The following is a 115,343-nucleotide window of genomic DNA, read 5'->3' as shown; positions in this document are numbered from 1 at the left end:
TTTCAACTTCTAATTGCAATTGGCGTTCTACGTGTAGGATTCGTAAAAACCGCTTTTGAATGGGTAGGAAGTCTTTTTGTAAGTGTCTTGGATTTTACAAGAGCTGGTAGTAAGTTTTTATTCGAAGGCTTGGTGGTTGATATGGATACCTTTGGATTCATATTCGCTTTTCAAGTGTTACCAACCATTTTATTCTTTTCAGCATTAACTTCTGTCCTGTTCTATTTGGGTATTATTCAAAAAGTGGTAAAAGCTTTTGGCTGGTTGTTAACAAAACTTCTTAAAATATCTGGCGCAGAGAGTTTGAGTGTAGCTGGTAACATTTTCTTAGGACAAACCGAAGCACCCTTACTTATAAAGGCTTATTTGGAAAAAATGAATAAGTCTGAGATTCTGCTCGTTATGATTGGTGGAATGGCAACCGTTGCAGGCGCTGTACTCGCTGCTTATATCGGGTTTTTAGGAGGAGATGATCCTGCTTTACGTTTAGTATATGCAAAACATTTGTTAGCAGCTTCAGTTATGGCAGCTCCAGGAGCTATTGTAATTTCTAAAATCTTATATCCACAAACCGAAGCTATAAATACAGATGTTAAGGTTTCACAAGAAAAAATTGGATCAAATTTACTAGATGCTATTGCCAATGGTACTACAGAAGGATTAAAACTTGCTGTAAATGTTGGAGCCATGTTATTGGTTTTTGTTGCCTTTATTGCTATGATCAATGGTATTTTAGGATGGGTTGGCGATGTCACCACGTTAAACGATTGGATGGCAGCTAACACGCCTTATCCTGAATTTTCATTGGAAGCCATTTTAGGAACCGTGTTTGCACCTCTAATGTGGCTCATTGGCGTAGCGAAAGAAGATATGATGATGATGGGACAACTGCTAGGCATTAAATTGGCTGCAAGTGAGTTTGTAGGTTATATTCAATTAGCAGACTTAAAAAACGTAGCCAATGCTACACACCTCACCTATGAAAAGTCTATAATTATGGCAACCTATATGCTTTGTGGTTTTGCAAATTTTGCATCAATAGGTATCCAAATTGGCGGAATAGGCTCTTTAGCACCAGGTCAGCGCAAACAACTTTCTAAATTCGGAATGAAGGCCTTAATAGGTGGTACCATTGCATCTTTGATTTCTGCGACTATAGCAGGAATGATAATTGGGTAATCCCCTTTGTCCTGCGGACATTTCCCCTAAGGGAAAAATAAACACTCGTTAATAACTTTTGATATTTGTTACTAGATATTTCGATTCAATAAGTATCATTTTAGTTAAATTCGTTTCCACAATATATTCTTAATTATAAGAAAGTTTCTTCCCTCTGGGAAGACGGAAGATGAGCTTATTATGAAACAATACCACGACTTAGTAAAACACGTTTTAGAAAACGGAAACGAAAAAGGAGATAGAACAGGTACAGGCACAAAAAGTGTATTCGGTTATCAAATGCGATTTGACCTCAGTCAAGGTTTTCCAATGGTAACTACAAAAAAGTTGCATTTAAAGTCTATCATTTATGAATTGCTTTGGTTCTTAAAAGGTGATACTAATACAAAATATCTAACAGAAAACGGAGTCCGTATCTGGAATGAGTGGGCTGACGAGAATGGCGATCTTGGACCAGTGTATGGCCATCAATGGCGTAATTGGGCTAGCGAAGATATTGACCAAATCAAAGAGGTAATCAAAACACTTAAGAATAATCCGAATAGTCGCAGAATGTTAGTTTCTGCTTGGAACCCTTCAGTTTTACCAGATACCTCTAAATCATTTTCACAAAATGTGGCCGATGGTAAAGCAGCTTTACCGCCGTGCCATGCGTTTTTTCAATTTTATGTAGCAAATGGTAAATTATCTTGTCAATTATACCAACGTAGTGCTGACATATTTTTAGGCGTACCCTTTAATATTGCATCTTATGCCTTATTTACCATGATGATGGCACAAGTTTGTGGTTACCAAGCTGGAGATTTTATTCACACGTTTGGTGATGCTCATATTTATAACAATCATATGGAGCAATTGGAGTTACAATTATCTAGAGATCCAAGGCCATTACCAAAAATGATTCTCAACCCAGAGGTAAAGGATATTTTCGACTTTAAGTTTGAAGATTTCACCTTAGTAGATTACAATCCGCATCCACATATTAAAGGTGTAGTAGCCGTATAAAACGCTACAACGTATTTTAGTAATGAAAAAAAGCGTCTCAGTACTGAGACGCTTTTTTTAGGCTAATAGCACATTAACAATTATAAATTCAATACTCCGTTCTCTGCTGCTGCAAAGTCATTCCAAGCATAGGTATCTGCTTGGTCATCATTGATGTATGTACCATCAACAACGTATCTAAACTCATACGTATTATTACTTTCTAAATCAACGGTTCCTTTAAATGTTCCGTTTTTTAATTTCTTTAATTCTGTAGCTTCAGTATTCCACTCGTTAAAGCTTCCAACAACCGCTACACTTTTTGCCTCCTCCGCAGGAACTGAAAATGTTACCTTACAAACCGGCTTACTTTTTAAATACTGCTTTTTAATTGCCATAATAATAGATTTAATTATGGGTCAAAACTATAAAAGAATCATAAACAATTTATAGTTTACTTTACTAATAATGAAAGAATTATCATTTTAATAAAATAACCTTTACTTTTTAGTAAACTACATAATTTTAAAGGTCTAAAATTATGAGATTAACAACCCAAAAACCCACGCTTATCCATTGATTATCAACTATATCGTTTTCGAAAAACATCCCAGTTCCATATTAAAAAAATACGATAACGTTTTAGTTAAAAAAAAGTATCTTTATACTATTAAATTTAAATTATGTTCGGAAAGAAAAAACAAGTTTCAACCATAGATAAAGACCAATTAGAGCTTATAGAAAACGCCCAAAAACGCATTAGACAAAAAAAGCGTTTGTACATTCATTTTGTTATCTTTTTAATTGGAGCTGTGTTCTTGATTTTGGCTAATACGGTTTTAGGTATAGGTAAAGACTTAACCATAGCTGGTATTGACTGGTTCGTATATGCCATTTTAGCTTGGTTATTCCTCTTTGCCTATCATTTTTTTAATGTTTTTATCACTAATAAATTTATGGGTAAGGATTGGGAAAAGCAACAACTCGATAAATTGGTGAGCCAGCAGAAAGAACGTATAGAAAAATTAAAGCAAGGCTTTCTTAAAGAAGAGACAAAACTAGCGCAATCCCAAGCTTATAACGAGGCTTCTGGTTCAAAGCCAACTAGCGAAAAAAAAAAGTTTAGAGAACTGACCATTATCGTAGCTGCAGGTGAAGACAATGCCATTGGCAAGGACAATGACCTTATCTGGCATCTTAGTGATGATTTAAAACGCTTCAAAAAATTAACCTCTGGCCACCATATTATTATGGGCAGAAAGACTTTTGAAAGCTTCCCAAAACCACTTCCCAATAGAACACATATTGTTATTACCAGACAGAAAGATTACAAAGTTCCTGACGGAGTTATTGTGGTCAATAACCTTGAAGATGCCATTGATGCTGCCAGAAAAGACAATCAACCTTTCATAATAGGTGGTGGTGAAATTTACAAACAGTCAATTAATTTAGCAGAAAAGCTTGAAATGACTCGTGTCCATTCAACCTTTAAAAATGCGGATACATTTTTTCCTGAGATCGATGACACCAAATGGAGAGAAGTTAGCAGAACAACCCATGATGCTGATGAAAAGCATAAATATGCATTTTCGTTTACCACCTATTTAAGAAAATAAATATTCCTATTTTTGCAGCATAAATTTTGATACACATGAACGCATATATATTTCCAGGTCAAGGAGCACAATTCTCAGGAATGGGTTTAGACCTTTACGAGAATTCACCATTAGCACAAGAACTGTTTGAAAAGGCCAATGATATCTTAGGTTTTTCAATTACGGACATAATGTTTGAAGGCTCTGCTGAAGACCTAAAAGAAACTAAGGTAACGCAGCCTGCTATCTTTTTACACTCTGTTATTTTAGCAAAGACTTTAGGTGACAGTTTTAAACCAGATATGGTTGCTGGTCACTCGCTTGGTGAATTTTCTGCTTTGGTTGCTGCTGGTGCCTTAACGTTTGAAGATGGTTTAAAACTAGTATCTCAACGTGCTCAAGCGATGCAAAAAGCCTGCGAGTTACAACCAAGTACAATGGCTGCGGTTTTAGGTTTAGATGATGATGTGGTTGAAAAAATATGCGCCACGACCGAAGGTGTTGTAGTAGCTGCTAATTACAACTGCCCAGGTCAATTAGTGATTTCTGGAGAAATTGATGCGATTAATAAGGCCTGTGAAACACTCAAGGAAGAAGGAGCAAGACGTGCTTTAGTCTTACCTGTTGGTGGAGCTTTTCATTCGCCAATGATGGAGCCAGCCAGAGAAGAATTGGCTGCTGCTATTGAAAACACAAACTTTAGTAAACCAAATTGTCCAATATATCAGAATGTTACAGCATCCGCAGTAACAGATGAAAATGAAATAAAAGCCAATTTAATTTCCCAATTAACAGCACCTGTACGTTGGACACAATCTGTACAGCAAATGATTGCTGATGGAGCCACACATTTTACAGAAGTCGGGCCAGGTAAAGTTTTACAAGGTCTAGTTAAGAAAATACATAGAGAAGCAGAAACATCTTCAGCAACTTTTGAAACCAACGCCTAAATCTTCTACTTTGAATAGAAACATTTTTATAGCCCTTTTAATAGTATTCAATATTGCTATTGATCAGATTTCGAAAGTAATTGTTAGAAGCTCAATGACGCCTGGCAGAAACGGTGAAATTGATGTAATAGGTGATTACTTTCAATTAATTTGGGTTGAAAACAAAGGTGCATTTTTAGGCATGGGTAGTGACATGAATCCTACACTCAGACTCATTTTTCTTTTGATTTTACCTACTATAGTTCTTTTATATGTAGTGTACTACATTGTAAAAACAAAAGAACTAGATCGGTTAAGCGTTATTGCCTTTTGTTGTATCATAGGTGGAGGTATAGCCAACGTTTTTGACCGTATTACTAGAGGGGAGGTCACGGATTTTTTCTTTATTGATCTAGGAGGCGTTTTTAAAACCGGAATCTTTAATGTTGCCGACCTATCGGTCACCACAGGAATGATAATGTTATTATTCAGTGGAATATATAGCAATAAGAAGAAAAAAGCAGAAGAAACTGTTTAGCGTGCCAATCGGCAATCTTCACAATCTTTTACCTCACCATAATATGTTTCACGATATTTATGAAGTGTTTTGATCGGTATATTTAAGAATTGCTTTTTGATGTAGGTGACTTTTGTAGACAATACACCCATCTTTTTTGAAAATCGACCTTCTTGTCTGGTCTCACGTTTTATACTTATCAATTTCATGTCAAATCCATTATCATTAAATACAAAAAAACAAAGACTTCTAACCAATGTCAAGTAATAAGTGTTAAAATCGGGTTAAGCCTTTTTTTGATTATCATATTGAAAATCAAGACTTAAAACCATTAACATATTCTCAAAACACTGTGTAAATCATTGAGAGTATGATAATCGGGAAATTACTGGTTTTTATAAATTTTACCATTTTTCATCACAAAAGTGACATTTTCCATGGTAGAAATATTCTCTGTCGGGTCATCATCCACGGCCACAATATCTGCTAAATAACCTGATTTAATTTGACCGAGCTGATCTTCCATTTTTAAAATCATGGCATTGGTAACCGTTGCACTTTGTATGGTTTCCATGGCTGGCATACCTGCTTCAACCATATAACCAAATTCCTTTCCGTTATCTCCGTGATAAAAAACCGCAGCATCTGTTCCGAATGCAATACCGACTCCAGCTTTGTAAGCTCTACCAAACATATCTTGTATCTTCGGGCCAATATCCAAAGCTTTAGGAACAATAATTTCAGGATAATAGCCTTCTATTTTAGCCTTGTCGGACACAAATTTTCCTGCGCTAATTGTTGGTACTAAATATACATCGTGTTTTTTCATTAGCTCCATAGTTTCCGCACTCATAAGCGTTCCATGTTCTATGGTCTTAACACCACCTAAAATGGCACGCTGCATACCCTCATCTCCATGAGCATGAGCTGCAACATGAAATCCGTAATCATTTGCTGTTTCGCATATTGCTTTTATTTCTTCAATAGTGAATTGAGGGTTTTGGCCACTTTTAGCTACACTCAATACTCCTCCTGTTGCTGTTATCTTAATTAAATCCGCTCCGTTTTTATAGCGTTGTCTTACTGCTTTTTTTGCATCTTCAACTCCATTCACCACACCTTCCTTTGGCCCTGGGTTTCCCATTAAACTTTTCTTTGCTCCATTGGTTGGGTCAGCATGACCACCAGTTGTTGCTAAAGCTTTTTCTGCTGTGAAAATTCTAGGACCATCAATCTTACCAGCATTGATAGCATTTCTGAGCGCAACGTTAACACCAGAACCTCCCAAGTCCCTAACGGTTGTGAAACCACTCATTAGTGTTATCTCGGCATATTTTACAGAGCCAAAAGCAACATCAGCGTCATTCTGTGTATAAGCTTGGAGATATTTCTTTGGGTTGGTCTCATGCTCAATATGAACATGCATATCTATCAATCCAGGCATTACGGTTTTTGATTTTAAATCCACGACTGAATCTTCAGAATTTTGTGGATTTACGTAACCATCTTCAACAGAAATAATTTTTTCACCAGAGACCACTATGGTTTTTTCCGTCAGCACTTTTCCTGATTCAGTATCGATTAATTTACCACAATGTAAGTAAGTGTTTTGCGCCGATAGTGTTACTGAAATTAGTAACATCAATATTTTAAGAAAAGTTTTCATATGACTTTATTATTTATTTCTAATTTTTTGTTCCCATTTCCATGCTGAAGCCATAGCATCATCTAATGTTAATTCTGTTTTCCAGCCCAAAACATCATTTGCCTTATTGGTATCTGCATAAGCGGAAATCACATCTCCTGCTCTTCTATCCACCACTTTATAGTTCAACTTTTTGCCCGAAACTTTTTCAAATGATTGAATAGCTTCTAAAACCGAACTTCCTTTGCCTGTACCAAGATTAAAAAAATCGAAATTTGAATCATTATTACCAGACAGAAGACGTTGTAAGGCTACCACGTGCGCTTTTGCCAAATCTACTACGTGAATATAATCTCTTATACAGGTGCCATCTGGTGTTGGGTAATCACCACCAAAAACGGAAAGTTGCTCACGCATTCCTATAGCGGTTTGTGTAATATATGGCACCAAATTTTGAGGCACACCAATTGGTAATTCACCTATTTCTGCTGATGGATGTGCTCCAATAGGATTAAAATAACGCAGTGCTATACAATTGAGTTTCTCGTTAACCTTACAAGTGTCTTTTATAATTTCTTCTCCGATTTGTTTGGTGTTTCCGTATGGTGATTCTGCAGGTTTTACTGGTGCATTTTCGGTTATGGGCAACTCATCTGCTTGACCATAAACCGTACAAGACGAGCTGAAAATAAAATTTTGTTGATTCAGCTGACTCAACTCTTGAAGCACATATACCAAGGTATTAATGTTGTTCTCATAATACATTAAAGGGTTATTTACACTTTCACCTACGGCTTTGCTGGCAGCAAAATGGATAACTCCAGAAATATCACTATGTGTATTGAAAAATGATTTAACATCATCCTTTATTTTAAGATCAAGTTTTTCAAAATGTGGTCTTTTACCTGTTATGGCTGTAATTCCGTCTAAAACCTCAACCGATGAATTACTGAGATTATCAATAATTACAACATCATAGCCTTCATTCTGTAATTCTACAACAGTATGAGAACCGATAAAACCTAAACCACCTGTAACTAATATTTTCATATTTAAGAATTACCGTCTATAAAATTTAAAACTGTAGTGGTAATAAATTCAATTTGTTCATCATCTAATTCTGTGTGCATTGGCAATGAAATTACAGATTGCACCAATTGATTAGTCACTTTAAAATCTTCTTCATTATAACGCTCGTCAGCATAAGCTTTTTGAAGGTGTAACGGAATTGGGTAATAGACTCCACAAGGAATATTTTGTTCTTGCAAATGTGCCACCAGAGCGTCTCTATCAACATCTTTTAAGTTTAAAGTATATTGATGAAACACATGGCAATCGCATGTACCGCAAATACCTTCACAAGCAGTTCTTCCTGTCGGAACTGTAATTTTTGGATGATCTTTAAAAGCTTCAGAATATTTTCTAGCCGCATTACGTCTTGCTTCATTGTAGGTATCTAAATGAGGCAATTTAGCATCTAACACTGCAGCCTGTATAGAATCTAATCTCGAATTTACTCCAACTACATCATGATGATAACGCTTATACATACCATGATTTACAATACCTCTAATGGTATGCGCTAAATCGTCATCATTGGTAAAAATGGCTCCACCATCACCGTAGCAACCTAAGTTTTTTGAAGGGAAAAAGGACGTTGAAGCAACATGCCCTATAGCTCCGGTTTTGGTTTTTGTTCCATCTCTATGTAAATAATCAGCCCCTATGCCTTGTGCATTATCTTCGATAACGTATAAATTATGCTTTTTCGCTAAATCCATAATAGCATCCATATCCGCAGCTAATCCAAATAAATGAACAGGTACAATAGCTTTAGTTTTCGGTGTGATGGCCTTTTCAATAGCATCGACATCAATATTAAAGGTCACAGGATCTACATCTACCAAAACAGGAGTTAGTTGTAATAACGCAATGACCTCAACTGTAGCCGCAAAAGTAAAATCGGCTGTAATGACCTCATCACCTGGTTTTAATCCTAAGCCCATCATTGCAATTTGAAGCGCATCCGTTCCATTGGCACAAGGGATAACATGTTTTACTCCTAAATATTCCTCTAAGTTCTTTTGAAACTGATGAACTTTTGGACCATTGATAAATGCAGCGCTGTCCATTACTTCTTGAATTGATGGATCTACAACATCTTTAATTTTTGCATACTGACCCTGTAGGTCAACCATTTGGATTTTTTTCATTCCGGAGATTCTAATTTATATCTGCAACCTAGAATTAGGTCTTTAGCGAAAATACAAAATTGTAATCGCTATGCCAATGCAATTAATTGAAAGAAATGTATTTTAGCACAAATCTTTATGTTTGGGACTACTCTATTCCATAGGAATTAATATTGCAAGTTTCGTTGTTAAGCTTATTGCGCTTTTTAACCAGAAATTGAAGTTAGGTGTAGATGGTAGAAAGGAAACGTTTAAAAAGTTAGAACACTCAATAAAACCTACCGATAAAACGTTTTGGTTTCACTGTGCTTCTTTAGGTGAATACGAACAAGGCTTGCCTGTTTTTGAAGCTTTAAGAACTAAATATTCAGACTATAAAATTGTGCTATCCTTTTTTTCTCCTTCAGGTTATGAAGTCAGAAAAAACAGTAAAATTGCTGATGTGGTGGTCTACCTTCCTTTTGACACGAAAGCTAATACCAAACGCTTTCTGGATATTGTGAATGCTGATTACATCATCTTTGTGAAGTATGAAATTTGGCCCAACTTCCTTTCAGAAATAAAAAAACGAAGCCTAAATGCTATATTAATTTCTGCTGTATTTAGGGGGAACCAAAGTTTCTTTAAGTGGTATGGAAGTTTTATGACATCTTCTTTATTTGCTTTCAATCATATTTTTACGCAAGATGAAAATTCTAAATTGTTACTTGAAAGAATAGGTTATAACGATGTTTCCGTTTCTGGCGATACGCGTTTTGATCGGGTATATAATCAATTGGATACCGATAATACAGTTGATTTTATTGAAAGCTTTAAAAATGGTAGAACATGTGTTGTTTTTGGAAGCACTTGGCCAGATGATGATAAGTTGTATTTGGATTATATTAATGATAATTCAAACGACAACACAAAGTACATAATTGCTCCACATAATATAAAGCCTAGTTACATTGCGTCTCTAAAGTCTCAACTTAAGGTTAACACAGTTTGTTTTTCAGAAATGCAGAATGAAAATTTATCAAACTACGGTGTTTTTATTCTAGACACGATTGGTTATCTAAGTAAAGTCTATAGTTATGCAGATATAGCATATGTTGGTGGTGCAGCTGGAACAACAGGATTACATAATATATTAGAGCCTGCTGTTTTTGGAATCCCTATAATAATAGGGAAAAACTACGGCAAATTTCCCGAAGCCAAAGCTCTAATAAATCTGGGTGGTGTCACTACTGTTTCGTCGGTTTCTGAATTTGAATCGATATTAAATACTTTAATATCTGACCTTTCCTATAGAAAAAAGCAAGGTGAGATTAACAAAGCGTTTATTGAAAAAAATAGAGGCGCCATCATCCAAATCCTTAATTACATACGTATATAGCAGTGTTGCACTACTAATAAACATCGAAATTTTGTTAAAGTTTCGTTTAAATTGTTAATTTAGTGCATATAACTAATAATTAACACTAAAACTATTAAAATGAAAAAAGTAATTTTAAGCTTGGCCCTAGTTGCATTCTTAGGCCTATCATTAAATTCTTGTAGAGAAACTAAAGAAGAAACCGAAGAGGCAGTTGAAAACGTTGAAAAAGAAACTGAAGGAGCTATGGAAAAAGCTGGAAAGGCTATGGACAATGCTGTTGAGGAAACTAAAGAAGCGGGTGAAGCCATGGAAGATGCTGTTGACGAAGTCGACGGCGACGATAACTAATTTACATTAATCACTAATCATATAAATAAACAAAAAAATGAAAAAAGTAATTTTAAGCTTGGCTCTCGTTGCATTCTTAGGCCTATCATTAAATTCTTGTAGAGAAACTAAAGAAGAAAAGGTTGAAGACCAAATAGAAGAAGCTGTAGAAGAAACTGAAGATGCTATGGAAGAAGCTGGTGAAGCTATGGAAGATGCTGTAGAAGACGCTGGTGATGCCGCTGAAGACACAGCTGATGACATGGAGGATGCAGTTGATGATGCTAATTAAATTGATGACCAAATAAAGGAAAACTAGTTCGCCTTTATTATTCCATAAAAACTAAAAAGCCTGATAAATTATCAGGCTTTTTTTATTGTTAATTTTTTGTTGACTCCCAAAGTTTTAATTCGCTTGGCACTATCAAGGTTTTCTGTTGGTGTTCTTCATCATTAAGTTGTTCTATTAATAATTTTACTGCCACCTCACCTATTTCAAACGCTTTCTGATGGATAATTGAAATCTTAGGACTAGCTAGTAGATGTGTATGCTCATAACCAAAACCAATAATAGATAAGTCATCAGGAATGCTCCTCCCTAGTTTTTTGGCCATATTAATAGCGATTATTCCTGTGATATGATCTATGGATATTATAGCGTCAATCCCAGTATTATCCTTTAAATAATTGTAGACACTTTCATCTACATCATCAACATTTGCAAGTTTTAAAATTTGTGATTGCAACTTGGCTTCTTCAATGGCTTTTTGATATCCTTTAATTCTCAGTTTTCCAACACTAAGCTCTTCAACATTACTTACCAATAAGATGTTTTTTCTTCTTTCTTTTTTTATTAAGAACTCTGTTGCTTCATATACAGACTTAAAATCATCTACAATAACTTTATTACAAATTATTTCATTGATTACTCTATCGAACATCAGTACAGGAATTTTACTTGCAATTGCTGCTTTAATGTGTTCTGATTGTTCTTTAACCTGAGTATCTCTGGCAACGGCCATAATAAAACCATCAACACTACCATTAGACAATAACTCTAAACTACGCTGTTCCTTCTCGAACGACTCATTAGATAAGCAAACAATAATATCATAGTCGCTATTGGTAGCCGTAGTCTCAATACCATGCAAAACTTCAGCAAAAAATGGATTGGTTACCTTGGGTAAAATAACACCAATCGTTTTGGTTTTATTGGTTTTTAATTGTTGTGCAATTCGATTGGGTTTATAATTAACCTTTTCTGCAAGTTCATTGACACGCCTTTTTGTTATCTCACTTATTTCGTGGCTATCGTTGAGTGCCTTAGAAACTGTGGACACTGAAATATTAAGGAGTTTTGCTAATTCTTTTAATGTTGCCATAATTATAAAATAAAAAAGAGCGTATAATTTACGCTCTTTTATTGTGCTTATCTAAAAATAAGGTATTTAGTTTTTAACCAATTTAATGGTCTTGGTTCCGTTTTCAGAATAAACTTTAGCAAGGTACACACCAACATTTAATTCTGAGGCATCAATCTTAACATCTGTTTTGTTAGGCTCTAATTCCATAACTTGTTTTCCAAGCAAATCGAATATCTCGATACTATTAATAGTCTGACTATTCGATTTAATTGTCCAATCTGAAGTTGTTGGGTTAGGATAAACACTAACGTCTGATAATTCAAATTCTTCAGTAGATAAAACCGCTGGTTCTACAACGATGTTACCTAAGTTGTTATATTCTGTATCAAATTGTGATGTTGAATTAATATTTGGACCAATAAACTGAAAGCCATATTGAATATTCTCACCAGAAGTATACGATGTTGCATCCATATTTAAAAGAAAAGTTCCCGGTGCCAAAACAGCTGAATCTTCAGCTAAAACAGACGAAAAATCAGAAGCAAATACTTTGATAAAAACGACGGTAACAAATTCGAAACTCAAGCTAGAATCATCAAGAGTATTGGATGTTACTTCTCCTGTAAAAGAAAATACAGTACCATTTAAAGCTGGGTCTTGGATGTAAAGATTTGCTTCCATTATCTTATTACCTTCAAACACTCCTGTTGTTATCCAAAAGGGGTCTGCAGTATCCCCTACTCTGTTTGGTTTTAATGTTACTGAATTAGCACCTGTGTCTAATTCGGCAATTAAATCTGGAATTCCCCAACCTGTACTAAATGCACCTGCACCAACAGTTCCATCTTTTGGGTTCTCAAACACATTCATAAAACCTAGACCTGTTCCTGTAGGGTCAGGGCTAAAAGCCGTAGCATCAAAATTTATTACCGTCTGGGAAAACCCAAATGTAAAAGTTAACAATGCTAGTAATAAAGTAATTTTTCTCATAGTTATTATTATTTAGTTATTAGAAATTAATATTTTATAAAAATACTTAGCAAGTCTTATGAAGCGTAATTATTCACCACTACATAAACTATACAACCGCTGTAAAAATGTTAAATTTTAATGTTTTTTATAATATTTAGCATCTAGATTATTAATTATTAAGTATTTGATGCTAATATTTAAGTTTTTCGTTTTTGTCCCAAATTCCCCAATAAGCGCCAACATCTCCTTCGGCACCAACTTTCCACGATTCATCAAAAGAAGAGAAATAGAACATTTCAATATCATCTTCCTTAGACCACTTCTGTGCATTTATAAAATACTTCAACGCATTTTCTTCTGATGGGTGTGCGCCTTCTAATTTTGAACCTTTGTTTGGCCAGCCGGTTTCGGTAATAATTACTTTTTTTCCATTTCCCGCTTTTAAAGCTCTGTTGTACATATCTTTCATGTACAATAACGAATAATCTTGGTCGCAGCCTTCCCAAAACGGATAACAATTTGCTAATATAATATCGCAAGCTTCAGTAATGTTCGGACGATCAGTAAATTCATAATAAGCATCGACATAGCCTACCGGAACATTTTTAATTGCTCTTTTTACACTATATATATGTTCTAACAATTGCTCTTCTGATAAGTCTCCACGATACAAGACTTCATTGCCAACTGCGGCAACATCGACGTAACCTTGATTTGACAAATCAATTAATCCAGCAATTTCGTTTTCATTAATTTTAAGATCATCACCTAACCATGCACCAACAAGCGTTTTAATGCCATGTTCTTTCGCTATCTTAGGTATCATTTCATTACCTTCTGTACAAGAAAAAGAACGAATCCATTTAGTGTATGGTTTTATAATCTCAATCCTTCTTCTTATTTGTTCTTCAGATAATTGATTACCTGGCTCTTGCCCTTCTAAATAAGGGCTAAAGCACAAACCATGTACTCCTTGGTTTAAAATCTTTCTGTAAGCCTTTTTTATCTCTTTTATGTCTTTATTGGCATAATCTAATGATGCCAATGCAAAATGCTTTTCTTCTCTGTACGACATATTTAATTTTATTAAAATTATAACTCGCCTCTTCGTTCTATTAATTTTTCTTTTATTTCTCTTGCTCTAGTCTCATTTAGGCTGTACTTCAACATTACCCATATCGCTATTGCAGCTGTGGAAGCCGGTATAATGATATCTGCCAATCGTAATTTTGTCATTGTTTCGGCCGTTTGAGATACGGCTCCTTCATCGAATCCAACTAATGTTAGAATTGCTCCACCGAGTACTAGAGCAATGGCCTGACCTAACTTTACCATCCACCAATATATTGCACCAAAAGTCCCTTCTTTTCTCGGCATCCCATTTTCTAATTCATCCAAATCACATACATCTGCTGTCATACTCATCATTAATGTAAATAATCCACCTAAACCAAAAGCCATAAAAGGTATTGGTAAAAACATTAACCAAGGACCTCCTTGGCTCGTATCCATACTGAACCAAGACATACCTATACTGTCTAAAAAAGGATTTATAGCATTAAATATTGAGACTACACCATTGTTTAATCCTTGACCTAGACTTGTCTCATTAAATTGCCTATTCAATTCATTATCAAAACCCCACCATTTAAGAATGTACCCAACAATAGAAATAACAGTAGATATTATAAAAGCTTTTCTCTTACCAAACTTGTTTGCTATGCGAGAAATAATTGGGATTACCATAAAAGCAGTAACTACCGCAGTGAGGGAAGCAAACCAAGCAGGCCATGTACCAGCATCACCATAGTTACCATTATATATATAAAAAACAATTATGAAGAAACTGAAGGAAGCTACCATTTGAAACCCGTTGAACACCAAGAATGTCGCTCCACACAGCTTCATAAAAGGTTTGTTTTTTGACACTTCCTTAATACCTTGAAACAAATCTTTAAAGCTAGAGCCTAGTGTACTCATACTAATTTTTTTTCTATTTTCCATTTTACCGGCATCAATCCCTTTACAGAATAATGCTGGGAGAATACCAAGTACTGCGCATGCTAAACCAACTGTTAAAGACAATTTACGAACACCATTAGCCTGTAATTTTTCGTCCGTTATTTTTTGTAAATCATCTCCTGTAAGACCCATTTCTCCTATAGCCCTAAGAGCTTCATCACTTAATGAAAATACGGTAGGATCAGCAATAACTACCCAAAACCAAGGCACTAGCATCCAAGCTATTTGTCCGACAGTATTAGCAAATGCCATTAAGCGTGTACGCTCATTATAATCTGAAGTCATTTCGTATCCTAATCCCACTAACGGTGTAGCATACATTGTATTACCGACTAGAAACAGTAATGACATAAGGAGAAAATACCAAAAATTGAACATCACTGAGTTGTTCTCGCTCATTTGAAATAATAATGCAAAGAGGATACCACTTAGAATAGCTCCAATGAAAATATAAGGCCTTCGCCTTCCCCATTTAGATTTAGTATTATCAGAAATAAAACCCATTATCGGGTCTGTGAGTGCATCAAATATTCTAGGTAATCCACCTAACAGTCCAGCCAGAAATGGATCCATTCCAAAAGCTGTTACTAAAAAAAACATAAAAACCGCTAAAGCTCCAGGTAATAAATTAAGAACCAAGTGTCCTGAACCAAAGGCCGCTTTTTGACCTATAGGAACTCTATCTCGCTTCGCCGTTTTGATGTTTGACATATCTATTTGAGTTTAGATGGAATTATTATCGTTTGAATTGCCTGCGCACTTATACTTACTTTTACACTGTCCTCAGTAAAAGACAACATAAAATCTTTTGGTTCTTTCCCTTCATTAAACACCACTACAGCTATTGAGCCATCAGGATTTTTAGCAGCAGTAACCTGAAGTGTCTCAGCTGAATTGTCCACGCCAATAACTTCTGCTCCTGGTCTCATATATTTACTGAAATGTGCCATGGTATAATAAAGTGGCGTAAAGTAAACCTCATCCGCTTCCTCATCTACAATAACTGGTGCCGCACACCAATTCTCAAACCAATTAGGGCCTCCCTGTCGGTTTAAAACCATATTCCAATCTACCCAACCATCTACCCAATTGTTCAAACAACCAATAATATCTCTAGCATAGCGATTAACTGGCGCATACTTAGGATGCAAGTATTTTTTTTCCTCCTCTCTCCAATCATAACCCCAATCTGTTGCTTCTTTTTTCCAGTACCAAGAATCGTCTTTCCAAGCAGGTACTTCAGAATCTATACAACCTTCAGTTTCAATTAAAAATTTATTCGGTGCTTTATTGTGTGCATATTGTAATGCTTTTGGGAAAACATCATAAGTACTCTCGTACCAATGAATTGCTGTGCCATCAAAATATTTTGAGGATGCTTCATCTTTAAACATTACATCCACCCATTCTTTTAAGCCATCTCTATTTTGATCATAACCCAAAATATTGACTTCACCTTTTCCGTCAGCCTCTAATTTTGGCCCTAAGTGGTTTTGAACAAAATCCGTTTCCTCTTCTGGCGAAAAGTGCATACTTTCCCAATTGTTACCATTACCGTGTGGTTCATTAACTGGTGTTAATCCCCAAATACCAATGCCTTCTGCCTTATAAGCATCAAGGTATTTAGCAAAGTAGAGTGCAAAAACGTTGTAATATTCTGGTAGTAATTTTCCTCCTACGTATTCCTTATTATCCTTCATCCATGGTGGTGCTGTCCATGGTGATGCAATAATACCAAAGCCATCTTTTGAAATTGCCATAGCATCCTTTATCATTGGGATTAAATCCTCTCGATCTTCTTCTATTGTGAAGTTTTTTAATTCCATATCATCAGGAACAGGTGCATACGTGTAATTGTTTAAAGAAAAGTCACAAGATGCAATGTGTGTTCTCGTTAATGAATAATTGGCACCATCCTCAGCAAAATAAGCCTGAAGAATTGTATCTCTATTTTTTTTGCTCAGCTTATTCAACAAATACGCAGATGATTCTGTGAACGAACCACCAAACCCTGTAATGGTCTGAAATTTTTGTTCTGGTAGTATTTTAATTACAGCAGCAGAATCCACTTCCGAATATTCTGTTATTCTTGTTAGTTTATTACCACTAGCAGAAGTTTCATAAATCTCAACTCTTAGTTTATCATTTTTTTCAGAATTACAACTCATAACAGCAAACATTAAAATAACCACTAGACTGCACTTGAATATTTTCATACGATGTAATTTTAATTATCTTGTTTATTTACATTTCTGTAAATCTTTTTCACGACTGAAAACACTTCTTTCTTATTTCTGTCTATATCCACAATTCCCCAATACTCTTCGTTAGGGCTTCCATCAAAAGGAACTCCTGTACTATTAGGTGCAGTTCCTCCAGTATCCTGCACGTCATTGTTACCAGCTTTCCACCAACCATCAGTAAATGAAAACAAGGTAACACCCGAACAGATATCTTGACCATCAAAAGTTGCTTTTAAAATAATTTCGGTAGCATCTGCTTGTGCTTTTTCATTCACACCTTGCTCATAACCTTCATTAGCAACTTGCATATAACTATCTGCCCCTGTTTCGGATAAATACATCGGTTTATCACTAACTTCTTTCCACTCTTTAAAAATCGTTTCTGGTCTTACTGAGCGATAAACATTCATTCCCCAAACATCGATATTAGGGCTCATAGTCAGTGCCAAAGTATCTGGCAAATCGCCATGCGCTGTCGTTACTGGATGAGAGGTATCATTTTGATGGATTAGGTTAGCTGCATCATTCATGGCTTTGTACCAATTCTTAAGGTGTCCATCAAACCATTCTGGGTGATAATTATATTCATTACCCAATTCCCACATTAAAATGGCATTATGATTTTTATATGTATTGATGTAATCTATGAATGTACCAGACACGATGTCGTTTTTACCACCTTGATTATATCCGAAGCCAATGATCACCTTAATGCCTGCCTCATCAATTTCATCTAGTACTTCTTTTTCTTCAATGGGCGCATAAACTCTAATGGTATTAATGCCTGCTTCTTTCATTAAAGCAAGATCTTGTGTAAGATTTCCAAAATCGCGTTGGTTGCCACTGCCCTTTGGTACGGGATGATAGCAAATACCTTTAATGATGTACTGAGCGTCATTAACATAAATATGACGATCTTTTACAGTAACCGTTGTATTTTGGGTTTTACTTTCACAAGACATCAATACAAATGCTATGACCAAAAAATTTAGAAAATTTTTCACTGTGTGATTTTTTTTAATTCAGGAACCAAAACATCTTTCATCAACCTGCTTTTGTTTCCATTATATGTTTTTGTAATAGGTTTTCCATTTCTTCCCAATCCTTTGAAAACTCCCTTATCTACCAAATCCCAAAGTGCATATTTTGCTTTTCCGTCTATGGTAAATAACCCAAAATGATTTTCTGAGCCTTTAGGGTTTTTAGCATCTTTCCAGTTCTCATCGAAAGCTTCAAAATAGAAGCAAGACATACCTGCTGCATTTGTCCAATCTCTCATATGATTATAATACAAAGCTTGCTTATACTCATCAGTTGCCATAGCTCCCGAATCTCCGTAAAGTTCAGCTGAATGACTTGCCCAACCTGTCTCTCCTATGTGAATCGGCTTATTTACCCCTAGGCTTTTCATATAAGCTACAACACTATCGTATTGAGAAACAGCGTACTTTTTTGCACGCAGCATGGCTGCATCTATTTTTTCTGTTTTGGACAATTCAGTTTCAGAATTTAAAACTCCCCAGAATACTGGGTTATAATGCGTATCGTGCATTGGGTAGGTATGCATAGAAATATAATCAACCGCTTTTATCAGTTTTTCTAGGTCTTTGACATGGTATTCTTCACTTCCGCCTCCCCAAGATGCAAAATTGTCTGAGCTTGTAATCCAAAGATCCTTAGGTAATTCTCCTTGCTTTTTTAAATCCTGTAAATGTTTCACCCATTTTAAGATGACACCAGGTTGCACATAGTATGCCGTTGCCCATTTAACCATAGCTTCATTACCAACTGCAAGAACTTTTACAATTTCTGGATGCTCTTTTGCAAGTTCAACCGCCATTTTTACTTCTACTGGATTTCTTTCACTCTCCTGATCATGGTCTGGTTCGCCATTTGGCCAATCGAAAGCATTTTTGCAATCAATCCAAATACCGAGCATGACATACATTTCAAAATTTGAATCCTTCTGCTTAAGCTCTTTTATAGCTTTAAGCACATTTGAAGCGTGAGGCAAATGAACATTATATGTTCTTAATACTCTAATTCCCATAGCATTGAGGATTTTCATATCCTCTTTAATTTCTTCAATAGTAGGTTGTATATCTCTACTTTGAGACCTATAGCCACCATAAGAAATTGCTAAGTACTCTGGGTTTCCTAAAATATCTTTTGCACTCAAACTTTGTTTTGCTTTTGTATTTGTTGAATCATTGTCGTTTTTTTTGACATCATTACATGAGAACAATAGTACTACTAAAAAGAAGACTCCTATTTTAATACTGTTCTTCATGGTTTTCAACTTTCTATTTATTCAATGACACAATAATCTGTTTTACATCTCCCTTACGTTTGAAGATATTATCACTAGTATCTGCATCTAGTTTTAATTCTTGAAACGTTGTTACAGAACCATCAGTCCATTTAACTTCTATTCCTGTACTGCTATCTTGCTTATATACAATTGGCACTTGGCAATAGGTAAAGCACAACTCTCCTTGATTTAATTGAACCGATTTTGCTTTTCCATCGACAGTTGTATAATTAAACACCTCTGATGCATTCAGAAATTCTTCTTTTCTTAACAGACTTGGATTAAAACGAATGATACCGTCTTCAACAAAAACACCAAGTTCCCCAAATCGGCAAAGTACATCCTCCTTTACCTGACCTGTCATACCAGGTTGTTGTGCACCTTTACCTGCTGGTGTATGGGAATAAGGGTCTGTTGGAAATGCTCCATAGAGTTCTGGTGATTTGTGTACACCAATACCTTCATTGATTTCGTAATAATGGTCCAGTAAACCTCCAATGATTTTATCATCTTCATTATTTTCAATCGCTTTTATGCAATTTTCTTGTACAGCCAGTAATAATTTAGATACCATGTGCCAATAAATAGAACCCAATCCTTCGTAGCCGTAGAACGTACCTGAACGTCCTGTAAATGATTTATGGTCAAAGACCGACTCAAAGGTTTCGAGAAGTTGTTGTTCTTCTTTTTTGGCAAGTTCCCTGTATTGTTCTGGTAGTTCCTTAATTGCTGATTTCAAACTATCCGCATTGTTGAAATTTCCATTAAAATGGTAATTGCCCAACACATCTTTTTCTATGACTTGCTTGTTACCATCACTGACTAGTTGTTGTAGCAATTCTGAATTCTTGACTGCGCTTTCTGGAATGTTATTTTTATCTACAAAACGAGATAATTCTTTATTGGGGTAAAGTATATAACTGTACTGATCTGGCCTGAATAAGGCACTCGCTTTTAATCCATTCAACAAACCTAAAGCTTCTTTTGAACTTAAGAATCTTGAGCTTAATACAGCAACTTGCCCTTCTAGCATTTCGGACAGATATGATATCGAAACTTCGGTATCATTTTCTACCGTCATTAGATTATAGGCATGATATAAATTATCTGAACGCTTATTGGCTTTTATAGTATGCTCTAAATACGATTTTGTAATACTGAAGAAATTCAGCAAGTCAGATTTAGAGATTTGTTCTTTTTCATTTTTAAATCCAGAACGATAGATAGATAATCTGTAATGACTTCCTGCTTTGCCCAAACCATCTAATACCGTTTTTCTATCTTTATCTGAAATCGATCCGTTTAGGATATTCTTATTTTCATTCATGGTTTCAACAACCGCACTGAAGAATTGATGCAACTCGATTGAAATAGCAACCTCATCTAATTCTGAATCTGAGACTACGTTCTCAAAAAAGTTTAAGAAGCGTTGCAGATAATAAAGTGTAACCATTGACACTCCGTTACCAACTAGTGCATTGTTGGCATCATTCCATTCTGGTCGTTGTGTATTTAGCCATATGCCACCTTCAGGAATAAAATTGGATACTTTCGCCAGTACGGTGACCAAAAGTTTTTCAATGAGATTGACCTTATAAATTTCATTGTTATTAGCTTTCAACAACGCACCATCTACTCCAATCTCTTCTCTCGATTTTTCAATAGTTTCATTGAGCTCATAGTCGAAATCTATAGTGTCTTTTGGATTCTTTAAAGTGTCTTCGTAACTCTTGATTTTATAAGGCACATTGGCAAAAACAAAGATGTTTTCATCAAAGCTATTTGCCAATTTTTTAGGATAGTGCTTCTCACTAAACTCTAAGAACTTCAACAAATAAATAATTTGATGGTCGCCCCAATACCCTATATAAGACCAAGGGTCGTCCTCTTCTATAACTTCCCAATCGAAACCATCTTTGGTCACTCGGTATGGGTTATAACCTTCAAAAGTTGAAGCATTAAGGAATTTATGAATCATTCCTTCAATAAACTCAGGATACGAATGTGCCAAAGCTTCCCAGTTCTGGAAGATATCTCTCCAGTTCCCTTGATAATCGAGAATTTTGGAACCATCAATTTCGCTATGTGTGTTAATGGAAAATTTATTCCAAGGTCGGCTCGGATCTCCGTGCCTTCTACTAAATTTTAATGGTAGATATTCAAAACATAAACGCTTAAAATCCGAATCATTATCGACTTTAGCTAAGCTTTTTAGTTGGTGAACGCTAAATGTTTCAGGCAGTCCATTTAATACATCAGTTTTGTTATTTGCAACAGTTTTGTTGGCTTTACCAATGTATTTTACAAAATCTTCTTTTTCAATGGTATAGTTGTCATCGAAAATGCCGCCACGCATTACATTAAAAAGCGTATTGGCAAAATGCCTCGTATTTCTAAGTTGGTCACTTCCTAATTGAAGTCCGTCTGCTGCACCTGCAATGGCAATTAACTTTTCAGTTCCTTGATCAATGTCATTTTGAACTTGCTCTAAAAGTTGATTTTCATTTTTAATCTTAACTGAAATAGCTTGTATATCGCTGACAGTTTGGTTCACATTTGCAATGAAGTCCCAAGAGCTTGTCTCGTTAGCCTCTAATTTTATTTCTGAGGATATAAAATAGGCTCCCTTTTCTGCACGTACGTCTTCTTCTTGATGGATTCCCTTTCCTTTTCTAAAATTATTCAGTTGACGAGAAGACAACAATATTTGAGGGTTATCGATACCGAGCGACCAAACTATGTTAGCTTTTAATGCTTCGCTTGGTTCTGCTTTATCTACAATAATAGCACTTAGTGCATAGATTCCTATACCAGAATCGCTTTGCAATTCGCTTTTCTTATAAGCATCAACCAAATTGCTGTATTGATTTTGTAGATCTGCGCCAACACCATAAGGGATAATATTTTGCAACCCATCCAATACCGTAACCTCAATTCCTTCGGAATTATTATTTACTAATGTTGACGTCTTAACAAACCCATACGCATTGCTAGAGCTCCATTGATATCTGAAAGTTAATCCAAGATCATTGTTAGTTTCTTCAAACACAACCTTGTTGCCATAACTGTTTTTATATAGGTTCCTTTTAACATTGTATATGCCAACGTAATTAGCTGAGAATGGCTCCCATAAATTTGTTTTGCCATCTTTATAAACCCTTAAAATAGTTTTGCTTCCAGTAACCTCAGCCGATTCAGTTATTTTATCGTCCGTATAATATGGAAATAAGGCATATTCAGCATTTTTTCTTCCTGCAGTTAAGCCTCCATTACTAGAAATGAACATCCAATGGTTAGAGTCACTTACAAGGCTCATAAAAAATGGTCGCATATTATCACAATTAGAAATTTTGTAATAATCTTCACCATTCAATTTCACAAGTTGCCCTTGCACTTCAGCATCATCAAATGAAGCTGGTTGATTCCCTATATATATATTGTCGTTATGCGAATGCATTCTCTCTTCTTTAGAATAATTTGATTGAACTAATTGCAATTTGATTTCATTTAGTTAAAAGGCCGAACTACAGCTCGACCTTTATATTGTTTTAGTAAACACAACTCATTAAAAGGTTTATGAAAAAACAATATTTTTTATTGATAAAGTCTCACATAATCAATCTCCATACTATCTTCAGTAAAATTAGGATCGATTGTTCCACCTAGTGTACCTCCCATTGCCACATTAAGTATCATGAAAAAATCATCTTGAAATGGTGAACTCGGGATAGCAGAACTACTACTATTCATCACAAAGTATTGCACATCATCTACAAAAATTCTTATGCTACTAGCGTCCCATTCTAAAGAATACACATGAAATTCAGATGAAGCGTTAGTCACATTAGTTTCTAAACCATAGCTTGCATGACTAGAATCTGATGTATTGAACCAATGGCAGGTTCCTAAGACCTTACTTTTGTCCCAACCCGTTTGTTCCATAATATCAATCTCACCACATCTTGGCCAACCCACGGATGGGAAATTGGCTCCCATCATCCAAATTGCAGGCCATGTCCCTTGCGAAGAAGGTAGTTTAGCCCTTACATCAACTCTACCATACTTAAATTCGAAAAGTCCTATGGATTTTAAACGCGAAGAGGTATAGCTAGAGCCATTGGCTTTTGCAATAATTTTAAGACGTCCATCTTCAACCTTTACATTAGTAGAATTGTCGGTATAGGTCTGCTCTTCATTATTTCCCCAACCTCCTGCACCTAGGTCATAGGTCCAGTTTTCGCTGTTAGGAGCTCCATCTTGAAAAAACTCGTCGGCCCAAACAGGTGGATTTCCAACATAATAAGATACTGCAAGTATTTCTGACGTGTCTATAGTGTCATTTGTACTTGAGTAAGCTACTACAGTCACTTCATGATTGTCTATACCTTCTACACTATTGAAAGTGAATTGATAAGTGCCATCTACACTCTGAACTTCGTTACCTCCATCGATAATATAACCATATGACACAGCATCTGTTGCCTGTGCATTAAAGTTGACAACACCAGAACCATCACCATAAGGGTTATTAGTATCTGCACCTTCAATTGTAGCAGTTACCACAAGATTTGATGGTACAATAACGGTTGTATCTTCTTCTACGTAAACCGAGAAACTTTCAACCTCGCTAATAGATTCTCCACTACTTGAATAGGCTTTAACCGTTACGATATAGGTGTTTGTTCCTTCATCCGTAAAGATGTGTTGAATGGTACCACTGGTATTTTGTACTTCTGCGTCACTTCCGAATTTAAATCCGTAATTGACCGCATTAGTAGCTGTTGCAGAAACATTTACCACACCAGAACCATCACCATTAGGGTTAGCAGTATTGGCACCAACAATATCAATAGTCACCACTAAATTAGACAGCGTGTTGCCTCCAGAACCATCATCGGAACTATCACTGGAGCAACTCCACAATATCAAAAGTGATACCGTTATAAATAAGATTGAATATGCTTTCAACTTGAATAGTCTCATCTTCTAACTACTGATTATTCTGCAATTAAGATAAATCCCCAATCAAATTGACCATTTCCATCAGTTGATCTTAACACCATTTCGTTAGCAGAACGCATTTCGAATTTATACGTATGATCTCCACCAATATAATAGCCTAAAAATCCTATTCCTGTTAAGTTTAATGTTTCGACACCACCTGGAGCAGTAATAAACCATTGTTCAGTATAATCTGAATATGGATAGTTTTCAATATCTGCGCCGTTCTGAACTCCTTCACCAGGTCCGTTTAGCTCATTGATAAGCACTTCACGTCCGAATACAGTTCCTGAAGGGTCATCTCCACCTTCATCATTAGTATTATCAGTGATATGAGTAAACGTGCCATCTACATTAAAGATATAACGATCATCATACATACCTACACCTTCCTTGTCAAATGGTGGAGCTCCAAAAAACTCATTGAATATACCACCAACAGGGCCTAAACCAAAATGACTATTTGCTTCACTTTTAATCCTCCATGTTCTAGAGCTATCATTTGTGAGCATTGTAATTAAATCTGCAGGAGGCTCATATAGGGATAATACCTCAACGTCAATCGTTTGGCTTGATGAAGCACCTCCTGTACCATAAGCCACAACGGTCACGGTATAGGTGTTTAATCCTAAAGTCGCAAAATTATACGTCTGCATTCCGTTAGGAGCAGAAGATGTTGCGCCATTATAAGTATATTGGTACGATATAGCGTTGTTAGCTGTTGCTCTAAAATTGACTACACCACTACCGTCTCCATTTGGGTTGGCAGCATCAGCTCCAACAATATCAACTTCGATTTGAATATTGGATGGAGCAACAATATCACCAAACTCTACATCGTCCTCTTGGCAACCAGTAACTAATAAAAACATAGTTACCATACTGTACATTATATATTTTAAGTTTTTCATAATTATATATTTTAATGTTTTTGACTATGTTTAGTTAGTTAATGTAAATTCATCAAAGTAATACTCTGAATCATCACCAGGATTACCAAAGTCAAAGAAAATTACGACTCTAACATAATCTGCTACAGGTGCACCTGAGAAATCATACACTAATTCTTCCCATGTATTGGCAACTGAAGCATTGATATCTATTTCGTGAGTAATACTTGCGTCTGCATTTTCTAATTTTAATTTCACAACTCCGCCTGCATTTGGTGCCCAGGTTTTTACGCTGATTTTAGAATATGTGTTAAAATCCAAAGGAGTAGCCGTTTCAAAGAATGCTCCTGCCCATGGTTGAGAACCAGAGGTCTTCGTTAAATTTGCAACAGTAGCTGTTGTATTAACTCCTGAGACATCTGGATTAGCCAAAATTTCGATTCCTTCTATATCACCAAATACTGTGAATTCAGGTGCATCACCTTCAAAATCCTGAAAGCCTAATGAGCCTGCACCAGAATCATTAACTAATTCAATCTCATCAAAGAAATACATTGAATCGTCCCCTGCATTACCAAAATCAAAGAATATAACTACCCTAACGTAATCTGCTATTGGTGCAGCACTAAAGTCGTACAACAAGTTTTCCCATTGGTTTGTTACAGTTGTATTGAGGTCGACTTCATGCGTTATACTAGCATCGGCATTTTCAAGTTTTAGTTTAACAACAGCACCTGCAGTTGGCGACCAAGTTTTTACATTTATTTTTCCATAACTCACTAAATCAATAGGAGCAGCCGTTTCAAAGAATGTTCCTGCCCATGGCTGAGAACCAGATGACTTAGTTAACTTAGCAACTGTACTCGTTGTATTAGCACCGGATGCGTCTGGGTTCGCAACAACTTCAGTAGGCGCAATATCACCAAATACTGTAAAAGCAGGTTCTGCACCTTCAAAATCTTCAATCATTGCCGTAACAACACCTGTAGCTTCCTTATAGAAATATATATTGTCAATAAACGCAGTTCCGCCACCACTAAAAGGGTCTCCTACATATTTTATCTGATGTATATCAGCTACAGTAAAACCTCCTTGATCCGTAAAATCTGAAATTGGAATATCTATGCTTGTCCAAGCATTAGGATTCAAATCAACAACTACAGGTCTTTCTCCATTTGAAACACTAATAAGTGAAACCTCAATACTTTCTAAGACATCTGCAGTCCAAACGTCTAGGTGTATGAATTCCATATCGGAAACATCAACTGGTGCTGCCAATTGGTTACCTTGATAACTAATATTTGTGTATTGTAGCATTTCATCACCATCTAGGTCATAAGTTCCCCAACTACTTCCGCAGCAATCACCTTGGCCCCAATTAGGAAAAAAATCTGTTCCTTCTATGTCTATATAAGCTTCAGTGTACAATGCTATAACATCACTCTCAGCTCTCGCTGGAGGTGTTGGTGCTGAAGCCACTGGTGCTTCAATTGCTGTTACTTCAAACTCTTCTGTGTACGTCGTAGTCTCAATTGCAGATCCCATTGCAATTACTGTAATGGTATAAGTGCCTGCTTCTTGGTATATATATGAGACTCCTTCACCTATATTAGCACTTAATGGAGTATCATTGCCTGGCTCACCAAAATAAACATCATAACTCATAGCAAAATCTGCGGTTGCAGTTACGTTTACTTGTTTTGATATTGCGGCATCATTTTCAATAGTCACCACAAGATTTTGAGGAGCTTGAAAAGACACTACTAATTGTTGCTCAGCCTGTGTTATTAAGCCATTAATACTTGTCGCAGTTACACCAACTGTATAGGTACCTTCTGCATAAACATTGTCAATACTTTCGCCTGGCTCTAAACTTATAGTATTTCCTGTTCCATCGCCAAGTGCAATTTCGAATTGTGTAGCACCTACTGCGTTAGGAGTAATGGTTACTAACCCAGAGTTATCTTGGGTAGTTCTAAATTGTAAAGATACATCGCTTGGAGCATCTGCATTATCTACAAATTGAGTTCCACGTTCATCTTCTTCACAACCTACAAAGGCTATAAGAAGAAAACTAACTAAAATTAATCTTATATTTTTCATATCACTTTTTTTTAATATCCTGGATTTTGTTCCCACTGGTTCCCAGCTAACTGAATTTCTATTAAAGGAATAGGGAACAACTCATGCTTACCTGATTGGAAACCATTAATTTCTGAAGCTGCTCTTCCTGTTCTTACTAAATCGAAGAAGCGATGTCCTTCACCAACTAACTCTACTCTTCTTTCATGATAAATCGCATCAGTAAGTGCGCTACCTGTAGCACTAACATTATTATCTGAATTTCCAAAAGCACGTTCTCTAACTCTGTTTAAGTACATCTGTGCTCTAGAATCGCTTATACCACCTCTGTTTAAAGCCTCTGCAGCCATTAATAGCACATCTGCAAACCTTATTGCTCTGTAGTTATTTGGATTTGTTAAGTTAGCATCACCTGTATTTAAATCCCCTTGTCTAGAGATGTATTTTCTATTGAAGTATCCTGTGTGCTCAAAACCAGTACTGAATGTAGCACCTGTTTCTGCAGCCCAAGCATCGATATCCAAAATAGCAGTCTCTAATCTCATATCTCCCTCTTCAAACTCATCAACCACATCTTGAGTAGGCACATTAAAACTAAAACCTGATTCGAAAAGCGGTCCGTTATAATTTCTTATACCATTAAACCCTACTGCTATATTACCTTCACTACATTGAAAACACCCAAAACCTGCACCTTCTACGTCTGTATATTGTACTTCGAAAACGGATTCTATATTGTTTTCATTATCGTTTTCAAACATGGTGCTATAATCTGTAATAAGATCATGAGGTCCATTATCTATTAAATCTTCTAAAACTGCTGCGGCTTCAGTAAATTTATCTTGGTATAGATATACTTTACCTAACATAGCCTGAGCTGCACCCTTAGTTATTCTACCTGTTTGGGATTGCACATAAGGAAGGTTATCTGCCGCAAACATTAAATCTTGCTCCATTTGCAAGTAAATTTCTTCTTTAGGTGTTCTATTTATTGAAAATTGATCACCAAATTGCAATCTTGTATCTACTGCAAAAGGTACATCTCCAAAAAACTTTACTAATTCAAAATAATAATAAGCTCTCAAAAATCTTGTTTGTGCCAAGACGCCTTCCTTACCAGCAAAGTCAGTTTTGTCTTGAAACTCCATTATGTAATTAGCTCTATTAACACCCGCATACATCCATTGCCAAATATCTCTTAATTGCTGATTAATTGGTGTATGAATCATATCATCAATTTCTTGAATGCCTGGGACGTCATTAGCGTTTTCGCCACCCGCTAGCGTATTATCAGACGCTATATCACCCAACATTACACTTAAGTATGTAGTTTGCAATAAATCATATGCAGCTATTAAGGCATTTTGATAATCCTCTTCTGAATTGAAAAAGTTTTCTGAGTTTTCTGCATTTGATTCGACATCTACAAAATCATCACTGCATGAAGCCATGATAAATAATGCAATAAAAATGTATGTGATTTTTAAATTTTTCATGGTCTATTTAAAATTTTAAGTTCATTCCTATTAAATATGTTCTTGGATTAGGATAGAATCCGTAATCTATACCTCCGCCAATAGCCTCTCCTGTAGAAGCCGTTGGGTCATAGCCACTGTACTCAGTTAATGTGACCAAATTACTAGCGGACACATATAATCTCAATTTATGTATTCCCCATTTTTCTGCCGTTTCTGGCGAAATAGAATACCCTATTTGTACATTCTGTAATCGAACAAAAGAACCATCCTCTACATAGAAGTCTGAGAATAACGTATTGTTAGTTGCGCCAGTTGTTACTCTTGGGAACGTATTACTTGTACCTTCTCCCGTCCAACGGTTTAAATACTGTACTGTTCTATTAGTACGTGGTAGGTTTCTTTCGTAATTCCTTACAATGTCATTACCTACTGAGGCGAATGCATAAGCACCAAAATCGAAGTTTTTATAATCAAATGTAAGATTAAGACCCATTGTAGCATCAGGAATAGGATCACCAATATTAGTTCTGTCATCATCATTTATAACACCATCACCATTTATATCCACAAATATTAAATCACCTGGTTGTGTGTTGTTATTAAGAACTGGCGAATTATCTATTTGTGCCTGATTTTGGAAAATCCCATTGGTTCTAAAACCTCTAAAATAACCTATAGGTTGACCAGCTTCCATTCTTGCAGGTGGATCTTGCCCTATACCAAATGCACCTCCTGGAATAAAATCACCAGAACTACTTACTGAGATGACATTATTATCTAACATTGTTAGGTTATACTTAAGATTCATTTTAAAATTATCACTCAATTCTTCTGTATAACCAATAGCAAATTCAAAACCTTTGTTTTCAACTATACCAGCGTTAATGAAAGGTGAACCAGAACCTGGTGCTGCCGCACCTAAAATTCCGGATACTGGAGGAGACACTAATAAATCCTCTGTTCTTCTTTTGAAATAATCTACTGTTAAGTCGAACCTGTTATCCCAAAAACGCACATCTAAACCTACGTCAAATGTTTTTTGCTTTTCCCATTTAATTTGTGGGTTAGCTATAGCGCCTGGTGTTGTACCAAAAGTCAATACATCGTCAAACACATATGCTCCTTCTCCTGTTAACAGAGAAACGAATCTAAATGAACCAATCCTATCATTACCTAATATACCATAGGAAGCTCTGAACTTTAAAAAATTAATAAGTGAACTATCTTCGAGAAATGCTTCTTCTGAAGCAATCCAGCCTATTGAGCCTGATGGGAAAATACCAAACTTGTTTTGAGGACCGAAGTTACTTGATCCATCTCGTCTTACAACGGCAGACAACAAGTACTTTCCTTTATAATCATATTGTAATCTGGCAAAGTAAGACAAAAGTCTAGAGTCAAATGTTGACTCAAATGGAACAATATTCTGAACACCTGTTGAATTTTCTATTGTAGCGTTTCCAACGTAGTTATCTGGAATTTCAAATCCTACAGAACCTGTGAAGTTCCCTGTAGTCTTAAATACAGATGTACCCAAAAGCACATTTAGGTTATGAGCGTCGTTGAAACTGTTTTCATACTTAATAAAAGCATCAAACGTATAGTCTCTAAAATAGTTTCTACTCTCTACAACCTGGTTACGCTCAATATCAAATACCTTATCAACAGTACCTTGAATACCATAATCTACAATTGGTGAAAATGTTCTTCCTGTTGTTTGTGCATAGTTGAATTGATAACTAGCCTGAGCCGTAAAGTTTTCTAAGAAGTTATATGATAGGTTTATATTTCCGTTAATCTTATCTACTAATCCTCTATTATAGGTGTTATCGATTTGTTTATTTGGGTTTACAACTTCAAACCCAAGATTTTCAGCTGCTTCATTAGGTCTAATTGTTGGCGCCATATTAAGTGCATTAAACAACACTGAACCAATACCTGTTTCAGGAAGTGTTCTTCTTACAGTGTGCGTCCAAGTAATACCCGAGTTTAACTTAAAGTTCTCTAAGAAATCTAATCCATAGCTCAATCGCTTTGTTAATCTGGTAAACTTTGCTTTATTACCACCAACTATACCATCTTGAGTTAGGAAGGAACTACCAAAAGCATAAGTTGATTCTTTACCACCACCCTTAAGAGTTAAGGCGTTACTGAAAATTGGTGCATTTTGAAAAACCTGATCTTGCCAATCTGTGCCTTGACCTAAACTAGAAACATCTGGAAATGGTAAACTCTCGCCATTTGCAGCAAAAGCTTCGTTCAATAACAATGCATATTCTGTTGCATTGAGCATTGGCAGTTTTCTTGTTGTTTCCTGAACTCCACCATAGGCATTATATTCAATGGTTAGTGGCATTTCTTTTCTACCAGATTTTGTAGTAATAAGTATTACACCGTTTGCCGCTCTCACACCATAGATACCTGCCGTTGCATCTTTTAAAACATTTACAGACTCTATATCATTAGGATTGATTACACTCAAATCCTCCACTACCGTTCCGTCTACCAATATTAATGGTCTGTTATCACCATTGGTTGAAATCCCTCTAATACTAATGGTAGAAGACGCACCAGGCGAACCAGAATTGGATACAATATTAACACCTGCAACTTGCCCTTGTAAGGCTTGCTCTATTCTTGTTGGCTTTAAAGTTTCAATGGTTTCACTAGAAACTACAGAAACAGCACCTGTAATTTCCTTTTTCTTTTGTGTACCATAACCTATTACTACAACTTCGTTCAAAGATTCGGTATCCTCTTGAAGCGCAATATTAATCGGTTGATTATTTGTTATGGTAACTTCTTGGGATACAAATCCAAGATAAGAAATTACTAAAACTGAATTTAGGGGCACATCATTAAAAGTAAAGTTTCCATCAAAATCAGTAGATACTCCTCTAGAGGTGTCTTTCAACAAAACATTAACTCCCGGAAGTGGTTGTCCTGTAGAAGCCTCTGTAACCGTGCCCGTAACGTTTACATTTTGCCCATGTATTGCAATTGAAAACACAAAAGCTAAGAGCGTAAAAAGTTTTATTTTCATCGATTAAATATTTAGATGATGCAACTTACAATATAAGACTAAGGAATCCTCAAAAAAAGACTATACAAAAAACATACAATACAAAAAAAGTTAGTTATTCTTATTAATATCGCAATAAAAGCCAATGAATTCATGACTTTCACTATTCAAAAATTAATGAGTTCTAAGTAAAAATACAAGCTGCAAATCTATTTGTATAGGTAATGTATAGGTGTTAACAGGAACTGTATAGGTGTTATAGTTCTAAAATGTAGTTAGCAAGGCTTTGTTCGTGGTCTAATCCCATCTTTTTTCTTAATCGATAGCGTTTTACTTCGACACTTTTATGGGAGATATTCAATAAAGGGGCTATTTCCTTTGAAGACAAATTCAATCTTAAATAAGCACATAACCTCAGGTCATTCGAAGTGATTGAAGGATGCAAGGATTTAACTTTTCTCATAAAGTCTTTATCTACATTGTTAAAGGCTTCTTCAAACAACTTCCAATCACTGGTGTTATTTAAACTTGAGTTTATCATTTTGATAACACCCCTAACCTCATCCAAAGATTTACTTTTAGATAGTTTTTCCTTTATATTATTAAGTAGTTCATTACGCTTTACTAAATTCATAGTAGCTGTACCGAGTTCTCTATTTTTATTATCAATATCTAACTGAAGATTTTGGTTTTTAAACTCCATTAATTGACGTTGATTCTCAAGTTGCTCTAATTCTAACTCTCTTTCTTTTTTTTCTATGACCCTTTGTTGTTGTCTTTTATAATACCTCTTATTGAAAAATTGAACTAAAAACACAAATAACAAAAACACCAAAACATAAGCTATTATAGCTATTGGTTTTAAATACCAAGGTTTATCTATCGAAAAGCTGTAAGACAAGGTATTAGCCGCAGAAACCGTACCTGCTTTTGCCCTAACTTTAAGTTCATAGTCTCCATGAGGTAAATTTTCAAATAGCACTTCAGAATCGGTGGACCAATCACTCCAATCGTCATATATACCTACCAATTTGTATTGGTATTTGGTTATGGAAAGTTTATTATAATATGGAGCGCTGTAACTAAAATGAACACTGTTGTACTTGTTTTCTAGGTTAATTGGCTCACTATAATCTATAGGAGCAAATTCATTATGAAGAGAAGTATAGGATGCGCCATTCAAATAAATGTTAAAAGATTCAGGTCTTTGGGTGTTAATATTTACCGTTATATAACCTTCCTTATTACCGAATAGATATTCTTCATCGCTTATAGGTAATATGTTTTCGAAACCCGTTTTAATTTTTCGCATATCTTCAGATATTTCGATGATATTGGCCTCTGGTTCATTAGAAAGTATACCTGGCTCTACATATAGTATTTTATCCTTTGTAAAGCCCCATAATCTATTATGCTCTTCTTCATATATCAATTTACCTGACAAATATTTGTCGCCCGTAAATAAATCGCTTAAAATTGAATCTTTTATGAAGGTATCTGAATCTTTATTAAAACTAAACACTCCCTCTCTATAACAATATAGAATTGAATTGTCATACTCTGTTAAGCTAGATTTTATTCCGTGTTCAATTGAGAGTTTCTTGTAGTCTAGAACCCTCCTAAAATCATTATCAATAGTCAATTTGTAAACCCCTTTGTATTCGTGATTAACCAATACTTCGTTTAAACCTGAAAATTCTATGAATCTTGAAGATATATCAAAGCCTTCAATTTTATTTCTGTACCTCCATTGCCCATTAACAAGCTCTAGAACATTAAGTCCCTTATAGGTACCTTGCAACAGCAAGTCCGATCTATTTTCAATGGACTTTATAATCCAAGTTCCTCTTATACTTGAAATCTTTGTCGCTCTATTTTGCTCTATGATAAAAGTCCCTTGATCATGGCCACAAAACAAAGTTCCATTTTTAACATCTAAAGTCCATACTTGCCCTTGAGTTCCTCCTATAAGTTCGAATCTGTCATCTGAATTTAGCTTTTTATAAAACAGACCTTGATTGGTTCCGAGATATAAATGGTCATCTACTTTTTCTGAAGTATATACAGTTCCTAAAGCGCCTTGTTTATCTTTATAAACTCTATAGGGAGAATCTAAATTTATAACATTGACACCATTATCTAATCCCAACCAAATGTTTCCATTTTTATCCTCATTAATTGAAAGCACTGTATTATTACTTAGTCCATCTTTCTGATCAATTTTCTGTAATAAGTCACCATCTTTATCCAACACCAAAATTCCGTTAGAAATTGTTCCGAGAACAAAATTTCCATCTTTTAACCTGACACTGCTATATAAGCTATAACCTGAAAGTATGTCATCGGTAATTGTCTGCCATTGGCTTATTTCACCATTGTTATAGATATAAAACCCATTATCTTTGGTTTGCAGCATCAACCCGTTTTCTAACTGGCAAATATTAACCAACTCAACATTATTTATTTTTGGTGATGAAACAACCAATTGAGATTTACCGTTCTCAATTTTGAAAATGCCATCCTCAATTTTTTGAAAATAGACAGCGCCATTGACTTCAAATATTTTATTAATTCTTGTTTTAGAATCAACAATTTCGAAACTTTTATCAGTTATATTATAGATATAAATACGTTCAAAAGATTGAAACAATACGTAGTCTTCGAGATTTATTATACCCCAAAATTCCTCGTCTTCTTTAACGCTAATGTTATTTTGTTTTGTAAGTGAAGTATAAACAAGTGTCCCGTATTGGTTTTTGTTCCAGTACCCAAAGTCCATGTAACCACCCGTGTAAATTCGGTCACCTACAGATTTAACAGATCTCAAAATATCATCATTTGGTGATCGATACAATTCCCAGGACGCACCATTGTATTCTAACAAACCTGCATTATTCGCAATGTAAATAAAACTGTTTTCGGTTTGGGATATAGACCAATTCTGGTCTTCTGCAGCATAATCTTGCGGTGTAAAAATCTGTATTGGTGGAATTTCTTGACCATGGACAGTTAGTCCAAACAAGCACAATAAAAAACAAAGAATTTTATTTATTACACCCATTACTAATTCTTTAAGTGAGTTGCCCTTTTCATAATTCAAAAAAGAACAATAGATATATTAATAACTAACTTGTTAAGGTACTAATATAGATAAATAAAAGGACTTTAGACATAATGTAGTGTTAAGAGCATTAGATAGTATAGGGTGAAATTAAACTGAATTATCTTGTAATTAGAAAAGTAAAAAAATAGATTGGGTTTTATTTAATAACAACTTTTTTTGATTTTTGTCCTGTCTCGTACTGAAGATTTACAATATAAATACCTCCACTAAGTGAAGCTATATTTATGCGATTCTCAATAATAGATGAATTAAGCTCAGTTGCAAGCACCTTCCTGCCCTGGATATCGTATAAATCTAATTGTGTGTTTTCTTGTAACCGGCCACTAACTATTAATTCTTTAGAACTATTTAAAACGAAAATATTCAGAGTATGTAAATTATTTCCAGTAGTTGATAATGCACCTTCAGATATTCTCAAGAAGAAACGTCCGGTCCCAGAGGTTGCAGCTGTAGGTAACATCACATAGTCATTATTGATTAACAAAGTTGACGTATTTGCAACCATATCATCAAGATAAACATTAACAGAAGCTGGCAATGACATATCAGCAATACTAAAGGTTAGTTGCGCTCCCTGATTTACATTTACTCCTAATGGAATTACCACACCTGAAAGATTACTAGAATTAACTGTTTGTATAGCCATTGGAACACCTTCATTGTCTTCAACCAAATGGGAATACAAAGCAAATTCTGGAACATTACCACCAAAAACAGATGCATCAAACCCTCTGTCTAAACCTAAGCTTGCGCTATCATGAAAAAAAACAGATGCTAAACAACTATCAGAAGCTGTACTCAGCCTTATTTTAATAAAATTTACATCACTTGATGTTCTACCTATTATAAAGTCATCTGAATTACCCACAGTCTGCATATTTGGTGTAAACTCCAAATCAGCAGATGATGAATTTGACGATACAAAAAAGCCTTGTCCTGGAGCTATTAGAGTTGGTCCATCCACCAAATTTGTAATCGTCCAATTACTTCCTGATCCGTCTGTATTATTTGCATCATAACCATAAATAGCTGCAGTATCCTCATCCAACAAACTAAGGTTTGATACTCCAGAGACAGACCCTATATGATTCAAAAATGTGTTAACATCTATATACGAAGGATAAGGATTTCCTATGAGGTTCCACTCCGGAAAATCGCCCGTAAAATCATTTTCAATAGATGCAGTAATAGAACCCGTTACAATTGACCCAGTAAAAACCAAGGCCTCTCCTAAACCTTCATCTAATGACGTATTTGTTCCTACTCTGTAACCCGTACCAGAAGATAAAGTTGTTGAAGTGTTGTAGTTGTATAGCAAATAGTCATCTGTATTGCCTTTTTCAAACGGACCGAATAGATAGGTTGTATTTGGTTGAGCTTCTCCATTACTTAATAGAACATCTGAATTATAATTATTGTCGTTAGTTAGAAAAGAAGTCCAGCTTTGTCCTGATAATGGAGGGGCAATCAAATCATTACCATTCAGTTCCGAATTGGTATATCTATGGTATTTAGAGGTTCCTGAAACAGCTATTGTGCCTTTTAGAATTAAACCAGAGTATGAATCTGATTCAGAATACATATTTAAATCACCATCTATGTTTAGAGTTGCTCCTGTAGAAACGATTAAATTTGCTCCACTATGAATGTTTAAATCTGTAATGGTTTTATCACCAGATAATATGGGTAAAGTTCCTGTTACTGGAATTGTTATTTCCGAACAAAAATCTGGTACTTGGTTTGGTGTCCAGTTATTTGGATCGTTCCAGTTGTTAGAGGCAGAACCATTCCAAGTAATTTGCAAAGGACTGGAGGCAAAGACTACCTCAAAGCGATCATTGGCAATAGAAGCAGGTGTACCAGAAGTAATAGAATAGCTATAGTTAACCGTACCACTTTGCGGTATCTCAGTAGATATATTAGTATAGTTATCAAATAAGAATGCCGTTGCGCATTGCATAGCTATGCCTTCTGCTACAATTGTATAATTGGTGTTCCTGTAAGTGTTAACTTCTAATTGGATTTCCTCTCCATCCTGTGGAGTATTTCTATTTTCAACACTTAATAAAATCCCGTTATTATTAGTCGCAAAATTTTCGTCTAAATTGGGAATATGCAGTGCATCATTAGCGTCAATAGCGTTATTACCTTCGGTGTCAAATAAAATTAATAACGCATCTGTAGCCGACTCATTATTAGCTAACGCACTACTTTCATATAACGATAGACGCAATTGTCCTTGGCTGGTAAATTCATTTACCCTTCTTAAATCTTCGGTTTTTAATCTAGGCTTATCCTTGCTTTTTTGCTTTAGGTTTATAGAAGATTCATTAATTAATGGAAAAATCAAGACGATTGTGAAAAATGAAAAGATGAAATTCAATTTCATGATAAAGCATTATTATGGTTGATTATAATGACCATAACCTATTAAATGCCCGGAACAAGGAGTAGAAAATTGAGGGTAGTAATTTTATGTTAACCAATTACTAAAAAGGGTAAAAAAACCTTTATGAAATTAATAAAAAAATATTTGATAAACTATGCAAATTTACGATTATCGTCTAAAAGTCAATTATTTACCACAAAAGGTTTGCATCTATACAGAAGTAAAAACACTGATTTTCAATCTTAAATACCTACCGTTTTAAATCCAACTTTCCGATAATCATAAAATCAAAAAAGCCGAAACTTTCGTTTCGGCTTTTTATCAGTACTGAAGGCGGGACTTGAACCCGCACGGCCATAATGGCCATTGGATTTTAAGTCCAACGTGTCTACCAATTCCACCACTTCAGCATCCCAGTTGCAGACTGCAACTTAATTGGTATATATTGTATAGAGCGAAAGACGGGATTTGAACCCGCGACCCTCACCTTGGCAAGGTGATGCTCTACCCCTGAGCTACTTTCGCGTAGTGTTTTTAAAGAACTTTTTCGCTATAAAAGCGGATGCAAATTTAAACTATTTCTTATAAATGCAAAGATTTTTTTAAAATAAATTAAACTTAACTAAGCTTGCTTTTTCTTTACCAACATACGCTTAATTTCATTGAGTTTCATCAATGCCTCAACAGGTGTAAGTGTATCAATATCTATATGCAAAATCTCATCTTTAATTTCCTCTAACAAAGGATCATCTAAATTAAAGAAGCTCAATTGCATATCATCCTTGAGGGATTTTACCTTATCCGTAAGTTCTTCACTAGAATGTGACTTTTCTAATTTCGACAATATTTTATTAGCACGTCGTATCACTTGTTGCGGCATACCTGCCATTTTTGCGACATGAATACCAAAACTATGTTCACTACCTCCTTCAACCAACTTACGTACAAAAAGCACATTGTCTTTTAACTCTTTTACCGAAACATTGAAATTCTTAATGCGTGAGAAAGTCTCAGTCATTTCATTGAGCTCGTGGTAATGCGTCGCAAAAAGTGTCTTCGGTTTTGCAGGATGCTCATGCAAATATTCACTGATTGCCCAAGCGATGGAGATACCATCATAAGTACTTGTCCCACGACCTATTTCATCTAATAGTACCAAACTTCGTTCTGAAATGTTGTTTAGAATAGATGCCGTTTCATTCATTTCTACCATAAAGGTAGATTCGCCCATTGAGATATTATCACTGGCGCCCACACGGGTGAAAATCTTATCGACCAAACCAATTCTAGCTTCTTTTGCTGGTACAAAACTGCCTATTTGTGCCAATAGTACAATTAACGCCGTTTGCCTTAAAATAGCCGACTTACCAGACATATTTGGACCCGTAATCATTATGATTTGTTGCGTTTCCCTATCTAAAAACACATCATTGGCTATATAAGCTTCACCTAAAGGCAATTGTTTCTCTATAACGGGATGACGACCATCTATAATTTCAAGGTCACAGCTGTCATCTATCGTTGGATAATTATAGTTGTTGGATTTTGCCAAACTCGCAAAACCACAAAGACAATCTAATTGACCAATCAATTGTGCATTTTGTTGCACTTGAACTATAAACTGATGCATCCAAGTTACCAATTCAGCAAAGAGCTGCTGTTCGATGGCCAGTATACGTTCTTCAGCGCCTAGAATTTTTGCTTCGTATTCTTTAAGCTCTTCAGTGATGTAACGCTCTGCATTCACTAAAGTTTGTTTTCGTATCCATCCTTCTGGAACTTTATCCTTATGCGAATTTCTAACTTCAATATAATACCCAAATACATTATTAGAGGCTATTTTCAGAGAGGTAATTCCTGTACGCTCACTTTCACGCTTCAGCATATTATCGAGATAGTCCTTTCCTGATTTTGACAATCCTCTCAACTCATCCAGTTCTCGAGAAAAACCTTCGGCAATGGTACTTCCTTTTAAGATATTAACTGGTGCTTCTTCATTTAGTGTCTGCTTAATCTTTTCTCGTAATAAATCGCAATTGTTGAGATTGGCTCCTAAAACTTTTAAGGCTTCATTATTGCAATTTTCAGCCATGGACTTAATAGGTACAATGGCTTCGAGAGAGTTTTTCAACTGAATCACCTCACGAGGACTTACCTTAGTGGTGGCGATCTTAGATATTAACCGTTCTATATCACCAATGTGTTTAATATGTCCTTGAATCTTTTGCAGTACTACTTCATTATTCAACAAAAATTGAACTACTTCGTGACGTTGTTTAATCTTATCAGCATGTTTTAGCGGTAAAGCCAACCAACGCTTCAATGTTCGACCTCCCATTGCGGAAATGGTTTTATCGATGACATTGATTAGCGTAACTGCATTAGCATTTGTAGAATGATAAAGCTCTAAATTTCGGATGGTAAACTTATCCATCCACACATAATCGTCAGTCGCAATCCTTGAAATCGTTGCAATGTGATCTAGTTTATTATGTCGCGTTTCGCTTAAATAATGAAGTACTACACCAGAAGCTATAATACCTTCATATAAATCTTCAATCCCAAAGCCTTTCAGGGTTTTTGTATTGAAATGTTTGGTTAATGTTTCGTGTGCATAATCAGCTTGAAATACCCAATCTTCTATATAAAAAGTATGAAAATCGCTACCAAAGGTCTCCGTAAATTCCTTTCGGCATTGTTTTGCAATGAGGACTTCACTTGGGTTAAAATTCTGAAGTAGTTTGTCCACATATTCAGCATAACCTTGAGAGGTTAAAAACTCACCTGTAGAAATATCCAAGAAAGAAACTCCGATATATTTTTTATCAAAATGAACAGCGCATAGAAAGTTATTGGATTTTGAATGCAATATATCATCATTCAATGCCACACCAGGTGTTACCAGTTCCGTGACACCACGTTTTACGATTTTCTTGGTCTGTTTTGGATCTTCTAACTGATCGCAAATGGCAACTCGCTCACCAGCTCTCACCAATTTTGGCAAATAGGTGTTCAATGAGTGATGCGGAAACCCAGCCAATTCTGTTTCACTTTCACTACCAGCACCACGCTTAGTTAGGATTATATCTAAAATCTTGGATGCTTTAACGGCATCACTACCAAAGGTTTCATAAAAATCACCAACTCTAAATAACAATAACGCATCAGGATACTTTGCCTTTATGGCATTGTACTGCTTCATTAATGGTGTTTCTTTTTTTGCCTTTTTAGCCAAGAGATTTGTGTATTTTTGTTGAAATTGAAAGTTCGCTAATTTACTTATAATTTGAGGTTTATTGAAGCCTGAAAGCTATAAGTTATCTACAGGTGTTGATAACATTAAAACAAAAATTGAAACGTCATTACGAGTGAAATGCAATGAAGCGAAATAATCTCTTGATTTGAAAAGATTGCCACGTCCTTCGTCCTCGCAATGACAGATACATTATGAAAAGAAAACTAAAAAACGAAGAATTAGACCGATTAGAAGTTTCAGAATTTAAAGACGCTGAGAAATCGCCTATCATTATAATTCTAGATAATATTAGAAGTTTAAACAATATTGGTTCTGTATTTAGAACCAGTGATGCGTTTTTGATTGAAAAGATTTATCTCTGTGGCATTACAGCACAGCCACCTCATAACGACATTCGTAAAACCGCTCTAGGTAGCACAGAAACGGTGGATTGGGAATATGCTGAAAATACTTTAGAAGTCGTTAAAAAATTAAAAGCTAAAAATATTAAAATCGCAAGTATTGAGCAAGCCGAAAACGCGACGATGCTAAATGATTTTAAACCTCATCCCAATACCAAATATGCTTTTGTACTTGGGAATGAAGTAAAAGGTGTGGCTCAAGATGTGGTTGATGCAAGCGATGTAGTTATTGAAATTCCGCAGTATGGTACTAAACATTCTTTGAATATCTCAGTGAGTTGTGGTGTTGTGGTTTGGGATGTGTTTTCTAAACTTAGTTGTTAAACTAATGTTATCTACTTAATCTAATACGATAGGATTATTTATTTTTATTTTAAATACGATTTCAGTAGTGAAAAGCATCTTTACAATATTAATATACTCAATCCTGACTAGTTGTTTGGCACAAACGAATCTATCAGATATGGTAGCAACTATAGATGGAAATATTGATACACTTGCAATGAACAACATCTCAAAAAGCAATAAAACCAATTTCAGCTATAAAACTCTCGATGATTTCGTATACTTTTCAATTGATTCTGAAGAACTATACGTAGCAAGTATTTGTATTTGCTCAAATGATACTATAAGCGTATATCACTCATCGGCTGCTTTGGGAGATGCATTATATAAGAAACTACCTGAAGGCAATTGGCAGAAAAACGAAACTTTCGAATGGGATATGAGAGAAACAGACACTTCGAACGAAACCGTTGAAAAAAGAATCCATTTTTATCAGAAAAATGGATGGATAGCGAATACTATGGCTATGGGCAAAACGGGCGAAACCGAATTTATATTTAACAAGTCTCTTTTTAAAAATGGTAAACTAACGATTGCCTTAGGGCTTATGTATGCTCATGACCCTGAAAATATTCTTGCTTTACCAACCACCTCTAAAGATGGCTGCGGCAGTTTAAGCTTAGTGAGCGGAAGTCCTGAGAAGTCATATAAATTCGATACTGACAATTGGTTTAGCTTAACACTTGAATAATTTTAAAAAAATACCCTGGCCATCAAAAGCCGTAATGGAACAGATCTATGAAAAGCATCTTTGGGGCGGAAAAGAATATGATTTCTATTCTGGTATAGGTTCTCACGATCCAAACACCATAAACCCTTATTTAGACGTTGTTATTGATTTTTTGAAGTCTAAAAATAATCAACTGACCGTTTGTGATTTGGGATGTGGTGATTTTAATATTGGGAAACACCTTATCCCTTTCACCAAAAAATATATAGGAGTTGATATTGTGGAAAGTCTCATTGAGAGAAATAGGACACAGTTTATAGCAGAAAACCTAACGTTTCAATGTTTGGATATTGCCAAGGACGAATTACCAAATGCCGATTGCGTCATCTTAAGGCAAGTGCTTCAACATTTATCCAACAAAGAAATTCAACAAATTGTAAACAAGCTAAAAAACTACAAATACATAATATTGACGGAACACCTTCCCGATGGGGAATTTATACCCAATAAAGACATTATTTCTGGTCAAGGGATTCGCTTAAAACAACATAGTGGTGTGGATGTATTGGCTGAGCCTTTTAAGTTGAAAATTTTAGACGACAAAGTCTTGAACGAAGTCATTTTGGATATTGGCAAAGGTAGAATTGTAACAACACTTTATAGATTATCCTGACTGGCTACTGGCTACCAATTTCATTAAGCAACCACAGATAATCCGCACGGTTTTTCACAAAATCCTTTTCCGAAACATCAATGATTTTAATATTAAGGTCTGTTTGTGATTTTAAGAATTCGAGGTAACCAGAGTTGATTTTATCGAGGTATTCATCTTGTATTTCCTTCTCGTACTTACGGCCACGCTTTTTAATATTAGCTTGTAATCGTTCTGTGTTTTGATAGAGGTAGACATACAAATCTGGCCTCGCTATATCCTTATATACCTGATAGAATAATTTACGGTATAATCTAAATTCATCTTCTGGCAAAGTGACCTTTGAGAATACCAGCGATTTGTGCACATCGTAATCACTGACCATAAAATCCTTGAATAAATCCAATTGCGACAAATCATCGCTGATTTGCTGATAACGATCCGCCAAAAAAGACATTTCCAAAGTAAAAGCATAGCGCTCTGGTTCCTTGTAGAATTTGGGAAGGAACGGGTTGTCCGCAAAACGCTCTAATATCAACTTTGCATTAAAATCTTGCGAGATTTTTGTCGCCAAACTGGTTTTACCAGCACCAATATTTCCTTCAATGGCTATAAAATTATAGTCGCTAAAATTGTATGTTTTTTTTGGGTCCTTTAACCAAATATTAATAGGTTCAATCTCTGATTCATCATTACATTCAATCAGTAAATCTTCAACTGATTTATTTAATTCAGGATGCTGAAAATCCTTAGCAATGTCCTGCAATGGTTTTAATACAAACTTACGCTTGTGTAATTCTGGGTGTGGAATGACCAAAGCCTTTTCCTCAATCATCTCATCACCATAAAACAGAATATCTAAATCTATCTCTCTAGATTCATATTTGTCTGATTTCTTATTAGAACGACCTAATACCTTTTCAATATCCTTGAGTGTTTTTAAAAGCTTTTTTGGTTTTAACTCCGTCTCAACCTTAATACAGGTATTGTAGAAATCATCCCCATCAAATCCTAATGCTGGTGTTTCGTAAACTTTAGAAATCCTTTTTACGGCACCTACCGTTTTAAAAATAGCATCAATAGCAGATTGCAGATACTGCAATTTATTGCCTTTGTTACTTCCTAATGCTATGTAAACGGATTTAGTTGATGTCATGGAATTAGCAAAATAACTAAAAGAAATATTAATAGATTATCTTTACAACAACATTTTATCAACCATTTTTAATGCCAATAAAAGACAAACTTTTAGCACAACGTATTTACCTCTTGCTTGGTGCGCTTTTTATTACATCCTTAGTCGTTTCTAACTTAATTTTTCAAAAGTTTTTTTATTGGTATCCTGTAGATGTTGAAATTTTTGGCAGTAAATTGTTTGAAATTTCAGTTGGTATCTTACCGTATCCAATAACCTTTCTCATAACGGATTTAATCAGTGAGATTTATGGAAAAAAGCGCGCCAATGATGTTGTGATTGTTGGAATTTTTGCGTCACTTTTTTCACTATTAATAATCTATACAGGCTCTCAGGTACCAGCAACCTCTTGGTCTTATGTGGGTGACGAGATGTTTAATACCGTTTTTGGCAATTCTGCCATTGCTGTTTTTGCCAGTATGCTTACCTATTTATTTGCACAATTTGTGGACATTCAAATCTATCATTTTTGGAAACGTCTTACCAAGGGTAAACACTTATGGTTACGTAACAATTTCTCCACTTGGTTTTCCCAATTTGTTGACACGTTTACTATCATTTTCTTATTGTGCTCGTTCGGCATTATTGATTGGGTTAATTTCAAAGGCTTATTAATCAGTGGTTTTTTATTTAAAGTCTTGGTGGCAGCTTTGGACACCCCTTTTCTATATCTTGGAGTTTATCTCTTCAGAAAACGTTTTAAGCTAAAGGTAAATGAGGAAATAAGTTTACTATAAGAGTTATCTAAAACATTAAATTCTTCTTAAACTTAACCATGAAAGCAACTTTTCTAAGGATTTTTGCGTAACTATTAAACAAGCTATAACTTTTCGCCATGAAGAAAATTTTCAAAATAATTGGAATTATTTTACTCATTTTTGTTGCAATTCTTATCGCAATTCCTTTTGTACTGGAATCTAAAATTGATACCATCGTTCAAAATTATGCAGATGAGAATCTTGATGCAGATTTAAGTTTTGACGACATCAGTTTAAGCCTCATAAGTAGTTTTCCAAAAGCTGAGGTCAGTGTTGAAAATTTAAAAATCACCAACAGAGCACCTTTTAAGGACGAAACTTTAGCTACAGCGAAATCCCTTTCTTTTGAAATGCCTATCGGTCAATTATTTAAAGGTACCGAAGAGCCCTTGACGGTCAATGAAATTATTGCAGACGAAATGCTCTTAACCATAAAGACCAATAAAAACGGAACCACCAATTACGATATCGTAAAAAAGAAAGAAAGCACAACTGTTGCATCTGACACAACCTCAACTGGTTTTAGTTTTGATATAGAAAATTACGAAATCAATAATAGTGCGTTCACCTATATAGATGAGCAATCCGATACAAACATATATGCCACGGAAATTAACCATACCGGAAAAGGCATTTTTTCGGGAGAACTCTCGGAATTAGACACCAATACCGAAGCTAAAATCACTATGTCTATTGATAGTGTAGAATATCTTACCAACAATATTATTAAACTAGACGCTTTAATTGATCTCGATTTAGAGCAAGAAAAATATACCTTTAAAGAGAACAAAGGCTTTATTAACGCTTTGCCGTTAGAGTTTCAAGGTTTTGTGCAAAATGTGGAAGGTGGCCAGCAAATAGATATTAGTTTTAAAAATCCTGAATCGTCTTTTAAGTCCTTTTTAGCGGTTATACCAGAAACATATTCCAAGAACATAGAAAACGTCAATACCACTGGAAACTTTACGGTAAATGGAATAATCAAAGGATTAATTTCAGAAGAGACCATTCCTACTTTAGATATAAACATGCGCTCTAACAATGCGTCATTTAAGTATCCTGATTTGCCGAAAAGTGTCACCAATATTATGATTGATGCTTCCGTAAAGAACACCTCTGGAAATGCTGATGACACCTATGTAGACATCAATACCTTGGATTTTAAAATTGACCAAGATGTCTTTAAGTCTGAAGCTCATATTAAAAACCTCACTGGCAATATGCTGGTTAATGCCAATCTAGACGGTGTGCTAAATCTGGCGAATGTCACAAAAGCATATCCTATTGACATAGAAAATCAATTAAGTGGTATCCTAAAAGGAAAACTGAACACCTCCTTTGATATGGATGCTATTGAAACCAACGCTTACCAACGTATTAAAAACAACGGAAGCGTATCGATTACGGATTTTATTTTTTCGTCGGAAGATATTGTAAACCCTATTCAAATCAACAAGGCAGAATTAACCTTTAAACCAGGAACGGTGAGCCTTAACAGTTTTGACGCCTTAACAGGAAAAAGTGATCTTTCAGCAACAGGAACCATTAATAATCTGCTTGGATTCTTATTGAGCGATAAAAAATTACAAGGAAATTTTAACGTCAATAGTAATACGTTTGCCATTTCAGATTTTATGGTTGAAGATGAAACGGCTTCAGAAACATCAAACAAAACAACATCTGATGGAGAATCACTGAAGATTCCTGAGTTTTTGGATTGCACCATTACCGCAAATGCCAATACCGTCATTTACGACAATCTTAATTTGAAGAATGTAAAAGGACAGATGCGCATAAAAGATCAAAATGCTAATCTCATTAATATGACCACGGATTTGTTCAATGGTCAGTTGGGAATTTCTGGTAACGTTTCAACAAAAGAGGCTAAACCAAAATTTGATATGAAACTCGCCATGCAACAGTTTGATATCTCCCAGTCCTTTACAGATTTGGAAATGCTGAAAGCACTGGCGCCAATCGCTAAAGTTCTCCAAGGCAAATTGAACTCTACCATTGATATTAGCGGATTTTTAGACGAAAACTTCTCACCAGATTTAAGCACCATTTCAGGAAACGCATTAGCTGAAATACTAACTTCCAATATTGATGTTTCAAAAAGTCCTTTATTAGCTGGTTTGGATAATAAGTTAGATTTTTTAGACCTTCAAAATCTTCAGAAAAATATTGCCACCAAACTAAATTTTGAGAATGGTTTGGTTTCAGTAAAACCATTTACCATAAACTACAAGGACATTCCTATAGAAGTTTCGGGTACACACACATTTTCTAATAATTTACAATATGATGTTGTGTTTCAAGTCCCAGCAAAGTATTTAGGTAGTGAAGTCAACCGCTTAATCGGAAAAATCAATGACCCAGAGGTGAATAACATTTCCATTCCTGTTACGGCAAATATTAATGGTAGTGTTTCCAGTCCAAATATTTCAACAGATTTAACGAGTGGAGTTTCTAATTTAACCAAGCAACTCATTGAAATTGAAAAGCAAAAACTAATTGGCAAAGGCAAGGACAAAATCAACGACTTGTTAGGCGGAGTTCTGGGTGGAAATTCAAACACTACAAAAACAGATTCTACAACTGTAAAAACAGATAGCAGTAAAACAGATCCAAAGGATAAAATTAAGGAGGGCGTAAAAGATGCCATAGGCGATTTGTTCGGTGGAAAGAAAAAATCAAAAGACAAAAAAGCCCAAGATTCGACAAAAAACAATTGATTTTTACGCAAAAACCATACATTTTTGCCAAAATTTGTTAATAATTAGCCATTTTCTTGTTTTTCTGAATAATAAAGTTATGTTGTAGGTTCACTAATTTTAAAATAAGTACATGAGGCAATTAAAAATCACCAAGCAGGTTACCAACAGAGAAGACAAATCTTTAGACAAATATCTACAAGACATCAGTAAAATTCCGTTGATAACCGCAGATGAAGAAGTAGAGTTAGCGCAAAGAATAAAAAAGGGTGATCAAGAAGCTTTAGATAAATTAACAACAGCCAACTTAAGGTTCGTTGTTTCTGTTGCTAAGCAATATCAAAATCAAGGTTTAAAACTTCCGGATTTAATTAACGAAGGTAATGCTGGTTTGGTAAAAGCAGCTAAGCGATTTGACGAAACAAGAGGTTTTAAGTTTATATCTTATGCTGTATGGTGGATTAGACAAGCTATTCTACAGGCATTGGCCGAGCAATCTCGTATTGTAAGATTACCATTGAATAAAATTGGTACAATTAATAAAATCAACAAAACCTTTTCGCATTTAGAGCAAATACACCAAAGACCTCCAAATGCAGAAGAAATTGCGAGAGAATTAGATATTAGCGTACGTGAGGTAAAACAATCCATGAAAAACTCTGGACGTCACCTCTCTATGGACGCACCATTAAAGGACGGAGAAACTTTTAGTCTTTATGATGTGGTAAGTGCTAGTGAATCTCCAAAGCCAGATAAAAATTTAATGAAAGCGTCATTAAATACTGAAATTGAGCGTGCTTTAGAAACTCTAACCCAAAAGGAAAGTGACGTCATTCGTCTTAATTTTGGAATAGGTGATCAACCTCCAATGACTTTAGAGGAGATTGGTGGTATTTATGATTTAACTAGAGAACGTGTAAGACAAATACGTGAAAAAGGAATCAGACGATTAAGACATGCCAGCAAGAGTAAAATCTTGAAGACATATTTAGGTTAAAAATTCCTTATTTTAATAACATAATTATTTTTTATTTTCAAATAGTTGGCATATATTTGCCGACCATTTGCAAGAATTAGTTAACAAAATATATCGATATAATGATTAAAATCGAAATCAAAGAAGGAGAAAATATAGAGAGAGCTCTTAAGCGTTACAAGCGTAAGCATAGAAATGTGCAGATTATGCAAAACCTAAGAGAGTCTCGTTATTTCACTAAGCCATCTGTTAAGAGAAGAAGAGAAATTCAGAAGGCTGAGTATATCCAAGGATTAAGAGACGCGGAGAACGTATAATTTTTTTTATACGTCCCTATCATATATAGAGCAATAGAAATATTGCTCTTTTTTTGTTCTATAAACTCAACTCAACTACTAAGCCTTCATTTGCTCTAATATTAAAGACTCTATTATCTTCAAAAATGAGGTATTGCCCTTTAATCCCAACAAGTTTACCCGAATAATTAATTTCCTTTTTTATATTTAAGCTATTAGGTTTTACAGGATACTGATCCACAGGAAATTTTAAATGAGTTTCTGAATTGCTTTCAATAAAATAATCTTTGGCTTCTTCTGGAATGAATTCTTTTAAATTGTTCCTCCATTCTATAAGATCCACATCTTCAATATCATTCTTCAACATTTTCCTCCAGTTGGTTTTATCAGCTACGTGATCTTTTAAGGCTACTTCTGTGATTCCAGCTAAATAACGATTAGGGACCTCAACGATTTCAATAGCTTCATGTGCTCCTTGATCTATCCAACGTGTCGGTACTTGGCTTTTTCTTGTGACTCCTACTTTTACATTGCTTGAGTTTGCCAAATACACAATATGCGGTTGCAACTGTACCTGTTTTTCATATTCTAAATCTCTATCCTCTTTATTCAAATGTGCTGTACTTAACTCTGGTCGCATAATCCAATCGCCTGCAATCGGTTTGTCAAAAAAACAGGTCTTACAAAAACCTTGTCTGTATATTGGCCTGTCCAAACCACAGCTTAAACACTGGTGACCGACAAGTTTCATTGTAATAGGTTTGTTCAGTAACTGATTCATATGAATAAAATCATTCTCAAAAACCAAATAATATTGTATTGGCTCTAAAAACTCTGTCTGCATTTTAGTAAGAACACCTGTATAAATCATAGAAGAAATTTAGTATTTTTATCGTTGAACTTATATAAATCTTTATCAAACAGAAAAGGTTTATATGGGTTCACCTCAAAATTAGCCAAAAGATAAATAATCCATGCCAATTCCCATAGTAAATTCTATTGCTTCGTGGTTTTTAAAAAAGCGGTTCCATCAAATTGAACTCTTTTTAAAATACCCTAATGAAGTACAAAATGAATTACTGTTTAGCTTATTAAAATTCGCTAAGGATACCGAAATAGGAAAACAATATGATTTTGCCTCTATAAAAACCTACGCAGAATTTAACGATCGTATTCCCATTGTTAATTACGAGATTATTCAACCGCTCATTGAACGATCTAGAAATGGTGAGCAGAACATTTTTTGGCCAAGGCCTATTAAATGGTTTGCGAAGTCGAGCGGTACAACCAATGCAAAAAGTAAATTCATTCCTGTTAGTATGGACTCTTTGGAAGACTGTCATTATGCAGCCAGTAAGGATTTACTCTGTATGTACCTTAACAATAACGAAGATGCACAATTGTTTACTGGCAAGAGCTTGCGGCTTGGCGGCAGTAAGGAGCTTTACAAAGAAAACGGAACCGTATTTGGAGACCTAAGTGCTATTCTTATAGATAACATGCCATTTTGGGCTGAATTCAGCAGCACTCCTAGTAGTAGAGTGTCACTGATGAGTGAGTGGGAAACCAAAATGCAAGCCATTGTTGACGAGACCATTAATGAAAATGTAACCAGTCTTGCTGGAGTGCCTTCCTGGATGCTTGTTCTACTCAATAACGTTTTAGATAAGACAGAAAAGGAAAGTATTTTTGATATATGGCCAAATCTTGAAGTTTATTTTCATGGTGGTGTCAGTTTTAATCCTTACAAAGACCAATACAAAGCCATATTACCTAAAAATAATTTTAGATATTACGAAATCTACAATGCTTCAGAGGGGTTCTTCGCTATTCAAGACCAAAATAATTCTAGTGATTTAATGCTAATGCTAGATTATGGTATCTTCTATGAGTTTATTCCTATGGATTCTTATGGTACAAGCGAGCAAAAGGTAATTCCTTTAAGTGAGGTTGAACTCAATAAAAACTATGCCGTAATTATCACTACAAATGCCGGACTTTGGCGTTATAAAATTGGTGACACCATTCGTTTTGTGAGTTTAAGTCCGCATAGAATAAAAGTTTCGGGCAGAACAAAACACCATATCAATGCCTTTGGTGAAGAATTGATTATTGAAAATGCTGAAGATGCCCTAAAGAAAGTCTGTAAAAGAACCTCAGCAGAAATTGTGGACTACACTGCAGCTCCAATTTTTATGAATGGTAAAGAAAAAGGGGCTCATGAGTGGATTATTGAATTTAAAAGGCCACCTGAGGACATGTCTTATTTTGAGGAGTTATTCGATAACGCTTTAAAGTCATTAAACTCTGATTATGAAGCCAAGCGTTATAACAATATGACGTTAAACAAACCAAAAATTCACTGTGCCAGAACCAACCTTTTCTATGACTGGCTTAAGGAAAATAATAAACTGGGAGGACAACATAAAGTCCCTCGTTTATCCAATTCTAGGGACTATGTAGATGAGTTATTGCGTCTAAATGAAGTCTAAAACTGCCTAATTTCATCGAAGAAATCAGTATTTGCTTAATAATTGTCGGATAAATACGATTATTATCTAAAAAAAGTGACAAAAACATAGGGTGTGTAACATTGTTGGTAATTTGCTATTGCTATTAATCCATTATCCCTACGTTATGAAATCTACGATTCATGTGCTGTTATCGGCACTTATGATCTGTACTTACTCTTCATTAGATACTACAGACCCTGCAAAAGACAGTGTTGATGACCGAAACAAAAGTGGCTACACTTACACTGTAAATATTTCAAAAATTAACTCCAAGTATTCTGAAATTGCCTGTACCACGTTTAGAAATAAATTGGTTTTGGTATCCTCAAAAAAAATTGGCGGTTTAGGCAACGGAGTAGATCCTGTTACCAATGAACCTTTCACTGATTTGTTTTGCACGGACATTGAAGCTTATGGCAAATTATCGCAACCTTTATTATTTAGTCGTATTTTAAACACTAAGGCCAATGAAGGTCAAGTTGCTTTTTCGCCAGACGAACATACCATTTATTACACACGAAGTACGCGTACCAATTCCTTGAACTATAAATTATTTAAAGCCGAATTGGAAAAAGATTCTTATGGTAATTGGATCAATGAAATGGAGCTTTCTATTAGTAGTGATGACTACTCTATAGAAAATCCGCATGTATCATCTGACGGAAAGCACCTCTATTTCTCTTCTAATATGTCATCTGGTTTTGGAGGTTTTGATATTTATAAAGCTGAAATTAAAGTTGATGGCTCTCTTGGTCATCCTGAAAACCTGGGAAGTACAATTAACACTTCTGAAGACGAAAAATATCCGCATACATCCAAAGATGGTACAGAATTGTTTTTCTCTTCCAAAGGACATAACAGTATTGGTGGTTATGACATATTTATTTCTACAGTGACCAATGCGGACTATAAAATTCCAAGAAATTTAGGGTATGCTGTTAATTCAGAGAAAGATGAAGTGGCGTTTATATTTATTGATCATAAGAAAGGCGTATTCTCATCTAACAAAGACAATGAGAACAATGCGTTTAACTTGTATAGATTTCAGTCGAGAGCAATTTATCAAGAGCTTAATGGTATTGTAATAACTGAAGATGATAGAATATTACCAAATGCAACCGTTGTATTGTTAAACGGTGAAGGGCAAGAGATAGAACGACAAGTTACAAGTAATGATGCCACTTACAGTTTTAAAATCAAAGCTTTTGAAGACTACCAACTAAAGGTGGTTAAAGATGGTTACAAAGATTATTCTTTAAAATTTCAATCTGAGGAAAGCCAATTTAAGGCCATATTAAAACTATCCTCTAAGGTAAGTTATAACCAAAAATAGTTGTGAACCATTTAACGACATTTAGTGCATTGAAATTTCATACAACGAGATTTAAAACACCTTTAACCAAAAAAGAAACTAAAAGCCTTTTACTCTAAAAGTTGACTCTATATTAGCAGTAAATAAATGTGCTATTAAGTTTATTTAAACCTTAATTAAATAATTATAAAATATTGCCAGCAATATTATATTAATCAATCCTAATTCAATAAAAAAACCACAATCTTGAGATTGTGGTTTCTTTTTTTATTAAACTTTTTTAATCTAAGACACCGCCTTCAACTTCTTTAAAGTAGATTTAGACAATCTGTCTTCTGCGTAAGCCTTGGTGACATTTAGTTTGGTTTCACCAGAACCTGGTAAATCGAACATCGCTTCCGTTAATATCTCTTCGCATAGCGAGCGTAATCCACGAGCACCTAATTTATATTCTATTGCTTTTTCTACAATATAATTTAATGCTCCTTCAGTAATGGTAAATTCAACCTCATCCATGGCAAACAATTTTTTGTATTGTTTGATAATGGCATTCTTTGGCTCAGTTAAAATGGCTCTAAGCGTGTCTGCATCTAAAGGATCCATGTGAGTTAACACAGGTAATCGACCAATAATTTCTGGTATCAATCCAAAATCCTTTAAATCTTTTGGTATGATATACTGTAAAATGTTATCATTATCAATTGTATCATCCTTAACGGTACTATATCCTATGGCTTGCATATTGAGTCGTTTGGTTATAACACGTTCAATACCGTCAAACGCTCCACCAGCTATAAATAAGATATGCTCAGTATTAACTTCAATAAATTTTTGATCAGGATGTTTACGACCTCCTTTTGGTGGTACGTTAACTACAGTCCCTTCCAATAATTTTAACAAGGCTTGCTGCACACCTTCACCAGATACGTCCCTAGTAATGGATGGGTTATCACTCTTACGTGCAATTTTATCTATTTCATCAATAAATACAATACCGCGTTGGGCTTTTTCAAGATTATAATCAGCAGCTTGCAATAGACGTGTTAAAATACTTTCAACATCTTCACCAACGTAACCTGCTTCAGTAAGTACAGTTGCATCAACAATTGCCAAAGGCACATTGAGCATTTTAGCCACCGTTTTTGCCATTAAGGTTTTACCAGTACCTGTTTGCCCAACCATAATGATATTACTCTTTTGAATCTCAATATCATCATCAGAAGGTGGTTGTAATAAACGCTTATAGTGATTATAAACAGCAACGGACATCACGCGCTTTGTATATTCTTGTCCAATTATATATTCGTCTAAGAATGCTTTAATTTCTTTGGGTTTTCTTAGCATCAGTTCTGCACTGAGCTCAGAATTGCCTGTTTGCTTGGACTCCTCAATAACAATACCATGCGCTTGCTCTATACAACGATCGCATATATGTGCATCTAGTCCTGCAATCAACAAATTTGTTTCTGGCTTTTTCCTACCACAAAACGAACATTCTAATTCTTCTTTGGCCATTTTAAATTTCATTTAGGTTTCCACAACAATGGAAATCTTCTCATTATTTTATCTTCAAATACTTTAGTCGTAAGTAAATACTATTACTTGCGTTCTAAAACTTCATCAATCATTCCGTACTTAAGGGCTTCTTGAGATCGCATCCAGTAATCTCTATCAGAATCCTTCTCTACTTGCTCTATTGGGTTGCCTGAATGGTCCGCAATGATTTTATATAATTCTTCCTTTACACGTATCGTTTCCTTAAGGGCAATTTGCATGTCGCTTAATTGACCTTGTGTACCACTACTCACCTGGTGAATCATGACGCGAGAATGTTTTAACGCAGAGCGCTTCCCTTTCTCACCAGCACACAATAAAACTGCAGCCATTGAAGCCGCAATACCCGTACAGATTGTCGCTACATCTGGTTTCACAAATTGCATAGTGTCATAAATCCCTAAACCAGCATATACGCTTCCGCCTGGGGAATTAATATAAATTTGAATATCCTTTGAAGCATCCGCACTCTGCAAAAACAACAGTTGTGCCTGAATGATGTTTGCAACTTGATCATTGACTCCAGTGCCAAGAAAAATGATACGATCCATCATCAAACGTGAAAACACATCCATAGCAACGGCATTCATCTGACGCTCTTCAATAATATTAGGTGTTAAATTTGAAGGGTACATGCTATCAATTATTTTGCTGTAGTAGTTACTATTGATACCCTGATCCTTTATAGCGAATTTTTCGAATTCTTTTCCGTAATCCATTTAATTTCAATTTGTTTTTTGATTAAAAAAAAAGCGTAAAACTTTTCAGTTCTACGCCTTAAAGATACTAATTTATTCAATAACCCTTAACTGTAGAATTCTTTAACAAAATCATCATAAGTGATTTCCTTTGTCTTAAGGTTTGCTTCAGTTTTATATAGGTTTAATAATTTTTGGCTCATCAACTGCTCAGAAAGGCGTTTTACCTCTTCTTGATTTCCAAGTATACGAGCTGCAATGTCTTCCAATTCTTTTTCTGAAGGATTCATTTGACCAAACTGTGCCATCTGCCCTTTTATCATTTCCATGGCGTAAGCTTTCAATTCTTCAAACTGAACCTGTAAGTTATGCTCAGTAATTAATTTACCTTCTATTAATTGGTAACGCATACTCTTTTCAGACTTCTCATATTCTTCTTTAGCCTGTTCTTCTGTCATTGGTTCTTCACCAGCAGTTTGCATCCATTTTTGAAGAAATTCTGCAGGTAAATCAAACTTTGTGCTTTCAACCAAATATTCAGTAACGTCATTCAATAATTTTTGGTCACTTTGTTGTTTGAATTGCTTTTCAGAATCTTCCTTGATTTTTTCCTTCAATTCAGTTACAGATGTTACCGCTTTAGGGCCAAACAATTTATCAAACAACTCTTGGTCTAAATCAGCCAACTCACGCTCATTGATTTCAGAAACTTCAAAACTAACGTCGATATCTAATCCATGAGCATCATCATGAGGCACTTTTAAGAACGTCATTAAATCATGATCGTCATTAAATAAGCCTTTAGTCTTTAACTCAATAACATCACCAACTTTAGCACCAATAAATTTCTTTGGATTTGTTTTTCCTTTTAATTTATCTAATGTGAATGTCGCTACATTCTCAATGCCTTTTTCCTCGTTAGTGAACTTTCCTGTTACTTCAGAATCTTTAGTGACTTCGGTTTGAGAAATAAGCTTACCATATTGCTTTTGGATGTGCTTAACTTGATTATCAATCATCTTATCATCCGCGACGATATTGTAATGCGTAATGGCTTTTTTTCCTTTTAACTTAACATCGAATTCTGGTGACAAACCTAATTCAAACTCAAAAGAAAAGGCATCTGCATCCCAGTCTAAATCATCTTGTGGTTTTGGTAATGGATTACCAAGAACATCAAGCTTCTCTTCAACGAGATATTTACCCAATGCATCTTGAAGCAATTTGTTCACCTCATCCACCAATACAGCTTTACCATATTGCTTTTTAACCATTCCCATTGGCACATGTCCTTTTCTAAACCCAGGAATGTTAGCAGACTTACGATAATCCGTTAAGATTTTCTCTACTTTATCGCTATAATCTTCTTTAGCGATATCCACTTTTACAACTGCATTTAATGCATCAATGTCTTCTCTTGTAATGTTCATTATTTTTGTAACTAAAAATTGGGCTGCAAAAATACAATATTTTTTACAACCCAACAATTGTTTTAAGTGATTGAATTTAAGTTACTTTTTGTCTTCTTTTAAGAAGGATTGTAGCAACGATTGTAGTATGGATAATAAAACACTAAAAAGAAGTGCTGTCCAAAAACTACTTACGCCAAATCCGTCTATAAGTTTATCTGCCAAAAGTATGATTAAGGCATTAATAACTAACAGAAAAAGACCTAATGTAATTATTGTTATTGGTAAGGTAAATATTACCAAAATCGGTTTTACCAATAAATTTAGTATTGATAGTACCACTGCTACTATGATAGCACCGACATAGCCATCTACAGTTACTCCGTTTAGGATATGTGCCAAAACAAAAACAGCTAAGGCATTTAGTAAAAGTCTGATTATTAAATTCATAGTCTTATTTTTTTATTAATTTACCATAAAAACGATTGGTATTGAAAAAGGCATAGTTACCGGCTCTCCTCTTTGCGTACCTGGCTCTACGTTTGGTAATTTTTTTATAATTCTTTGAGCCTCGTTTTCTAATTCAGGATGTGGCCCTCTCACTTGAATGTCTTTAACGGTTCCTGATTTATCGATTTTAAACATGACATAAATGCGCTTTTTTCCGGGTGACAACCCTAATTTTTCAATCTTTTTCTTGTCAAAGTTTGAAACAATATGTTCAGCTACTCTCTGGTTTGCACACTTACGTTTCGCCATGTTTCCGAATACGTCTTCGCAACCTGGAAAAATCGGAAATTTTTCTATCACACCATCTGGGACAACAGTAGGTAATATATCTAAATCTTCTTTCTTAGTGTTTATTTTTCTGATTTTTTTGCCTTTCTCGTTATAATTAATCCATGTTTTGGCAAACTCATTATTTTCGTAATAACCCTTCCAAATTAGGTTTCCATTATTATCGTAACGTTTTTCTTCACCATTTTTTCTGTCATTAAGAATAACTCCCTGAATCTTTATCTCACCATTATTATGATAATTTTGATACATCCCGTTTCTATATCCATTTTCATAACTGATACTCCATTCTAAATTCTCATCTTCATCATATAATTTCCATTTACCATAGAGCTGAAAATCTTTATAATTCGCTTCAATTTTCAACTTCCCTTCTTCGGTAAATTGTTTATAGTATCCGCTTTTATAGGCACGTTCATAAAACAAACCACCAGACTCATAATATTCTCTTACTACATGAATATCACCTTCTTTTTCGATTTTTCTTTTTACCGAACCGTCATCAAAAAAAGAAATCTCAGGAATATCCTTTTTCCCTTTTGTAAAGCTTGAAATATTAACAACCTGTCCGTTTTTATTATAACCTTTCCATTCACCGACACGCTTACCGTCCTTATATTGACCTTCTAACATCAATTCGCCCGAGTCATGATAATCTTTAAATGGTCCATCTGGTCGGTTTTGCGATATTGAAGATTGAATACTGAATAAAAAAAGTGTAAGTATAAAAATGTTTTTCATATTGAAAATTAGTTATTTTTTATTGAATAAATTCCATTACAACATCATAAAATTTCTTAGGGTTCTCAGCATGTAACCAATGACCAGCGTTTGTTATGGTAACGATCTTAGAATTGGGAAAATGTCTATTAATGATCGTTTCGTCCGTTTCGCCTATATATTCAGATTTGTCTCCACGCAAAAACAACGTCTCTTTATCAAAAGTAGCATGGACAGGCAAAGCTTCACCAACTTCAGATACTTGCTCCTTTAAAACTTCAAGATTCATTCTTAATCCCAATTGGCCTTTTTCGACCCAATACAAGTTTTTGAGCAAAAACATGCGTGTGCCCATTTCTGGGACATAAGCACTTAAAGCTTCATCGGCTTCACCTCTACTCTTAATTTCAGTAAAATCTAAACTACTCAAACCTTCTAAAATAGCATCGTGGTGTACAGGATAATAGCGAGGTGAAATGTCAGCAACCAATAGTTTATTTACCAACTCTGGATATTTTGCTGCAAAAAGCATAGCTGTTTTTCCTCCCATACTATGTCCCAATAGCACTATATCGTTCAAGTTATTTTCACAACAATACCGTTTCAGATCCTCAGCCATGAGTTCATAGTCAAATTCATCAGCATGAAAACTGCGACCATGATTGCGTTGATCTACGAGATGAACTTCAAAATTAGATTCTGAGAATTGTCTGGCTAGGGTTTTCCAGTTGTCACCCATTCCTAAAAACCCATGTAAAATCACAAAGGGTTTTCCTTTACCTATAATATTGGAGTGTAAAATCATTTCAGTTTATCTAAATACATTTTAATCACATTTTCAGCTCCCAAATAAAGACTTTCTGCTATTAGGGCATGTCCGATGGAAACCTCTAACAATCCTGTAATGTTTTCTTTAAAGTATTTGATATTATCTAAAGATAAATCGTGACCTGCATTAATACCTAATTGAAGTGCATTGGCAAGACCTGCACAAGCCATATAAGGTTTTATACCTTCTTTATTTCCCAACTTATATTGATGTGCATATGCCTCAGTGTAAAGCTCAATTCTGTCTGTTCCTGTTTCTTTTGCTCCTTCAATTTGGTGCAGATCAGGGTCAACGAAAATTGAAGTCCTTATACCATTGTTCTTAAATTCCTTAATCACATCAATAAGAAAATCCTTGTGCCTTACGGTATCCCAACCTGCATTAGAGGTAATGGCATCTTCTGCATCTGGCACCAAGGTTACCTGGGTTGGTTTTATCTCTAAAACCATATCCACAAATTTAGGGATTGGATTGCCTTCAATATTATATTCCGTGTAAACTTCTGGCTTTAGGTCATAAGCATCTTGGTAACGAATATGGCGTTCATCTGGTCTTGGGTGAATCGTTACTCCCTCCGCACCAAATCGTTGTACATCTTTTGCAAATTCCACAACATTTGGCACATCGCCTCCTCTGCTGTTTCTAAGTGTAGCAATCTTATTTATATTAACGCTTAACTTTGTCATTCCATTGGGTTTTGTATTACAAAAATACAGAACTCATCTTGGGTTATTATGCTTATTTTTGATTAATTTGCAAGATATTGAAACCCGAATTATGCAGTTACAAAATTTAGTTATAAATGACATAAACCCATTAAACATTACTGATAAAATCAGCGATTTACAAATGCTTTTTAATCAGTTGACATATTCTCACATTCCTATACAGAAAGATGGAGTTTACATGGGCTGTATTTCTGAAACTGATGCCCATTGTTTTGATGGTGCAAAAATCATTGGAGACTGCAATTATACTATCGAAGGTTTTTTTGTGAGACCTACCACTAACTGGTTAGATGTATTGGAAGCTTTTGCACAAAACGACTCTAACATAATGCCTGTTTTGGATAAGAACAATCTTTATCTTGGCTATTATGAGCTCAATGACATTATGCACTTGTTTAATGAAACACCTTTTTTTTCTGAACCTGGAGGCATTCTAATTGTTGAAAAAGGGATACACGATTATTCGTTTAGTGAAATTAGTCAGATTGTAGAATCCAATGATGCTAAATTGATGGGCGCATTTATCTCTAAAATGGACAGTGATTTGGTAAGAATTACCTTAAAAATTGGCAACGCCAGTCTTAATGAAATTATTCAAACCTTTAGACGCTACAGCTATAATATTGTATCGGGTCATGAAGATGATTCTTATATCGAAAGCCTAAGAGAGCGCTCTCAATATCTTGACAAATACCTAAACATGTAATATGAAAATAGCAGTTTACGGTCAGAATTATGCCAAAGAATCTACTCAAGAGGCATTCGAAATTCTACTCGATGTACTTTTAGAGCGTAAGGTCGGTGTTTACATTGAAGAAGATTTTTTGAAACTTCAAAATGAAGCTATTCAAACTAGTTCTGCTATTTCAAAGTTCAAAGAATTAGATAATACTTTTGATTTACTAATAAGTATAGGTGGAGACGGAACCATTTTAAGAGCTATAACCTTTGTACGAGACTTGGGCATCCCAATCGTTGGTATAAACACAGGTAGATTAGGGTTCTTAGCGACTATTCAAACTGATGAGATAGAAGCTTCACTTTCTGAAATATTTAAAGGAGACTATAAAATATCCGAGCGCTCATTGCTTAGTGTTAGTACTTCACCAACCAACAATGATATTACAGACACCAACTTTGCACTAAATGAAATCGCTTTAAGTAGAAAGAATACCACATCAATGATTACTGTAAAAACACACCTCAATGATGAGTATTTAACGTCCTATTGGGCAGACGGTCTTATTCTTTCGACTCCAACAGGCTCAACGGGATATTCCTTGAGTTGTGGCGGACCTGTAATAGCACCAGATGCCAATAATTTTGCCTTAACACCTATTGCACCTCATAATTTAAGTGCGCGCCCTTTAATTATACCAGACAATACAACAGTTACCTTTAGGGTTGATGGTCGAGAAGATCAATTTCTAATGTCCTTAGACTCTAGAATTGTGACCTTACCAAATACTACAACAGTCACCGTTAAAAAAGCTGATTTTGTAATTAAGATGGTAGAGCGCTTAGACGAAACCTTTTTAGACACGCTAAGAAAAAAACTACTTTGGGGTGAAGATCGTCGCAATTAGGCAATAAATACAAGCAAATTCTGTTTATCTGTAAGACTATTAACATCAAATTGTTATAGGCTAATCATTATTATTATATTTGCAAACTTTGAAAAATTTATGAGGTATTTAATCCTAATTCTAATAAGTATATTTTTCTTCCAAAATACCAATGCCCAAATCTATGAGGTTGGTGTATTTGCTGGTGGGAGTAATTTTATAGGAGATGTTGGGGCAACCGATTATATTTCCCCAAACCAAGGTGCGTTTGGAGCCATCTTTAAATGGAATAGAAGCCCAAGACATTCGTTTAGAGCTTCTGTAATTTTTTCAGATTTAGAAGGTATCGATGGTAAATCAGATGACCCAAGGAGAAGACAACGTGGTTACAACTTCAACACCAGTATTTTAGAAATCTCTGCTGGTATGGAATTTACGTTCTGGGACTTTAACCTGCACGAAATAGGCATTCAAGGCACACCGTATTTGTATTCTGGTATTACCTTGGCAAATCACGATAATTATTACTTTACGCCTGCTGGCGAATATACTTCAGAAAACACATCGAGTTGGGCTTATGGTATTCCCATGGTGCTAGGCTATAAAACCAACATTAGCAATCATCTTATATTAGCGTTAGAAATTGGTGCGCGCTATACTTTTTCTGATGAACTAGACGGTAGTGTACCAGACAATAAAGACAGACAACAATTGAGTTTTGGAAATACTAATAGCAATGATTGGTATGTATTTTCAGGAATTACATTAACTTACACCTTTGGCAGAAGACCTTGCTATTGTAATTTTTAAATGAGCCTTAAAGAACAAATAAATAAAGAAAAGCTTCCTAACCATGTCGCCATTATTATGGACGGTAACGGACGTTGGGCAAAGCAACAAGGCCTTATGCGTGTAATTGGTCATGAGAGCGGCACTAAATCCGTTAGACAAGTTGTTGAAGCCAGTGCAGAGCTAGGTATAAAAAATCTAACTCTTTATGCCTTTTCGACTGAGAACTGGAACAGACCAAAACTAGAAGTCCAAACATTAATGAAACTTTTAGTAAAATCCCTGAAAAAAGAAATAAAAACCCTTCAAGACAATAACATAAAACTATCAGCTATTGGCTGTCTACACGATTTGCCAAAAAAAGCGCACCAAGAACTTTTAGATGTTATAGAAAAGACGAAAAATAATGAGAACATGACATTAACCCTAGCCTTAAGCTATGGTTCTCGTGAAGAAATTGTTAATGTTATTAAAGAATTATCACTTAAAGTTAAAAATAATATAATTTCTACAGAAAGTATTGATGAATCCATTATAAATAAGCATCTTTACACGCAAAATTTACCAGACGTTGACCTACTTATTCGCACAAGTGGTGAACAGAGAATAAGTAATTTTTTGCTTTGGCAAATTGCCTATGCAGAATTGTATTTTACGGATATTTTATGGCCAGATTTTAAGAAGGAAAACCTATACGAAGCGCTCATAGACTATCAAAATAGAGAACGAAGATTTGGAAAAACAAGCGAACAACTCACCTAACAATAAAGTATTGAACACTTTTACTAAACTTATTTGTATTGTATTATTTTTTACAATCTCCTTAAAAAGTAATGCACAGGTTCAAGATGGTGCAAAATACTTGATTAAAGACATTACCGTAACAGGAAATACAAATTTTAGCCCTCAAACTATTATTGCCTATTCTAAGCTTAGAAAAGACGAAGAAATACAGGTTGGCGGAGAAAAAATTGCGAATGCCATTAAAACCTTATGGAAATCTAATCTCTTTAGTAGTATTGACATATACATTACTAATATAGAGGGTAATACTGCGAATTTAGAAATCCGCCTTATTGATTTACCAGAACTTTTAGACTTAACTATTGAAGGTGTTAAGAAGAATAAGAAAGCCGAGATAATAAGTGAAAATAAGCTTCAAAGCGGTGTAAAAGTAACAGAAAACCTTATTGCAACTACGCGTAATTATCTTACTGATAAATACAAAGAGAAAGGATATTTAAATACCGATGTAGATATTATTACAACTGAAGTTATCGACTCTGTAGAAAAAGAGCGTGTTAATATGCGCATTAAAATAGACAGAGGCGAAAAGGTAAAGATCAAAAACATCAATTTTGTAGGTAACGAAAAGGTAAAAGATAAAAAGCTTCGTAAAGCAATGAAAAATACGAAGCAAAAAAACTTCATTAGAGTTTTAAAGCGTTCAAAATACATAGAAGAAGACTTTAGAGAGGATTTAGTAAACGTTATAGATTATTATAAAGAAAATGGTTACAGGGACGCCAGAATAATATCAGATTCTATTAGTTATTTAGATGAGAAAAACATCAACTTAGACATTAAAGTTGAAGAGGGAGAGAAATATACTTTTGGTAAAATTGATTTTGTTGGTAATACCGTATACACAGATCAGCAACTGTCAAATTTATTAGGTATAAAGGAAGGTGACACTTATAATGGTGTTGAGCTCAGAGAACGAATCGATGATCCAAATGATCCTGATGCGCTTAGCTTATCTAATGCTTACCAAAATACGGGTTATATGTTCTCTACTATTAACCCTGTAGAAGTTAGTGCTGAAGGTAATGTTATTGATATGGAGATCAGAATCTCTGAAGGTAAACCAGCCTATTTTAACAATGTAACAGTAGTTGGTAACGATGTTACAAATGACCATGTTATATACAGAGAAATAAGAACACGTCCTGGTGAACTTTACAGTAAGTCTGAAATTATTAGAACATTAAGGGAATTAGGGCAATTAGGTTTCTTTGATGCACAACAGTTAGTTCCTAACATTAAAAATCCTAACCCAGTTGATGGCACATTGGATATTGAATATGAAGTAGCAGAACAGGGCTCTAGCCAAATACAACTTCAAGGTGGTTATGGTGGAGGTGGCTTCATTGGTACGTTAGGTTTATCTTTTAATAATTTTGCCATAAAGGATATTTTTAAGAAAGAAGCTTATAAGCCTGTACCAAGAGGTGATGGACAGAGTTTAGCTTTAAGATTGCAAGCAAGTCAGTTTTTCCAAACCTATAGTTTCTCTTTTAGCGAACCTTGGTTAGGTGGTAAAAAACCGTTTCAATTATCTACGTCGGTTTCGTATTCTAAGCAATTTTTATTCAATTCTCAAACACGAAGAGCTGATAAAAGTAGACGATTTAACATTTTCGGTGTTACTGTTGGCTTAGCTACAAGACTTGCCAAACCAGACGATTATTTTACGCTGTCTCAAGCCTTGAGTTATCAAAATTATGACCTTAGAAATTATAACACGGGTTTATTTACTTTTGGAGACGGAACGTCTAACAACTTATCATATACTATTGGCTTAAGCAGAAATAATTTATATACAGACCCTATCTTCCCAACGGGAGGTTCTAATTTTACAGCCTCAGCTAAATTCTCATTTCCATATTCACTAGTTAATGGAGTAGACTACAAAGCTTTAAAGGACGAAAGAGATCAGCTAGATCCTACCGATCAGGATGATTTTGAGCGTATCGGAGAAATTGACCAGGAACGCTTTAAATGGTTAGAGTTTTACAAAATAAAGTTCAAAGCAGATTGGTACACGTCTCTTTTCAAATTAGGCAATAAAGATTTGGTATTAAGACCTAGTTTAGAGTTTGGATTCTTAGGAGCATACAACAACGATAGAGGAGTTATCCCTTTTGAGCGATTCTTTGTTGGTGGTGACGGTCTTGGAAACTTCGCCTTGGACGGCAGAGAGGTTATCCAACTTCGTGGTTATCCAAACCAATCATTATCTTCTACAGATGGTGGTTCTATCTATAACAAATTTTCATTAGAGTTACGCTACCCTATAACTTTGGGAGCACAAGCTAAAATCTTTGCGCTTACTTTCTTAGAAGGTGGTCAGTCTGTAAATAATTTTAGGGATTTTAATCCTTTTAGCTTACGTAGATCAGCAGGTGTAGGGTTGAGAATTTTTATGCCAGCCTTTGGTTTATTGGGCATAGATTTCGGTCATGCTTTCGATGATTTACCAGATGGTACTGTGCCTAGAAAATGGGAAACACACTTTATAATTGGTCAACAATTTTAAGTTTGGCACGATATTTTCTAATTGCTAAATGAGGATTTCATCATGGTGTTAAAATTTTTAAAGATATATTTCGTTAAATTTGAAGATTAGTAACACTAAATAAGATAAAAAACGTTCGGTTTACAACGATAATGTCTCAAAACAAAAACAAACATGATGAAATTTAAAGTTCTTTTTTTACTGGCAGTAATTGGTCTAATGAGCTTTAGTGTTAACGCACAGCGTGGTGTTAGAATAGGGTATATAGATACTGAATATATTTTACAGAATGTACCAGAATACCAAGAAGCTTCTACACAGTTGGATAAAAAAGTTCAACAATGGAAAAGTGAAGTTGAGCAAAAACTCAGTGTCATAGAGCAAAAGAAAAAAGAACTTGAAAACGAAAGTGTTCTTTTAACCAAAGAGTTATATGAAGAACGCATGGAGGATATTTCTTTTGAAGAAGCTGAAATTTTAGACTACCAACAAAAGCGTTTTGGCCCAAATGGAGATTTAATCATCCAGAAGCGTCAATTAATAGAACCTATTCAAGATCAAATTTTTGCAGCTGTTCAGCAAATTGCTGAAACGAAAAAATTCGATTTCGTATTTGATAAGTCCGCTGATGTAGTGATGCTTTATTCTGCTGAACGTTATGATATTAGCGAACAAGTTCTAAGAACAATTACAAGAACGTCTAGACGAAGCCAAGCTAAGAACAAAAAAGAGCTTAAGGAACTTGAGGAAGAAGAGGTTGTTCCTGTGGTTAGTGAAGAAAAGGATGAACGCCAAAAAGCTTTAGAAGAACGTAAAGCATCTAGAGAGGCAGAATTAGCTGCCAAACGTGCTGAGCGAGAAAAAGCTTTAGAAGCAAGAAGAGCAACGCAAGACTCTATTAGAGCTGCAAAAAAGCGAGAAGCTGATGAGCGTCGCCAAAAAGTTTTAGATGCACGCAACAAAAAAACTGAAGACACTAAAACTACTGCTAAAGACAGTACAGCCAATAAAGCTAAGAACACAGTTAAAACTGACAGTACAAAGACTAAGGCAACTGTAAAAAAGGACTCAACAAATACAAAGAAGCCTTTAACAGCAGCTGAGATCAAAGCCAGAGATAGAGAAAATAGAAAAAAAGCTCTAGAAGAACGAAAGAAAAAAATACTAGAAGAAAGAAAAAAAGCACGTGAAGAGCGTGAAAAACAACTAAAAAAGAGAGATTCTATAGCTAAGGCTAGGAAAAACGAAGGAGAAAACAATTAATAATTATAACACACAAATACAATTTAGAAAAATGAAATCACAGATTCACAAACTCACTAAAGCAAATAAATTTCAAGTGAGCAAACATTTAAAATCACTATTATTAGCTGCACTATTTATTGGAGCAACAAGTTTTATATCTGCCCAAAGTAATGTTGCACATATTAATAAGGAAGAATTGATAAAAGCTATGCCTGCATACACTGCAGCACAAGGTGAGATTACTAAATTAGGTAAAACTTACGAAGCTCAGATCCAAGATTCTGTAAAAGAATTAGATGCGAAATTAAAGCAGTATAATTCTGAGGCAGAAGCGCAAACGCAAGAAGAGAACCAAAGACGTATGCAAGAAGTTGAAGGTATTAAGCAGAGCATCGCTCAGTTTCAGCAAAATGCACAGCAAGACATGCAGAAGAAAGAATTTGATTTACTTAAACCAATCTTAGAAGAGGCTGACAAGGCTATACAAACTGTAGCTAGGGCTCAAGGATTTGATTACGTTGTGGATTCAGCAATGTTGATTATGGCAGACGGTAAAGACCTTATGGCAGATGTAAAGGCTCATTTAAAAATATAATGACCTACTGAAATAAATTTTAAGAAAGTCGCTTTTAACAAAGCGACTTTTTATTTTTGTAACAATGAGTAAAAAATCTATTGGCATATTCGATTCTGGTGTTGGTGGTACATCTATTTTTAAGGAAATACATGCCCTTTTACCAAACGAAAACTGTATTTATTTAGCTGATAGCAGAAATGCACCTTATGGTAATAAGTCTGAAGAGGAGATACTTCAGCTCAGTATTAAAAACACCGAACTGCTACTGAGTAAAGATTGTAAAATTATAGTCGTGGCCTGTAATACTGCTACAACAAATGCTATAGACTACCTCAGAGCCAATTATGATGTTTCCTTTATTGGTATAGAGCCTGCTATAAAACCTGCGGCTTTAAAAAGCAAAGCTAAAGCTGTTGGCATTTTAGCGACTAAAGGCACTTTAAGTAGCCATTTATTTCACAAAACATCCGATATCTACGCAAGTGGCATTAAAGTTATTGAGCAAGATGGAGATGGTATAGTCCCATTGATTGAATCAGGAAAATTACATTCCGATGAAATGAAAAAACTATTGGAGACATACCTAAAGCCAATGATAAATGAAAATATCGACTATTTGGTTTTAGGCTGTACACATTACCCTTATCTTATTCCTATACTTAAAGAATTATTACCTGAAAAAGTTACGATTATAGATTCTGGATTAGCAGTTGCCAAACAGACTAAAGCTATACTTAAGGCAAATGATTTGTTGAATCTTGAGACGAAGACTCCCACCATTTCATTATATTCCAATGGAAATATAGAAGTGCTGAATTCTATCTTAGATAATAAATTTGAAACTGCTTATTTAGACTTTTAGAGTAAAAATGCTCTATTCTTTAAACCAGCCTGAATATTTCACATAGTTATTGGCAATACGGTCAATTTCACCCGAAATTAGTTCTTCGCTAATGTCCTTAATTTTTTTTGCTGGCATACCTGCGTATATACTTCCGGATTCTACAATAGTTCCTTGAGTAACCACTGCGCCTGCCGCAATAATACTGTTAGAGTGTACAATGGCATCATCCATAACGATACTTCCCATACCAATCAATACATTATCATGGATGGTACAGCCGTGTACAATAGCATTGTGCGCAATAGACACATTATTCCCAATGGTTGTTGGTGATTTTTGATACGTAGCGTGTATTATAGCACCATCTTGTACATTGACCTTATCACCCATTTTTATAAAATGGACATCACCTCGGATTACGGCATTAAACCAAATACTGCAATTATGACCCATTGTGACTTCACCAACGATGGTAGCATTATCTGCGATAAAACAATCTTCTGGTATTTGTGGGTGTATTCCTCTTACTGGTTTTATTATTGGCATAGTTTACTATTTAAAATAAGACAACAAATCAGATTTCTTAGAAGCTGACACCATAATTTCCTTTCCATTACTTAACACTACACTTCCTCCTTTTCCTTTTACATATTTTACAATTTCATTGACATTCACCAAATAACTTTTATGCACTCTGGCAAAATTGGCATCCTTTAAGCTTTCCTCTATGTACTTTAAAGTTTTGCTTACCAGTTTCTTTTTGTTGTTGTTAAGGTAAATCTCTGTGTAGTTATCATCAGCTTTGCAATACATGATGTTGTCTGTCTCCAAAATCTCAAACCCGTTTTGTTGTGGAATGGTAATCTTACCATTTACAGAATTTGTCTTTGGCACTAAAACCTGGTCTTGCAAAGCATCTTCCTTGGCTCTAATTTCAGTAACGTAATCCACAGCTTTTATCAATTCGTCTATGGAAATAGGCTTCATCAAATAGTACGATGCATGAGCATTTAAAGCCTCAATAGCATAATGGTTATAAGCCGTAACGAAAATAGTTTCAAAATCAATATTACCGACTTTATCCAATAAATCAAATGCATTGCCATAAGGCATTTCTACATCCAAAAACACAACATCTAAATCATTATTTCTAATTAAAACCAAAGCTTCATCTACATTAGCGGCTTCGCCAACAATTGAAATATTTGGGCAATACTTAGTGAGATAATTTCTTAGAATCTCTCTACTTTTTTCTTCGTCTTCTACTAATATGGCGCTTAATTTCATATCAATCTTTTTTTAAAGTCACTACAACCTTGGTCCCTACATCTGTTAAATCTTGAAAGTCCTCTATAGTCACATCAACCTTGTCTTTATACATTTCGTTTAAAATGGCAACACGTTTTTTGATGTTGTTCATACCTTTAGAATTCTGTTTCTTTTGGTTCGCCGTTTTTAAGGCTTTAGAACGCTCCCTACCTATGCCATCATCAGTTATAACAATTGCGATTTCGTCTTTAGATTTGGGAAGTATCTCTATGTTAAGGTGTCCTTTTTCGGTTTTATAACGTAAGCCATGCCACACAGCATTCTCAATATAAGGCTGCAATAGCATTGGTGGAATTTGAAACTCATCTACATCGATACTTTCATCAACTTTAATAGAGTAGTCAAATTTATCTTGAAACCTAAAATGTTCTAACTTGGTGTATAAGTCCAATAATTCAATTTCTTTCTTTAACGGAATAAAATCTTCTTCGCTATTCTCCAAAACCGAGCGCATTAGATGGGAAAAATCAGATAAATACTTGTTTGCAGTGCGCTCATCGTTTGTAGCGATAAAACTATTTACGGAATTTAACGCATTGAAAATAAAATGAGGATTCATTTGGCTTCTCAGTGATTTTAAAGCCAATAGATTATTCGCCAAACGCTGTTGCTTTATGTATTTGTACATCATAAAGCCTGTAATTAAAAGTAGTACTAAACCACCAATAAGCGAGTAAATTATTAGTTGTTGACGCTTGTTCTTCTCTTGGGTTAACTCATAAGTGCTTCTAGATAATGCCCTATCACTCTCTAATGCCGTAATTCTGTTCTGTTGTATTGCCAGGTTTCTACTAAAACGTGCTGCTTGAGATATTTCTTGTTCCTTTTTTGCATATAATTCATCAACTATGTTTTCATAATTCTCAATCATGGCAAGGCCTTCTTCTGTATCTCCTTTTTTGATAAGCGCTTCAGATAGTTTTCGTGTGGCATCCTTACCTACCACTAAGTCTCCTTTTTTATCAGCCTCTTTTCTGCTTTCTTCTAAAAACGGTATGGCATCATCATTCCTGTTTTGTAATATCAAGGCATTTCCGATTTTATAATTTTGTTTCTGGGAAGTGAGTGGACTTTCGTTTGGAATTATAGAATCCTTTTCAATATCCTCAATGTCCTCCAATGCTTGTTTTCTCAATTCTATTTCGCTCTCATAATCCTGATTTTCACTATTAAACTCAGCTACTTTTATCTTTTCTTCTACAGAGCGCTTCTTGTTTTCTTTAGCCGCTAAATCGAGAGAGTTGTCAAAAAAACCTCTAGCTTTAATTTTATCCCCTTTCACATTATAAGCCTGTGCTATTTTAGAATTTAAGTCAGTCACTTTAGGAGCTATCAAATGTCTTTTGGCAATTTTTAAACCTTCTTCATAAGAGGTAATCGCTTTAGGTATATTTTTGAGTTTTAAGTTAGCATCACCAACACCTTCGTACAGTACAGCTTTTTGATAGTTTGACAAATCCTTTTCGTTGAGATTTCCATAAGTAGAAATACTTTCTTTAAGATCTCCGTTATACTCATAAGCTTTTGCCAATTTTAATTTTGCAGATGATGTTTCCGTATTCTGAATACTAATTTTATATGCCGAAATAGCAAGGTCATACTGTTTCCAATACATATAGATATCTCCCAAAAGTTCATGCGCCTCAGCACTCTGACTTGGAGAAACATTGACATTAAGAGCATCACCCACAAACTTTATACTCTTCTCTGCATCTTTCTTTAAATAGGTATCCGCAGAGTCAATCATTTGATTAAATCTTTTAATAATATTGGCTGTTTTCGTTCTTCCGGAACTCCAACTATCCTCAGAAGTAACTTCAATGGTTATTCGTTCTCCACTTTCTATGGTATGGAATATGGTTTCAAAATCCTTGTGCATTACCGTAAGTTGATCACCGATTTTAGCCTTAATGACGAACTTTCCATCTTTATTTGTTGTGGTATATGTTCCATTATTGACTTCAATATCCACCTGTTCTATAGGAATACGAGAACCTTGTATATAGACAGAACCTCTGATGGTGAATATTTCATCTTCAACTGGGACAACTGCTTCTTTTTTGTTTTGTCCATAACACATGGAAGCCGCAAAACAAAAAAGGACAATGAATATGTATTTATAGATTAGTTTCACTTTTGTGAACAATTTTTAAATTGGAATAAACTTACATACTTTATTTGGTTTCAAAAAATAGCATAACGCAATATATGGGCTTTTAAACTACTAAATAGACCTAATTACTAAAGCGGCAATTTATTTCACTCATCCATATAGGTCATTCACTCATTCTGCTTTTTTTTTCCTGTTTTTTCCATGGAGCTTTACGGCATCATTAATCAAAAAAAATAAATCATAATGAAAAAAAGCAATCTATTTGTTTTACTGCTTCTTGTTTTGGGGAGTACCGCAATTGCTCAGCACAAAGGGAATTACAATCAAATTACACAAGATATTTCGAGACAAAATATTTTGTCTGCCGGAAATGCCACTATTTACAATCCAGTGGTACAGCAACAAATTAATAAAGTGCTACACGCAAACAATGTTTTAAATATTGATGTAAAAGCACTTCAAAACGTAAATGCTACAACTTATACGGCAATTTTTAATCTATCTCAAATTGGGCCTTCTGCAGAAACTACAAATGCACTTATGAAACAACGCGTAGATAGCATAAAACTGAGATTGAATGCTATCGGAATTTCACCGAAAAATTTCGCCATAGATGTCATATCCTTTATACCTGTTTATGAAGTTGAAGTCACCAAAAAGCTATTCAGCAAGACCTATACTGAAGTTCCTAAGGGGTTTGAGTTGCAACAGAATATTCATATTCAATTTACCAAGACCAATCAATTTGAAGCCATTCTCGAGGCTTGTGCAAAAAGTGAAGTATATAACTTGGTTAAGGTGGATTATTTTATTGAAAACATTCAAGAGGTTTACAAAAATCTACAGGGTCAGCTTCTAAAGCTCATTGAAGACAAAAAAGCATACTACAATATTCTAGGTTTTGATCTATCGCAATATGATGTTGCTATCGCAGATGACAAATATTGCTATTTCCCAAAAGATTTTTACCAAAGCTACCAAGCCTATAATAGCGTTTCTTTTGAAGCTTTAGATAAAAATAAAGGCGTGACTTCAGTGAAGAAACAAACCTCCTATTATTATCAACCACTGACTTATGAAACTTTTGATGTCGTCGTAAATCCATCGATTTTAGAACCTGTTGTGCAAATAGGTATGCATATAAAATTGGTTTTCACACCAAAGCCTCAAGAAAAGAAAACGGAGCCTATCACCAAAACAAAAATAGATCATAAGTACTACGTCATTTCACCTAACGGAACTATTGACGTAAAAGAATTAAACACAAAAAATTAATAACTATGAAAACATTATTCAGAACACTCGTTATTACGGTTAGTATTGCAAGTTTTACGGCTTGTAACGCAACTACCAAGCAAGAACAACAGAATTTTGCAGTTGCAGAAACAAAACTTGAAACCACTTTAAAAACTGAAAAACCAGAAATAAAAGTGGCACTTCTACTAGATACCAGTAACAGTATGGATGGGTTAATAGATCAAGCTAAAGCACAACTTTGGCAAATTGTCAACGAATTATCTTATGCAAAATGTAAAGAGGAAAGTCCAGATCTTAAAATAGCACTTTATGAATACGGCAACGACAACCTTAATGCAGATGAAGGCTACCTTAGGCAAGTCATTGCTTTTAGTGACGACTTAGACGAAATCTCAAAATCCTTATTTTCTTTAACCACAAATGGTGGCAATGAATACTGCGGAAAAGTTATTCAGACCGCTTTAAACCAATTAGATTGGGGAAATAATGACGATGACTTAAAGTTTATTTTCATTGCCGGAAATGAGCCTTACACTCAGGGAGATGTCAGCTATAAAGATGCATCAAAACTGGCACATAAAAATGATGTTACGGTTAATACAATCTACTGTGGTGATTATAGTCAAGGAATTTCAAGCTATTGGAAAGATGGTGCAGACTTAACGCATGGCGATTATATGGCTATAAACCATAATCAGTCTACAGTACATATGGCATCACCTTATGATGATAAAATCTTAGAGCTCAATAAAAAACTAAATAAAACTTATGTGGCTTACGGAAAAGCAGGTCGATCTAAAATGGAACTACAGGTAGAACAAGATTCTAATGCCATGGATTATGACAAAGCAAATGCTGTAAGTAGGACTGTAAGTAAGAGTTCTAAATTTTACAAAAACAGTTCTTGGGATTTGGTAGATGCCGAAGCAGAAAAAAGTTTTTCGTATGATGATTTGAAAGAAGAGCAACTTCCGGAAGAATTGAAAGGCAAGTCAAAAACTGAAATTAAATCTTACATTGATAAAAAACGAAAAGAACGAGCAGCGCTTCAAAAGTCAATTAACGATTTAAACCAAAAGCGAAGAGATTATATTGCCAAGCAATCCAAAAGCCCTGAAAATGGATTAGAAAACGCCATGTTAAGGGCTATCAAATCCCAAGCGAATAAGAAAAACTATATATGGAATTAGGATAAAAAAAGAAAAGGCTCAATTTATAAATTGAGCCTTTTTAAATCTATTAGTTTATCGCAGGGCAATTACATTCATATTTCTCTCGTCTACAGTTAAAGTTGTACCCTAAAGTAATTTGATGGAAACCTCCTGTATTAAAATTAATTGTATTAGCCTGGTATGAATATGTATATGCGAATACAAAATTATTATAATCAACTCCCACAAATGGAGTGAGGTATTGTAATTTTTGACTACTTACACCTGTTCCACTAGCAAATTCAGCACCATCCAAACTTCGTCTGTATGATAAACCTCCCCATACTTTACCGAAATCCATTTCACGATAAACCTTAGCATTAATATCAATTGAAGATTCTTCCGTAGCGTCTCTATACATAAACATAATAGAAGGCTCATAGCTCCAATCACTTCCAAACTTGCTGAAAGTGTAACCCATAGAACCTAAATAAGTTCTTAAATTCTTAAATTCAAATTCACCATTTTGATTATAGTTAATGCCATCATTATCAAGAATATTTTTTGCAGTAAAATGTGCATAAAAGTCTAAGAAATGATAAGAAAACCCAAAATCAACGTTAAAATTAGTTGCACTTTGTTCAATACCTGCTACAGCTTGGTCAAACTCCCCTGGTGCTAAAAAATCTGTTTCATCCAATTTATATTGAATAAACCCAGCACTTAAACCAAATGACAACATGTTTAAGTCAATTTCGTTTCTTGAAAACATTAAATGGTACGCAAATGTTGCATATCCACCAACTGTAGAATGATAACCGTTGGCGTCATTAAATATAATACCTCCCAATCCAACTGGTGAATCTCCAAGTCTACTGTTTACACTCAGAGTTTGCAAGCTTGGTGCATCATCGACACCAAACCATTGCTGTCTAGCTGTTAATCTAACTTTAGCACAATTTGCTACACCAGCCATAGAAGGATGTATTAAATAATAATTATCCGTCAAATAATCCGAATAAATTGGCATTCCTTCTTGGGCAAAACTAAAATTTGCTACTAAAGCTGTAAATGCTACTAAACAAAACTTTTTTAATCTCATAATCTTTATTATCGTTTCAAGGTAAAATGGGCTCTGAACTCCTTTCTCTGTCCGTTGGTCGGTTCGTCGTACTCAATGGTGAACCAGTAGTCGCTGGTCGGCATCATGTTGCCGTTGAACGTCCCGTCCCATCCGGACCCACTCGGGCTCAACTGCTTCAGCAGTTTCCCATAGCGGTCAAATATATAAATTTTGGCACCATTTCCAATGCCCTCGATATTCCATGTGTCGTTGTTGCCGTCTCCGTTCGGTGTAAAGTACTTCGGATAGTCCAGTACAAATACCGTTACCGTGGCCAGCCCACAACCTATCCTGTCCCTTGCCGTTATCACATGGTCTCCCTGGGAGACGTTGTCAAAGATGCCGCTGTCCTGCCATGGGCCTCCGTCAAGGCTGTACTCATAGTCGCCGATTCCGGTTGCCACTGCCTCTATAACGTTGTTATTCCCAAAAGCTTGTGTTACCACTTCGGCGGTCAGCATCGGTGGTTCGCTCTCTATTACCTCTGCGCTATCGGTATTGGTACAGCTCGTTGCCGTTGATGTGCTCGTATCGGTCACCGTTACGCTATAGGTGCCTCCCTGGGTCGGCGTCAGCGTCGATCCTGTCTCCCCTGGCAATACCGTGCCGTTGTAGCTCCACTCAAAGCTATAGTCCGTGTCCGATAGGCCCGTGTCCAGTACTGGTACATCCAGTATCTCCGTACCATTGGTGTTGATACATAGTACATAACTGTCGTCTAGATCGAACTCTGGCAAAGGGTTCACCTGAAGGGTCAACGGTGCCACCGCAAAACAGATCGAACCGTCCTGCTGGTTATCGAACGTACCGTCGTTGTTCAAATCCACCGGGTCTCCCACTCCGTCTCCGTCAACGTCCACAAACTCGAACAGCCCGTCCGCATTGTTGTCTATCCCGTCCGACAGTCCGTCACCGTCCACATCGATAAGGTCAAAGGTGCCGTCCGCGTCCGTGTCGTAAGTATCCACCGTACCGTCCGCATCCAGGTCCAGTCCCGTGGTCAGGGCCGTTAAATCCAAGGCGATGGGAACGACCGTTAAGGTATTGTTGTCCACCCTTGCGTAGATCACCTGTGGATTGGTAATGTTTTCGTATAGGTTCGGCAACGGGTTCACGTTAAGGTTCGCGTCCGCTTCCGTCGCATAGTAGCTCACAATATAGTCAGCTGGATCCTGACCGTCGAGCACCTGTGCGTCCTGTGTCGATAGATCGAACTGTACGCTGTCGTTGCTAGGGTCACCGTCCGTTTCCATGTTGTCGTCGCACTCTTCATAAACGATGTTGCCCATGTCAGGGTTGGCCTGGGCCGCCTCGTCCACCTGAAGGTTAAAGCTCTGCGTGCTTATAGAACAGCCCGTCGTCGTGTCCGTTATCGTCACGAATATCTGCTGTGGGTTGCTCGTATTGGTATATGGGCTCACAAGGGCGTTCATCCCTGCTTCCGCATCCGCCACATTATCATGGTAGCTCACCGTATACTGTGTTGGGCTCTGGCCGTTTAGCACTTCCGCGTCCTTGGTCGTCAGGTCAAAGCTGTCAAATCCGTCCGTGTTGAGCTCGCACTGGATAAAGTCCGTTACCGCCACCACTTCCGGTAATGGGTTGACCCTTATGGTAAAGTCCACAACAGTATAACAGCCCGTGGCGTCATTGGTCACCCTTACATAGATCTGTTGTTCCGGTGTTTCTATGTTGGTATATGCCGTTGGGTCCGCTATTGGGTTGTCCCCCGTATCGGCATCCTCTGCCGTCTCATGGTAGGTCGGTGTCACCCCTGCCTCTCCATTGAGTATCAATATTTCATTCGCTGTCAAATCGAACTCCTCTACTCCATCTCCCGTGTTGATGTCATCGCACAGCTCCAGATCCGGCAACTCGTCGCTCGGTGTCGGTGTTGGGTTGGGTAGTACTCTTATCGTCATCGTCGTATAGGCCACACATCCCGTATCCGTATCGGTCACCGCTATGTACAGGGTCTGCGGATTGGCCGGCAATCCGTTTACCGAGGTATTGGTGTACTGCGTCGGGTCTGGTATGGCATTCATCCCTGCCTGCGCGTCCGCATTGGTCTCATAATAGGTTACCGACCAGCTCCCGTTGCCGTCCGTGATCTCTGCGTCCTTGACCGTAAGGTCAAATTCCGTCATCTCGTCCCCTGGCGATTCCCCAAGGTCATCGCATTCCTCCAATGGTGTCGGCTGTACCGGCTCTGGTGGCAGCTGCACCTGAAGCTCAAACTCGCCCGTGTCCTGACAGCCCGTTGTCGGGTTGAAAAGGCGCACGTAGATCGTCTGTGGGTTCGCCGTATTGGTATAGTTACCCACATTGATGATCGGGTTGTTGCCCACCTGTGCGTCCGCGGCCGTAACGTGGTAGGTCAGGACAACATCGGCTGGGTTCTGCGCCCCAAGGATATCGGCATCCCTCTCCGTGAGGTCGAACTGTGCCGTCCCATCGTCGTCGTCGTCGCATATCACCAATGGCGCTATGTCCGTCGGTACTTCCGGTGATGGTACCACGATCAGCTCTAGGGTATTCAGCGTCAGGCTATAGCAGCCCGTTATCGTGTTCTCCGAGCGCACATAGATCATCTGGCTGTTCGCCACTATGTTCGTGTACGGGCCCGTTATGGCGTTGTCTCCCTGGTTGGCCTCTTCCTCGGTCTCGTGGTAGGTGATTACCACGTCGGGCTCACCGTTGGTGATCTCTATGGTACGGATCTCTAGATCGAACTCCGCAAAGCCGTCATTGTCGTCGTCACAGACCTCTATCGGGTCCGGATCCGGTTCTGGCGATGGTACGGGATCCACCCTAAGGGTCAGCGTTACGGTACTGTAACAGCCCGTGATGTCGTTCTCTCCCCTTACGTAAACCGTCTGTGCGTTGCTCGTGTTTATGTAAGGGCTCGTTATCGGGCTTGTGCCTGCCTCGGCATCCATCAAGGTCTCGTAATAGCTCAGGGTAATGCCGTTTTGGCCATTGAGAATCCCTGCATTGGCGTCCTCTAGGGTGAACGGCTCCTGCTCGTCACCTGGATTGTCCACGTCGCACAGCTCCAACGGCAATGGCGGCAACAGCTCCGGCAGCGGGTTGACGATCAGCTCTAGGGTCGTTACCTTATAGCAGCCCTCTACCGTATTGGTGTCCTCTACGCGCACCCAGATGAACTGGTTGTCCTCTACGGTGTTGGTGTAGGCGTTCGGGTTGGCTATCGCATTGTTCGGCGCGTTGGCATCCGCCTCGGTCTCGTAGTACGTGACCGTGTACTGCATCGCGTCAAGGCCGTCCAGTATCTCAGCGTCCTTCGACGTGAGGTCGAACGTCGCATAGCCGTCGGCCGAGATATCGTCGCATTCCTCAAGTGGCGTTGGGTCCTCTATCTGTGGGCTCGGCTCGACGACCAAGAGCAGCTCCACTATCGTGGCACAGTCCGTCGCTATCGTCCCGCTCTCCACCCTTGCGTAGAGCGTCTGCATGTTCACCACGATGTTGTTGTAGTCAACTCCCGTGTCTATCGCGTCGGCGTCGTTCTGCGCATTGGCAAGCGTCTCGTGGTAGCTTACCGTAAGGCCCGGCATTCCTCCCGTGATCCCGTCGTCCGCATCGGTGAGGGTGAAGGTTCCGAAACCGTCGTTGTCGGGATCGCAATACCTTAACGGCTCCGGCGTGTTGGCTATCGGTGCCTGCTCCACCACCAGGTCCAAGGTCACAGTGTCGTAGCAGCCCGTGCCGTTGTCCTCTACCCTTACGAAGACCGTCTGTGGGTTGCTGATATTGGTGTAGGGGATCGGCAGTGGGTCCGTCGCAGTGTCGGCATCCGACTGGTCTAGGTAATAGCTCACCGTATAGCCTGGGTCGCCTCCACTGATCTCTGAGTTCTTTAGGCTCAGGTCGATTTCAGTCAAACCGTCTGGCACACCGTCGTCGCATACCTCAAGTGGCGTCGGTGCCACCAAGGTTGGGAGGGGGTTTACTATTAAATCAAAAGTCGATTGCGAACTGCAATTTGTATTAGTGTTTGTCAATACCGCTACAATTTCCTGTGGATTACTTATATTGGCATAAAGCCCAATTATTTCGTTGCTATTTGTGTTGGCATCTGACTGGTTTGCAAAGTAGCTCACTGTTACATTTACTTGACCATTCAGAACTTCTGCATCTTTTGTGGTCAGGTCGAACAGCTCCTGTCCATCACCTGGGTTGTCGGCATCGCATAGTTCGTAAGAGCTTACGGCTGTTGTTATAGGTAATGGGTTTACTATTAACTGTAACTCCGTAGTATCAAAACATCCTGCTGCGTTCTCAATTCGAGCATAGATCGTTTCGCTTCCCGCTATCATATTGGTATAAAGTGTTGGTAGCACCCCTGTACCTTGTATGGCGTCATTTTCAGTTGCATGATAAGTCACCGTGACACCAGTCTGAGGCCCTATCACTTCAGGGTCCTTTGTGCTCAAATCAAATTCTGCAAATCCATCGGAATTATCATCACAGACCTCATATGGCGTTGTCGTATTAGCTACTGGGTTATTTAATACTTCTAATTCTAAGGTTGTGACGTTGTAACAATCTTGATTATTGATTAAATCTAAACGAACATATATTATTTGACTATTAGCAGTTGCATTTGTATAAGGTATTGGTAAAGGAGAAGCATCTGTTTCAGCATCCGTTTGAGTTAGATGATATGTTACATTTACATCGCTTGGGTTGTTAGCGCCAATAACTTCAGTGTCTCTATCTGTTAGTATAAATGGTGCAAAGCCATCTCCGTCATCATCACAAACCAGTAAAGGTGTAACCGAATTATTAATAGTTATTCCACTAACTGTTAATTCAAAAGAGGTTGTAGCAAAACATTCTTGGGAACTATCTGCGATACGAGCCCATATAATTTGCGGATTAGCTACATTTTCATAGATTGTCGGTAGAGCTCCGACATTATCAATTGCATCTTGTTCGCTAAGGTGATAAGTAATAATAAAGTCGCTTGGGTTTTGTGTACCTAAAATATCGTCATCATTATCTGATAAATTAAATTCTGCTGTTCCATCGGTTTCGCAAATTGACAAATTTTGAGCTGGATTAACTTCAGGATTAGGCTTAAATTCAACAAAAATAGAATCTGAAGCTTGGCAAACACCAGTAAAAATGATATCGACAGAATAGGTTCCTGTTTCTGACACATCGATTGTTGGGCCTGTCTCACCTGCTATCTCAACTCCATCCAAATACCACGTATGTGTTGCTGTAGTAACGCTTGTATCTAATGTAATTGAACTACCGCCACACTCGGCAGTACCGGCTTCAATTGTAATATCTTCTCCTAAATCACCTCCTAAATCAAAACTTCCAGCTTTTAAAAATACACCAGTGTCATAAATATTGTCCCTATCGTCTGCTACAACTAATTTAATAGTATAATTTTCACCAGGTGTCACAGCTGATTGCGCTGTAAAAACAGTTGTTCTACCATCAAAAGAAATCGGAGGGCCATTATTAGGTATATACTCTCCAAAAAATTGAGGGTTAGCCGCACCACACGTACCGTTATCTGGATGAATATTAGTAACTAAAATAGGAGTTGTAGTACCTGGCAGTACCGCCAAGTTTGTTGTAACGCCACTGGAATCAGTTAACAAAAATGCAAATGCATCAGAAAATTGACATTCGAATCCGCCCATATCATATTCTTCTGAAGCCATGATAAAATCAAAACTGATATTATCGGCCAAGGGAGTAAAATCGAACTGGATAAAAGTAGCATTATGAGAATCTACACCTGCTATTTGGGCATTTAAATCGGCATCTCCTGGCCAAGCATTTGTTCCATCACCTAAAAAGTTATTGTTTGGACCTCTAGCTCTACTTGCATTACCACTGGTTAGTAATATTCCATCTTCAAAAGGAAAATCAATCCCATTGCTGAAAAAATAGCCAATTCCATTTGGTTCTGCAGGGTTAAAATCAACACCTGTTGATGATATAATATTTGAGACCGTAGCACAAGGACTATTTACGAGCACATCTTCAATCAATTCTTCGGGAGTGAATGTATCCTGTTCTACGACAACATTTGGTCCTAACACAAAAACGGTAATGGTTTCTACACCTGTACATCCTTGAGGGTTATCATCAGTCACTGTTAATGTAACTGAATAAGTTCCTGCGGTTGCGAATGTATTAGAGACATCTGTACCAGATGCTGAATTACCATCACCAAAATCCCAATTATACGTAGCGTTGGTCCCATCATCAGAGAACGTTGCGCTTCCTGAAAAATCTACAGATTCTCCTGGTAAAATTCCAATAACACCCGAGCCATTTGGTGCTGGATTGGTACTGTCTATAGAGGCAATTATATCCTGGCAAGGTGTTGCACATAAGATTTCTGCTTCCCAACCTAATGTATTTCCAGAACCATTAGTTGTAAATGTTATTGTTAAGCAACCCGATGTATTACTTGTTGTAGCCGAGACCGTTCCAGGTGAATTTACACCAGACCAAGTCCCTAATACCGCAGATGAAGTATCATCACCATCGTATATAGTTATTATATCTAAATTTTGTTGTGTACTAAATTGTAGAAAATTGAGTATTAAGAACTCATTAGCATTTTGAGGACAAATGGTGGTTGTAAAATTTTCATTATTACCATAGTTACCAAATTCTCCACCAGAATCAAAAAATCTATCTGGCGCACAGCGGTTAAATGTTCCATTTTGCATTGAAAGATCTTGTGATAATCCAATAAATGAAACGATTAGGGCCGCAACAAAAAATATCTTTTTCATAGTTAGTTAGGCTTCATTTAACAGTATTGTTTACAGGTGTTAAAACCTATATTCAATTCCGTTTCTGTAAATGAGGACGAAATTTAATCAAATTATATGAATTGACTTAAGAATTCAGTTACAAAACATAATATATAAGATGAACGTTTCATCTTGATATTTCATATTTTTGCAAAAAAAAAGATGTCAAAGACAAAAATCACCATAGTTCCAACTTCTAACGAAGCGATATTAAAGTTTGAAGCTGATCGGTTTTTAACCAATCACAATAGTTTTGAATTTAATAATATTGATGACGCCAAGCATTCCCCATTAGCGCAACAGTTGTTTTATTTACCTTTTGTAAAGAAAGTCTATATAGCTTCTAATTTTGTGGCTATTGAGCGATATAATATTGTTGAATGGAACGACGTACAAGATGAAGTTGCCAAACAAATTGAAGATTACATATCTAACGGCGGAATTATCGTCACGGAAGAAGCAGTAAAACCCAAGGTCGCTGTAACGGTTTATGCCGAAAGCACACCCAATCCGAGTGTTTTAAAATTTGTTTGTAACAAAGTATTAGTTCCAGGTTTATATGAATTTACATCCATAGAAGAAGCAAAACCTTCTCCTTTGGCAACAGCATTATTTCAGTTTCCGTTTGTAAAAAACGTTTTTATGGAAAAAAACTTTATTTCCATTACAAAGTTTGATATTATCGAATGGGAAGAAATTACGCTTCAATTACGCGAGTTTATAAAATCTTATGTTGAGGACGGCAAAACCATTTTGAATGATGACGCTCCTAAGCAACTTAATAAAACTGAAGAGGCTATTGAGCAGAAATTTGAAGCTCTGGACGATACTTCAAAAAATATTGTAAATATTCTAGAGGAGTATGTTAAACCGGCTGTAGCTAGCGACGGTGGTAATATAGAGTTTAAGTCCTATGATGAAAACACTAAAAAGGTAGAAGTTTTGCTTCAAGGTGCCTGTAGTGGTTGTCCATCTTCTACCTTTACATTAAAAAATGGCATTGAAAGTATGCTAAGGGAAATGCTCAATGATACTGCTATAACCGTCGATGCAATTAACAATTAGTTAACGTCATTTCGTTTATGTTTTCTTATATTGATTTAAATAGAAAAATTAATTTAAAATCATAAAAAATGGCAGTATTAAAAGTAGTGGAAATATTAGCAAACTCTGAAAAAAGCTGGGAGGATGCAACAAGAAAAGCGGTAAAAGAAGCTTCTAAAACAGTAAAGAACATACGATCTGTTTACATAAACGAACAGACGGCTGTTGTAAAAGGTGATGATGTCACTGAATTTAGAGTCAACGTAAAATTGACATTTGAAGTCAACTAAATCATTTATTAAACTATATAATAACTCGGTTTTATTACCGAGTTTTTTTTATTTAACTAACTATTAATTAAACGTATATGGAAACACAAAAATGGATTGACGAAGGCTATAATATTATTATTGAATTCGCTCCTAAGCTATTAGCAGCTATACTTATTTGGATAATAGGTCTTTGGATAATAAGCTTATTATTAAAAGGAATTAGAAAGGCAATGAATAAAGCCAATTATGACGAAAGTTTAAAGAAGTTCTTGTCTAATTTACTTAACTGGACGTTTAAAATCGTATTAGTAGTTATAGTACTTGGTACCGTAGGTATTGAGACAGCCTCATTTGCTGCCGTAATTGCTGCAGCCGGTTTGGCCATAGGTTTAGCACTACAAGGTTCTTTAGGGAATTTTGCAGGAGGAGTTCTAATTATGATTTTTAAGCCCTTTAAAATTGGAGATTTTATAGAAGCTCAAGGTGAGTCTGGTACTGTAAAAGAAATTGAGATTTTTACAACCAAACTAACAACTCCTGATAATAAAGAGGTTATTCTACCCAACGGGAGTTTATCTAACGGTAATATCATTAATTACTCCACTGAAGATATGAGGCGTGTTGATATTACTTTTGGCGTCGGTTATGATTCTGGCATCAAGCAAACTAAAGAAGTAATTATGAGTGTTATTGAACGACACCCATTAATTCTTAAAGAACCATCTCCAGCAATTCATGTTTCTGAGCTTGCGGATAGTTCCATCAATTTTTTCACTAGGGTTTGGGCTAAGACTCCAGATTATTGGGCTGTAAAATTTGATCTCATTGAACAGACAAAAGAAGCACTTGACGCTGCTGGTATTGATATACCTTATCCGCATACTGTAGAAATACAGAAGCAAGGTTAACTCTTCTTTTTTAGAGCTACAAAATCCTTTAAATAGTAGGGTTCAAAATAGGCGACATCTTCAGTGTCGCTTTTTTTATACTTTAATTCTGAGAGCATTGCCATTTCGTTTGATGATGGTAATTTACCTTCAATAAAAACAGCATTAGGATGGCTTATAAGGCTTTTGGTTTTTTCAACTCCGTTGCCAATAAAATAAACCTTTCTTTCATTTAGCAATTCACTATAACTTTCTTCTGTGAGAATTTCGGCTTTAATTTCTCTGTGCAAATCGAGATTGGTATTATAAACCGCTGAATACACTTCCATTCGTCGCGCATCTAACATTGGAATGATGTAACCGTTGTCAATCTTTACCTGATGTGCTAAGATTTCTAGTGTGTTTATAGCCAACAAAGGCTTATCTAAAGCAAAACACAAACCCTTGGCTGTAGATACGCCAATACGCAAACCCGTATAGGAACCCGGTCCCTTACTCACTGCAACGGCATCAATATCAGTAGGATTTAATTTCGCTATTTTAAAAACTTCATCAATAAAAACATGTAAAGTTTCGGCATGAGAATACCCAGCACTTTTGTCTTCCTTTAAAACTAAAGTCTCCCCATCATTAGATAAGGAGACTGAACAATTAGTAGTTGCTGTTTCTATGTTTAGCACTAAGGCCATTAGTAGATATCTGTTAAATTACTCTTCTTCTTTGTCCTCAGAAGTGCTTACTTGATTATTTTTTTCTTCAATTAAATCTCCTGGATTTAAAGTTTTAGAGACTACATTGTATGGTCCTGTTATAATCTTATCGTCTTTACTCAAGCCAGAAACAATCTCAATATAGGTATCATCCTGTATGCCTGTTTCAACAACTTTAAGTTTCGCTTTACCTCCATCATTGACAAAGACACATTCAAATTTCTCTTCATCTACTGGTGTCTCGCTATTTCCCATTTCAGGTGATTTACCAAAAGGTTTCTTAGTAGCACTAGTATCGGTTTTTATAACGATGGCGCTAATTGGCACAGCTATAGCATCTTTACGTGTTTTAGTAATGATGTCAACTGTAGCTGTCATACCTGGTCTAAAAGGTGAATACGTTTCTGGTTTTCCTTCAGTTAGGTCTTTATATGACTCCTCAAGAATTCTCACCTTAACTTTAAAGTTTGTGACTTGGTCTGCTGCTAAATTACCAGCCGCAGAGTTTGCAATTTCTGTAACAATACCTTTAAATTCTTTTTTGAGATAAGCATCTACTTCAACAATCGTAGAGTCTCCGATACTCACTTTTACAATGTCATTCTCATTAACATCTACCTCAACTTCCATATTTTTCAGATTGGCTACACGTAAAATTTCGGTACCAGCCATCTGTTGTGTACCTACAACGCGTTCACCCAACTCAACATTGAGCATAGATATAGTACCGCTCATAGGAGCATATATCGTGGTTCTGGTTAAATTATCTTTGGCCTCATTTACGGTTGCTGCTGCACTTTGCACACTATAATAAGCCGAACTTTTATTAGCCTCGGCTGTTTCATAAGCTGCAATGGCTCTGTCCCAATCTGCTTTAGAAATCACCCCTTTTTCAAAAAGAGTTTTACTTCTATCGTAATCTGCTTTGGCTTGTTTTAGGTTTGCTTCTGCCTGCTCCAATCCTGCTCTTACATTTTGATAAGAAGCTTGAGACCTACTTACTGCTGATTGAATTAAATCTGGATTTACTCTAACTAATAAGTCACCTTTTTTCACTTCTTGACCTTCCTTGAATGGCAATTCTAAGATTTCACCAGATACTTCTGAAGATATTTTTACCTCAACTTCTGGTTGAATCTTACCTGTAGCTGAAACGGTTTCTACAATATCCATAGTAGTAACCTCTTTAACAGTGACTTCTTTAAAGTTTCCCTTTTTTCCGAACCATCCCATTTTAGATCCTGTAACTAGCAAGATAAGTACAAGAATGACGATTCCGATGATAATTTTTACTGTTTTACTCATAATTAAAATTTTAATTCAGTTGCAGGAATTCCAAAATATAATTCGATGACCTTCAATTTAAATATGTAATCGTATTTTGCTCTGTTTAATTCAATTTTTGCATTATCGTACCTTAGTTTAGATTGACTAAAGTCAAATGCGTTAGTTAGCCCAACATCATAGCGTTCTTTGGCGTAATTGTATGCTAATTCTTGAGACTCTAAAGCTAATTGTGCTGCTTCATAAGATTTTAAAGCTCCTTTGGCATCCACATACGCTTGATATACAGTTGACTCTAAGTCCAGCTCTGCCTGTTCTAATTGAAATTTAGAACGTTCTAAACCTACTCTACTTCTCTGTACACTAGCTTTAGTATTAAACCCATTTAGAACAGGAATATTAAGTTGAAGCCCATAACCAATACCATCGTTCTGATATAATTGATCTACAAACGGATCAGCGGCTACCTCGACCGGAAATGTATTTGGAAACGTTCCGATAACGGCTTGCCCTGTATCTTCGACTGTACCTATTTGTTGTGTCACTGTAGGGTTATCTGGATCTATCTGCTGAATGAATCCTGGTGTATTTGCATAACGTGTATTATATCCAAAAAACGCACCTAAAGTTGGCAAATTAGCACCTTTAGCGATTTTTAAGTCTATCTCAGCTAAATCTACATTTTGCTCTGCTATTTTAATTTCAGATCTATTTTCTTTTGCAGCCGCAATAATTTCTTCGACATCTCTACTTGCAACTCCATCATCAACAATATTATAGCCCTCATCCTCAATATCAAAGTTTTCGTAATCCTTAATTAAAAGTAATTGTGCAAGACTTATCAATGATATCTGTACGTTATTCTCTGCATTGATTATTTGTTGTTGCTCACTAGCGTTGGTCGCTTGTATTTCTAACAAATCTCCTCTTGGTAATGAACCTGCATCTACCAATTCTTGTGTTCTTTGAATCTGCTCTTGAGTCACTTCATTTTGCGATCTCAACACCTCTAAATTGGCTTTATTTAAAATAACGGTTAAATATCCATTAGCAACAAAAAGTGAAATGTCATCTTTCATCTTATCTAAACGATACTGACTTGCCAATTTAGACATATCTGCGCGTTGTAGTTGTCTAATATTTCTAAGACCGTCAAATAAAGTATAACCTATATTAATATTTCCAGATGCAGATAGGAATGTTGTTGTCTGTGCATTATTGGTAATAGGGTTGAAACTTAAACCCGTATTCTCAGAAACACCAGCTCCTAAGTTAAGGCTCGGAATAAAATTACCCTTAGCAGTGAGCTTTTCTATTTCTGCTAATTCTATATCCAGTTCGCTTTGCTTTACTGAGATATTATTTTCTAAAGCATATTGAACGCACTCCTTTAGTGTCCATTTTTTATTTTGCGCTTGAGCAAAAATCCCTAAAAGAAGTACTATTATTATGGTTGATTTTTTCATGATGTCTATTTGTCTATATAAATGCTAAAGTGTTACACTATAAGATTAAAATCTGTAATAACAAGTAAATTTAATTATCACAGGCCTTTATATTCTTAAATTTATGAGACAACAATAAGACTATAAAGCTCATAAAATGTTACACACTTTCTTCTGTATTTTTAGGCTTTAGCGATTTATTATAAGTCCTATATGCTATGTAGCCTAATACACCGACTAAAATATAGGGTACAGCCATAAGAAACATAATTCCGTCATTAATGCCTTCTGCCGCTGATTGATCTTCCCCACTTTCTAAAACAGCTCTGCACATAGCACATTGTGCAGACCCTTTTAGAAAAAAGAGACAAGAAAAAAGAAAAAAGATGGCTTTGCGTTTCATGCTTATGCGTAAAAAGGTGAAATCATAATGTAAACCACAACACCTGTTACGGCTACATACAGCCAAAGCGGAAAAGTGATTCTGGCAATCTTTTTGTGACGCTTTATATTATTGGTAATGGCTCTTACGTATGTAATCAGCACAAAAGGAATAACAGCTACAGATAAAATTATATGGCTAATTAAAATGAATAAATAAATCCCTCTGTAAGCTCCTTCATACGATGTAGAATCACTTGTCATGTGATACAAAACATACATTACCAAGAATAGCACAGATAAAATTATGGCAAATTTCATTAAGCGTTCATGAAGTTTTATTTTTCCTTTTTTTATCATAATAAATGCAACTATCAATACTAAAGCTGTTAATGCATTAATCGTTGCATAGATAGGCGGTAAAAACACAGGAAGTTCCATATCTATTTTTACACCAAATAATAATGCTACAACTAATGGAATTACTATTGAAAGTATTACGATCCATTTATTGTATTTTTTTTCTTTTTCTAAATTAACTGAACTCATAGTTATTCTTTCAACAGTTTAGCAATATCTTCTTTTAAGATGGTGATTTCTTGTGGAATTCCATCCTCATCCGCTCCGTCAGCTTCAGGAATTAACCCATTGTAAAAAATTAAAGGGTTACCAAAACTATCTCTTCTAGAACGTATAAAACCTTCTTTATCTATTAACGCAAAATTTCCTGAATGCTCAAATCCGCCCTCAACAGTTTCATCCTTGGCCGTGTAGAGGTTAAACCCTTCGTTGGCCAATTTATAAATAGCGTCTTCATCTCCTGTCAATAAATGCCAGTTAGGGTTGGTAATACCATAATGGTCGGCATAGGCTTTTAAAACTTCTGGTGTATCAATCTCTGGAGTGATTGTAAATGAGGCCACACCAAAGTTTTTAAAATCTTTAAAATGGTTTTGAACCTCAACCAAATTACGATTCATTATAGGACAAATCGTTGGGCAAGTGGTAAAGAAAAATTCAACCACATAAACTTTACCTAAATAATCTTCATTGGTAATGGTTTGTCCTTCTTGATTGGTAAAACTAAATTCTGGGACTTTTTTTGGTTGACCATTAATTTCAAGGTATGCTAAATCGCTTTTGGTACTTTTTGAACTCACTTCAGTGGAAACATCTTTACTTCGGATTCCATCTCTAGTAATATCGTCGTTGGTTATTCTATCCACAATCTTTGGAATGAAAATAATTCCAAAGATTAGAATGACAAATGCAATACCTACATAAGAATAATTTGTTTTCTTACTCATCACTTTGTTTTATCTCATTTTCGCGCCTCTTGTTAGATTCATCAAAATCCCCTTTGCGCTTGTCTCTGTATTCTTTAAACAAAACACGCATATCTTCTGCTGCCATTTTATTTTTTAACTCTGCAACTTGTATACAATCGTAGTCATAGAGTCCATAAATTGGCTCTTCGTTCTCTATCTCTTTATCTGTTCTATCGTCTAAACGTCCTCTTTGTTTTATGTCTTTATCTACTATAAATACTGAGTTGCAAGCCAAGTTGTTGTCCAATTTTACATCAGATTTTAAACTATTGAAAACTCTTTCAATTTCAGAGTCATCAGCATATACCATGTGCCAAAACCTTAAGTCTTCGTAAGATTTAATTTCCATGAGTAATTCCTCAGCTTCTTGTTTAGCTTCATGAGGTAACATTACAACGACCTGAAAGGTTTTAAAACCTTTGTTTCTGTCATATACCAGCTCCTTTAAATTTAAAGCTGCAATAGAGTTATTCATTGGTTTTTCACCCAAAAAGGATAATACCGTAATATGGTCTTTTAATTGAATACTGTCTTTGTTTGCTGGTAATTCAGAAATATTCTCTTTTACGACATCTAAAGGATTATAGTTTTCTTTAGAGAGCAACATTATGATAATGAACGCTACAGGTAAAAAGAACAAAATGCTCAGAATAATATAGCGTTTTCTTTTACTTATTTCCATACTGCAAAAATAAAAAAGGTGGTTTAGAAAAACCACCTTTTAATATGTTATTTAACACTTTAACAAGCTAAGTGTTATCGTAAATATTTTGAGTTTAAAAATCTCTTTTAATTATAGCTTTATCATTATTATATACATCAAATACATAACCACCTTCTTGCAATAAGATAAAGATTAAATAACAGATTAAGAAAACTGCTGTCCAAACCACCATACGTCTTAACGCTTTGGTTTCATCTCTCATGTGCATAAAGTCCCAAGTAATATAATATGCCTTTACTATTGTTAAGAGAATGAATATTAAATTTAAAGGCTTCATATAAACGAATGGTGACAATATGATATTTGCCAAGGTTGCAAAAAAGCCACCTTCAATAGGGTTAATCCATACGCTCATTAAGACGTCTGGTTTATAAATACCAAGTACAACCTCTATAGCAGTCACAAAAGTTAAGAAAACCAAAACTCCCCAAATCTTTTGTGTGTTAGACTTAAATTTCCAAAGTCCTCTAAATATTTCTAATTTATGTTCGTGTGCCATAACTGAATCTTAAATGCTTTTTTAAACTAAGTAGAAGAATGTGAATACAAATACCCAAACTAAATCGACAAAGTGCCAGTACAATCCAACTTTTTCAACCATTTCATAGCTTCCTCTTCTTTCGTATGTACCGAGAATAACATTAAAGAAAATAATAATGTTAATCACAACACCAGAAAATACGTGGAATCCGTGAAAACCAGTAATAAAGAAGAAGAAATCAGCAAACAATGCTGTTCCGTATTCATTAACATGCAAATTAGCACCTTTAACAACCAATTTCCCGTTATCTCTTATTTGTTTTAACGATTCTTCTCTAGAAAGTACTGTTTTTTCGCCCTCATCATTAATAATCTGGGTTCTTACTAAAATATTGTCATTAGCAGCTAAACCTGTATATATCTCGTTAACAGTGTAAGGTGGCAAACTCGCTTCTTCTCTAAACCATAAACCATTACTGCGCTCATGCTCAACACGAACATCTGGAATTGACACAGCAAATTCATCTATTGAAATACGCTTAAACTTCTCTTCACCATCAACATTAACATACTCGCCAAACTGTAAAATGTTTCCACCTTTAGTTTGTACAGCTCCATAATCTCCTTGTATAAATGTTGCCCATTCCCAAGCCTGAGACCCTACGAATATCGCACCACCTATAATGGTTAAGAACATGTATAAAGTAACTTTGGCTTTGTTCATATGATGCCCTGCATCTACAGCTAATACCATAGTTACAGAAGACATAATAAGAATAAATGTCATGAATGCTACGTAGATCATTGGTAATTCCTGTCCATGTAAAAATGGAACATGGGTAAATACCTCGTCTGCAATTGGCCATTCTTTTATAAACTTAAATCTAGAAAAGCCATAAGCTGCTAAGAAACCAGAAAATGTCAGTGCATCAGAAACAATGAAAAACCACATCATCAACTTACCATAACTTGCCTTAAGCGGTTGATTTCCGCCTCCCCAAGTTTTTCCTTCTGTGCCAGTACTTGCTACTGTAGAATCCATAGAAATTATTTAAATTTTAAGATTGGACAAAAATAATCAATTTATTCATCTTTAGAAATACCAATGTGTAAATTTTGAAGCTAAGTCTAGAGCTACTCTAATTAACCATTTACAGTATTAAAAAATATATTATAATTATTTAAAAAAGTAAAGGAACAAAAACAGGCAAATCCACAGTATATCAACAAAATGCCAAAAGTTACCTGCCAATTCTAAACCTAACATATTGTTGGCACTATACTTCTGTTTAAAATGATTATAAATTACAACTAAAAGACATACAAGCCCTACTACAACGTGAGCAATATGAGCCGCTGCAATAAAATAAATATATGTCACCGTAATATTACTAGATGGTCCTGTAAAATAGTGACCATCTTCAATTATCTGATTAAAGCCTTCAAATTGATTGAAAATAAAAACCAAACCAAGAACAAATGTTGTCATTAACCAAACGCTGGTCATTTGTCTATTGCCTCGCTTTAAGGCGTTCTTGGCCAATATAAACGTGAAGCTACTAAGTACAATAACTGCTATACTAATAAGAAATGCACTTGGCAAATCAAAGTTAGTCAGCCAATCTTTATCTAAACGTTGCTTTTTACTCACCAAAAATGCACTTGCCCATGCAGCAAATGACATTATAAGCGACCCTATACCAAACCAGAGCATCATCTTTTTAGATCTTACTCTTTTTTCTTCTGGTGTTCCTTCTGTTAAATCCATTATTTATCTCAAAAATTTATCCGCTACATATATAATCTGAAGCATGGTAATATAAAATACACTCGATAGCATTAGCTGCTTAGCCGCCTTTGCCGTTCTCTGTTGAAACAATCGCATTGAAAATATCAACATTAGCATTCCTAACATAAAGACCAGTATTGCACCTACTATTGATAATTTTAAATCACCTGTGAACCCTAATACCGGAATAATAGATACCACAACCGTCCATATACAATAAACTATTATCTGTACAGCGGTCCCTTTATCCGGTTTACCTGTTGGCAACATAAAAAAGCCTCCTTTTTCATAGTCTTCATATAAAAACCATCCTATGGCCCAAAAATGTGGAAACTGCCAAAAAAACTGAATCGCAAACAGCGTTCCTGCTTCAATACCAAAACCATTTCGCGCTGCAACCCAGCCTAACATAAATGGAATCGCTCCTGGGAGAGCTCCAACAAATACTGCTAAAGGTGTTTTGGTTTTTAAAGGCGTATAGACACTAGTATATAAAAATATGGATATCGCTCCCCACATTGCTGTTTTAGGGTTGATAATATACAAGGTGATAATACCTAAGATGGTAAACGAAGTCGCTATAATGAATGCTGTATTTACAGACATTCTACCGGCAGGTATAGGTCTATTTTTTGTTCGGTCCATCAACGCATCTAAGTCGCGCTCAATAATTTGATTGTAAGCATTAGATGCACCAACCATAAAATAGCCACCTAAAGCTAATAAAATAAGGGTTGTATAATTTATAGTTTCAGCACCAAGAAGATAACCTGCAAGTGCAGAAAACACCACACTTATGGACAAGCCCATTTTAGTGATTTCCTTAAAATCAGTAACCACAGAAGCTTTTGATAATGAAGATTTTGTATTAGCCAAATCGTTAGCGTTTTGTCCTATTCTTAGCGAGTGCAAAGATACTCTGAAATTTAATTTTAACCAACGTAAGACCTAGTTTTAATTTTGGTTTATAAAGTAGCCCAATAATGCTTATTTTTATAAGACTAAAGCACATAAAATTCATATTATGAAATCTTCACAATACTTATTGATTATTCTATTTCTTTTTTCAACCTCAATATATGCACAAGGTCGTTTTGATAAAGTAGAAATAAAGACAACTCAACTTTCTGAACATACCTACATGCTCGAAGGGGCTGGAGGCAACATCGGTGTTTCGGTTGGTGAAGATGGTGTTTTTATTATTGATGATCAGTTTGCTCCTTTGTCTGAAAAGATTTTGACTGCTATAAAAGCCTTAACTGACAAGCCTTTAAAATATTTGGTAAACACGCATCATCATGGCGACCATACAGGTGGAAACGAAAATATGGCTGAGGCAGGTGCCACAATAATTGCACACGACAATGTAAAAAAGCGTTTACAGGATAAACAACGCGATGGAGGTTATAGACCTGAGGAAGCTTTGCCTGTTATCACCTTCAATGACAAACTCAGTATTACCATTAACGATGAAAGTATAGCTGTATTTCACGTTGCAAATGCGCATACAGATGGTGATGCCATTTTGTATTTTACTGAAAGTAATGTACTTCATACAGGAGACACCTATTTTAATGGCCGTTATCCTTATATCGATTTAGATTCTGGAGGAAGCGTAAAAGGTTATATTGAAGCTGCAAAACGTGGATTAATGGTCATTGATGAAAACACGAAAATTATTCCTGGTCATGGTAAAGTATCCAATAAAGAAGAATACAGGGATTTTTTGACCATGCTTGAAACCATAAGAGACAACGTTCAAAAGGCAATTGACAATGGCAAAACCGAGGATGAAGTTAAAACAGACTCAAGCATTACTAAAACTTATGACGATTTAGGTTACGGGACTGGTTATATTAATAGTGAGAAAATGCGATTAACTTTTTATAAAAGTCTGAAAGAAGACAAGTCCTAAAAATCATTATACCAATTAAACAAGTCTGTTCTTACACCAATACTAAACCAAAGTGTGTTTGAATCCATTGTTGTTGCTGTAATAGCTTCAGGATTAAAATCCCTGAAAATAATATTGGCAAATAATTTTAAATTGGTTTCAGGATTTACCAAATAGCCCATTTGCTGTTCCCACATAAAGCTATTGGTTTTATTTCCCTGTCCAATGGTTATGCCTGTATCACCGACACGATCATTTTCGTTGGTGTAAATATCTCCTCCATAAGCAAAACTGTCTTCTTCTGTATTAAAGTCAAAGCCTCGTTGTCCTATGATTATTTTGGCATCTGCAAACCAGCGTTTGTAATTATATCTTCCTATTAACACCAACTCCCTAAAGTTAGCTCCCCAAAGATGCGCCATAGGCTGATTAAAGTGTCCATAGTTCAAAATTTCGGTATTATGAGAATAGGTATAAGGACGTACTTGATTGTATTCAGCTTGCAACAATAAGTTATCTACCTTAAATGCGTTAAAGTATTTTGCTCCTAATTGAAATCCCAATTTATTCTTCCAACTTTTATTACCACCTGTAACATCACTCAATGAGAATTCATCTATAATGAACTGACCATATAGATTTACTTTGTTATTCCATTTATATTTTCCGCTTAATCCCAAAATGGCATTACCAGCTCCTTGACCCGTCTGAAACTCAATGGCTCTAAAAAATATAATTGGATTTAAATAGTTGACATCAAATCCCCTACCATTGTCGTCAGCCCACATTACAGATTCAAACAATCCGATGTTTAAACGCTTAGATACGTTCCAACTCAAATAATGGTTTGCCATATACTTGGTTAAAAACGCTTTATCCTCAACCACTTCTGGGCGCACATCTTTTAACCACATCCATGTACTGGTATATTTAATTTTCCAGAAACTGGCATTCAATTTTAAAAATGGATATGGGCTGGCAACATCACTTTGAAGTAAAGAGCGATAACCATCACCAATAAAATTTTTACCATGCCCAAATTGGATATTTAGAAAGTCGGCTGGTGTATAAGATAAATAGGCTTCTGCAACAGGATAATCGTATGAGTTTTCCTTAAATCGCTTTGCAATTCCACGACCAGGTATTATTGCAGGATCTGGCCCAAATGCTTTCAAACTTTCAGAATAGCGATTAAAATAATCCGCAAAACGTCCTTGGCTTTCGTAAATTGAAGCAGATAAATTAAAGCGCTTGCCCAAACCAGCTTGTATAAAAACACCTCTGGTATTGTTCCAAGTACCATCATCAGCTTCTGAGTCAGCACCAACCTGTAAATCTAAAATAGGGTCTACCGTAAACCAATAGTCTTTACCTTGTACCTCTACCAAGTGTTCATTGTACAACTTTCTACCCAACCAAGAATCAGTTTCTTTTGCTAGACTTTCTTTTTCTGCTTTAATGTCATAATATCGTGCTACATCACTATACACAAATGGTTTTGCCGCTGTGTGGCTATTAGTGCCAATGGCGTTCATCTCATCATCAAAGCGCGCATAATATGAATGTGTAAAGGGTATATTTAACTGACTACTATACTCTAATTTTTCGTAAGGCTTTAACTCTGCATTTACGGCATCAAACTCATTGGATAATGTGGCATTGAGGCTAGCTTCATCAGATTTTGGCTCATTGTTTGATTCTATGGTTTCCTTAACAGGCTCTGTCAATGGAATGGAAATACTTAAACTGTACTGCACAAAGGTGGGTTTACCATTGTAAGTGGCGGGTTTAATTTTTGGCAATACACCAAACACACGTTTGGTTTCATCTTTTAATTCATCATAGATGGCATCTACATACACTACTTTAAACTCACCCTCCTTATCAACTTCGAACAACACCTGCACATCACCTTTATACTCTTCGTCAGTGACAATTTGAGGCACTTGAAAGTTTTTAAATATGAAATTATTTAAGGTGTAATTAAAACAAGGCTTTAATTGCTCTATGGCTAACGAGTCACATTCACTAAAAACAGGTGGTTTTTCGTATGTAGAAAGGGTTTGGGTATTACCTATTAATGAAATGAATAAAAAAGTTACAAGCCAAATACGCTTCATGGAAAAGACAGAATTTACTGGTCGAAAGATACTCAATTTTTTTAGTAACCCTAAAACAAAAACCGTTACCAAAAATGATAACGGTTTTAATTCTTTTAAAGTGTACTTCTTTAATTTTTTATATCAAAGACAATTGGTAACGTATAAATAACACCTACTGGCTGATCTCTTTGATAACCTGGTTTCATGTGTGGTATTTTATCAATAACACGTTTTGCCTCTTTTTCTAATTCAGGATGAGGTCCTTTTATTTTTACATCAGTAACATGTCCGTTTTTATCTACGGTGAACTGAGTGTGAATTCTTTGAAATCCTGTTATGCCATGTTCTTCAGCAATACCAGTATTGAATTTTTTGCCTACCAATTTGTTTATCTTATCAGACATACATTGCTTCTTGTCTTCATTGGTTTTCTTTTTTTCGCAACCTGGGTAGACTGGCACTTTTTCGATTTTTGAAAAAGGGACAAATATCTCTTCCTCTATGGGTTCATCATCTGGTAAACTGCCCGGATCAACAGGTTTAGTTGTTGTATCTGGCGCGTCTGGAGTGAAGATCTTAGCTTCGATCTCTGGAGTGTTATTCTCAACTTCCTTAAACTTCTCAGTCAAGACCTTACTGCGTTCAACTTTAGGCTCTGGTTTCTCTACTTTTACTTTTTCCACCCGATAGTCCGGTGCTACATCAATTGTAGCAACTTCGTCAATTGTTACAGTATCAGGAATAATTTTCTTTTCCTGAAACTGCATTTCAAAAAGCGAATATGTGCCCAATAGACAAAGAATCAACCCTATTTGAAAATATAGGGTTGAGTTTTTTTGTAAATTTGCATCATGCTTTTGTGACTTCTTTACTTCTTTAGTGTTCTGACCAACACCATTGAAGGTTTTTTTAGAATTTTTCATAATACGTATTATTTAAAATGTTAATATTATGATAAAGTCACAATAAGCATACCAAAAAGAAAATCCCGTCCAATTAATTTTGAACGGGATTTTTGATATTTAAAAAAGTTATTTCTCTTTTAGTCTTGTACTTGGAACACAATAGGAATAGAGAATGGCATTACCACTGCTTTTCCTCTTTGCTTACCTGGTTTCATTTTAGGTAATTGACCTATAACACGTTTAGCTTCTTTTTCCAGTCCTGGGTGTGGTCCACGTGCTACAATACTTGTAACATTACCAGCTTTATCTACTTTAAACTGTACAAAGATTCTTTTTCTACCTGGAGGTAAACCTAAATCACTTGCTAATTCGGTGTTGAATTTCTTATTAATGAACTTGTTTACCTTTTCATTCATGCAATCTTTCTTTGCGGCATTTCCTTTTTTGTTTTCACACCCAGGAAATACAGCCACATTTTCAATAACATGGAAAGGTACCTCAATATCTTCTTCTACTTCTTCTACCTCTACCTCTTCTACTTCAACAATCTCTGTATCCATTTCAGTTTCGGTAGATTCAATTACTGTTTCCTCTACTTCTTCTTCATCCTCTACAACTTCAATAATTTCTGGAGCAGCAGGTGGTGGAGGTGGTGGAGGTGGTGGAGTAATAATCTGTTCTGTGATTGGTATTTCTTCTTCTAAATCATCATCTAAGTTAAGCGTATCTGCAACAATATCGCTCTTATCATACGTTTTGTAATTGATTGCCATGTAGGTGATACCCAGCATTAAGGCAAGACCAACAGCAAAATAGAGAGAGCTGTTACGGCTTACATCAGATTTTGGATTCTTTTTAGGTTCCATAGTACTTTCTTTTATAGTGTTGCTAATTTAACTAAATAATAGCTAAAAAAGCAAAACTTCAGTTTATTTTAACTTAATTATATTTAATCTAGCTGCAATTAATGTGCCAATGATAACTCCTAAACAGTTTGCCATTAAATCAAAATTATCATATGTTCTGTTTGGGTTGAGCTGATGCTGTATGAGTTCTAACACTATTCCAAATAAAATTAAACCGATTAATACAACTGTTAAGGTGTACTTTTTTTTGATGGGTTTAAAATAGGATATCCATAAAACCGCTAATCCAAAATAGGCGAAAAAATGATAAATTTTATCATCGAAAGACGACCCAAGACTTGGCACTCCGCTTAGGTTGATTAAGCTCGCAATAACCAGGGCTACGGTATAAATTACCGTTACTGGCAACAGCAATTTTTTAACCACTTATGATGGCTTTATAATCGTCTGCTGAAAGGAGGTTGTCTATTTGGGATTCGTCAGAGAATTTCAATTTAATCATCCAACCATCTCCGTAAGGGTCTGTATTTACCTTCTCTGGCTCATCTTCTAAGCTTTCGTTAAACTCAACAATCTCTCCAGAAAGTGGTAAGAACAAATCTGAAACCGTCTTTACAGCTTCAACAGTACCAAACACCTCTTCAATCTCAAGCGTTTCATCTAAGGTATCTACTTCTACATAAACGATGTCCCCTAATTCTCCCTGCGCAAAATCAGTAATGCCAACGGTTGCAATATCGCCTTCTATCTTAATCCATTCGTGGTCTTTGGTGTACTTTAATTCTGATGGTATGTTCATTCTTTAGTGTTGTAATATATTAATGAAACAAATGTAATTTTTTAATTTCTTGTTTTCAAAATTAACGTGGAAAATTAATTTCCGAAGTTATAACGCAATGTAATTCCTGATCGTAATGAGGTCTGTGGGAATGATGTTGAAATTGCAAAGTCAGAAAACGTGTAATCGAAATAGAAAATAGCCGTTAAATTTTTGCTGAAGGCATAGTCTGCCGTGTACTTTAGTCCCCAAATGGTCTGACCTGCCGTAACTTGATTGTTCTCTAAATCCAAATACCTTATGATGGTTTTATTATCTCTTACGGATATATCAGCACGCATATTTAAGTCACTTTTTACAATTTGTTTTGCACCAGCAAGCGCAGAGCGAATCCTTAAATCTTTTATACGATAACCCAAGCCTAGGGTGTATTCTTTGCCTTGTATTTCTGTCATTAAATTATTATCGAAACTCAATGACAATAATCTATCGGTTTTAACCTCTGCCAAAACTTTGATGGAATTTTTCATCTCAAACTCAAGACGAATCAATGGACTGAATTGCTCTTCTAGATTTATGTTACTATATAAGGTTTGGTTTTTAAAATTACCCGATTGATCTAATGCATCGTCTGGTTGGTCACCATACGCTTCGCCTCTATCTCCAGCAACAAAATCTAAATTAGTTCTAAACTGATTAATTGTATAGCGCGAACGATAACCATGCTGAATTGAAAAACGTCTAAAGGTTTTCTTAAACCATGAAATTTTCATTAAACCAGTATATTTCAATGTCCAGTTAGGAATTGGTACATCTCTAAATGCACTGGTACTTACTTTCTCTGGATTGGCACCTTGGTAAGCCGATAAGAACGCTGGTAAAAGTACGCGTTGACTATTTTTACCGAACCCTAACGGATAACCTTCTGCATCTGTTGCGAAGGTATTTGTTCCATAAAATTCTCTAGCCAAACGATTAGCAATAATTAATCTGTTAGCTCTAAAATCGTCAAAAGCAGCGGATTGGTTTTCATCACTTGTACTAAACGCGGTTTTTATTAGTGCGGTTGAAATATTAAAGTTACCAAATGAGTTGGTAATTAAATCTTCATATTCATCACTAAATCCATCATTATCATTATCTAGCCCTCTAAAATTCTCAGTTATATTCTCAGCATAGGTTCTGTTACCAATTAAGTCTATTTTTAAGTCTCTCATCGGTTCAACATTCACAGAGTAATCTAATGTTTTATTGGTCACTTCTGTGTATTGCTGATTAAATTCTGGGAATGTAGTTAGCCAACCTTCTCTGGCTACTAAACTTCTAATATCTCTTTGGCTTCCAAATGTGTAACCCCAAGTTGGTCTTAAAGTACCAATAAAACCTGGTGTTGGTAAATAACCTGGCAAGAATGTACCATTGTTTTCAGTATAACCAAACTGAATACGCTTTACCATAGTTACAACATCTATCAATGTATTATATGCTTTTTTGCCCGCACTTAATTTATTTGGATCATTTGCTTGATTATTATTAGCATTAGGATCTGGTGTTGCTGTACGTGTTCTTGGAGTGGCAGTTCTTGTTCTTCCTCTATTTCTCTGGTTACCTTTTCTCTCTAAGCCAATGGATTTATATAGGGTCTCCATATTAAGCGTAGAATTGATGTTATGCGTATTAGAATTCTGAATGGAATGCCCTAAATTAAATGAATCAAAAGTTCCGGGATTATCTGGATCTTCTAGTAGTAGTCCCTCATTTAGATCCGAGCCTTTTTGCCATTGAAAAGTACCATTGTAGGCATAAGTAGCTCGTAAAAAACTTAGAGCTGGTATTTTATAAAGCGGCACTTCATAATTAACTTGTAACTGCTGTGTTTGAAAGTTTGGATCTCCAAAATCGAAGAAGCCATCCCATACATTTAACTCTGGGTCTTGTCTTCCGTTGATGCGATCATCTATAAAGTAATTACGAACAATATTACTATTGGCAGCCGTAAAGTTTAAACTTAATGCATCCGTAAGATTATAGTTAATGACATATTGAAAATCGAAAGTGTAGTTTCTTCTAAACAATTCTTCGATACCTATATTATCTCCACCTAACTCAACTTCCCTAAATTTCTGTTTGCTAAATTGTCTATTAATATCTGTATTGACCGAAAAACTTGATGGCAATAAATTGAGGTTAAAGTCTTTTAAGATCTTCCAGTATTTACCTGTAAACAATGAATCATTCTTTTTAAAAGGTTCTATTCTAAGAGGATTAAAAGCATAATTGTAGTTGACACCTGCTCTGACATTCTGATCTAATGAATTCTCAATCTCAAAATCGCGATGTTCTACTTTATTGTATGAATAGTTGAGCGTTAAATTTTCAACATCATAAAATCGTTTTTCCTTATCAGTAGTTCTTTGTTTTCTTACACCTATAAAGTTGATACTTTTTCTTTTGGTATAATTCTCGTTTACCTTAAGAATGGAATCTTGGTTGGTTGTATTATCCAACTGTGTTTGCAATTCAATATCGCGATAAAACTCATCATACTGAGGTGTAATAATTTCTTCGCTTTGCGCATAGTTAAATGGAATCTGTAAACCCCATTCTTTTGGCAACAACTGACCTAACTGTACATTAGTTACAACATCATATTGTTTTACATCTTCTCGGCTTCGCTCATTAGGTGACTGTTCGATACCTCCAAATCCGATAGTACTGCGTCGTCCTGTTGCACTTACATTTGCAAAGTCAGCAATGTTAGAATCCATACTCACTACAGCTGCCCAACCACCTTCATTATCTAACTCCGACATGCGCAACTCATTAAACCAAACCTCTCCACAAGAATTCATTCCGGTATTACCTGAGTTTTTAACACCAACCATTAACACTCTTACATCACCAAAATTAGGGTTACCTTTTATAGCGACACGTTGTTGACCCGTAGGTAATGGTGAAAATTCAGCAACTGGTGTTTCGTTTAATTGACCATCAACTACATCATAAAATGTAGGATCTTCATTAGATAAGGATTGGTCGAAGATACCTTTGGATTTTATTTGCTGAAGGATTTCTAATGGAATATTTATTTCATTAACAGAAGGCCAAACACGTTCTTCAATTGGTAAATTACCATCAACCAAATCCGTTGGTAAAAGCGGCACTTCAATTTGATAGAAGTTTTGAGTAAAGTCGTTACCCATTCTAATAAAGGCAATCATCTCTCCTTCGTCTAGAGTTTGTCCTTCTTGTGCTTCAGCATGCAAAAACATACGCAAGTTTTTATACTGACGCATATCTACATTGATATTCTTAAAGACACCTCGAGAATCTTCTGGTTCTAACTCACAAGCCTGTAATACTAAGGATTGCTCGTTTTGCCTTATAATATTATTGTTATTATTTAATTCTTCACGTCTTACGCCAGGAGGGATAACATAATCACCATCATTTTCTTGTACACCAACTATGGCAACATTAAATTCCGCATCGGCACTATTGTTTGTTGGGTCGTTATCTAAGTCTAAAGTATAACGTCTCCAATCACTTCTTACCAAATCTAAAGTAGCAAATCGCAAGACCGTGTTTTCTTGAAATTCTCTCAGGTATAAACGTGCAAAACGCACAGATCTAATATCAGTAATACCTCCTATAGCATCGGTAGGTTCATTTATCGGTAATCTAAATTGATACCATGATACTTCCCGTTCATCTCCGTTAGGCAAGGTTACAGTTCTCAACTTAACATCATTAATTTGTGGATTGTTGATATTAAGATTCGTTGGGTTCATATCAACTTCATATTGAAAATAACTATCAATGGTATTCATTGTGTTATCTCTATTAATATCCTCTACGTCTGGTTGTGTTGTAGAACCTCTGTTGGTATCCGTAAATACATCTGGCGTGTTACCTTCCTGTCCATTATATTGCTTATAACGCTCAAAAATATTTCCATCTGTATTTAAGTAATAGGTATAGTTATCTCTTGCAGGATCTTCACCAAAATTATTGGCACCATAAATTTCAGTTAACATTTGGCTTTCTTCTACATCATCGTAGCCATCATAACCCACATCTTGATTGGCACGCTCTTGCCCAGTTGTCGCAAATGTGTATATTAAGGATTGACTTTGAGGTACAACATAAGGTGCTTCTGGTTGTAGTGGATCTGGTTGTAAAAATTCGATATTCCCGTCTTCCGGAAGTCCATTTTCAAACTGTTTCTTTCCATCTTTTAAGATATCTTCAGAAATATTTCCAAGATTCACATACAGTTTTCCTCCAGAACTTGTTGGGTTATCTAAAAACGGATCTTGTACCCAAAACTCTATATATTCTACATTGGCTTGCTCAAAATCCGTAGATGTAATCTGTCTGGTGATACCTGCCCAACTTTGGTTAGGGTTCAAAGTATCATCAGTTGCATTAGGATCAAAATTATATGGCCCACGTTCTGTAGGATAGTATGCTAAATCTAAAGTATTTATTACCGATGTTTGCCCTTGTACTATATCTACTTCCGGGAAAATCTCTTCAATAAATACACGTCTGGTATATAGATTAGAGACATCATCATCTGTGATACCACCTGGTCTTTGGTTACTATAAAAAATAGGGTCAATGGTGTACCAGTTTAAAAATGCTCTACCATAACCATTTTGTATTCCATTGTCGTCATTACCTGGTATAGTTCCTGGTAATTCTTTAGGACGACTCGACAAAAACCAAGATAGTGGGCTTAATAAATCGATAGAACCTTGTGTCCCTTCAAAGTCATCAATATAAGCTGTGGCTTCACCATTAAAATCAGTACCATTAGGAGCGCCTGGTAACAAATAGGCAAACTCACCTCTAACGGAAAGATTTGATGGTACATCAGTATCTATATTCGGCAATTTATTGACCATTCTGGTTAAAAATGGTACTTCAGTAGAGTAATTACCATTGAAACCAAATATAGTGTTGTTAATGGGTTCAGAATTAAAATTAGCCTTTTGTGTAATTGGTCGTTCGTTAAGGTTTAGAATTGTTGCACCAAGAACAAAGTTTTCGTTAAATTGATGCTCTACATTAACACCTGTAAAACGTCTGGTTTGCTGCCCGAACACTGCATTATTTTCAACAGAAACGTTAATTGGTGTGTTAGATGCTTTTAAGGCTTCATCTAAAATCTCTACACGTCCTAATTGGTAATTTACTGTATAATCAATACCTTCTACAAGTAGTCGTCCGCCTGCTGTAACCCTTACCGAGCCTCTTGGCACATTAAATGCACCAATAGGAATACCTCCATCACCACCACTACTTTTAAAGCGTCCTTTGATTTGGAATTTATTCTTCTCAGCTTCGTCTAAAGCTTGTGTTTTTGTGGATTTATAGAGTAAATCGTAAACATACTTTTCTTGATTCTCATTAGCGTAAGTATCTTGCTCGTAGTCTGTATCGTTGTTATTTGGGTTGCCATCATCATCTAACACATCAAATAAATAGCGACCGAATGGCTCAGCCTTAGTAAAAACAATTTTACCATTTTGTGGTATTACCGTTAAACCTGGTACATAATCAAAGAACCCATCACCACGTTCTTGTGGGTCATTATTAAAATTGAGTCGATCTAAATGAAAAATACGCAGTAAAGGGGTTTCATTGATTTCCGTATCATCTCCCGTAAATGGTGTGTTATTATCAAAAGGAGGAAAGGTTGTGCCTTCAACAGGTCTAATATAATTGACAGGAGACGCTTCTGTATAAAAAATATTCAGTCTAAAATCTTCTGGACTTAACTGAAACGCACCAGTGTCGTAGATATTTTTCATCATTAAATCCCAGATTGGCTGCTCAACAGAAGTCACAGCACTCTTTAGCATTTTTAAAACCAAACTCTGGTTATTAATTATTTGATTGCCATTATTGCCATCGCTTACTTCCGTAGCATCTACACCATCATTGGCAAATTCACCCACCTGAAATACTTCGCCACCACGCGTATACTGAAAGGCAACAGCTAAGACCTCATCATTAAGCAAACGTTGATTTAAAGAGATGTATCCTAACTCTGAGTTCAAAACATAATCTTGACCTTCTCGAAGTTTTCTTGCAGCTTCAAGCTTTCCATAATCAAACCCTTCGTCAACAGGTACTTGAACTCCAGCTTCAACATTTGTTATGTCTCTCACTGCTTCTGTTAACAATGAACCAGGACCACCAATATTGGTTGGGTCAAAATCATTGTTCTCATTATCTGGTAGAGCACCAGGATTGTTTACAAAACCCGCTGGCAAGGGCTCTAACCCAATATTTTCAGCTTCCGATTCACCTAAATCCTGAAAAGCAACCACATTTCTAACATTATCTGTTTGGTTATTCCTATTGGTTACCCAAACTTCTACCCTTGTAATCTGAAGTCCTTGGTTGTCAATAAATGGGTATTGCAATAAAGCATTATCGTAATTATCCCTAAAATAATGTGACAAGAAATAGTGTCTGTTCTCATCATAATCTCTTGCGAAAAATTCGAACTCTTCTAATGTTCCTCCACCTTGAGCAGTCACTGATCTCGATTGAGATTGCTGCTCAGAAAAAACAGCTGTAACTCGTGTTTTACCAAACTGAAGTTCGGTTTTAACACCAAACAGGCTTTGCGCCCCAGTTATCAAGGAACTGTTTAAAGGCATATTGACGTTACCGACTTCTATTTTGCGGACAATGTCATCTTCTGTTGGAGTATATTCTAACTTTACTAGTTGTTGAAAGTCAAACGTAGCTTCAGTATCATAATTTGCGGTTACCTGTAAACGTGTACCGACTTTACCTAGTAAACTTATTCCTATTCTCTGGTCAAAATCAAACGTGAAATTAGTTCTATTTCTCGGTGAAAATGCCGGGTTATCTTGTTTTGAGAACAACACACCTAAGTCTACCTCTGCATAACCGCTAGGAACAATATTTATCGTATTACCACCAAAAATAGTTTCAAATAAACCTGAATTAACGTAAAACTCTGGCAATAAATTCTTTTGATCTTCTTCCGATCCTTCTTTTTGACCAGCAGCAGCATCTGCCATTCGCTTATAGTATTCTTTCAATCTTTCTTGAAGTACCAATCTCTGGAATTCCTCTGGTGTAAGAATCAAAGGGTAATTAATATTGAAACTGCCTATTTTCTCAGTATAGATGTATCGGTCTAAAATAGGATCGTAGGTGTATTTGGATTCAATACTACTGGGATTTGGCATCTTAAGTTTCCCTAATGCAAATGTGGTTTTGGTAGAATCTTGTTCAGTGCCCTCTTCTTGGGCGAAGGCTAATGCACTCATTAGCATCATAAGCACTAACGAAAGGCAAAAACGTATTGATTTTAATTGAGTATAGTTAGTTTTATTCAATTGCATTATAAGTTTTTAAGAGCATCTTTAATAATTTGCTCTACTTGGGCGTCTGGTTGCGACTTTAAAATTCTATCAACTACTTTTTCAGACTGTTTTTTATTAAATCCTAAAACGTCTAAAGCAGATAACGCTTCATCTTTATTCGTATTGTTTGGTATTAGAGAAAGTTCATCAATGCCATAGACTTTTAACACTTTGTCCTTTAGGTCAATAATAACACGCTGTGCCGTTTTTGCACCTATACCCTTAACACTCTGTATTAATGCCACATCCTCACCAGCAATACCTTCCTTTACCTGGTCTGGAGTTAGAGATGATAACATAGTACGCGCAGTATTTGCGCCTATGCCACTAACAGAAATCAGTAATTTGAAAATTTCTCGCTCGGTTTTAGACGAAAACCCATAAAGACTATGTGAATCTTCCCTAACCTGTAAATAAGTATATAATCTTAAATGTTCCCTATCTGGAATTTGAGAAAAGGTATGAAGTGATATATTAATAAAATACCCTACACCATTGCAGTCTATCACAACATCTGTAGGATTTTTTTCAACAAGTTTGCCCTCTAAGTGCGTAATCATAAATTTAGCTATCTCCTTAGATCAACACTAATCAAAACTTACCAAAATGCATAAAATGACAATTTTGTTTTGCCATAAAAACTTGATAAATCCGTGTCATAGGTTAAAGTCCCAAATGTAATAAAATTATTTACATTATTAGGGCAAGGCCTAGACTAAGAATGTGCTTCCCTTTGCAACTTTTTTTCGCGCTCTTGTGCATCAACTACAGCAATAGCCACCATATTTACAATTTCGTCTACACTGGCACCAAGTTGCAGTATATGTACTGGTTTGCCCATACCAATCATAATTGGCCCTATGGACTCAGCTTTGTTCAACTCTTTTAATAGTTTATAGGTAATATTGGCCGAATCTAAATTTGGAAAAATAAGTGTGTTTACTTTTCGACCTGCCAATCTGGAAAATGGAAAAATATCCTGAAGCATTTTAGAGTTTAGGGCAAAATCCATTTGCACCTCACCATCAACTACCATGTTTGGATATGTTTTATGGAGATAATCAACTGCTTCTCTCACTTTTTTAGCATCTGGATTATCCGAAGATCCAAAATTAGAATAAGAGGTCATTGCTATAATTGGCTCTATACCCAACATTTTTGCTACTCTTGAGGTCATGTAAGCAATTTTCGCCAAATCTTCTGCACTTGGATCAATGTTTATTGCCGTGTCACTTAAAAACATTGGTCCTCGCTGGGTCATCATAATATTGGTTGTTGCCACCCTTGTGACTCCCTTTGCTTTTCCAATCAGTTCTAGCATAGGCTTTAACACCTTTGGATAACTAGCAGAATATCCTGAAATTAAAGCATCTGCATCACCTTCATTGACCATCATAGCAGCAAAATAATTACGCTCTCGCATTATCTTTTGAGCAGAATACTTGGTCACACCTTTACGTTTTTTCTGCATCCAATAGGCCTCTGCATATTTATTTTTTCGTTCTAGCTCTTCATCAGATTTAGGGTCAATAATTTCAACTTCAGCCTCAAATTCTATCTCCTTCATTAAAGACGAAATCGTATCTTTTCTTCCTAAAAGTATTGGAATGGCTATACCTTCATCATGTGCTATCTGTGCCGCTTTAAGCACATCTAACTGATCTGCCTCAGCAAAAACAACACGTTTTGGATTGGTACGTGCTCTACTTAACAACAATCTAACCAACTTGTTATCAGAACCTAGGCGCTCTAAAAGGGCATCCTTATATTTACTCCAATCCTCTATAGGCTCTTTTGCCACTCCACTTTCCATAGCTGCTTTAGCTACTGCTGGAGGCACCTCTGCAATTAATCTAGGGTCGAATGGTTTTGGGATAATATAATCTCGCCCAAAAGTCAACCGGGTTTCATTATAGGCTAAGTTAACTTGTTCTGGCACAGGCTCTTTTGCTAGTCTAGACAACGCTTTTACCGCGGCCATTTTCATGGCTTCATTGATTTTAGTAGCTCTAACATCTAAAGCTCCTCTAAAAATAAAAGGAAAACCAAGCACATTATTTACCTGATTAGGGTGGTCACTGCGACCAGTGGCCATAATAATATCATCTCTTGTATCTATGGCTAACTGATAACTTATCTCTGGATTTGGATTCGCCATAGCAAATACAATGGGATTCTTTGCCATAGACTTTAGCATTGCTGGAGTTACAATATCTGCCATAGAAAGACCAATAAACACATCAGCATTTTTCATAGCTTCATCTAAAGTATCTATTTTTCTGTCTGTTGCGAATTCAGCTTTTTGTGATGTTAAGTTTTCTCTGTCTTTTCTTATAACGCCTTTACTGTCTAGCATCACGATATTTTCCCCTTTAGCACCACATGATTGATATAAGCGCGTACAGGATATAGCGGCTGCACCAGCTCCGCTCACCACAATTTTCACATCTTCAATATTTTTTTCAGCAAGTTCAAGAGCGTTCAACAAGGCTGCTGCAGAGATAATGGCAGTTCCATGTTGATCATCGTGCATTACAGGGATATCCAATTCTTCCTTAAGGCGACGTTCAATCTCAAAGGCTTCAGGAGCTTTAATATCTTCAAGATTAATACCTCCAAAAGTTGGAGCAATGTTTTTTACGGTTTCAATGAATTCATCAACATTTTCGGTATTTACCTCAATGTCGAACACATCTATATCAGCAAATATTTTAAAGAGTAACCCTTTTCCTTCCATAACAGGTTTGGAAGCTTCTGGCCCAATGTTTCCCAATCCTAAAACCGCAGTACCATTAGAGATTACAGCAACTAAATTTCCTTTAGCGGTGTATTTATAGACATTGTTAACGTCCTTTTCTATTTCTAAGCAAGGTTCAGCCACACCTGGTGAATATGCTAGTGACAAGTCGCGTTGGGTGGCATACTTCTTAGTGGGTACAACTTTAATTTTTCCTGGTGTAGGTTTTGCATGATATACCAAGGCTTCTATACGCTTGCTTTGTTTGCTCATATTCAAATTGGATTAAGCCACAAAGATACATAATGAAAGTTGTCTGAAAATTCAATAGTTTCAAAAATTCTACGTTAATTAGTACTGTGCTAACCAAGATCTCAATGAAAAACCTCCTTTTACTAACACTTCTTTTTTTCATTACCAAGACTTTAGCGCAATCCCAGAAAAAACTAATTCTTATCAATGATACTACAGAAGAAGTTGTGCCATTTGCAAATATTCTTTTTAGCAAAGTAGATTACAAAGGGACCTCTTCAGACATTGACGGAGTATTTTATGTACCAAAAACTATTGAAAGTATAACTATAAGTTATGTTGGCTTTGAAACAAAAACATTGAGGGTAAGTGATATTTCTTCTCAGATTATACGATTGAAGCCTGAAGCTAGCGCGTTAAACGAAGTGGTTATAGATGGTGAAAACCCTGCACATCGCATTATTAGGAAAGTCGTTGCCAATAAGACACTAAACAATCCTGAAAATTTAAATTCATTTACTTATGAGTCTTATGACAAAATCATCATAACATTAGGTAAGCCAAAAGAAGGAACAAAAGCAAAAAGTGATACCATACGAGAAAAAATGGATAGTATCATGAAAGGCTCTCACTTTTTCATCACTGAAACGTTGGCTAAGCATAAATATTTAAAGCCTCGTTTCTCAGAAGATAGTGTCATTGCCACCAGGTCTTCTGGTTTTAAGAATCCTAAGTTTGCTATGCTGGCTAATAGTTTTCAGCCGTTTTCTTTTTATAATGAGCACATCGAATTGTTTGAGACCAATTATTTAAATCCTATTTCTAAAGGCAGTACGCGTAAATATAAATTCAGACTAAAACAAGAGTATATTCAAGGAACAGATACCGTTTTTGTAATTTCGTTTGAGCCTAAGGCCAATCGTAATTTTGAAGGCTTAAAAGGTTTACTTACCATCAACTCTAATAAATATGCCGTGCAAAGTGTGGATGCTACAACGTTTAATTCGGGTAAATTAGATGTTACGATTCAGCAAAAGTATAAGCATGTTGCTGATAAACATTGGTTCCCTGAACAGTTGAATTTTGAAATTAATGTAGGAGAGGGCTTTGGGAGTGTTTCCTATATTGGTAAAAGTTATCTCTCTAAAATTAAACCCAATACTTCTCTTAATAAAAAGGATTTTCCGTTGGTATCTGTAACGTTACCTGAAAATGCAGGTTCAAAAAATGATTCATTTTGGAAACTAAACCGAAGAGATACACTAAACACCAATGAAAAGCGCACCTATGTTTTTATAGATAGCATTGGTGAAAAGATTAAGCTCGACAAGATGTTTGATTTACTTCCTAGTTTAATGAAGGGTCGGTATCCTTTAAAGTACGTGGATATTGATATTACTAAATTTTTTATAGCTAACAAATATGAAGGTTATAGGCCAGGATTAGGGCTTTACACCAATGACGACATCTTTAAAAATGTATCAATTGGTGGTTACGCTGGCTATGGTTTAAAAGACGATGCTTGGAAGTATGGAGGAGAGCTATTGATTAATGTTCCAAGTAAAAAAGATATTACCATTAGTTTAAAGTATATGAACGACCTTAAGGAAGTAGGAACCTTGTCAGATAATAGGTTTAACGAAATTCTTTCCTTTCGTGATTTCTTAGCTAGCCAAATGGATGGTATTGAGTCTTATAGCATAACGACCGATATGAAACTTTTTAGAAACCTAAATTGGACACTTGGTTTTAATACAGCAGATGTTACTCCGCTTTATGAGTATATGTTTTTAAACAATGGAAATCCAGTAACAAATTATACTAACTCTGAATTAAATATCGGTATTGGTTATCATGCAAAAGAGCAATTGGTCAACAGTTTTGGAGTCATTGGGAGAATGCCCAGTGATGCACCAATACTCAATTTTTTATATTCTCGCGGACTTGGAGGCACCTTAGATGGTGATTTTAGCTATAACAAATTTAGATTTACATTAGACCACAGTTTTATCACGAAAGGCTTAGGTAAAACGACGTATCGTCTAGATTTAGGCTATTTAGATAAATCACTTCCTTATGGTTTAGTGTTCACTGGTGAAGGAGCTTTTGAGAGAGATCTTCGATTTGTGGTCAGAAATTATTTTCAGACCGTAACACCTTATGAGTTTTTATCAGATAAATACGCACACCTATTTACAACACATAATTTTGGGCGCTTATTCAACAACAAAGGTTATTTGCAACCAGACGTGATATTGCATAATAATTTTGGGATTGGAAGTTTATCAAATCCAGAACATCATCAACTCATCGGTTTCTCAACCAAAGAAGAACTTTTTTTAGAAACCGGATTGGAATTGCAAAACCTTATAAAGTTACCATTATTTGATCTTGGCTATATGGGAATTGGTGTTGGTGGCTTTTACCGCTATGGGTTTCATAACTTAGACAAGTTTGATAATAATTTTGCTTTTAAATATTCGATGGGATTTAGTTTTAAGTAAGATTAAAAACTAAGTCGTATTTCTTTATCATCTTCATCATTGCAACTAATAACAAACTTATACGTTTTTAAATCTGCTTGCAAATGAGCATAATGACTTTTGTTCCTCCACTTGATATTAATATCTAATGATGAGCTTTGCTCAATTTCTATTTCACCACTAAAGGCTTTTGAAGTGTTTCTTAGTTTAATTAGTTTCAACTGATTTAAAACTATATCTTTTTGCAAACCGTCTTCTATCAGCTTATTAGTTAGTGTCGTTCGGTTTATTTCTTTGTGACCACCTTCACCTGCGCGCTCCACAGCTTCATAATCATTTGCACCAGCAAACAAATCGAGATACCAAATTTGTGGAATACCTGGCATAAATAATTGAATAGCCCTTGCCAACAACAATTTCTCTTCACTTTCACCTAATGCACTAAAGTAAGTAGCATTCACTTGGTAGTACGAAATTTTATTCCCTTCAGAATCATACAGGTTTTTTACTCGACCACCTCGATCAAGGATGAGATTCATTAGGTCTTCGATTTCATCATCTAAAAGCAATCCTTTGTTGTAAATTCCGTTAATCTCTTTTCCTTTTAAATCAAGAACAGGAATACCATCGTGGCAACCCAGCATATTTACTGTTCTGTAACCATTTTCAATAATTTCGTTTGCCCATTTTATAAGAGCTCCATTACTTCCCTTCTCTAAGGTGTGAATAATCAATCCTGGCAAGAAAAAGTCGTAAATTTGGTAGCCGTGATTAGCTACTTCTTTATGTAAAAATAAGCCGTATTCTGCGTGAATTTCTGGTAATAGCTTTAAATCATTTTTATCCGCTATCCCTTTTATTCTACTGAGATAATCCCAAGTGCCAGGAACATTAAAAAAATTGGTTTGCCCAACTTCCTTGTGCAAATATGCAAAGGCATCTAATCGTAAAACTTCACAGCCATAACTCTTTACCTTAGCCAAGGTTTCTTCATAAAAATCCCACACCAATTCTGAGTTGGCATTAACGTCCATTTGTCCTAAATAGGTGCAGTTTCTTTCGACAAGATTTAATATTTTCTGATTGGTTTCTTCACTTTTAAGAAAATTTAAATCATTAATAGGTGCATTATTTTCAATAGCTGAATTGACCTTTTTTACAACAACTTCTTTTTCTGTTTCGTCCAATTCCTGAATTTCTGCTAAATCTGAAGTGTTTAGTTTATTGAATATAATTTTTTGATAAAACGTATTCCAATACGGTTGTTTTGAGCCATCAGGAAACGGTACTTTTAAGATTGGTAAACCTGATTTTCTCATAAATAACTTATTGAGAAATTCTTCTTTTGGAATTATGATTCCGTCGTCATTCATTGTGCCGTGACCTTCCCAAAAGCTATTCCAATTGATAAAGAAATCTTTGTACTTGGAATCTTTTCCGTTTTTGAGCAAATCCTTAAACTGAGGTGAAGCAACGGACAGATGGTTCAGTACAATATCGAATTTCAATTGAATATTCAACTTTTCTAATGCTGCTAAATCGGCATCCGACACTAACTCTTTGTTGATGTTATAATCAATAATGGAAAAACCTCTATCTAAATCACTATTGAAAAATGTTGGTAGTATGTAGAATAATGAAAACGCATCCTTAAATTCAGGTCTTTGCAACATTTTAATAGTGTCGCTTAGTTTGTTGCCAATACTATCTGGATAAGCATTGAACATTACTCCATTGTTTTTCAGTGCGGTTTTAGTACTCATAATTTTTAGAGTAATTTGGAAAGAATATCAATATTATCTGGCAACCTACCCACATTTTGAAGTTTTAAAGATGCCAGTTGTAAGGCTACTTCTAAACATTTTTTAGTTGGTTTTTCTTTTATATAAGCAAACAAAAACCCAGACCAAAATGCATCGCCTGCACCTGTGGCATCCATTACATTTTCAACTTTTATAGCTGGTAATTGTATAACACCTTTACCTTTTTGAGATAGTTTAACTCCTTCACTTCCCAATGTTAAACATATGGTGTCCACGCCTTCATTATGGAAAAATTCAAAAATCTCATTGTGAGGTAAACTACGCTTAAAGAGTCTAAGCATATCGTCTTCGCTAATTTTTATAAGCGGATTGAATTTACAGTAAGCTTTAATTACGTTAAGCGCTTCATCTTTATTATCCCAAACCTCATCAGCATAATTAATATCTATGCTTAACTGACACCCTAAGTTATAGGCTTCTTCTGCCTTTTTTAAGATGGTGGATTGCGCAGGATTTTTACTAAGAGCAAAACAGGTCGTGTGAAAAATACTGGTTTCCTTTAATAATTCTGTTGAGATTTGATCTTCAGAAATACAATAATCTGCCTCACGAAAGGGAATAAAATCCGGTGTTTTCTTTGATCTTGAAACAAAAATTACACTAGTTGGCTTATTAGAAATTTTCTTTACTGAACTCGCTTGAACTCCAACTTCATTAAGTCGTTTAAAAATATATTCCCCAAAACCATCATTGCCAACCGTGGCAACCATTTTAGCGTTTAATCCTAGTCTAGCGGAATTCATAGCTACATTTGTTGGCGAGCCGCCCAAGTACCTATGATAATCCCTTGTATTGTTGATTAAAACATCTTTTTGATGGCCAATAAAGTCAATCAAAACTTCACCAACGCATAAAATATCTATATCTCTATTATTTGCTTTCACAAAAATTTATTCTTCGTTATTATCAAAAATATCTATTTCGCTCAAATCATCGTACAACTCAGATTCTGGCTGCTTTAAGCGTAATGCCAATAACCCAGCAATAATAAAAAACACACCACCAAACAGTATTGCCTTAACAGCACTATTGCCTAAAAGATTTTTTACAATTGGTCCAAAAGTTAAGGTTTGAATTCCCATTGGGATCACAATCATCATATTTAAAATTCCCATATATACACCACGGCGTTCTTGAGGGACAATTTTTGAAACCATTGTATATGGAATTCCCATCATTGCAGCCCAGCCAATTCCAAAAAGTACCATTGGAAACAACACATAGGTTGGATCTTGAATATTTGGAATAGACAACATGGCGATACCAGTTAAAAACAAGCTAAATACATATACTTTCTTTCCTCCCCATTTTAATGCCAATGGCACTAAAGCCAATGCGAATACTATAGTTGAAATATTATAGGTGGTATTCATCTTAGCCGCTTGACTCAAGGCTTGGGATTTATCAAAGCTTAAACTCTCTTCAAACATTGGTGAGATAAACTGCCAATAGATAAAAAGTGCATACCATTGAAAAAGATATACCGCAGAAAGTTTCCACATAAATTTTGGCATATCCTTTACAGCGTCAACAATTTCCAGAAATGGTGTTTTAATGCGCTTTGCTAACGGTAGGCTTTTATGTTTTTCTATTTCTTTTAATTCTTCATCCTCTGGCGGAATTTCCGGTGTTTTTAAAACTGACCATAAAATTGTAGTTACTGATAAAATTGCTCCGATAAAAAATGAATAGTACAACCATTTTGGAATGGACTTTACACTTTCATCTACCACCTCTTGTCCACCAAACCAATCTTGAAAAAGAAATATGGAAGCATTTGCCAAAACGATACCAGCACCAACAAATAAACTTTGCATCTGATATCCAAAGCTCAATTGTTTATTCGGTAATTTATCACCAACAAAAGCTCTGTAAGGTTCCATGGCCATATTGTTGCCCACATCTAAAATCCACAATAGACCTACAGCAAACCACAAAGCTGGACTAAATGGAAAAGCAAATAAACACAGGCTACCAATAATTGCTCCTATTAAAAAGAAAGGCTTACGTCTTCCCCATTTTGGTGACCAAGTCTTATCCGATATTGCTCCAATAATTGGCTGAACTATCAATCCTGTTACTGGGCCTGCAAGATTAAGAAGCGGTAGGTCTTCTGGGCTGGCACCTAAAAAAGAGAATATTGGATTAACGGCAGTTTGTTGCAATCCAAAACTGAACTGAATTCCTA

The 115,343-nt window shown here is 35.7% G+C and carries 89 protein-coding genes and 2 tRNA genes (2 of these 91 only partly in view); 32 read left to right on the top strand and 59 right to left on the bottom strand.

Annotation, left to right across the window (positions count from 1 at the left end; all coding sequences use genetic code 11):
• Together ACQ65V_RS07265 and ACQ65V_RS07260 are read left to right on the top strand one after the other, a co-directional pair.
• Positions 1–1,179, top strand: the 3' portion of a protein-coding gene (locus ACQ65V_RS07265) for a nucleoside transporter C-terminal domain-containing protein (protein ID WP_430467406.1). It extends 537 nt beyond the left edge of the window; the window shows 1,179 of its 1,716 coding nt (coding positions 538–1,716); the start codon falls outside the window, past its left edge; the stop codon is at positions 1,177–1,179.
• A 180-nt stretch (positions 1,180–1,359) separates the two neighbouring features.
• Positions 1,360–2,184 carry a thymidylate synthase gene (locus tag ACQ65V_RS07260; RefSeq protein ID WP_430467405.1) on the top strand — a complete coding sequence of 275 codons (825 nt, stop codon included), beginning with the start codon at positions 1,360–1,362 and terminating at the stop codon, positions 2,182–2,184.
• Between the two features lie 80 nt (positions 2,185–2,264).
• On the opposite strand, the gene ACQ65V_RS07255 is transcribed toward ACQ65V_RS07260, so the two are convergent.
• On the bottom strand, positions 2,265–2,561 hold the full coding sequence (locus tag ACQ65V_RS07255) for an isoamylase early set domain-containing protein (protein ID WP_155090164.1): 297 nt from the start codon (positions 2,559–2,561) through the stop codon (positions 2,265–2,267).
• A gap of 285 nt (positions 2,562–2,846) precedes the next feature.
• Here ACQ65V_RS07255 and ACQ65V_RS07250 point away from each other — a divergent pair, with 285 nt between their 5' ends.
• The 3 genes from ACQ65V_RS07250 to lspA are packed head-to-tail and all read left to right on the top strand — an operon-like array spanning position 2,847 to position 5,225.
• Positions 2,847–3,779: a dihydrofolate reductase gene (locus ACQ65V_RS07250; protein ID WP_430467404.1), complete on the top strand. Its 933-nt coding sequence runs from the start codon at positions 2,847–2,849 to the stop codon at positions 3,777–3,779.
• Between the two features lie 35 nt (positions 3,780–3,814).
• On the top strand, positions 3,815–4,708 hold the full coding sequence (fabD, locus tag ACQ65V_RS07245) for an ACP S-malonyltransferase (protein ID WP_430467403.1): 894 nt from the start codon (positions 3,815–3,817) through the stop codon (positions 4,706–4,708).
• A gap of 10 nt (positions 4,709–4,718) precedes the next feature.
• Positions 4,719–5,225, top strand: a complete 507-nt coding sequence (gene lspA / locus ACQ65V_RS07240; RefSeq protein ID WP_430467402.1) for a signal peptidase II — start codon at positions 4,719–4,721, stop codon at positions 5,223–5,225.
• On the opposite strand, the gene ACQ65V_RS07235 is transcribed toward lspA, so the two are convergent.
• The 4 genes from ACQ65V_RS07235 to ACQ65V_RS07220 all read right to left on the bottom strand — a co-directional run bounded on the left by ACQ65V_RS07235 (position 5,222) and on the right by ACQ65V_RS07220 (position 9,062).
• On the bottom strand, positions 5,222–5,413 hold the full coding sequence (locus tag ACQ65V_RS07235) for a hypothetical protein (protein ID WP_155090168.1): 192 nt from the start codon (positions 5,411–5,413) through the stop codon (positions 5,222–5,224). The genes lspA and ACQ65V_RS07235 overlap by 4 nt on opposite strands.
• A 176-nt stretch (positions 5,414–5,589) precedes the next feature.
• On the bottom strand, positions 5,590–6,870 hold the full coding sequence (locus ACQ65V_RS07230) for an amidohydrolase family protein (protein ID WP_430467401.1): 1,281 nt from the start codon (positions 6,868–6,870) through the stop codon (positions 5,590–5,592).
• 9 nt (positions 6,871–6,879) lie between these two features.
• Entirely contained in the window at positions 6,880–7,899 is a 1,020-nt protein-coding gene (galE, locus tag ACQ65V_RS07225; protein ID WP_430467400.1) for a UDP-glucose 4-epimerase GalE, read from the bottom strand.
• A 2-nt stretch (positions 7,900–7,901) separates the two neighbouring features.
• Positions 7,902–9,062, bottom strand: coding sequence for a DegT/DnrJ/EryC1/StrS family aminotransferase (locus ACQ65V_RS07220; protein ID WP_430467399.1), 1,161 nt, complete (start codon positions 9,060–9,062; stop codon positions 7,902–7,904).
• A 121-nt stretch (positions 9,063–9,183) separates the two neighbouring features.
• On the opposite strand from ACQ65V_RS07220, the gene ACQ65V_RS07215 reads away from it, so the two are divergent.
• The 3 genes from ACQ65V_RS07215 to ACQ65V_RS07205 all read left to right on the top strand — a co-directional run bounded on the left by ACQ65V_RS07215 (position 9,184) and on the right by ACQ65V_RS07205 (position 11,020).
• Positions 9,184–10,419: a 3-deoxy-D-manno-octulosonic acid transferase gene (locus ACQ65V_RS07215; protein ID WP_430467398.1), complete on the top strand. Its 1,236-nt coding sequence runs from the start codon at positions 9,184–9,186 to the stop codon at positions 10,417–10,419.
• 99 nt (positions 10,420–10,518) lie between these two features.
• Complete coding sequence (locus ACQ65V_RS07210) at positions 10,519–10,749, top strand: hypothetical protein (RefSeq protein ID WP_430467397.1); 231 nt, start codon at positions 10,519–10,521, stop codon at positions 10,747–10,749.
• Positions 10,750–10,786: 37 nt separating this feature from the next.
• Positions 10,787–11,020 (top strand): hypothetical protein, encoded by a 234-nt coding sequence (locus ACQ65V_RS07205; RefSeq protein WP_273289006.1) that lies wholly within the window; start codon positions 10,787–10,789, stop codon positions 11,018–11,020.
• A gap of 88 nt (positions 11,021–11,108) precedes the next feature.
• Here the strand turns inward: ACQ65V_RS07205 and ACQ65V_RS07200 are convergent, their stop codons facing one another.
• The 18 genes from ACQ65V_RS07200 to mutS all read right to left on the bottom strand — a co-directional run bounded on the left by ACQ65V_RS07200 (position 11,109) and on the right by mutS (position 40,861).
• On the bottom strand, positions 11,109–12,110 hold the full coding sequence (locus ACQ65V_RS07200) for a LacI family DNA-binding transcriptional regulator (RefSeq protein WP_155090175.1): 1,002 nt from the start codon (positions 12,108–12,110) through the stop codon (positions 11,109–11,111).
• Between the two features lie 66 nt (positions 12,111–12,176).
• On the bottom strand, positions 12,177–13,082 hold the full coding sequence (locus ACQ65V_RS07195; protein WP_430467396.1) for a T9SS type A sorting domain-containing protein: 906 nt from the start codon (positions 13,080–13,082) through the stop codon (positions 12,177–12,179).
• 172 nt (positions 13,083–13,254) lie between these two features.
• Entirely contained in the window at positions 13,255–14,139 is an 885-nt protein-coding gene (locus tag ACQ65V_RS07190) for a glycosyl hydrolase family 17 protein (RefSeq protein ID WP_430467395.1), read from the bottom strand.
• Between the two features lie 17 nt (positions 14,140–14,156).
• A complete protein-coding gene (locus ACQ65V_RS07185; protein ID WP_430467394.1) occupies positions 14,157–15,797 on the bottom strand; it encodes an MFS transporter in 1,641 nt (546 codons plus the stop codon).
• Positions 15,798–15,799: 2 nt separating this feature from the next.
• Positions 15,800–17,302, bottom strand: a complete 1,503-nt coding sequence (locus tag ACQ65V_RS07180) for a glycoside hydrolase family 30 protein (protein ID WP_430467393.1) — start codon at positions 17,300–17,302, stop codon at positions 15,800–15,802.
• An 11-nt stretch (positions 17,303–17,313) separates the two neighbouring features.
• Positions 17,314–18,333: a glycoside hydrolase family 2 TIM barrel-domain containing protein gene (locus ACQ65V_RS07175; protein WP_430467392.1), complete on the bottom strand. Its 1,020-nt coding sequence runs from the start codon at positions 18,331–18,333 to the stop codon at positions 17,314–17,316.
• Positions 18,330–19,619 (bottom strand): glycosyl hydrolase family 17 protein, encoded by a 1,290-nt coding sequence (locus ACQ65V_RS07170; RefSeq protein WP_430467391.1) that lies wholly within the window; start codon positions 19,617–19,619, stop codon positions 18,330–18,332. The genes ACQ65V_RS07175 and ACQ65V_RS07170 overlap by 4 nt, the downstream gene beginning before the upstream one ends.
• A gap of 13 nt (positions 19,620–19,632) precedes the next feature.
• Positions 19,633–23,097 (bottom strand): hypothetical protein, encoded by a 3,465-nt coding sequence (locus tag ACQ65V_RS07165; protein ID WP_430468622.1) that lies wholly within the window; start codon positions 23,095–23,097, stop codon positions 19,633–19,635.
• 137 nt (positions 23,098–23,234) lie between these two features.
• Positions 23,235–24,623, bottom strand: coding sequence for a glycoside hydrolase family 16 protein (locus ACQ65V_RS07160; RefSeq protein ID WP_430467390.1), 1,389 nt, complete (start codon positions 24,621–24,623; stop codon positions 23,235–23,237).
• A 14-nt stretch (positions 24,624–24,637) separates the two neighbouring features.
• Positions 24,638–25,552 carry a glucan endo-1,3-beta-D-glucosidase gene (locus tag ACQ65V_RS07155; protein ID WP_412561702.1) on the bottom strand — a complete coding sequence of 305 codons (915 nt, stop codon included), beginning with the start codon at positions 25,550–25,552 and terminating at the stop codon, positions 24,638–24,640.
• Between the two features lie 30 nt (positions 25,553–25,582).
• Positions 25,583–27,634, bottom strand: coding sequence for a PKD domain-containing protein (locus ACQ65V_RS07150; protein WP_430467389.1), 2,052 nt, complete (start codon positions 27,632–27,634; stop codon positions 25,583–25,585).
• Positions 27,635–27,645: 11 nt separating this feature from the next.
• Entirely contained in the window at positions 27,646–29,109 is a 1,464-nt protein-coding gene (locus ACQ65V_RS07145) for a RagB/SusD family nutrient uptake outer membrane protein (RefSeq protein ID WP_155090184.1), read from the bottom strand.
• A 7-nt stretch (positions 29,110–29,116) separates the two neighbouring features.
• Positions 29,117–32,134: a SusC/RagA family TonB-linked outer membrane protein gene (locus tag ACQ65V_RS07140; protein WP_430467388.1), complete on the bottom strand. Its 3,018-nt coding sequence runs from the start codon at positions 32,132–32,134 to the stop codon at positions 29,117–29,119.
• A 235-nt stretch (positions 32,135–32,369) separates the two neighbouring features.
• On the bottom strand, positions 32,370–35,174 hold the full coding sequence (locus ACQ65V_RS07135; RefSeq protein WP_430467387.1) for a triple tyrosine motif-containing protein: 2,805 nt from the start codon (positions 35,172–35,174) through the stop codon (positions 32,370–32,372).
• A gap of 199 nt (positions 35,175–35,373) precedes the next feature.
• On the bottom strand, positions 35,374–37,626 hold the full coding sequence (locus ACQ65V_RS07130) for a T9SS type A sorting domain-containing protein (protein ID WP_430467386.1): 2,253 nt from the start codon (positions 37,624–37,626) through the stop codon (positions 35,374–35,376).
• Positions 37,627–37,951: 325 nt separating this feature from the next.
• Positions 37,952–38,036: transfer RNA gene (locus ACQ65V_RS07125), tRNA-Leu, on the bottom strand.
• 43 nt (positions 38,037–38,079) lie between these two features.
• Positions 38,080–38,151: transfer RNA gene (locus tag ACQ65V_RS07120), tRNA-Gly, on the bottom strand.
• A gap of 97 nt (positions 38,152–38,248) precedes the next feature.
• Positions 38,249–40,861: a DNA mismatch repair protein MutS gene (mutS, locus tag ACQ65V_RS07115; protein WP_273289022.1), complete on the bottom strand. Its 2,613-nt coding sequence runs from the start codon at positions 40,859–40,861 to the stop codon at positions 38,249–38,251.
• A 212-nt stretch (positions 40,862–41,073) separates the two neighbouring features.
• On the opposite strand from mutS, the gene ACQ65V_RS07110 reads away from it, so the two are divergent.
• The 3 genes from ACQ65V_RS07110 (at position 41,074) to ACQ65V_RS07100 (ending at position 42,971) form a co-directional block, all read left to right on the top strand.
• Positions 41,074–41,607 (top strand): RNA methyltransferase, encoded by a 534-nt coding sequence (locus ACQ65V_RS07110; protein ID WP_430467385.1) that lies wholly within the window; start codon positions 41,074–41,076, stop codon positions 41,605–41,607.
• A 139-nt stretch (positions 41,608–41,746) separates the two neighbouring features.
• Positions 41,747–42,319: a hypothetical protein gene (locus ACQ65V_RS07105; protein WP_430467384.1), complete on the top strand. Its 573-nt coding sequence runs from the start codon at positions 41,747–41,749 to the stop codon at positions 42,317–42,319.
• 34 nt (positions 42,320–42,353) lie between these two features.
• The gene (locus ACQ65V_RS07100) at positions 42,354–42,971 is read left to right on the top strand and encodes a class I SAM-dependent methyltransferase (protein WP_430467383.1); all 618 of its coding nucleotides are present in this window, start codon (positions 42,354–42,356) and stop codon (positions 42,969–42,971) included.
• A 4-nt stretch (positions 42,972–42,975) separates the two neighbouring features.
• On the opposite strand, the gene folK is transcribed toward ACQ65V_RS07100, so the two are convergent.
• Entirely contained in the window at positions 42,976–44,106 is a 1,131-nt protein-coding gene (gene folK, locus ACQ65V_RS07095; RefSeq protein ID WP_430467382.1) for a 2-amino-4-hydroxy-6-hydroxymethyldihydropteridine diphosphokinase, read from the bottom strand.
• 71 nt (positions 44,107–44,177) lie between these two features.
• Between folK and ACQ65V_RS07090 the strand changes: the two genes are divergently transcribed.
• The 4 genes from ACQ65V_RS07090 (at position 44,178) to rpsU (ending at position 48,910) form a co-directional block, all read left to right on the top strand.
• On the top strand, positions 44,178–44,882 hold the full coding sequence (locus ACQ65V_RS07090; RefSeq protein ID WP_430467381.1) for a queuosine precursor transporter: 705 nt from the start codon (positions 44,178–44,180) through the stop codon (positions 44,880–44,882).
• A 98-nt stretch (positions 44,883–44,980) separates the two neighbouring features.
• Complete coding sequence (locus tag ACQ65V_RS07085) at positions 44,981–47,638, top strand: AsmA-like C-terminal region-containing protein (RefSeq protein ID WP_430467380.1); 2,658 nt, start codon at positions 44,981–44,983, stop codon at positions 47,636–47,638.
• Between the two features lie 112 nt (positions 47,639–47,750).
• Positions 47,751–48,614 carry a sigma-70 family RNA polymerase sigma factor gene (locus tag ACQ65V_RS07080; protein ID WP_155090193.1) on the top strand — a complete coding sequence of 288 codons (864 nt, stop codon included), beginning with the start codon at positions 47,751–47,753 and terminating at the stop codon, positions 48,612–48,614.
• Positions 48,615–48,715: 101 nt separating this feature from the next.
• Complete coding sequence (gene rpsU, locus ACQ65V_RS07075) at positions 48,716–48,910, top strand: 30S ribosomal protein S21 (RefSeq protein WP_008269492.1); 195 nt, start codon at positions 48,716–48,718, stop codon at positions 48,908–48,910.
• Between the two features lie 58 nt (positions 48,911–48,968).
• Here rpsU and ACQ65V_RS07070 read toward each other — a convergent pair whose 3' ends face one another.
• The gene (locus ACQ65V_RS07070; protein WP_155090194.1) at positions 48,969–49,760 is read right to left on the bottom strand and encodes a DUF2797 domain-containing protein; all 792 of its coding nucleotides are present in this window, start codon (positions 49,758–49,760) and stop codon (positions 48,969–48,971) included.
• Between the two features lie 103 nt (positions 49,761–49,863).
• Between ACQ65V_RS07070 and ACQ65V_RS07065 the strand changes: the two genes are divergently transcribed.
• Together ACQ65V_RS07065 and ACQ65V_RS07060 are read left to right on the top strand one after the other, a co-directional pair.
• The gene (locus ACQ65V_RS07065; RefSeq protein ID WP_155090195.1) at positions 49,864–51,381 is read left to right on the top strand and encodes a GH3 auxin-responsive promoter family protein; all 1,518 of its coding nucleotides are present in this window, start codon (positions 49,864–49,866) and stop codon (positions 51,379–51,381) included.
• Between the two features lie 145 nt (positions 51,382–51,526).
• Complete coding sequence (locus ACQ65V_RS07060; RefSeq protein ID WP_155090196.1) at positions 51,527–52,735, top strand: carboxypeptidase-like regulatory domain-containing protein; 1,209 nt, start codon at positions 51,527–51,529, stop codon at positions 52,733–52,735.
• Positions 52,736–52,999: 264 nt separating this feature from the next.
• Here the strand turns inward: ACQ65V_RS07060 and clpX are convergent, their stop codons facing one another.
• The 7 genes from clpX to ACQ65V_RS07025 all read right to left on the bottom strand — a co-directional run bounded on the left by clpX (position 53,000) and on the right by ACQ65V_RS07025 (position 59,408).
• On the bottom strand, positions 53,000–54,229 hold the full coding sequence (gene clpX / locus ACQ65V_RS07055) for an ATP-dependent Clp protease ATP-binding subunit ClpX (RefSeq protein WP_155090197.1): 1,230 nt from the start codon (positions 54,227–54,229) through the stop codon (positions 53,000–53,002).
• 83 nt (positions 54,230–54,312) lie between these two features.
• Positions 54,313–54,987: a ClpP family protease gene (locus ACQ65V_RS07050; RefSeq protein ID WP_155090198.1), complete on the bottom strand. Its 675-nt coding sequence runs from the start codon at positions 54,985–54,987 to the stop codon at positions 54,313–54,315.
• Between the two features lie 86 nt (positions 54,988–55,073).
• Positions 55,074–56,396, bottom strand: coding sequence for a trigger factor (tig, locus tag ACQ65V_RS07045; RefSeq protein ID WP_155090199.1), 1,323 nt, complete (start codon positions 56,394–56,396; stop codon positions 55,074–55,076).
• An 81-nt stretch (positions 56,397–56,477) separates the two neighbouring features.
• Positions 56,478–56,825 (bottom strand): phage holin family protein, encoded by a 348-nt coding sequence (locus tag ACQ65V_RS07040; protein WP_155090200.1) that lies wholly within the window; start codon positions 56,823–56,825, stop codon positions 56,478–56,480.
• A 15-nt stretch (positions 56,826–56,840) separates the two neighbouring features.
• Positions 56,841–57,914, bottom strand: a complete 1,074-nt coding sequence (locus tag ACQ65V_RS07035; protein WP_155090201.1) for an energy transducer TonB — start codon at positions 57,912–57,914, stop codon at positions 56,841–56,843.
• A gap of 19 nt (positions 57,915–57,933) precedes the next feature.
• Positions 57,934–58,698, bottom strand: coding sequence for an alpha/beta fold hydrolase (locus ACQ65V_RS07030; RefSeq protein WP_430467379.1), 765 nt, complete (start codon positions 58,696–58,698; stop codon positions 57,934–57,936).
• Positions 58,695–59,408, bottom strand: a complete 714-nt coding sequence (locus ACQ65V_RS07025) for a pyridoxine 5'-phosphate synthase (RefSeq protein WP_430467378.1) — start codon at positions 59,406–59,408, stop codon at positions 58,695–58,697. Before ACQ65V_RS07025 ends, ACQ65V_RS07030 begins: the two co-directional genes overlap by 4 nt.
• 91 nt (positions 59,409–59,499) lie before the next feature.
• Between ACQ65V_RS07025 and ACQ65V_RS07020 the strand changes: the two genes are divergently transcribed.
• The 8 genes from ACQ65V_RS07020 to murI all read left to right on the top strand — a co-directional run bounded on the left by ACQ65V_RS07020 (position 59,500) and on the right by murI (position 67,786).
• Entirely contained in the window at positions 59,500–60,156 is a 657-nt protein-coding gene (locus tag ACQ65V_RS07020) for a CBS domain-containing protein (RefSeq protein ID WP_430467377.1), read from the top strand.
• A 1-nt stretch (position 60,157) separates the two neighbouring features.
• Complete coding sequence (locus tag ACQ65V_RS07015) at positions 60,158–61,036, top strand: NAD kinase (RefSeq protein WP_430467376.1); 879 nt, start codon at positions 60,158–60,160, stop codon at positions 61,034–61,036.
• Positions 61,037–61,135: 99 nt separating this feature from the next.
• Positions 61,136–61,825 (top strand): DUF6089 family protein, encoded by a 690-nt coding sequence (locus ACQ65V_RS07010; protein ID WP_430467375.1) that lies wholly within the window; start codon positions 61,136–61,138, stop codon positions 61,823–61,825.
• Entirely contained in the window at positions 61,826–62,566 is a 741-nt protein-coding gene (locus ACQ65V_RS07005) for an isoprenyl transferase (protein ID WP_155090207.1), read from the top strand.
• Positions 62,538–65,123, top strand: a complete 2,586-nt coding sequence (gene bamA, locus ACQ65V_RS07000) for an outer membrane protein assembly factor BamA (protein ID WP_430467374.1) — start codon at positions 62,538–62,540, stop codon at positions 65,121–65,123. Before ACQ65V_RS07005 ends, bamA begins: the two co-directional genes overlap by 29 nt.
• Before the next feature lie 153 nt (positions 65,124–65,276).
• Positions 65,277–66,365: an OmpH family outer membrane protein gene (locus tag ACQ65V_RS06995; RefSeq protein ID WP_430467373.1), complete on the top strand. Its 1,089-nt coding sequence runs from the start codon at positions 65,277–65,279 to the stop codon at positions 66,363–66,365.
• Positions 66,366–66,396: 31 nt separating this feature from the next.
• Positions 66,397–66,942, top strand: coding sequence for an OmpH family outer membrane protein (locus ACQ65V_RS06990; protein WP_412561729.1), 546 nt, complete (start codon positions 66,397–66,399; stop codon positions 66,940–66,942).
• Between the two features lie 64 nt (positions 66,943–67,006).
• Entirely contained in the window at positions 67,007–67,786 is a 780-nt protein-coding gene (murI, locus tag ACQ65V_RS06985; RefSeq protein ID WP_430467372.1) for a glutamate racemase, read from the top strand.
• 12 nt (positions 67,787–67,798) lie between these two features.
• On the opposite strand, the gene ACQ65V_RS06980 is transcribed toward murI, so the two are convergent.
• Genes ACQ65V_RS06980 through ACQ65V_RS06970 form a run of 3 tightly spaced genes read right to left on the bottom strand, consistent with a single transcriptional unit; the run spans position 67,799 to position 71,231 of the window.
• Complete coding sequence (locus ACQ65V_RS06980) at positions 67,799–68,314, bottom strand: gamma carbonic anhydrase family protein (protein ID WP_412561731.1); 516 nt, start codon at positions 68,312–68,314, stop codon at positions 67,799–67,801.
• A gap of 6 nt (positions 68,315–68,320) precedes the next feature.
• Positions 68,321–69,055, bottom strand: a complete 735-nt coding sequence (locus ACQ65V_RS06975; RefSeq protein ID WP_412561733.1) for a LytR/AlgR family response regulator transcription factor — start codon at positions 69,053–69,055, stop codon at positions 68,321–68,323.
• 1 nt (position 69,056) lies between these two features.
• A complete protein-coding gene (locus ACQ65V_RS06970) occupies positions 69,057–71,231 on the bottom strand; it encodes a tetratricopeptide repeat-containing sensor histidine kinase (protein ID WP_430467371.1) in 2,175 nt (724 codons plus the stop codon).
• Positions 71,232–71,453: 222 nt separating this feature from the next.
• On the opposite strand from ACQ65V_RS06970, the gene ACQ65V_RS06965 reads away from it, so the two are divergent.
• Both ACQ65V_RS06965 and ACQ65V_RS06960 read left to right on the top strand, forming a co-directional pair.
• The gene (locus ACQ65V_RS06965; protein ID WP_430467370.1) at positions 71,454–72,485 is read left to right on the top strand and encodes an SIMPL domain-containing protein; all 1,032 of its coding nucleotides are present in this window, start codon (positions 71,454–71,456) and stop codon (positions 72,483–72,485) included.
• A gap of 5 nt (positions 72,486–72,490) precedes the next feature.
• Positions 72,491–73,657, top strand: coding sequence for a vWA domain-containing protein (locus ACQ65V_RS06960; protein ID WP_430467369.1), 1,167 nt, complete (start codon positions 72,491–72,493; stop codon positions 73,655–73,657).
• A 49-nt stretch (positions 73,658–73,706) separates the two neighbouring features.
• On the opposite strand, the gene ACQ65V_RS06955 is transcribed toward ACQ65V_RS06960, so the two are convergent.
• Together ACQ65V_RS06955 and ACQ65V_RS06950 are read right to left on the bottom strand one after the other, a co-directional pair.
• Positions 73,707–74,720, bottom strand: coding sequence for a PorP/SprF family type IX secretion system membrane protein (locus ACQ65V_RS06955; protein WP_155090216.1), 1,014 nt, complete (start codon positions 74,718–74,720; stop codon positions 73,707–73,709).
• 8 nt (positions 74,721–74,728) lie between these two features.
• A complete protein-coding gene (locus ACQ65V_RS06950; RefSeq protein ID WP_430467368.1) occupies positions 74,729–81,535 on the bottom strand; it encodes a choice-of-anchor L domain-containing protein in 6,807 nt (2,268 codons plus the stop codon).
• A 183-nt stretch (positions 81,536–81,718) separates the two neighbouring features.
• Here ACQ65V_RS06950 and ACQ65V_RS06945 point away from each other — a divergent pair, with 183 nt between their 5' ends.
• From ACQ65V_RS06945 to ACQ65V_RS06935, 3 genes are all read left to right on the top strand, one after another.
• On the top strand, positions 81,719–82,621 hold the full coding sequence (locus ACQ65V_RS06945; protein ID WP_430467367.1) for a NifU family protein: 903 nt from the start codon (positions 81,719–81,721) through the stop codon (positions 82,619–82,621).
• A 68-nt stretch (positions 82,622–82,689) separates the two neighbouring features.
• A complete protein-coding gene (locus tag ACQ65V_RS06940; protein WP_430467366.1) occupies positions 82,690–82,890 on the top strand; it encodes a dodecin family protein in 201 nt (66 codons plus the stop codon).
• A gap of 77 nt (positions 82,891–82,967) precedes the next feature.
• Positions 82,968–83,780 (top strand): mechanosensitive ion channel family protein, encoded by an 813-nt coding sequence (locus ACQ65V_RS06935; protein ID WP_155088654.1) that lies wholly within the window; start codon positions 82,968–82,970, stop codon positions 83,778–83,780.
• Here ACQ65V_RS06935 and tsaB read toward each other — a convergent pair.
• The 11 genes from tsaB to cyoE form a co-directional block, all read right to left on the bottom strand.
• Positions 83,777–84,448, bottom strand: coding sequence for a tRNA (adenosine(37)-N6)-threonylcarbamoyltransferase complex dimerization subunit type 1 TsaB (tsaB, locus tag ACQ65V_RS06930; RefSeq protein WP_430467365.1), 672 nt, complete (start codon positions 84,446–84,448; stop codon positions 83,777–83,779). The two genes, ACQ65V_RS06935 and tsaB, sit on opposite strands and share 4 nt — an antisense overlap.
• Positions 84,449–84,466: 18 nt before the next feature.
• On the bottom strand, positions 84,467–85,774 hold the full coding sequence (locus tag ACQ65V_RS06925) for an efflux RND transporter periplasmic adaptor subunit (RefSeq protein WP_155088657.1): 1,308 nt from the start codon (positions 85,772–85,774) through the stop codon (positions 84,467–84,469).
• Between the two features lie 2 nt (positions 85,775–85,776).
• Entirely contained in the window at positions 85,777–87,219 is a 1,443-nt protein-coding gene (locus tag ACQ65V_RS06920; RefSeq protein WP_430467364.1) for a TolC family protein, read from the bottom strand.
• A 139-nt stretch (positions 87,220–87,358) separates the two neighbouring features.
• The gene (locus ACQ65V_RS06915) at positions 87,359–87,601 is read right to left on the bottom strand and encodes a hypothetical protein (RefSeq protein WP_155088661.1); all 243 of its coding nucleotides are present in this window, start codon (positions 87,599–87,601) and stop codon (positions 87,359–87,361) included.
• A 2-nt stretch (positions 87,602–87,603) separates the two neighbouring features.
• Positions 87,604–88,128, bottom strand: coding sequence for a DUF420 domain-containing protein (locus tag ACQ65V_RS06910; RefSeq protein WP_430467363.1), 525 nt, complete (start codon positions 88,126–88,128; stop codon positions 87,604–87,606).
• 2 nt (positions 88,129–88,130) lie between these two features.
• Positions 88,131–88,886, bottom strand: a complete 756-nt coding sequence (locus ACQ65V_RS06905) for an SCO family protein (RefSeq protein ID WP_430467362.1) — start codon at positions 88,884–88,886, stop codon at positions 88,131–88,133.
• The gene (locus ACQ65V_RS06900) at positions 88,879–89,589 is read right to left on the bottom strand and encodes a hypothetical protein (protein ID WP_430467361.1); all 711 of its coding nucleotides are present in this window, start codon (positions 89,587–89,589) and stop codon (positions 88,879–88,881) included. The genes ACQ65V_RS06905 and ACQ65V_RS06900 overlap by 8 nt, the downstream gene beginning before the upstream one ends.
• A gap of 94 nt (positions 89,590–89,683) precedes the next feature.
• A complete protein-coding gene (locus ACQ65V_RS06895; RefSeq protein WP_273289556.1) occupies positions 89,684–90,130 on the bottom strand; it encodes a cytochrome C oxidase subunit IV family protein in 447 nt (148 codons plus the stop codon).
• Positions 90,131–90,151: 21 nt separating this feature from the next.
• On the bottom strand, positions 90,152–91,153 hold the full coding sequence (locus ACQ65V_RS06890; RefSeq protein WP_155088670.1) for a cytochrome c oxidase subunit 3: 1,002 nt from the start codon (positions 91,151–91,153) through the stop codon (positions 90,152–90,154).
• Between the two features lie 135 nt (positions 91,154–91,288).
• A complete protein-coding gene (locus ACQ65V_RS06885) occupies positions 91,289–91,879 on the bottom strand; it encodes a cytochrome c oxidase subunit 3 (RefSeq protein ID WP_430467360.1) in 591 nt (196 codons plus the stop codon).
• A 3-nt stretch (positions 91,880–91,882) separates the two neighbouring features.
• On the bottom strand, positions 91,883–92,776 hold the full coding sequence (gene cyoE / locus ACQ65V_RS06880; RefSeq protein WP_430467359.1) for a heme o synthase: 894 nt from the start codon (positions 92,774–92,776) through the stop codon (positions 91,883–91,885).
• A gap of 148 nt (positions 92,777–92,924) precedes the next feature.
• Between cyoE and ACQ65V_RS06875 the strand changes: the two genes are divergently transcribed.
• On the top strand, positions 92,925–93,815 hold the full coding sequence (locus ACQ65V_RS06875; RefSeq protein WP_430467358.1) for an MBL fold metallo-hydrolase: 891 nt from the start codon (positions 92,925–92,927) through the stop codon (positions 93,813–93,815).
• On the opposite strand, the gene ACQ65V_RS06870 is transcribed toward ACQ65V_RS06875, so the two are convergent.
• The 8 genes from ACQ65V_RS06870 to ACQ65V_RS06835 all read right to left on the bottom strand — a co-directional run bounded on the left by ACQ65V_RS06870 (position 93,812) and on the right by ACQ65V_RS06835 (position 108,870).
• Positions 93,812–95,914 carry a gliding motility protein RemB gene (locus ACQ65V_RS06870; RefSeq protein WP_430467357.1) on the bottom strand — a complete coding sequence of 701 codons (2,103 nt, stop codon included), beginning with the start codon at positions 95,912–95,914 and terminating at the stop codon, positions 93,812–93,814. The two genes, ACQ65V_RS06875 and ACQ65V_RS06870, sit on opposite strands and share 4 nt — an antisense overlap.
• 110 nt (positions 95,915–96,024) lie before the next feature.
• The gene (locus ACQ65V_RS06865; RefSeq protein ID WP_430467356.1) at positions 96,025–96,819 is read right to left on the bottom strand and encodes an energy transducer TonB; all 795 of its coding nucleotides are present in this window, start codon (positions 96,817–96,819) and stop codon (positions 96,025–96,027) included.
• A 119-nt stretch (positions 96,820–96,938) separates the two neighbouring features.
• Positions 96,939–97,667 (bottom strand): energy transducer TonB, encoded by a 729-nt coding sequence (locus tag ACQ65V_RS06860; protein WP_155088680.1) that lies wholly within the window; start codon positions 97,665–97,667, stop codon positions 96,939–96,941.
• Between the two features lie 63 nt (positions 97,668–97,730).
• Entirely contained in the window at positions 97,731–98,093 is a 363-nt protein-coding gene (locus ACQ65V_RS06855; protein WP_430467355.1) for a VanZ family protein, read from the bottom strand.
• Positions 98,086–98,466: a glycine cleavage system protein GcvH gene (gene gcvH, locus ACQ65V_RS06850; protein ID WP_155088683.1), complete on the bottom strand. Its 381-nt coding sequence runs from the start codon at positions 98,464–98,466 to the stop codon at positions 98,086–98,088. The genes ACQ65V_RS06855 and gcvH overlap by 8 nt, the downstream gene beginning before the upstream one ends.
• Before the next feature lie 74 nt (positions 98,467–98,540).
• Positions 98,541–105,839, bottom strand: a complete 7,299-nt coding sequence (gene sprA / locus ACQ65V_RS06845; protein WP_430467354.1) for a cell surface protein SprA — start codon at positions 105,837–105,839, stop codon at positions 98,541–98,543.
• On the bottom strand, positions 105,839–106,420 hold the full coding sequence (ruvA, locus tag ACQ65V_RS06840) for a Holliday junction branch migration protein RuvA (protein ID WP_155088687.1): 582 nt from the start codon (positions 106,418–106,420) through the stop codon (positions 105,839–105,841). The genes sprA and ruvA overlap by 1 nt, the downstream gene beginning before the upstream one ends.
• Before the next feature lie 155 nt (positions 106,421–106,575).
• Complete coding sequence (locus ACQ65V_RS06835; RefSeq protein ID WP_430467353.1) at positions 106,576–108,870, bottom strand: NADP-dependent malic enzyme; 2,295 nt, start codon at positions 108,868–108,870, stop codon at positions 106,576–106,578.
• A 104-nt stretch (positions 108,871–108,974) separates the two neighbouring features.
• Here ACQ65V_RS06835 and ACQ65V_RS06830 point away from each other — a divergent pair, with 104 nt between their 5' ends.
• Complete coding sequence (locus ACQ65V_RS06830; protein ID WP_430467352.1) at positions 108,975–111,353, top strand: DUF5686 family protein; 2,379 nt, start codon at positions 108,975–108,977, stop codon at positions 111,351–111,353.
• A 2-nt stretch (positions 111,354–111,355) separates the two neighbouring features.
• On the opposite strand, the gene ACQ65V_RS06825 is transcribed toward ACQ65V_RS06830, so the two are convergent.
• The 3 genes in view from ACQ65V_RS06825 to ACQ65V_RS06815 are tightly spaced (at most 6 nt apart) and all read right to left on the bottom strand, a layout consistent with a single transcriptional unit that may run on beyond the window.
• On the bottom strand, positions 111,356–113,095 hold the full coding sequence (locus tag ACQ65V_RS06825; protein ID WP_155088693.1) for a glycosidase: 1,740 nt from the start codon (positions 113,093–113,095) through the stop codon (positions 111,356–111,358).
• Between the two features lie 5 nt (positions 113,096–113,100).
• A complete protein-coding gene (locus tag ACQ65V_RS06820; protein ID WP_162306933.1) occupies positions 113,101–114,039 on the bottom strand; it encodes a carbohydrate kinase family protein in 939 nt (312 codons plus the stop codon).
• A 6-nt stretch (positions 114,040–114,045) separates the two neighbouring features.
• A protein-coding gene (locus ACQ65V_RS06815; RefSeq protein ID WP_155088694.1) for an MFS transporter crosses the window boundary here: on the bottom strand, positions 114,046–115,343 show its 3' portion. The gene runs 61 nt beyond the window's last position; only the last 1,298 of its 1,359 coding nucleotides appear in the window; the start codon falls outside the window, past its right edge; the stop codon is at positions 114,046–114,048.

Source organism: Winogradskyella ouciana (genome assembly GCF_965284585.1).
In the GTDB taxonomy this organism is placed as follows: Bacteria; Bacteroidota; Bacteroidia; order Flavobacteriales; family Flavobacteriaceae; genus Winogradskyella; species Winogradskyella ouciana.
The sequence above is the reverse complement of the archived record's forward strand: the minus strand, read 5'-3'. Positions and strand labels throughout refer to the sequence as shown.

Excerpts from the sequence above, each read along its gene's own strand:
- ACQ65V_RS07260 (WP_430467405.1), top strand. The coding sequence starts at position 1,360 with ATGAAACAATACCACGACTTAGTAAAACACGTTTTAGAAAACGGAAAC.
- ACQ65V_RS07255 (WP_155090164.1), bottom strand. The coding sequence starts at position 2,561 with ATGGCAATTAAAAAGCAGTATTTAAAAAGTAAGCCGGTTTGTAAGGTA.
- ACQ65V_RS07250 (WP_430467404.1), top strand. The coding sequence starts at position 2,847 with ATGTTCGGAAAGAAAAAACAAGTTTCAACCATAGATAAAGACCAATTA.
- fabD (WP_430467403.1), top strand. The coding sequence starts at position 3,815 with ATGAACGCATATATATTTCCAGGTCAAGGAGCACAATTCTCAGGAATG.
- ACQ65V_RS07235 (WP_155090168.1), bottom strand. The coding sequence starts at position 5,413 with ATGAAATTGATAAGTATAAAACGTGAGACCAGACAAGAAGGTCGATTT.
- ACQ65V_RS07230 (WP_430467401.1), bottom strand. The coding sequence starts at position 6,870 with ATGAAAACTTTTCTTAAAATATTGATGTTACTAATTTCAGTAACACTA.
- galE (WP_430467400.1), bottom strand. The coding sequence starts at position 7,899 with ATGAAAATATTAGTTACAGGTGGTTTAGGTTTTATCGGTTCTCATACT.
- ACQ65V_RS07220 (WP_430467399.1), bottom strand. The coding sequence starts at position 9,062 with ATGAAAAAAATCCAAATGGTTGACCTACAGGGTCAGTATGCAAAAATT.
- ACQ65V_RS07210 (WP_430467397.1), top strand. The coding sequence starts at position 10,519 with ATGAAAAAAGTAATTTTAAGCTTGGCCCTAGTTGCATTCTTAGGCCTA.
- ACQ65V_RS07205 (WP_273289006.1), top strand. The coding sequence starts at position 10,787 with ATGAAAAAAGTAATTTTAAGCTTGGCTCTCGTTGCATTCTTAGGCCTA.
- ACQ65V_RS07200 (WP_155090175.1), bottom strand. The coding sequence starts at position 12,110 with ATGGCAACATTAAAAGAATTAGCAAAACTCCTTAATATTTCAGTGTCC.
- ACQ65V_RS07195 (WP_430467396.1), bottom strand. The coding sequence starts at position 13,082 with ATGAGAAAAATTACTTTATTACTAGCATTGTTAACTTTTACATTTGGG.
- ACQ65V_RS07190 (WP_430467395.1), bottom strand. The coding sequence starts at position 14,139 with ATGTCGTACAGAGAAGAAAAGCATTTTGCATTGGCATCATTAGATTAT.
- ACQ65V_RS07185 (WP_430467394.1), bottom strand. The coding sequence starts at position 15,797 with ATGTCAAACATCAAAACGGCGAAGCGAGATAGAGTTCCTATAGGTCAA.
- ACQ65V_RS07180 (WP_430467393.1), bottom strand. The coding sequence starts at position 17,302 with ATGAAAATATTCAAGTGCAGTCTAGTGGTTATTTTAATGTTTGCTGTT.
- ACQ65V_RS07170 (WP_430467391.1), bottom strand. The coding sequence starts at position 19,619 with ATGAAGAACAGTATTAAAATAGGAGTCTTCTTTTTAGTAGTACTATTG.
- ACQ65V_RS07165 (WP_430468622.1), bottom strand. The coding sequence starts at position 23,097 with ATGCATTCGCATAACGACAATATATATATAGGGAATCAACCAGCTTCA.
- ACQ65V_RS07160 (WP_430467390.1), bottom strand. The coding sequence starts at position 24,623 with ATGAGACTATTCAAGTTGAAAGCATATTCAATCTTATTTATAACGGTA.
- ACQ65V_RS07155 (WP_412561702.1), bottom strand. The coding sequence starts at position 25,552 with ATGAAAAACTTAAAATATATAATGTACAGTATGGTAACTATGTTTTTA.
- ACQ65V_RS07150 (WP_430467389.1), bottom strand. The coding sequence starts at position 27,634 with ATGAAAAATATAAGATTAATTTTAGTTAGTTTTCTTCTTATAGCCTTT.
- ACQ65V_RS07145 (WP_155090184.1), bottom strand. The coding sequence starts at position 29,109 with ATGAAAAATTTAAAAATCACATACATTTTTATTGCATTATTTATCATG.
- ACQ65V_RS07140 (WP_430467388.1), bottom strand. The coding sequence starts at position 32,134 with ATGAAAATAAAACTTTTTACGCTCTTAGCTTTTGTGTTTTCAATTGCA.
- ACQ65V_RS07135 (WP_430467387.1), bottom strand. The coding sequence starts at position 35,174 with ATGGGTGTAATAAATAAAATTCTTTGTTTTTTATTGTGCTTGTTTGGA.
- ACQ65V_RS07130 (WP_430467386.1), bottom strand. The coding sequence starts at position 37,626 with ATGAAATTGAATTTCATCTTTTCATTTTTCACAATCGTCTTGATTTTT.
- ACQ65V_RS07110 (WP_430467385.1), top strand. The coding sequence starts at position 41,074 with ATGAAAAGAAAACTAAAAAACGAAGAATTAGACCGATTAGAAGTTTCA.
- ACQ65V_RS07105 (WP_430467384.1), top strand. The coding sequence starts at position 41,747 with ATGGTAGCAACTATAGATGGAAATATTGATACACTTGCAATGAACAAC.
- ACQ65V_RS07100 (WP_430467383.1), top strand. The coding sequence starts at position 42,354 with ATGGAACAGATCTATGAAAAGCATCTTTGGGGCGGAAAAGAATATGAT.
- folK (WP_430467382.1), bottom strand. The coding sequence starts at position 44,106 with ATGACATCAACTAAATCCGTTTACATAGCATTAGGAAGTAACAAAGGC.
- ACQ65V_RS07090 (WP_430467381.1), top strand. The coding sequence starts at position 44,178 with ATGCCAATAAAAGACAAACTTTTAGCACAACGTATTTACCTCTTGCTT.
- ACQ65V_RS07085 (WP_430467380.1), top strand. The coding sequence starts at position 44,981 with ATGAAGAAAATTTTCAAAATAATTGGAATTATTTTACTCATTTTTGTT.
- ACQ65V_RS07080 (WP_155090193.1), top strand. The coding sequence starts at position 47,751 with ATGAGGCAATTAAAAATCACCAAGCAGGTTACCAACAGAGAAGACAAA.
- rpsU (WP_008269492.1), top strand. The coding sequence starts at position 48,716 with ATGATTAAAATCGAAATCAAAGAAGGAGAAAATATAGAGAGAGCTCTT.
- ACQ65V_RS07070 (WP_155090194.1), bottom strand. The coding sequence starts at position 49,760 with ATGATTTATACAGGTGTTCTTACTAAAATGCAGACAGAGTTTTTAGAG.
- ACQ65V_RS07065 (WP_155090195.1), top strand. The coding sequence starts at position 49,864 with ATGCCAATTCCCATAGTAAATTCTATTGCTTCGTGGTTTTTAAAAAAG.
- ACQ65V_RS07060 (WP_155090196.1), top strand. The coding sequence starts at position 51,527 with ATGAAATCTACGATTCATGTGCTGTTATCGGCACTTATGATCTGTACT.
- clpX (WP_155090197.1), bottom strand. The coding sequence starts at position 54,229 with ATGGCCAAAGAAGAATTAGAATGTTCGTTTTGTGGTAGGAAAAAGCCA.
- ACQ65V_RS07050 (WP_155090198.1), bottom strand. The coding sequence starts at position 54,987 with ATGGATTACGGAAAAGAATTCGAAAAATTCGCTATAAAGGATCAGGGT.
- tig (WP_155090199.1), bottom strand. The coding sequence starts at position 56,396 with ATGAACATTACAAGAGAAGACATTGATGCATTAAATGCAGTTGTAAAA.
- ACQ65V_RS07040 (WP_155090200.1), bottom strand. The coding sequence starts at position 56,825 with ATGAATTTAATAATCAGACTTTTACTAAATGCCTTAGCTGTTTTTGTT.
- ACQ65V_RS07035 (WP_155090201.1), bottom strand. The coding sequence starts at position 57,914 with ATGAAAAACATTTTTATACTTACACTTTTTTTATTCAGTATTCAATCT.
- ACQ65V_RS07030 (WP_430467379.1), bottom strand. The coding sequence starts at position 58,698 with ATGATTTTACACTCCAATATTATAGGTAAAGGAAAACCCTTTGTGATT.
- ACQ65V_RS07025 (WP_430467378.1), bottom strand. The coding sequence starts at position 59,408 with ATGACAAAGTTAAGCGTTAATATAAATAAGATTGCTACACTTAGAAAC.
- ACQ65V_RS07020 (WP_430467377.1), top strand. The coding sequence starts at position 59,500 with ATGCAGTTACAAAATTTAGTTATAAATGACATAAACCCATTAAACATT.
- ACQ65V_RS07015 (WP_430467376.1), top strand. The coding sequence starts at position 60,158 with ATGAAAATAGCAGTTTACGGTCAGAATTATGCCAAAGAATCTACTCAA.
- ACQ65V_RS07010 (WP_430467375.1), top strand. The coding sequence starts at position 61,136 with ATGAGGTATTTAATCCTAATTCTAATAAGTATATTTTTCTTCCAAAAT.
- ACQ65V_RS07005 (WP_155090207.1), top strand. The coding sequence starts at position 61,826 with ATGAGCCTTAAAGAACAAATAAATAAAGAAAAGCTTCCTAACCATGTC.
- ACQ65V_RS06995 (WP_430467373.1), top strand. The coding sequence starts at position 65,277 with ATGATGAAATTTAAAGTTCTTTTTTTACTGGCAGTAATTGGTCTAATG.
- ACQ65V_RS06990 (WP_412561729.1), top strand. The coding sequence starts at position 66,397 with ATGAAATCACAGATTCACAAACTCACTAAAGCAAATAAATTTCAAGTG.
- murI (WP_430467372.1), top strand. The coding sequence starts at position 67,007 with ATGAGTAAAAAATCTATTGGCATATTCGATTCTGGTGTTGGTGGTACA.
- ACQ65V_RS06980 (WP_412561731.1), bottom strand. The coding sequence starts at position 68,314 with ATGCCAATAATAAAACCAGTAAGAGGAATACACCCACAAATACCAGAA.
- ACQ65V_RS06975 (WP_412561733.1), bottom strand. The coding sequence starts at position 69,055 with ATGAAATTAAGCGCCATATTAGTAGAAGACGAAGAAAAAAGTAGAGAG.
- ACQ65V_RS06965 (WP_430467370.1), top strand. The coding sequence starts at position 71,454 with ATGAAAAAAAGCAATCTATTTGTTTTACTGCTTCTTGTTTTGGGGAGT.
- ACQ65V_RS06960 (WP_430467369.1), top strand. The coding sequence starts at position 72,491 with ATGAAAACATTATTCAGAACACTCGTTATTACGGTTAGTATTGCAAGT.
- ACQ65V_RS06955 (WP_155090216.1), bottom strand. The coding sequence starts at position 74,720 with ATGAGATTAAAAAAGTTTTGTTTAGTAGCATTTACAGCTTTAGTAGCA.
- ACQ65V_RS06950 (WP_430467368.1), bottom strand. The coding sequence starts at position 81,535 with ATGAAAAAGATATTTTTTGTTGCGGCCCTAATCGTTTCATTTATTGGA.
- ACQ65V_RS06945 (WP_430467367.1), top strand. The coding sequence starts at position 81,719 with ATGTCAAAGACAAAAATCACCATAGTTCCAACTTCTAACGAAGCGATA.
- ACQ65V_RS06940 (WP_430467366.1), top strand. The coding sequence starts at position 82,690 with ATGGCAGTATTAAAAGTAGTGGAAATATTAGCAAACTCTGAAAAAAGC.
- ACQ65V_RS06935 (WP_155088654.1), top strand. The coding sequence starts at position 82,968 with ATGGAAACACAAAAATGGATTGACGAAGGCTATAATATTATTATTGAA.
- tsaB (WP_430467365.1), bottom strand. The coding sequence starts at position 84,448 with ATGGCCTTAGTGCTAAACATAGAAACAGCAACTACTAATTGTTCAGTC.
- ACQ65V_RS06925 (WP_155088657.1), bottom strand. The coding sequence starts at position 85,774 with ATGAGTAAAACAGTAAAAATTATCATCGGAATCGTCATTCTTGTACTT.
- ACQ65V_RS06920 (WP_430467364.1), bottom strand. The coding sequence starts at position 87,219 with ATGAAAAAATCAACCATAATAATAGTACTTCTTTTAGGGATTTTTGCT.
- ACQ65V_RS06915 (WP_155088661.1), bottom strand. The coding sequence starts at position 87,601 with ATGAAACGCAAAGCCATCTTTTTTCTTTTTTCTTGTCTCTTTTTTCTA.
- ACQ65V_RS06910 (WP_430467363.1), bottom strand. The coding sequence starts at position 88,128 with ATGAGTTCAGTTAATTTAGAAAAAGAAAAAAAATACAATAAATGGATC.
- ACQ65V_RS06905 (WP_430467362.1), bottom strand. The coding sequence starts at position 88,886 with ATGAGTAAGAAAACAAATTATTCTTATGTAGGTATTGCATTTGTCATT.
- ACQ65V_RS06900 (WP_430467361.1), bottom strand. The coding sequence starts at position 89,589 with ATGGAAATAAGTAAAAGAAAACGCTATATTATTCTGAGCATTTTGTTC.
- ACQ65V_RS06895 (WP_273289556.1), bottom strand. The coding sequence starts at position 90,130 with ATGGCACACGAACATAAATTAGAAATATTTAGAGGACTTTGGAAATTT.
- ACQ65V_RS06890 (WP_155088670.1), bottom strand. The coding sequence starts at position 91,153 with ATGGATTCTACAGTAGCAAGTACTGGCACAGAAGGAAAAACTTGGGGA.
- ACQ65V_RS06885 (WP_430467360.1), bottom strand. The coding sequence starts at position 91,879 with ATGGATTTAACAGAAGGAACACCAGAAGAAAAAAGAGTAAGATCTAAA.
- ACQ65V_RS06875 (WP_430467358.1), top strand. The coding sequence starts at position 92,925 with ATGAAATCTTCACAATACTTATTGATTATTCTATTTCTTTTTTCAACC.
- ACQ65V_RS06870 (WP_430467357.1), bottom strand. The coding sequence starts at position 95,914 with ATGAAGCGTATTTGGCTTGTAACTTTTTTATTCATTTCATTAATAGGT.
- ACQ65V_RS06865 (WP_430467356.1), bottom strand. The coding sequence starts at position 96,819 with ATGAAAAATTCTAAAAAAACCTTCAATGGTGTTGGTCAGAACACTAAA.
- ACQ65V_RS06860 (WP_155088680.1), bottom strand. The coding sequence starts at position 97,667 with ATGGAACCTAAAAAGAATCCAAAATCTGATGTAAGCCGTAACAGCTCT.
- gcvH (WP_155088683.1), bottom strand. The coding sequence starts at position 98,466 with ATGAACATACCATCAGAATTAAAGTACACCAAAGACCACGAATGGATT.
- sprA (WP_430467354.1), bottom strand. The coding sequence starts at position 105,839 with ATGCAATTGAATAAAACTAACTATACTCAATTAAAATCAATACGTTTT.
- ruvA (WP_155088687.1), bottom strand. The coding sequence starts at position 106,420 with ATGATTACGCACTTAGAGGGCAAACTTGTTGAAAAAAATCCTACAGAT.
- ACQ65V_RS06835 (WP_430467353.1), bottom strand. The coding sequence starts at position 108,870 with ATGAGCAAACAAAGCAAGCGTATAGAAGCCTTGGTATATCATGCAAAA.
- ACQ65V_RS06830 (WP_430467352.1), top strand. The coding sequence starts at position 108,975 with ATGAAAAACCTCCTTTTACTAACACTTCTTTTTTTCATTACCAAGACT.
- ACQ65V_RS06825 (WP_155088693.1), bottom strand. The coding sequence starts at position 113,095 with ATGAGTACTAAAACCGCACTGAAAAACAATGGAGTAATGTTCAATGCT.